The sequence below is a fragment of the Parabacteroides sp. AF19-14 genome (genome assembly GCF_003635485.1).
Taxonomy (GTDB): Bacteria; Bacteroidota; Bacteroidia; order Bacteroidales; family Tannerellaceae; genus Parabacteroides; species Parabacteroides distasonis.
The window spans coordinates 1-92916 of the sequence record NZ_QTMJ01000021.1; the positions used below are offsets into that span (position 1 = coordinate 1).

The 92916-nt window shown below is 44.0% G+C and carries 72 protein-coding genes and 1 tRNA gene; 28 read left to right on the top strand and 45 right to left on the bottom strand.

The genetic code is table 11. The features are described from left to right. The 3 genes from DWX33_RS22935 to DWX33_RS17540 all read left to right on the top strand — a co-directional run. Window positions 1-219 (top strand): hypothetical protein (locus DWX33_RS22935; protein ID WP_122380758.1); only part of this gene is annotated, 219 nt, incomplete at its 5' end. A 629-nt stretch (window positions 220-848) separates the two neighbouring features. After that, complete coding sequence (locus DWX33_RS17535; protein WP_227154335.1) at window positions 849-3197, top strand: ABC transporter permease; 2349 nt, start codon at window positions 849-851, stop codon at window positions 3195-3197. 54 nt (window positions 3198-3251) lie between these two features. Continuing rightward, window positions 3252-5312: an alpha-L-fucosidase gene (locus DWX33_RS17540; RefSeq protein ID WP_005864201.1), complete on the top strand. Its 2061-nt coding sequence runs from the start codon at window positions 3252-3254 to the stop codon at window positions 5310-5312. An 85-nt stretch (window positions 5313-5397) separates the two neighbouring features. On the opposite strand, the gene DWX33_RS17545 is transcribed toward DWX33_RS17540, so the two are convergent. From DWX33_RS17545 to DWX33_RS17580, 8 genes are all read right to left on the bottom strand, one after another. Next, entirely contained in the window at window positions 5398-8229 is a 2832-nt protein-coding gene (locus DWX33_RS17545; protein WP_122380760.1) for a transporter substrate-binding domain-containing protein, read from the bottom strand. Window positions 8230-8500: 271 nt separating this feature from the next. Beyond that, window positions 8501-9475, bottom strand: coding sequence for a sugar phosphate isomerase/epimerase (locus tag DWX33_RS17550; RefSeq protein ID WP_122380761.1), 975 nt, complete (start codon window positions 9473-9475; stop codon window positions 8501-8503). 17 nt (window positions 9476-9492) lie between these two features. Next, the gene (locus DWX33_RS17555) at window positions 9493-11175 is read right to left on the bottom strand and encodes a carboxylesterase/lipase family protein (protein ID WP_122380762.1); all 1683 of its coding nucleotides are present in this window, start codon (window positions 11173-11175) and stop codon (window positions 9493-9495) included. 13 nt (window positions 11176-11188) lie between these two features. Further along, window positions 11189-12760, bottom strand: coding sequence for a RagB/SusD family nutrient uptake outer membrane protein (locus tag DWX33_RS17560; protein ID WP_005860849.1), 1572 nt, complete (start codon window positions 12758-12760; stop codon window positions 11189-11191). A gap of 24 nt (window positions 12761-12784) precedes the next feature. Next, window positions 12785-15748, bottom strand: a complete 2964-nt coding sequence (locus tag DWX33_RS17565; protein WP_022192272.1) for a TonB-dependent receptor — start codon at window positions 15746-15748, stop codon at window positions 12785-12787. A 142-nt stretch (window positions 15749-15890) separates the two neighbouring features. After that, complete coding sequence (locus tag DWX33_RS17570; RefSeq protein ID WP_022192273.1) at window positions 15891-17231, bottom strand: Gfo/Idh/MocA family oxidoreductase; 1341 nt, start codon at window positions 17229-17231, stop codon at window positions 15891-15893. Window positions 17232-17257: 26 nt separating this feature from the next. Then, complete coding sequence (locus DWX33_RS17575) at window positions 17258-18025, bottom strand: DUF1080 domain-containing protein (RefSeq protein ID WP_022192274.1); 768 nt, start codon at window positions 18023-18025, stop codon at window positions 17258-17260. Between the two features lie 166 nt (window positions 18026-18191). Beyond that, window positions 18192-19280: a Gfo/Idh/MocA family protein gene (locus DWX33_RS17580; protein ID WP_122380763.1), complete on the bottom strand. Its 1089-nt coding sequence runs from the start codon at window positions 19278-19280 to the stop codon at window positions 18192-18194. A gap of 257 nt (window positions 19281-19537) precedes the next feature. Here DWX33_RS17580 and DWX33_RS17585 point away from each other — a divergent pair, with 257 nt between their 5' ends. After that, window positions 19538-23485, top strand: a complete 3948-nt coding sequence (locus DWX33_RS17585; RefSeq protein WP_122380790.1) for a hybrid sensor histidine kinase/response regulator transcription factor — start codon at window positions 19538-19540, stop codon at window positions 23483-23485. 4 nt (window positions 23486-23489) lie between these two features. On the opposite strand, the gene DWX33_RS17590 is transcribed toward DWX33_RS17585, so the two are convergent. Beyond that, window positions 23490-24332 carry a LytTR family DNA-binding domain-containing protein gene (locus DWX33_RS17590; protein WP_005860837.1) on the bottom strand — a complete coding sequence of 281 codons (843 nt, stop codon included), beginning with the start codon at window positions 24330-24332 and terminating at the stop codon, window positions 23490-23492. Between the two features lie 179 nt (window positions 24333-24511). On the opposite strand from DWX33_RS17590, the gene DWX33_RS17595 reads away from it, so the two are divergent. The 3 genes from DWX33_RS17595 (at window position 24512) to DWX33_RS17605 (ending at window position 26953) form a co-directional block, all read left to right on the top strand. After that, window positions 24512-25657, top strand: coding sequence for a DUF6051 family protein (locus DWX33_RS17595; RefSeq protein WP_005860835.1), 1146 nt, complete (start codon window positions 24512-24514; stop codon window positions 25655-25657). A gap of 291 nt (window positions 25658-25948) precedes the next feature. Beyond that, window positions 25949-26413, top strand: coding sequence for a helix-turn-helix domain-containing protein (locus DWX33_RS17600; protein ID WP_005864185.1), 465 nt, complete (start codon window positions 25949-25951; stop codon window positions 26411-26413). A gap of 102 nt (window positions 26414-26515) precedes the next feature. Further along, entirely contained in the window at window positions 26516-26953 is a 438-nt protein-coding gene (locus DWX33_RS17605) for a DUF6078 family protein (protein WP_122144693.1), read from the top strand. A 136-nt stretch (window positions 26954-27089) separates the two neighbouring features. On the opposite strand, the gene DWX33_RS17610 is transcribed toward DWX33_RS17605, so the two are convergent. Then, on the bottom strand, window positions 27090-27665 hold the full coding sequence (locus DWX33_RS17610) for an ORF6N domain-containing protein (protein ID WP_009018677.1): 576 nt from the start codon (window positions 27663-27665) through the stop codon (window positions 27090-27092). Window positions 27666-27988: 323 nt separating this feature from the next. On the opposite strand from DWX33_RS17610, the gene DWX33_RS17615 reads away from it, so the two are divergent. From DWX33_RS17615 to DWX33_RS17625, 3 genes are all read left to right on the top strand, one after another. Continuing rightward, window positions 27989-29338 carry a site-specific integrase gene (locus tag DWX33_RS17615; RefSeq protein WP_122380764.1) on the top strand — a complete coding sequence of 450 codons (1350 nt, stop codon included), beginning with the start codon at window positions 27989-27991 and terminating at the stop codon, window positions 29336-29338. A gap of 82 nt (window positions 29339-29420) precedes the next feature. Next, complete coding sequence (locus tag DWX33_RS17620) at window positions 29421-30518, top strand: YhcG family protein (RefSeq protein ID WP_122380765.1); 1098 nt, start codon at window positions 29421-29423, stop codon at window positions 30516-30518. Window positions 30519-30549: 31 nt separating this feature from the next. Then, entirely contained in the window at window positions 30550-31305 is a 756-nt protein-coding gene (locus tag DWX33_RS17625) for a helix-turn-helix transcriptional regulator (RefSeq protein WP_122380766.1), read from the top strand. Here the strand turns inward: DWX33_RS17625 and DWX33_RS22315 are convergent. Next, on the bottom strand, window positions 31297-31632 hold the full coding sequence (locus DWX33_RS22315; RefSeq protein ID WP_147425515.1) for a hypothetical protein: 336 nt from the start codon (window positions 31630-31632) through the stop codon (window positions 31297-31299). The genes DWX33_RS17625 and DWX33_RS22315 overlap by 9 nt on opposite strands. A gap of 361 nt (window positions 31633-31993) precedes the next feature. Here DWX33_RS22315 and DWX33_RS17635 point away from each other — a divergent pair, with 361 nt between their 5' ends. The 3 genes from DWX33_RS17635 (at window position 31994) to DWX33_RS17645 (ending at window position 34937) form a co-directional block, all read left to right on the top strand. Next, a complete protein-coding gene (locus DWX33_RS17635; protein WP_147425516.1) occupies window positions 31994-32179 on the top strand; it encodes a hypothetical protein in 186 nt (61 codons plus the stop codon). A 116-nt stretch (window positions 32180-32295) separates the two neighbouring features. Beyond that, on the top strand, window positions 32296-34602 hold the full coding sequence (locus DWX33_RS17640) for a TonB-dependent receptor domain-containing protein (RefSeq protein WP_122380769.1): 2307 nt from the start codon (window positions 32296-32298) through the stop codon (window positions 34600-34602). A gap of 50 nt (window positions 34603-34652) precedes the next feature. Next, window positions 34653-34937: a hypothetical protein gene (locus DWX33_RS17645; protein WP_233570205.1), complete on the top strand. Its 285-nt coding sequence runs from the start codon at window positions 34653-34655 to the stop codon at window positions 34935-34937. A gap of 143 nt (window positions 34938-35080) precedes the next feature. On the opposite strand, the gene DWX33_RS17650 is transcribed toward DWX33_RS17645, so the two are convergent. The 10 genes from DWX33_RS17650 to DWX33_RS17695 all read right to left on the bottom strand — a co-directional run bounded on the left by DWX33_RS17650 (window position 35081) and on the right by DWX33_RS17695 (window position 44994). Then, window positions 35081-36289, bottom strand: a complete 1209-nt coding sequence (locus DWX33_RS17650; protein ID WP_122380771.1) for a relaxase/mobilization nuclease domain-containing protein — start codon at window positions 36287-36289, stop codon at window positions 35081-35083. Then, the gene (locus DWX33_RS17655) at window positions 36286-36681 is read right to left on the bottom strand and encodes a hypothetical protein (protein ID WP_122380772.1); all 396 of its coding nucleotides are present in this window, start codon (window positions 36679-36681) and stop codon (window positions 36286-36288) included. Before DWX33_RS17655 ends, DWX33_RS17650 begins: the two co-directional genes overlap by 4 nt. Before the next feature lie 228 nt (window positions 36682-36909). Beyond that, on the bottom strand, window positions 36910-37389 hold the full coding sequence (locus DWX33_RS17660; RefSeq protein WP_122380773.1) for a DUF3408 domain-containing protein: 480 nt from the start codon (window positions 37387-37389) through the stop codon (window positions 36910-36912). Next, window positions 37386-38468 carry a DUF6371 domain-containing protein gene (locus DWX33_RS17665; protein ID WP_122380774.1) on the bottom strand — a complete coding sequence of 361 codons (1083 nt, stop codon included), beginning with the start codon at window positions 38466-38468 and terminating at the stop codon, window positions 37386-37388. The genes DWX33_RS17660 and DWX33_RS17665 overlap by 4 nt, the downstream gene beginning before the upstream one ends. An 84-nt stretch (window positions 38469-38552) precedes the next feature. Next, on the bottom strand, window positions 38553-39932 hold the full coding sequence (locus DWX33_RS17670) for a DUF3987 domain-containing protein (protein WP_122380775.1): 1380 nt from the start codon (window positions 39930-39932) through the stop codon (window positions 38553-38555). Further along, window positions 39913-40242 (bottom strand): helix-turn-helix domain-containing protein, encoded by a 330-nt coding sequence (locus DWX33_RS17675; RefSeq protein WP_122380776.1) that lies wholly within the window; start codon window positions 40240-40242, stop codon window positions 39913-39915. Before DWX33_RS17675 ends, DWX33_RS17670 begins: the two co-directional genes overlap by 20 nt. Window positions 40243-40617: 375 nt before the next feature. Continuing rightward, window positions 40618-41607 carry a DUF6043 family protein gene (locus DWX33_RS17680; protein ID WP_122380777.1) on the bottom strand — a complete coding sequence of 330 codons (990 nt, stop codon included), beginning with the start codon at window positions 41605-41607 and terminating at the stop codon, window positions 40618-40620. 239 nt (window positions 41608-41846) lie between these two features. After that, window positions 41847-41923: transfer RNA gene (locus DWX33_RS17685), tRNA-Ile, on the bottom strand. Between the two features lie 77 nt (window positions 41924-42000). Further along, a protein-coding gene (gene prfB, locus DWX33_RS17690) for a peptide chain release factor 2 (protein ID WP_121962165.1) occupies window positions 42001-43126 on the bottom strand; the annotation gives its coding sequence in 2 pieces (ribosomal slippage) (window positions 42001-43062 and window positions 43064-43126; 1125 coding nt in all). A gap of 62 nt (window positions 43127-43188) precedes the next feature. After that, a complete protein-coding gene (locus DWX33_RS17695; RefSeq protein ID WP_009276683.1) occupies window positions 43189-44994 on the bottom strand; it encodes a long-chain fatty acid--CoA ligase in 1806 nt (601 codons plus the stop codon). 187 nt (window positions 44995-45181) lie between these two features. Here DWX33_RS17695 and DWX33_RS17700 point away from each other — a divergent pair, with 187 nt between their 5' ends. Both DWX33_RS17700 and DWX33_RS17705 read left to right on the top strand, forming a co-directional pair. Further along, complete coding sequence (locus DWX33_RS17700; RefSeq protein ID WP_005860828.1) at window positions 45182-45508, top strand: PadR family transcriptional regulator; 327 nt, start codon at window positions 45182-45184, stop codon at window positions 45506-45508. A gap of 12 nt (window positions 45509-45520) precedes the next feature. Then, window positions 45521-46633 carry a PspC domain-containing protein gene (locus tag DWX33_RS17705; RefSeq protein WP_044546543.1) on the top strand — a complete coding sequence of 371 codons (1113 nt, stop codon included), beginning with the start codon at window positions 45521-45523 and terminating at the stop codon, window positions 46631-46633. A gap of 241 nt (window positions 46634-46874) precedes the next feature. On the opposite strand, the gene DWX33_RS17710 is transcribed toward DWX33_RS17705, so the two are convergent. The 3 genes from DWX33_RS17710 to DWX33_RS17720 all read right to left on the bottom strand — a co-directional run bounded on the left by DWX33_RS17710 (window position 46875) and on the right by DWX33_RS17720 (window position 49110). Further along, window positions 46875-47270 carry an HIT family protein gene (locus DWX33_RS17710; protein WP_005860824.1) on the bottom strand — a complete coding sequence of 132 codons (396 nt, stop codon included), beginning with the start codon at window positions 47268-47270 and terminating at the stop codon, window positions 46875-46877. Between the two features lie 14 nt (window positions 47271-47284). Next, window positions 47285-47755, bottom strand: coding sequence for a transcription elongation factor GreA (gene greA / locus DWX33_RS17715; protein WP_005860822.1), 471 nt, complete (start codon window positions 47753-47755; stop codon window positions 47285-47287). 197 nt (window positions 47756-47952) lie between these two features. Further along, a complete protein-coding gene (locus tag DWX33_RS17720; RefSeq protein ID WP_044546627.1) occupies window positions 47953-49110 on the bottom strand; it encodes a TlpA disulfide reductase family protein in 1158 nt (385 codons plus the stop codon). Between the two features lie 203 nt (window positions 49111-49313). Here DWX33_RS17720 and pnp point away from each other — a divergent pair, with 203 nt between their 5' ends. Further along, complete coding sequence (gene pnp, locus DWX33_RS17725) at window positions 49314-51554, top strand: polyribonucleotide nucleotidyltransferase (protein ID WP_005864142.1); 2241 nt, start codon at window positions 49314-49316, stop codon at window positions 51552-51554. An 896-nt stretch (window positions 51555-52450) separates the two neighbouring features. On the opposite strand, the gene DWX33_RS17735 is transcribed toward pnp, so the two are convergent. The 3 genes from DWX33_RS17735 to DWX33_RS17745 form a co-directional block, all read right to left on the bottom strand. Then, window positions 52451-53047, bottom strand: coding sequence for a hypothetical protein (locus DWX33_RS17735; RefSeq protein ID WP_122380778.1), 597 nt, complete (start codon window positions 53045-53047; stop codon window positions 52451-52453). A gap of 75 nt (window positions 53048-53122) precedes the next feature. Further along, window positions 53123-53473: a DUF3244 domain-containing protein gene (locus DWX33_RS17740; RefSeq protein ID WP_005864139.1), complete on the bottom strand. Its 351-nt coding sequence runs from the start codon at window positions 53471-53473 to the stop codon at window positions 53123-53125. Window positions 53474-53574: 101 nt separating this feature from the next. Then, window positions 53575-55314 (bottom strand): tetratricopeptide repeat protein, encoded by a 1740-nt coding sequence (locus DWX33_RS17745; RefSeq protein WP_008781080.1) that lies wholly within the window; start codon window positions 55312-55314, stop codon window positions 53575-53577. Between the two features lie 211 nt (window positions 55315-55525). On the opposite strand from DWX33_RS17745, the gene DWX33_RS22620 reads away from it, so the two are divergent. Next, window positions 55526-55684 (top strand): hypothetical protein, encoded by a 159-nt coding sequence (locus tag DWX33_RS22620; RefSeq protein ID WP_008781079.1) that lies wholly within the window; start codon window positions 55526-55528, stop codon window positions 55682-55684. Between the two features lie 91 nt (window positions 55685-55775). On the opposite strand, the gene DWX33_RS17755 is transcribed toward DWX33_RS22620, so the two are convergent. Next, window positions 55776-57404, bottom strand: coding sequence for a fumarate hydratase (locus tag DWX33_RS17755; protein WP_005860810.1), 1629 nt, complete (start codon window positions 57402-57404; stop codon window positions 55776-55778). Between the two features lie 125 nt (window positions 57405-57529). Between DWX33_RS17755 and DWX33_RS17760 the strand changes: the two genes are divergently transcribed. The 3 genes from DWX33_RS17760 (at window position 57530) to DWX33_RS17770 (ending at window position 63694) form a co-directional block, all read left to right on the top strand. Then, window positions 57530-59779 (top strand): trypsin-like peptidase domain-containing protein, encoded by a 2250-nt coding sequence (locus DWX33_RS17760; RefSeq protein WP_122144700.1) that lies wholly within the window; start codon window positions 57530-57532, stop codon window positions 59777-59779. A gap of 265 nt (window positions 59780-60044) precedes the next feature. Then, window positions 60045-61736, top strand: coding sequence for a hypothetical protein (locus DWX33_RS17765; protein WP_121961142.1), 1692 nt, complete (start codon window positions 60045-60047; stop codon window positions 61734-61736). A 209-nt stretch (window positions 61737-61945) separates the two neighbouring features. Continuing rightward, complete coding sequence (locus DWX33_RS17770) at window positions 61946-63694, top strand: LruC domain-containing protein (protein ID WP_122144701.1); 1749 nt, start codon at window positions 61946-61948, stop codon at window positions 63692-63694. Between the two features lie 102 nt (window positions 63695-63796). Here DWX33_RS17770 and typA read toward each other — a convergent pair whose 3' ends face one another. Next, on the bottom strand, window positions 63797-65593 hold the full coding sequence (gene typA, locus DWX33_RS17775; RefSeq protein WP_005864133.1) for a translational GTPase TypA: 1797 nt from the start codon (window positions 65591-65593) through the stop codon (window positions 63797-63799). 170 nt (window positions 65594-65763) lie between these two features. Here typA and rpsO point away from each other — a divergent pair, with 170 nt between their 5' ends. The 7 genes from rpsO (at window position 65764) to DWX33_RS17810 (ending at window position 73051) form a co-directional block, all read left to right on the top strand. Next, on the top strand, window positions 65764-66033 hold the full coding sequence (gene rpsO, locus DWX33_RS17780; protein ID WP_005864132.1) for a 30S ribosomal protein S15: 270 nt from the start codon (window positions 65764-65766) through the stop codon (window positions 66031-66033). 159 nt (window positions 66034-66192) lie between these two features. Further along, on the top strand, window positions 66193-66774 hold the full coding sequence (locus DWX33_RS17785; protein WP_036613898.1) for a helix-turn-helix domain-containing protein: 582 nt from the start codon (window positions 66193-66195) through the stop codon (window positions 66772-66774). Window positions 66775-66786: 12 nt separating this feature from the next. Then, window positions 66787-68436: an AMP-binding protein gene (locus DWX33_RS17790; protein ID WP_122380779.1), complete on the top strand. Its 1650-nt coding sequence runs from the start codon at window positions 66787-66789 to the stop codon at window positions 68434-68436. A gap of 93 nt (window positions 68437-68529) precedes the next feature. Next, window positions 68530-69348: an AraC family transcriptional regulator gene (locus tag DWX33_RS17795; protein WP_044545517.1), complete on the top strand. Its 819-nt coding sequence runs from the start codon at window positions 68530-68532 to the stop codon at window positions 69346-69348. 112 nt (window positions 69349-69460) lie between these two features. Beyond that, complete coding sequence (locus DWX33_RS17800) at window positions 69461-70216, top strand: glucose 1-dehydrogenase (protein ID WP_122380791.1); 756 nt, start codon at window positions 69461-69463, stop codon at window positions 70214-70216. A 186-nt stretch (window positions 70217-70402) separates the two neighbouring features. Further along, window positions 70403-71821, top strand: coding sequence for an adenosylhomocysteinase (ahcY, locus tag DWX33_RS17805; RefSeq protein ID WP_122369619.1), 1419 nt, complete (start codon window positions 70403-70405; stop codon window positions 71819-71821). 102 nt (window positions 71822-71923) lie between these two features. Continuing rightward, complete coding sequence (locus tag DWX33_RS17810) at window positions 71924-73051, top strand: glycosyltransferase (RefSeq protein WP_122380780.1); 1128 nt, start codon at window positions 71924-71926, stop codon at window positions 73049-73051. Between the two features lie 43 nt (window positions 73052-73094). Here DWX33_RS17810 and DWX33_RS17815 read toward each other — a convergent pair whose 3' ends face one another. The 11 genes from DWX33_RS17815 to DWX33_RS17865 all read right to left on the bottom strand — a co-directional run bounded on the left by DWX33_RS17815 (window position 73095) and on the right by DWX33_RS17865 (window position 86752). After that, window positions 73095-75599, bottom strand: coding sequence for a YfhO family protein (locus tag DWX33_RS17815; RefSeq protein ID WP_122380781.1), 2505 nt, complete (start codon window positions 75597-75599; stop codon window positions 73095-73097). A gap of 23 nt (window positions 75600-75622) precedes the next feature. After that, a complete protein-coding gene (locus tag DWX33_RS17820; protein WP_009018694.1) occupies window positions 75623-76384 on the bottom strand; it encodes a glycosyltransferase family 2 protein in 762 nt (253 codons plus the stop codon). A 12-nt stretch (window positions 76385-76396) separates the two neighbouring features. After that, window positions 76397-77110 (bottom strand): hypothetical protein, encoded by a 714-nt coding sequence (locus tag DWX33_RS17825; protein WP_229033159.1) that lies wholly within the window; start codon window positions 77108-77110, stop codon window positions 76397-76399. A gap of 148 nt (window positions 77111-77258) precedes the next feature. Continuing rightward, on the bottom strand, window positions 77259-78524 hold the full coding sequence (locus tag DWX33_RS17830) for a glycosyltransferase family 4 protein (protein WP_122380782.1): 1266 nt from the start codon (window positions 78522-78524) through the stop codon (window positions 77259-77261). 59 nt (window positions 78525-78583) lie between these two features. Next, window positions 78584-79594 (bottom strand): glycosyltransferase, encoded by a 1011-nt coding sequence (locus DWX33_RS17835; protein ID WP_122380783.1) that lies wholly within the window; start codon window positions 79592-79594, stop codon window positions 78584-78586. Then, window positions 79587-80456, bottom strand: coding sequence for a glycosyltransferase (locus tag DWX33_RS17840; protein WP_036631753.1), 870 nt, complete (start codon window positions 80454-80456; stop codon window positions 79587-79589). The genes DWX33_RS17835 and DWX33_RS17840 overlap by 8 nt, the downstream gene beginning before the upstream one ends. 6 nt (window positions 80457-80462) lie before the next feature. Next, the gene (locus DWX33_RS17845; protein ID WP_122380784.1) at window positions 80463-81587 is read right to left on the bottom strand and encodes a glycosyltransferase; all 1125 of its coding nucleotides are present in this window, start codon (window positions 81585-81587) and stop codon (window positions 80463-80465) included. Further along, window positions 81584-82504 (bottom strand): glycosyltransferase family 2 protein, encoded by a 921-nt coding sequence (locus tag DWX33_RS17850; protein WP_122380785.1) that lies wholly within the window; start codon window positions 82502-82504, stop codon window positions 81584-81586. The genes DWX33_RS17845 and DWX33_RS17850 overlap by 4 nt, the downstream gene beginning before the upstream one ends. Before the next feature lie 13 nt (window positions 82505-82517). Then, entirely contained in the window at window positions 82518-83504 is a 987-nt protein-coding gene (locus DWX33_RS17855; RefSeq protein WP_122380786.1) for a glycosyltransferase family 2 protein, read from the bottom strand. Between the two features lie 58 nt (window positions 83505-83562). After that, window positions 83563-85008 carry a lipopolysaccharide biosynthesis protein gene (locus tag DWX33_RS17860; RefSeq protein ID WP_122380787.1) on the bottom strand — a complete coding sequence of 482 codons (1446 nt, stop codon included), beginning with the start codon at window positions 85006-85008 and terminating at the stop codon, window positions 83563-83565. A 37-nt stretch (window positions 85009-85045) separates the two neighbouring features. Next, the gene (locus DWX33_RS17865; protein ID WP_122380788.1) at window positions 85046-86752 is read right to left on the bottom strand and encodes a phosphoethanolamine transferase; all 1707 of its coding nucleotides are present in this window, start codon (window positions 86750-86752) and stop codon (window positions 85046-85048) included. A 468-nt stretch (window positions 86753-87220) separates the two neighbouring features. Here DWX33_RS17865 and DWX33_RS17870 point away from each other — a divergent pair, with 468 nt between their 5' ends. Beyond that, window positions 87221-87664: an HU family DNA-binding protein gene (locus DWX33_RS17870; protein WP_122380789.1), complete on the top strand. Its 444-nt coding sequence runs from the start codon at window positions 87221-87223 to the stop codon at window positions 87662-87664. A gap of 194 nt (window positions 87665-87858) precedes the next feature. Here DWX33_RS17870 and DWX33_RS17875 read toward each other — a convergent pair whose 3' ends face one another. The 5 genes from DWX33_RS17875 to DWX33_RS17895 all read right to left on the bottom strand — a co-directional run bounded on the left by DWX33_RS17875 (window position 87859) and on the right by DWX33_RS17895 (window position 92857). Continuing rightward, window positions 87859-88878, bottom strand: coding sequence for a Gfo/Idh/MocA family protein (locus tag DWX33_RS17875; protein WP_048928492.1), 1020 nt, complete (start codon window positions 88876-88878; stop codon window positions 87859-87861). Further along, the gene (locus tag DWX33_RS17880) at window positions 88875-90005 is read right to left on the bottom strand and encodes a DegT/DnrJ/EryC1/StrS aminotransferase family protein (protein WP_048928508.1); all 1131 of its coding nucleotides are present in this window, start codon (window positions 90003-90005) and stop codon (window positions 88875-88877) included. Before DWX33_RS17880 ends, DWX33_RS17875 begins: the two co-directional genes overlap by 4 nt. A 72-nt stretch (window positions 90006-90077) precedes the next feature. Beyond that, the gene (metG, locus tag DWX33_RS17885; protein WP_005860759.1) at window positions 90078-92117 is read right to left on the bottom strand and encodes a methionine--tRNA ligase; all 2040 of its coding nucleotides are present in this window, start codon (window positions 92115-92117) and stop codon (window positions 90078-90080) included. Window positions 92118-92184: 67 nt separating this feature from the next. Beyond that, the gene (locus tag DWX33_RS17890; RefSeq protein WP_121962185.1) at window positions 92185-92571 is read right to left on the bottom strand and encodes a DUF86 domain-containing protein; all 387 of its coding nucleotides are present in this window, start codon (window positions 92569-92571) and stop codon (window positions 92185-92187) included. Continuing rightward, complete coding sequence (locus DWX33_RS17895; protein ID WP_121962186.1) at window positions 92564-92857, bottom strand: nucleotidyltransferase family protein; 294 nt, start codon at window positions 92855-92857, stop codon at window positions 92564-92566. Before DWX33_RS17895 ends, DWX33_RS17890 begins: the two co-directional genes overlap by 8 nt. Between the last annotated feature and the right edge of the window lie 59 nt (window positions 92858-92916).

Consider the following 92916-nt stretch of genomic DNA (forward strand, 5'->3'; position numbering starts at 1 on the left):
TCGTTTCTCGATTGCGGCTGCAAAGGTAAGGACTTTTTTTTAATCTCCAAATTTTTCGGTGAAAAATTCTCGATTTATCTTTTCTCGTCGATCACCGGGCGGTTGGAAATTATCGCTTGGCCCAGCCAACCTCATCCCCTACCCAAGGATACCTCCACGTTTCCATCATTTCTGAAGCGCCGTTCTCTCTCGAATGCGGGTGCAAAAGTAATGCTATAAAACATACGATCCAAATTTATCGGGCATTATTTTGCAAGTTTTTTCGCATGAGGGGGATCGGGTACATTATAGTATAACACACACCAAATAATATAACACACACCAAAATTAATCTTACAAGAAGGAGAACACACAAAAATAACGACTGCTCAGGGAAACGATATAGTTGATATCCTTGCCATGCTAGTGGCAATACTTTGCCATATAGATGGCACGGCCTTGCCACACGGATGGCACAGCGTTGCCACCACAATGGCACAGCTGTGCCAAAGGAAAGAAAAATATTGGCACAACAAACAATTGATAAACAATTACATATCACTACAAACGTCTTCTCTGAGGATACTTATAAAAGACAGGAAGCTTAATACTTTACTTAGATATCGGAAACTCATCTATTTTTCATTAGACTAAACATCAAGTCATACAATATAGTCATTGAGTATCAATAACTAAAATCCGATAAACTTAAAGAAGAGTGTCCAATAAATAGACAGAGGTGTCCATTTATTGGACAGCTTCCAGACACACAACTAGCCATAACATACTGCAATGCACCAACTTACAACAAACGGCATACTTTTTGTATGAAAATCAACAACAATATTAAGAATCTTATATCAAACGTTATGAATTATCTACTAAACATCAAATCTTTCACAAAATTTTTGAGCAGAAATAAATTGTACACAATCATCGAGATACTTGGATTATCTATCTCCCTTATGTTCGTGATACTTATTGGTATCTACACAAAGCAAGAGCTATCCGTGGATAGTTTCCAAAAAGACGCAGACCGGATCTATGTACTTGGTAACGAATCTTTCATGATCTCGGCTTATGGTATAGGAGAACGTTTGATGACACAATTCCCAGAAGTGGAGAAAGTAATGACAGTCTCTTCCAACTTGCCGTGGGGTGGCATAGAAGCTTTACCTATTACGTGGCAAGACAAAAAAATAAACGCAAAAATACAATACACCTATGAAGATTTCTTTGACTTTTTCTCGTTCGATTTAGTTACGGGATCTAAAAGTCAAGTTCTGTCCGATAAAAACTATGCGGTTATCTCCGATTCCTTCGCTAAAAAATTTTTCGGAGACGCAAATCCTATCGGACAAACACTTCAAATCAGTCCATCTATCTCAATAATCGTAAACGGTATCATGAAAGATATGCATAATTCCGTAATTCCTTACTGCGATATATTAGCGAGAGTAGAGAAATTAACGGAAATGTACCCAGAAATGGATAAAGAGAACTATAGCAACTGCTACAATTCCCTCGTATTCCTTCGAACCCAAAAAGGCTCAGACCTACTATCAAAGACTAACGATATGGCATCTTTCTTCAAAGGATTCTATTGGCCTTATGAACGAGATCAAGTCAAAGATGTCGTAGTAGTTCCTTTGCGAAAAGCCTATTTTATAGAAAAGGCACAATATTCAATGCTGGAGAATGGTGATTGGGACTTTGTTATTATACTTATTTCTGTAGGAATTGTCATATTATTTTTCGCCATCATCAACTACGTGAACCTGACTGTCGCCCAAATCGGATCCAGAGCCAAGGAAGCCGCTATCCGCAGCCTGTTGGGTTCTACGAAAAAAGAACTTTTTACCCGATTAATCCTAGAATCTATCCTTTTAAGCCAAGTATCCTTCTTAATCGGTTTATTCTTGGCCACTTTAGCCATTCCATACGCAAATCAATTGTTAGAGGCTCATATTAATTTGCCCGGAGCGGTCACGCCGATAAATATCTTATTAGGTATATTACTCATTTTATTGCTGGGATGCGTCTCTGGTATCTTACCCGCTATCCATATCACACGGGCAAAAGCAGTGGATGTAATGAAAGGTAGTTTCCGTATGCAGACTAAAATGACGTTCAGCAAATTTTTCATCACCTTTCAAAATGCCATAACAATCGCGTTAATCGCGACCTCCCTAACGATGGTACTGCAAATTAATTACTTGATAAAAGCCCCTTTGGGATATAACACTCAAAATATTATCGATATCCCTATCGGGATGGAAGAATTAAAGCTTAAAGAGCTAAACAACACCCTCCTTGGGGAGCTCAAGCAATTGGCTTGTGTAAACAAGGTCGGATGCGCCCGAAGCACCCCTTTCAAAGTTGGAAATAACTATACGATGGAGATCAACGGAAATCTCGTGAGCCTGCAAGGCTTCGTCATGGACACGACCAGTCTTCATATCCTAGGTCTGAAAATATTAAAAGATAATCATTTAGCCACAGGAGAAGGTTGTTTCCTTACCGATGCGGCCTTCAAGGCGATGGGAATCGGCGAGGATGCGAAATCGTTCCCATTCTTCGGAAATCCCCGGATGATCGCCGGCAAAATACAAGATTTCCAACTCAACAATATCACGATGGCCAATCCTCCGATCTTCGTCCAACTAGATAAAACCGAGAATATCCCCACCGAGAACCTCTTGGTAGAGATACAAGGAAATACTTTCGAGGCATATAATAAAGTCAAACAGGTTTACGAAAATATCACTCAACTAGAATTCCCCGGTAAATTCATCGACCGTCAGATAGAGGAATCATTTGCCACACAGCAAAGAATATTGAAAATCATAAGCCTTTTCGCCTTTGTGGCTATTGTCATCTCACTTTTAGGGCTATTGGCGATTTCTACTTATTTCATCCAACAAAAAGCCAGGGAAATCGCTATCCGGAAAATATTCGGATCGAACGGGACGCTAATACTTTATAAATTGATATGTACATTCATCCGCTACGTAGTTATAGCGTTTATAATCACGACCCCAGTTATGGTATATACCATGCGACAATGGCTCTCGAACTATTCCTATAGAATATCATTAAGTCCGTTCATTTTCATATCAGCCGGATTATTTTGCTTGATTATCTCTTTCTTGACCGTATTCTGGCAAAGTTACCGGGCAGCGAATCAAAATCCGATTGAAAATGTAAAGACAGAATAAAAATCTGCCGTTTTTTTTCATATATTTGAGGTCTCATCTAAATATAAACAAATAATGAAGCACTTGAGTTCCTCTATTTTATTGGGGCTTGGGTTGTTTTCCTTCTTCTCCTGTAAAGAAGCGACAGCGCCCGCCCCTATCCTGCCCGTTCCCACGCCGGCACAAGTTGAATGGCATAAGATGGAAACATACGCCTTTGTCCATTTCGGATTAAATACGTTCAATGATCTGGAATGGGGTTACGGAAATACTCCCGCCTCCACATTCAATCCAACGGATCTGGATTGCGATCAATGGGCGCAAACAATCAAAGCCGCCGGATTGAAAGGCGTAATCTTAACCACCAAGCATCACGACGGTTTCTGTCTATGGCCTACCGCCACAACCGAATATAGCGTAAAGAATTCTCCTTGGAAAGATGGCAAAGGGGATATGGTAAAAGAACTATCCGACGCTTGTAAGAAACACGGGCTGAAATTCGGTGTCTATCTCTCCCCTTGGGACAGAAACAGTGAGAACTACGGACAACCGGGATATGTAGAGAAATTCCATGCCCAATTACATGAATTAGTCTCCAACTATGGCCCGTTGTTCGAATACTGGTTTGATGGGGCAAACGGTGGCAATGGCTGGTATGGCGGCACGAATGAAACCCGTGCTATAGACGCCAAGACCTATTATCAATATGAGCGGGCACGAGACACGATCAAGGCGCACCACCCGGACATCATGGTTTTCGGAGGGACAGTACCCGATATCCGCTGGATCGGTAACGAGGAAGGTTGGGCCGGTGATACCCAATGGAGCATCTTCGCCCCGGAACCCTCCATGCCTACTTTCCAACAGAGTGTATGGGGAGATGAGAACGGACCGATGTGGCTAGGTGGAGAATGCGATGTATCTATCCGTCCGGGATGGTTCTATCACTCCCGGGAAGATCACCAAGTCAAATCTCTGGCAAAATTAGTCGATCTTTATTACCGAAGCGTCGGGCATAACGCCAATTTTCTATTGAACTTCCCCGTAGCGTTGAACGGAAAAATAAGTCCGGTAGACTCCGCCCGTGCCGTACAATGGTATCAAACCATCCAAAATGACTTTAAGGAGAATCTTTTGAAAGGGTGTTACGTACAAGCGAGCAATAAAAGAGGACGTAATTTTAGTCCCAATAAGGCAGTAGATGGGGATTGGGATACCTATTGGGCTACGGACGATGGAGTAACCAGTGGTTCATTGACTTTCACGTTAACCCATCCTACCGATGTAAACCGCTTGGTAATACAAGAATATATCCCATTAGGACAACGAGTACGCTCGTTCAATATCGAACTCGAGCAAGGGGGTAAATGGATTCCGGCACAGACCGTGGATTCTACGACAACTGTCGGCTATAAACGAATTGTCCGTTTCCAGACCGAGAAAGCGGAGAAGATACGCATCAACTTCACGGACGCCCGCGGGCCGCTTTGTATCAATAACGTGGAGGCATACCTTGCCCCCGCCTTGGTGACCGAGCCAACGATTGCCCGTAATATCAATGACGAAGTAACCATACAGGCCGGGGATAAAGGCTCCGAGGTTCATTATACCACCGACGGTTCAGATCCGACCAAGGACTCACCGCTTTATCAGGCGCCATTCGCTTTCGCTCAAAAAGGAACTGTCAAGGCGATTGCCTATGATCCGACTTTCGATACAGTCAGTCCGGTTTCCGCGCAAACGTTCGATATTCCTGCTTGTGATTACACGATCGTATCACCGAAAGATGAGAAAACCAGCCTGATCCTAGACGGAAACGGCTACACAACCTACTATTTGCCACAAGGGAAACAAGAGTTAGTCGTACAATTAGCAAAAGAAATGCCTATATCCGGATTCCGCTACACCCCGAACCAAGGACGTGACGCAAGCGGTCATATCTCCAACTATCAATTATATATTAATGGAAAGAAGGTGGCCGAAGGCGAATTCTCCAATATCAAGGCTAACCCGATCGAGCAAGTCGTACATTTCCCGATAACGAAAGGTAACCAAATCCGTTTGGTCGCAACCCGTATCGTAGATAATAAAAAGCAAGCGGGTATCGGTGAATTCTCGGTAATTACGGAAAAATAAAGAATATCTAATAAAAGCAGAAGGGACCGCCTCGAAAGTTTAATTTTCAGAGGCGGACCCTTTTAATTATTTATCAATCTTTTATTTATCCTTGAAGGTACCGGTTCATTTGCTTATACACGGCACGTATATTTAATGGTTTAGATATATGAGCGTTCATACCGGCCTCCCTACTTTTCTGCACATCCTCAGCGAATGCGTTGGCTGTCATAGCGAAGATAGGAACCTTTTGAGCATCAGAACGCCCTAATGCACGAATACACCGGGTAGCCTCATAGCCATCCATATGCGGCATCTGCACATCCATCAATATCAAATCATAATACCCTTCGGCAGACTCCTTAAACATCTCTACGGCCTGTACCCCGTCCTCAGCGCTCTCCACCGACGCACCGGTAACTCCGATCAATTCCTCCGCTATCTCCCGGTTAAGCTCATTGTCCTCAACCAATAAGATCCGTTTACCTTTGAAGTCATAATCAACAGCATAACAATCCTTCGCAAGGTCATTCCTCCCATTAATATCGGAAAAACGAGTGGGCTTACCCGATTCCTTTATTTTGCCGAAAGGCAGATCAACGGTGAATGTACTGCCACTCCCCTGCACGCTCGTCACATGTATGCCACCACCCATCAACCCTGTGAAACGCTTAACGATAGAAAGCCCTAATCCTGTACCTCCATATTTATAAGTAACATCCACATTTTCCTGTTCGAACGATTCGAAGATTTTATCATAGTTCTCCTCGGCTATACCACATCCCGTATCGATTACCTCGAAACGTAGGTAAACATTCTCTTGATCCTCACCTGTTTTAGATACCCGAAGTTTAATCATTCCCTTGGCCGGCGTAAATTTCAGCGCATTCGATAACAGGTTGGAGAGAACTTGATTCAAGCGCAAGGAGTCTCCTATAATCTGTACTTCCAGATCACTAGCCAATATCGTCTCATAGCTGATCCCTTTACTCTTGGCCTGCTCGCCATACAGATTTTCAAAGTCCTGCAAGAATGCCCGGAAATTAAAGCTCTCATGTCGAAGTTCCACTTTTCCGCTTTCTATCTTCGACATATCCAGCACGTCGTTAATGAGAGCGAGAAGATGCTTGGAAGACATGATTACTTTCTCAAGACAGTCCTTTATCTTATCGGTATTATCTATGTTTTGCATGGCGATAGTACTCATACCTACAATTCCGTTCATCGGCGTACGGATCTCATGACTCATCCGGGAAAGAAACTCGCTCTTCGCCAAGTTAGCCGCCTCAGCCCGTTTCAGGTTGCCCTGTATCACGGTCGCTTTCATCCGGGCCCCTATAGCCAGCAGTAATGCCGTAAATAGCACCGACAAGACAAACATCACGATAAACATAAATTGTAAGGGATTCGCATATATAAAGTCCGTAAGAGAGAATTCACTCACGCCGATAGATTCCAGATTCCGATTGCGTATAACAGTCCTCTCGGACTCAGAAAGATTATTGATCGCCTTGTTGAGTACGGTTAATAAATCCGGGTCAACCGGGGTAGGTAACGCAAAACTTATCGCACTCTGATCATTGACCAATGTCACAGGAGCAAGATTGGTGAAATGATAACGCGAAATATCCTGTTCCATTTTAGAGGACAATCCATAGATAAAATCAGCCTCTCCGCTATTGACAGCGGCTAATGCCTCCTTAATGCCCGGATAGGACCGAATCTTCTCCGCAGATATGCCACTTGGAAATCGCTGACTTTCCACCAAAGCACCAACCAAACCCGGAGCGGGATAACTACAGGCTTTATTGCGTACTATGATATTGTTCGCACTCACATAAGAGGCTGAAAGCGCAAGCCCTAGCTGGGCCGCATCGTTCTCATCTCCCAAGAAAAAGCCTAAGATATCAGCTTTCCCTCGTTGTACCAGATGGACCGCATCACTATAATTCTTCGCATACACATACGAAAAATCCAAACCGGTAAAGTCCTTGATCTTATCCAATACATCCACCATGATACCGACATGGTTCTTCTGGGAGGTTTCTTTACAATAAAAGGGATACCAATTCTCCGGAACGGCTACCGTGATCGTTTTCCTTTTCTTGACATATTCCAAGTCCCGGTCACTAAATTGGACATTTACAAGTCGGGCAGGAAAGTTAGCGGCATAACGCTCTGCCGCAAAATTTGGATTAGCATCCAATATCCGTTCCAAAGCCATATTCAAACCATCCAATACTTCCTTATTACCCGGATTGGTTACGATATAATAGGGTTGAGAATTATAGGTAACGATTACCCGTAAAGAATCGTGATTGTGAATAATGCCACTCAACAGCAAGTCTATCTCTCCATTCATTAAATAAAAATATAATTCCCCGTCGTTCTTCTGTATATCTTTCAAGCTGTAATATCTTAATTTACAGTCTAATCCATTGATAGCCAAAAACTCCTTGAGGCGGCGAATATTTTCTTTCGCATTCTCATATACACCGATGGTTTTCCCGTTCATACTCTCCAAATTATAGCTATGGATAGTACGATCGTCAGAACGAGCAAGCAACAAAGAACGGCTATATCCCATATTGTAATCCGGATAAGCATAATATTTCTCTAAACCGGGTATATAATAGTTTCCACCCATCAATTCATACTGACCTGCGATAAATTCATTCAACACGGTTTGCCCATTCGTATCAATGTACTCGTATTCCCAACCGGTATATTTGGCAATCTCATTGAGATAGTCCACGAGCATACCATGATGACTACCGTCCTCCGCCGTCCAACTCATGCCTACCACCTGCGGAAAGGCAACCCGGAGCACACGTTTTTCACTTGTCCGTGCTAACGCAGACAAATGAAACGCCAGCATTATAAATACTAACAAACTTATAGTTATACCATGACCCACATATCTCAGAAGTAAGTTCATTATAATGTATATCTTTTATTATCGGCTTTCCCGATGATAACAACCCCTAGACCTCTCCGCAAAACAACGGTTTATTTAGGATAATGCCTATTCATTCTTGTGAACAAAGCTTTTGCGTACCCCAAAACAGAGTACGCAAATATACTACATTTTATATCACAGCGGATTATAAAATAATTGATTTTTAAGAGAAGATACTATAAAAACAGAAGGGACCGCCTCGAAGGTAAAACACCTCGAAGCAGTCCCTTTCCTAAATCCCAACAAACTTTTATCCCATCGAACTATTGATTACCTGTGTGGTTTTCTCAAAACTCTTCTTTAAGACCTCCTTTACATCCATGGTTTCCCAATATCCCTTATTAAAAAGCTCTACGGATAACCCACCCCGGAAACCGGAGTCGTATAGCAAAGGAAGTACCTTATTAAACGGGCAAATACCATCTCCCGGAAACACCCGATCCGAATCTCTCAACTCCGTACGAGGAGGCAACTCCGGATAATCGTTGATATGAAAAACCGGAAGGATCTTCCCATTTATCAAGCGTAAACTATCAAAACTATTTCCTCCTCTGTACAAATGGTAGAAATCCAATAAGACAGAAGCCCGCGAATGCCCGGAGGCGATCGCTATCGCCATGGTATCCGATAATTGATTCAGAACCCCGGCTCCCCATAGTTCCAATATCGGAGTGACACCCATCTCATCCCCTAAATCCAGTATCGCCCGATAGCGTTCGGAATACTCCGGCAACCGTGTACAATCCAGTTGAGTAACTCCTTGAGCAGGAGCGGCGATAAATTTACCGCCCAATCCCGCTACCATCTCCATATCATGCCGCATTTGGTTTAGCCCTTCCTTCCGTTTCGAAGGATCATCGGCAAACCACGAGGCAAAACCGATCATATTCTCCAATAAAAGTCCGGAACCTTCCAGCTGACGCCTGAGTGTCTCATAAGTTCCCCCTTGCTTTACGAACGCATCCACATCACGGGTCCATAACTCAATTCCCTCAAAACCAGCCTCGGCACATAAATCAATCTGTTTTTGAACAGGAAGTTTATAACCCGCTATCGTAGAGACATTGAGACAGACACGGAAAGGACGTTTCGAAGAGGATGCTTCGGGTGATGGCTCCTCTTTTTTCTTCGGAGCGCAAGAAGCCAAGCCTGCGAACGTACTGCCCAAAACCGCCAGACCGGTGGCCCGAAGCATATTACGTCTTGAAATCTTTTTCTCAAGCATAACACTCTCGTTTTAAATTAAACCTCCAAAGATTTACGGGCCTCCCGGTCCGGATCATTCCGAGCCTCACACGTATTATTCAAGATCATCACCTCTCCATTTTCTTCCGTGTATTTCGGCCAAACGGGTAACTCTCCTCCGTTCGGATCTCCTGTCCGCATGAAATTCAACAAAGCGCCAGACATCTTATCTGACAACGCACGAGGTACCTTACCTCCACCCGTATGAGTAAACATCCGATCCGTATTTTTAAACCAGAAACAGATATCCGAGCAATGGAACGCACGCATACGGTTATTAAACAAGGGCGGACACCAGCCAAACCAAGCTACATACACAGGCTGGCCTTGCTTTAATTTTGCGTTAGCCGCCTCAACCACTCGTTGACGGGAAGACAAAATCATCGCCCAAAGCTCCATCGGAGTCTTATCCGGGAAATTCTTGGCGAAAGCCTTCACGATCGATTCCGCTTTATCACCATATTGACTTCTCAGTTTCTCGATCACACCGTCTTGAGTGATTTTTTCCAAGGCCGCATCCGCCCTGTTCGGGTTCCATTCATGGAAAGTCGTACAGAATATCATCGGGACGACAGGAGACTCCAAATGGCTCTCACCGGAGTAGAATACACCGGCCGGAATATTCCGGTCATCAGCAACAGGGCCAAAAGTCCGTCTCATGCTAATCCCTTGATCTTCCCAGCACTTTTTACAAGCCCTATCCGCTATATCCAAATATTCCCGCCAAGGTATTCTTTGCAATTTATCCAGTTGGGAAGCGGTCAGCCCCGCTTCTCTCAAAATATATTCTCCCACCTTCCGGGTCATCACCTGATCGGAAGCTCCTACCGTAGATCCACTTAAAGCCACGGCTCTATGGACCAAACCTTTTGCCGCCGGCATAGCAGCTACCGTACAGACCTTAGAACCTCCTCCGGATTGTCCCATAACCGTTACGTTCCCGGGATCTCCACCGAAATTGGCGATATTATCATGTACCCATCGCAAGGCGGCAATAATATCTAACATCCCCACGTTTCCGGAATCCTTATACGTTTCTCCACCAACACCAGATAAGTCAGAGAAGCCAATCGGCCCCAACCGATGATTAATGGAACAGAATACGATATCTCCTTCCCGGCTTATATTCTCTCCATGATATCCATCCTGCTCGATCCCACTACCATTTGTAAAACCACCGCCATGCAGCCACACCAATACGGGACGTTTCTTACCATCCGCAATGCCCGGTGTCCATACATTTAAATATAAGCAATCCTCACTCACATCCCAGTAGTTCCAATGATCGGCAAAAGTTCCGTAATTATTGGGCCACCGGTTCTCCATACGTTGCGGCGCCGTATTCCCATAAAAAACCGCCGGTCTCACATCTGTCCACGGCTCTGGCTTTTGGGGAGGCATAAAGCGATTTTTTCCCGACGTATCAGCCCCATAAGGAACTCCCAAGAACGTATATACATGATTCAGCAGATATCCCTGCACCTTCCCATACTCTGTCTGGGCGATGGCGATATCGTCACCGATAAATAAAAACTGTCCATCCTCTCCTTCCTTGACGTTTTGTTTAAGGGAGGAATCCCCGGACGGGGCACATGAGGAAGCCGTTACCAAGCTTCCCATGCTTAAAGAGGCTGTGCCCAGTCCTAGGTTTTTCACGAATTGTCGTCTATCCATATGCATAAAAACACAACTATTAATATCCCGGATTCTGTTTCCAAGATTGGTTTTTCGTAATCTGATCGTATGGTATCGGGAATAAATCACGCGAATTATTATTCAAGGCTTCCTTAAATGTCCAGCTACCTTTAGCGAACTTATCCCAACGAACCAAGTCTTGACGACGCCAACCTTCCCACGCAAATTCACGGCCACGTTCATTGATCAACTCATCCAACGTTAATGTTTCCGGAGTATACACGGGCTGATTTGCCCTTTCACGTATTAACTGGAATGCAGGTTCCGCACATAAAGCTGATAAAGTAGCGGCATTACCACCTCTCAAAATAGCTTCAGCCTTCATATAATAGATATCGGCTAAACGATATAAAACAAAATCATTGTTCATATTACCAGTCATACCCAACTCATATTCATACTTCTGAATACGAGCGCCTTCCCAACGATAAGCGGCATTAATAGAAGATACCTCAATAGTCAATTCCAATTGTTTTCCCGGATTATCACCATCCTCAACAGGCTCTCCCGTGACCTTATCATAAATCAAACCGTAAATAAAAGTCGCCTTTTTCCGAGTATCGTCATCTTTATATAAAGCAAGGAAGTCCGGAGTAGCGCAACCTCCATTCCAACCGCCCACATTTATACCCCACATCTGGCGAGACTTGGGATGTCCGGAGAATTTATGGAAATGAAACTCGTAGTCTCCATTTGAATTGATACCATTTTGCATCGGTACCACGAAAATATTTTCTTTACAAGACTCATTCGCCACTTTAAATGGAGCGGAGAAATCAGATACGACCTCATAATATCCAGAGTTAATCACTTTATCGCAATACTCTATCACTTTATTCATATCGTCCTTATCGTAAGAAGAGGCCCCTTTGAACACCTTTGCGTTCAAATATAGTTTTGCCAACATCGTATAAGCCATCGATTTCGTACATCTTCCATAATTCTCGGCAGACGGAGCGTCATCCAAATATTCCATATTATCTAAGATACAATCTACGACTTTCTGATAAAGCTCAGGACGGCTTGTCTGAGGAGAAGCCGTGATTTCACTCTCATATGTATCGATATAAGGAACATTCCCAAATAAATCCAGTAAGATAGAATAATAGAAACATCTCAAGATGACAGTCTCCGCACGATATTTATTATAGATATCGACATCCATCTCCTCTTTATATGTATCCAAGTCGTAAACCACACGGTTACATGTCGTTATTCCAGAAAATACGGAAATCCACACATTATTCAATGCATCCAGATTGTATTGCCATTGATGACGATGGAAATCCTGCCATACCCCTCCGTCATACCAGTCATTACCCGGCGCACGAGTCGGAACAACACATTCATCCGAGGAAACAGTCTGCAACCCCCATACTCCCCAGTGATTCTGATAAGCCTGCAATTCCGCATAGGCAGCACCTACCGCTTGCGGAATCAAAGAAGGATCCGCATAAAAGTCATTTGATACCATTTGTCCCGTCGTATCTTCATCCATATCCGTACAAGAAGGAGCGATAACCAAGAAACAAATCATTGATACTATATATATTAAACTATATTTTTTCATAACCTTCGATATTTAGAGTATCCATTAAAACGTAACATTCAAACCAAGAATAAAAGAACGGCTAGCCGGATAATAACGAGTCCTCTCAATACCCATATTATCTAATCCTACCATATCAACCTCCGGGTCGATGCCCTTATAGCCAGTGATCGTAAACAAGTTCTGACCAGTCAAGTACAAACGTAAGTTTTGCATGAAACCTAATTTCTTCACCGGTACATTATAACCCAATGTGATATTGTCCAACTTCACAAAAGAACCATCCTCCAAATAATAACTAGAGGCTTGAGCCGCATCTTGCAACGGGATATCCATTACCGAAGCCAACATATTCTTCTCCTTTCCAGCCACATTCCGATTCTCCAATGCCATACGGCTTACATTATATACATCATTGCCTACGACAGCACGGAATGTAAACGATAAATCGAAGTCACGATATTTAAACTCGTTAGTCCATCCTGCTATAAAATCAGGTTGCGCATTACCTACGATCTCACGATCCTCATTATATGTAAAGTCACCACTACCATCAACATCCTTGAATTTCCATTTACCATCTTCCGTAAATCCCTCGAATACCGGCAAATAAAAATCACCGACCTTGCCACCCGGGACCAAACGAATCAATGGAGTCGAGTTCATACCTCCTAAATCACCATCCGACAAATAACCGGTCTCAATCCAGTCTGTTTGGAAAGTCTCATTACTTAATTTGTCCAATTTATTCGTATTGAATGAGAAGTTAATAGAACTAGTCCACGAGAAGTTTTTACTCTGCACTGGGGTTCCGGAAACAGAGAATTCCAGACCTTTACTTGTAGCATCACCCACATTCGCCAACATAGAAGAATATTGGTAAGGAGGAGTCGGGACCTTATATTTATACAACAAATCTGAAACCTTACGGGTATATAAATCAACGGTCACGTTCAAGCGGTTATTCAACGCTGCAAAATCAACACCTAGATTCCATTCGCCTTTCCGCTCCCATTTCAAATCCGGATTCTGGTTCTGTGTCGGCCCATAAGCATTGATCCATTGTTTAGAAGAATGATCATAAAAACGGCCTACCACTCCCATCATTGGCAAAGACAAATAATTATCTGAAGGCATATTTCCTGTCACGCCATATCCCAAGCGCAATTTCAAATCGTTAATCCAGCTAGCGCTTTCCATAAAAGCCTCATTACCGATAGACCAACCGACACTTACCGCAGGGAAAGTTCCCCATTTATAATCCGCACCTAAACGAGTAGAACCCTCACGTCGTACAGACGCTGATAACAAGTAACGATTTCCCCAGTTATAATTTACACGGCCGAAGAACGAAACCAAATTATCTTGAGAAACCGAACCATCCATCATGCTTTGGCTAGGGTTATTAATCAAGTTACTACCCGCACCCAAATTATAGTAAGAATATACATCCGAATCAAAATTCGAGTTGTTCATGCTAAATGACTCCCGATAGTTATGCTCATAGGTATACCCACCTAATACCACCAAATGATGTTCTCCAAAAGATTTTACATAGTCGATCGTCGTCTCCAGTGTTTTATTAAAACGAGTATTAAAACTCCGAGACGCTGACCCGAAACTAGAAGTGTTAAATACCTCTCGTGAGGTATAAGTACCTTTATTTATATCAGAGTATTTCAATGAGCCAAAAACTTGCGCACGAAGTCCTTCCAAAATATTCCAAGTTACACGAGCAGACCCTTGGAAAAGTCCGCCTTTTGTACGACGGTCACGCTGCATAATATAAGCCACCGGATTTGAATATCCTTGAATATCCAGCGCATAATACCCTCCGGCATCTATCGTTCCCGTCTCGTCGTATACGGGTGCCGTAGGATTATAATAATACGCATGCTTAAAAGCGGAATAATCATCATAGCTGGAATTCTCACCTTCCCGGTCAAAACGACGATAAGTAGCGTCGTATGCTATTTGAATCTTTTTATCGAATAAATTCTGATTAGCGGAAAAACGAGCGATCATCTCATTGAACCCAGACTTAAGAGCGATACCTTGGTTATTTCGATAAGATACAGAAGCCCGGTAATTAAAATCGGTCGTACCTCCTGTCAATGCCAAGTTATGCGAATGAGAGAACGGAGTTCGGGTAATCTCATCCATCCAATTCGTATCATATCCCCGGTCGTTTCCCCCATTTGCCAAAAACTGGTCACGATCCATGACTTCCAATTGATTGGCTATGGAAGAGATAGACATATATCCATTGTAGGTAACGCTCATCTTCCCGGCAGAACCTCGTTTTGTCGTAACCAAGATAACGCCATTCGTTCCACGGGTTCCATATATCGCCGCCGCTGAACCATCCTTCAATACATCGATACTTTCAATATCATCTTGTGGGATAGCGGATAAATCCCCTTGAGGAATACCATCAATGACGATCAACGGAGAAGTATTACCGGTTAAGGATGAAGTTCCGCGTAATTGGAACTTATACTCTCCATTCGGGTCGCCGGCATTTGGTTTGGATATATTCAAACCTGCCACTTTACCTTGCAACATTCCCATTGGGTCAGACTGTACGCCCTTGATCAAGTCTCCCTCTTTCAAGCCTGCTACAGAGCCGGTCAATTCTTTCTTTTTCTGAGAGCCATATCCCACGGCTACCACTTCTTGAAGTCCGATACTTTCTTCCTCCAAGCTCACATTTATCGTGTTCTTTCCATTTACCGGAATCTCTGCGGTCTTATATCCAATATAAGAAACGATCAATACGGCATTTGATGATACATTCGAGATCTGATACATACCGCTTATATCAGAAATCGTACCGTTAGTCGTTCCTTTCACCGCTACATTGGCGCCAATGATCGGTTCGCCTGTCATAGATTCCTTTACAACTCCTTTTACTGTAATCGTTTGCGCCATCATGGGAAAGAATAACGCCAAACTAACGATCAAAAACAGGACCTTTCGAAGCCATACTTTCTTTTTTTGATTTTCCATAACTCATTCATTTAAAGTTGACATTGTTTTTACAAAAAACGACCGGAGATCTCAATGTGCTGTAATTCAATTCGTATGGTAATGGTTATATATAATAGAGTATTAAAATCCACCGGTCGTTGTTTTTAAGCATTCAATCGCATTAAACTTTCGGGAATTGCCACGGGCTTCTATAGCTCCGCTTCAAATACGCGTCCGCTTTCGGATTATCCACAAACTTACGAGCTTGCGGATCATACACAACACGAGTTCCCGTCAAATATGAGATATTGGCCATATGCGCCAGGATCGTCGCGAAAGCCCCTTTCTCGATCGGGCTGTTCGTCTCAATCGATTTATTCAATATACACTTACACCAATTCGTCGCATGCGCCTCAACACCGCCATCCTCGAACTTCCCGACAAGCTGGGAACGGTCAGTTAACAACTCACCCTCCCGGTTCTTCTCTGGAATCAATTCATAGCCTTCTCGATTACATACCAAGGTGGCTTTACTTCCTACCCAAGCTACTCCTTGATTCCGATTATACAGGTGAGCAACCTGTTGTGCCCACTCTATATGGAAATTCTTATATTGGAAAATCGTTGTCTGGCAGCTGGGAGTCTCATTGAAAGAGGTAGGATCTTTATAAGCCGTAGAGAATACCGCCTCCGGATATTCACGGTCACACAATCCTAACGCTTTCAATCCATCGAACGCAGAGTCTATCCAATGCACTCCCCAGTCGGTTTGCTGGCCGCCTCCATAATCCCAAAAGCCGCGCCATCCACGGAAACGATAATTATTAAATGGGCGCTCGGGAGCCGGACCCAACCACATATTGTAATCCAATGTAGAAGGAACCGGAGAATCCGCAACTGCCGGACGTGGATCCGTCGATTGGCAAAGCCATATCTGAACTTTATAAACATCCCCCAACACACCGGATTTCAATATCTCATTAGCCGCCAAGAAATAGCGTTGGCTGGTCTGCCATAAGCCTGTTGTCACCACCCCTTTATATTTCTTTTGGAAATCCATCATCGAATGGCATTCCGGAATCGAATTAGCAACCGGCTTTTCCACATAGATCGCCTTGCCCGCTTTTAATGCCTCTGCGAAGATGTAGGCATGCCAATGGTCCGGTGTTGCGATAATGACCCCGTCGATATCCTTATTTGCCAAGACTTCCCGGAAGTCACTATATGCCTTGATCGAGGTCGTTTGATTCGGAAAGTCTTTTTTGAAACGTGCGATCTGCTCATCAAGTCTCACTTTGTTCACGTCGCACATGCCCACACAATGTACCCACGGATTATCAGTCAAAGCACCTTGCAAATCTCGGCATCCCATGCCGACACCTATTACTGCGATATTCACCCGCCCTTTTATAGTCTCTTCCTTATGAGAGACGGTAGGAGCTGCCGATGCCAAAAGAGGTGAAATACCTAAGCCGGCGGCCAACATCGTCGAGTTCTTTAAAAAATTCCTACGTGTAGTCATAAATCATTTTTTTAAGGTTATACAATCTATAAATTTCGAATCCATATATTACGGAAAGCCACTTCCACTCCATGATCCTGTAAGCTTAATGGCAGACGGCCATGCGCTACATATTTAGGTAAACCGGTATATGGGGTCGTTCCTTTCAGTATATAATTATTCTGTACCACGACTCCGTTCAATACCACAGTGATCATAGCGGGAGATTCCAATTCGTCGTTTGTCCCGAAACGGGGAGCTTTCCAATAAATATCATAAACCTGCCACTCATTTGTCTTCGTGAAAGCATTTACCAACGGTGCGCTTTGCTTATAAATACTGCCGACCCAGCCATTCACATACGTAGGATTATCCTCACAATCCAAAACCTGCACCTCATAACGGCTTTGTAACATAATGCCACTATTTCCTTTCATCTGTAATGTATTATCCTTTCCCGGTGTAGGGGTCTTGAACTCGATATGTAACTGGCAATCTCCAAAATAATCTTTTGTCCGGATCGATCCGGTCCCGGAAGCCACAATCATCGCCCCATCCTTTACGGTCCATTTAGCGGGACCTCCATCTTTTCCCGCAGATTCCCACATAGAAAGATCTTTTCCATCAAACAGGATGATCGCATCGGAAGGAGCACCAGTTCCGACACCCGGCTTTACCTTAGGAGGAACCGGATAATACCATTCAGTACTCTCAGGTTTCCATCTTTCCGGTGGTCTTTGTTGTTGATTACTTTGTTGGGCACTCATAAAAAACGCTCCACATAAAAGACTGATAAGAACAATCATTTTTTTCATGCTACATAGTATTAAATTAATGTTTCTGTTTTCGCTCTATGAACAAGCAGTAGCAAATGTATCACGGATATGAAGAATCCTCTTTTTCTATTTTATCAAAATCGTTTCCGATTGTCGCATAATACAAGTTCCAGCCTGTCCCCCCCCGGTCATTGAGAAAATCGTATCAAGAATGAGACAATTTTACATGGCGAAGTAAGCCATACCCTTCCGTCATATTCCGTCTTCTCTCCCGGATTTCTTCCAAGGTTTGTAAATTCCCGATAGAAGGCATCTCATTTTGTCTAGCGTTATCCAAGAATTTCCACGCATACTCGGAAGCGATAGCGGAATCGCGCATCAGTGGTAGGCGGGAATGAAAAACTCCGGTCCGTACGGAATCCGCGAACAAATCACATAGCGTACTTATATTTTTCCCTCCATAGGGCTTCTCGATCCGGTGTGTTTCATTAACACCTCTCAACTCCACGACCGCAGTCTTAAAATCATGACTCATCCGGGCGATTCCTTTCGTTCCTATTACATCTATGTAAGAGTTATGCGTTTGGTCTTTCGATAATTGTCCATACACATGCCCTTGTGTTATATCAAATACCACCCCGTTCTCAAATGTCCCATGACATTGCAACCACCAAGGTTCGGGATAATCCCACATCCGGATCGCCTGCGCATGCCATGTCTTATACTCGCATCCGGCATACCACCGGGAAATGTCCACATAATGCATTCCGCAATCATGAAAAGACGGACCTTCATACTCATGACCTTCACCCGGAGCCAACCCCGGAGTCATATGGCAAATGCGAATGATCGCCAAATCTCCGATCTCTCCTCTCCGGATAAATTCTTTAATCGTATTATGGTACCAAGAATTACGCAAATACAAATTAACGGTCGAGAACAAACTTGAGTTTTCCACGCATTTCACGACCTCCCATTCATGCTCGATCGTATCTGCGACCGGTTTCTCTGAGATGACATGTTTGCCAAATGCCATTGCCTTCTTAATTTGCCTCAACCGGGAATCCGCCAATGTAAATAAACCGACCACTTGTACTTCCGGGTCCTCGAATACAACTTGCTCATCCGCTACGATTCGGGATGTCGGCGACTTCCTCCTTGCCAAATCTCGTGCCTCTGGGTCCGTATCGCAGATGTAAAGTACCTCCCATTGATCGCTCTTCCGCATCTCCTCCAAATAAAATCCACCCATGCGACCAAAGCCTATTATACCTACTTTTACTTTTTGATTCATATTCTATCTTTTAAAGATTCACACTGTTTTTGCCAAAATTAAAGCCCCTTGAGTCAAACAGTATTGCACTTTTCTCTCAAAATTATTACCTATCGTCTCAACAAACAGTCTTACAAGGAACGGCTTTTAAAGCCAAAAACCGAAGTCTGGACATTGAAACAAAATGAAAAACAATGATACGATACTGCTATGGAAAGTCTAGGAAAAGGCTTTATATTGCGCATGAAATACAAGGGAGATCTATGAAAAAAAACTTGATGAATTATTTATACGTCCTATTATTTGTAGTAACCGCAATAGAAGTCAACGCCCGGTCATACTACTTTAAATCCTATGAGGTAGAAGATGGATTAAGCAATAATAACGTGACATGTTGTGTCCAAGATCATTATGGCTTTATGTGGTTTGGAACACGGGACGGGCTCAATCGATTTGACGGGAACAAATTCCATATCATAAAAAATCAAACCAAACAGAGAGGAACTTTAATAAGTAGCTGGATTACCGACTTGGCGATAAGCCCTTCCGGTGAACTCTGGGTGGGTACTAATATGGGAGTACAAAAATACGATTACCAAACCGATACTTTTTCCTTGATAAAGTTCACGAAAGGAATCGGCTGTACCTATCTGGAATTTGATCACCGAGGGAATCTGTGGATGCTGTTATCCGGCTTTTCCCTTATTAAATATAATGAGCAATCCGAGCTACACCAAAACTACCTGTATAAGGATAGTGATCCGATCACCTCTTTCTATATCACCCCCCAAGATCAGATATGGGCCACCACGCTAAACGGTAATGTCGTTCTCTTAGACCCGACCGATAACAAATTCATCCCTCTAAATATCCATAACGGTAGTGACACCCTACATATAGATAATATGACGACTCTATGGGCATCCCCGTCCGATAATACATTACTGATAGGTACAAGCGATAACGGAGTCAAACAAGTCAATATACAAACAGGTGTTTGCCGAAATGTTCTTACCCGGCAAAAGAACAGCCCCCTCTATACCCGGGATATTTTCCAAGTGACAAACGACGAGGTATGGATCGCCACCTACAACGGTATCTATATCTACCAAATCCCCTCAAACAAGACCTTTCACATTGAGCAAGACAAATGCGATCCATATTCACTATCCAACAACGCTACCAAACAGTTTTGCAAGGACCGGGAAGGTGGCTTATGGATCTGTACGGATAATGGGGGCATTAATTACCTTCCTCCTTATCTCAAATTCAAGAAAGACTACAATATACCCGGGAAAAAAACAATTAACGGTGATATTATCCATGATATTTGCCAAGACGCTAACCATAATATATGGATAGGAACCGAAGACGCTGGTCTCAATAAACTCGACATCCGTACGCAAACCTATAAGAACTTCCAAGATAAAGACGGTCTTTCCCAAAGCTGTATCCACGGGCTTACCGTGATTGGAGACTATCTATGGATCGGGACACACGCTAACGGGGTAGACGTGATGGATATCCGTACGGAGAAAATCATCAAGCATTATACGATCGCCCCGAATCCTTACGCCTCCCAAAACGATATCATCGTATATCTCTATAAAACCCGGAAAAATAACTTGCTCATAGCTACGGCATCCGGCATGTATCAATATAATCCGGAGAAAGATATTTTCGAGCCTCTCGATCAATTCCCCGGTAATTGCAGGATACAAACGATCTTCGAGGATCACGAAGGGGTTATATGGGCCGGAACATTCAATACCGGATTATATTATTTCGACCCAATCCGGCAAAAACACGGCGAATTTAAATTGGATTCCATAAACACGAACGCCAACCGGACGATCAATCACATCCATGAGGATACTAAAAACAATCTATGGTTCGCTACCGGAAACGGAGTGAAAATGTACGACCGGAATTTAAAGAGTACGACAAGATACACGACTCAAGACGGCCTACCCAGTAACGTCATTTACCGGATCGAGGAAGACCCTAAAGGCCACATGTGGATCAGTACCACAAATGGCCTAGCCGTACTTAACCCGGTCAATCAAGAGATCAAGGTGTTCAAAAAAGAACATGGGCTCCTGTCCAATCAATTCAACTATAACTCTTCTTTAAAAGCTAAAGACGGCAAACTATATTTCGGGACCTTGAAAGGCTTGGTCTGGTTCCACCCCGATAATATCCAACAGTTCTCTATTCAACCGAAGATTTATATGACACAAATCAATTATTCGGACCCCGACCATAATCTATTGAGGCAAAAAGACATAACTTTTAAAAAAGGGATCACCTTAGAACATAATCAGTCCACATTCTACATCGACTACACATCATTAAGCTACCAAGCTCCCAACCTCACCCAATACGCCTATTGCATGGAAGGGTTAAGTTCCAAATGGTATCATGTGGTGGGCGAGAACCGGGTTTATTTCACAAAACTACCGCCCGGTAATTATACGTTCAAGGTGAAGGCGGCGAACCTGTCCGGTATTTGGAATGATGAGCCGGCGATGTTCCAGATTACGATCCTTCCCCCATGGTGGCTCTCTACCAAGGCGTTAATCCTATATGGGATTATCGCTATCGGATGCGTAGTGTTGCTGATCTTTATCATTTCCCGGCATAATAAGGCCAATATACAGCAGAAAATACAGGAGTTCGAGAATGAAAAGGAGAAGGAGCTTTATCAAGCTAAGATTGATTTCTTCATCAATATCGCTCATGAGATACGTACGCCCCTAACTTTAATTAAAAGTCCTCTGGAGAAAGTAACACGGGACATCAAGCTATCTCCCAGCGCAAAGAATTATCTGACAATTGTGGATAAAAACGCAAACCGGCTACTGGATCTGGTGAATCAACTACTGGATTTCAGGAAGACGGAAATCGAGGGATATAAACTAAACTTCATACATACGGACATCATTGCATTGATGCAAGAGACCTTTGAGCGTTTCCACGACACGGCGGAGCAGGAGGCATTGCAAATGATTATCGAGTGTAACGTGAAATCTTTCTACGCCTTTATCGATAAGGAAGCTTGCACGAAGATACTCAGCAACCTCCTATCGAACGCTATTAAATACGCAAGAAGCAAGATCATCGTTCGGTTCGAGGCGCAAGATGGCGAGCGATTCACGATCGATATCATGAACGATGGAAAGCCCATCTCGGAGGAGATAAAAGAAAAGATCTTCGAGCCTTTCTACCGGGATGACTCCTCTATCCATAAATCCGGGACCGGGCTCGGACTACCCTTGGCCCGTTCTTTAGCGGAGATGCACGAGGGATCGTTGACGTTGGAGGAATCTCCGGCCGGGCTTATCATCTTTAGATTACGTTTGCCGGTGAACCAACCGAACTCATTAAAACTAGAGGAAGAGAAAGCAGAGGTCCTGACCAACCCTGCCAGCGAGCGGAAATATGTCACCCAAGAATCCCGCCCGACGGTTCTCGTGGTGGAAGATAACACCGAAATGCTCCATTTCATCGGTCAAGAGATCAATGTCCATTACAATGTTGTCACCGCCGGTAATGGCGAGGAGGCGATTGCCCGTCTTCAGGAATATGGCATCCAATTAATCATCAGCGATATCATGATGCCTGTCATGGATGGTTTCACCTTATTGAAAAAGATAAAGACTAATCTGGAGTTCAGCCATATCCCGATCATCCTCTTGACGGCTAAGAACACCTTACAATCTCGCATGGAAGGGCTTGAGCTGGGGGCGGACGCTTACATCGACAAACCTTTCTCCATGGATCTATTGCTTACCCAAGTGACGAACCTGCTGAACAACCGGAGCAATATGCGTGCCTATTATTTCAACTCGCCGATTGCCAATATCAAATCCATGGCTTACACGAAGGCGGACGAGAAGTTCTTGAAGAAACTGAACGATATCATCGACAGCCATATAAACGACGTGAACCTAGACGTGGACATGATAGCGGACTTGATGAATCTAAGCCGTCCGACCCTTTACCGTAAAATCAACGGCCTATCGAACGTAACGCCCAACGAGTTGATCAAGATCAGCCGGCTAAAGAAAGCCGCCGAGTTGATCCTTCAAGGCGATATGAGAATTTACGAGATCGCCGAGGCGGTTGGTTTCAACTCGCAATCCTATTTCAGCCGGGCCTTCTCCAAGCAATTCAACATGAGCCCCTCGCAATACGCGAAAGAAAATAATATCGAATTGAAATAGCCCGCTAGGAAGAATAGGTCTGGAACCAGCGGGTTACCTTCTCGCTATACGTCTTGGAGATCGGGATATCGGGTACTTTCTCGATCCCCAGCTCCAAATAAACGCCCTCCTTCTCCCTGCGGATCACCTTCACTTGGTCGAAATTTACCATGAAAGAACGATGGCAACGGAGCACATTCGTATCAGCGAGGCTTTCCTCGATCGCCTTCAAGGAGTTGCGAAGCATAAACTTCGTGAGCTGCCCCTTATTCAGATACCAGATACAAACGTAATTATCCGCCGATTCAAGGTACAGCAGGTTACTTCGCTTCACGGAAAGGCGCAACTCGTTCTTCTCGTCATAGAAAGAGAAAACGCTTTGCCGAACCGCCGCTTCCGTCTGGTTCTCCTCCAACAATCGCAATTGTCGCTCTTTCTCTTTATAAGAGAAATACAGGTGCAGCACGGAATAAGGGAGCAATAAAACCAGACTGGTATTCACCGCCGAATCGTTAAAAACTTCCATATATTCTCGTTCCGGATTCAGTACCAACGTATAAATCGTATAGAAAAGCGACATGAAGAATATCTCCAGCACGATCCAGATCGCATAGGTCCGGACCGTGATAGCATGCCGCTTCCCCCAATGGAACAGAATAATACGGCTCAAGACAACCACCAATACTCCCGTCAAGATAATCAAGCTGGAGAATACGAAGAACTTAAACTCCGAGACCTTGTACCAAGAGGTGGAGCTAAACGGCTTGTAGATGTTGATAAACACCAACGCAAACAAGGCCGTCCACAAAATCAGCCTCACGATATTCTGTTTACCGTATATGTAACTTGGTATTTTTTGATCCCACATTCCCATCTTTTTGCCTCTATTTTGGAACAAATGTAATCATTTTCCCAGACGAAATTCACCCCTCTATAAAAGATTTCACCCCTAAATAACACTTTATGTCCCCAACAAAGCCCGTTTAAACCATTTATTTTGAAGAGATGTTTTTCTATTGTTTGTTTGCAGTAAAAAATCAGAGGATTATGGATATTTCACTTCGTACTAAGCAACTGAACAGTCTTTTCTCTTATGACAAAAAGACTGAATTGGAAGAGAGCCATCTGGAGATCATCCCGTTTCGCTTCACCCAGACCCGTGGCGCCAGCGAGATCGACGAGTTCCAGAAGGGACTTACCCCCACCGGATTCTGTCCGATGACCGACGATCGTATCCAAGAGAACAAATCTTTCTCGTATGCCATATTCACGCCCTCGGGACGTAAAAAGAATAATGAGGCGATTATCCTGTTGCATGGCCTGAACGAGCGGACTTGGGAAAAATACCTCACATGGGCGGAATACCTCACCCATACGACCGGTAAGCCGGTCATCCTGTTCCCGATCGCTTTCCATATGAACCGTACCCCGGGATTATGGGCCAATCCCCGTGCGATCCTCCCTTGGGTAAGCAAACGCAAGGAGGAGGTAGCGAACGTGACGAACTCCACCTTCGCCAACGTAGCCCTCAGCAGCCGGCTATCCCAAAACCCGTTACGCTTTTACGCCTCGGGCAGAGAGTCCGTTTATAATATGTGGCAATTGGTTCATGAGATCAAGAACGGCGAGCATCCTTTGTTCAAGGAAGATACGTCCATCAACTTATTCGCTTATTCCATCGGGGCGTTACTCTCGCAGGTCTTGTTATTAGCGAATCCGGACAAGATGTTTACGGACACCCGTTTATTCATGTTTTGCGGTGGCTCCATCTTCAGTGAGATGGATGGCAACGCCCGTGATATCATGGACAAGGAGGCGTTCGCCAAGGTACGCCATTACTTCCGGCATGATTTCTTGGAGAACCGTACGCTTCCCACCTCGTTCAAGAATGATTTTCTGGAGCAAGCCTTTAAGGCCATGGTACGTGAGGATGTGTTACGAGATTACCGGGAGTCGTTCTTCCAACGGGCTTGCGATCGTATTCGGGCGATCTCATTGAAAAAAGATATCGTTATGCCTACTGGCGGGGTGATCAAGGCTTTAGGAAAAGCGTCCGGCAAGATATTGGAAGAGCTGGATTTCCCGTTCGCTTACTCCCATCAAATCCCCTTCCCGACACACTCCCGTATCGATCCGGGCCTGATCAACCAAGCCTTTCATTCCATATTCACGAGGGCGGCGGCGTTTCTCTAAAGGGACATCACCGCATTTAAGGCAAGCTCAACAGACAACGTTGCCAGCCTCTCAGCTGGCAAGCATATTGTCTGTCTTCGGCTATCCCCCTTCACCTCTGTACGTGCCCCATATTTATTTTATGAATACGATGCAAAAGAACAGAGAAATAAGAAGGTCCGCAAATCCGTAACGTTAGTATCCACTAGTCCCCGAATAGTATTTACTTCTTTCATCGATAGAAATTTAATTCCGGCTACCCGACATGAACATATCCTTCGTATATTTGTTGAAAATTAAAATCAAGAAGATATGGGAACAGAGAATACAGGAACAAGCCAACGAGTGCATCACGGGCATAACATCGCCTCCGCCCGTAGGATGAAAGGTTTAGTGCAAAAAACTTTAGCGGATCTATTGGGTATGTCCCAACAACGATTATCCCAAATCGAAAGCACCAAAATCGTAAGCGATGAGATCCTGCAAAAAGTAGCGGAGATCACAGGCGTATCGCTCGAAGATCTGAAAACGATGGAGGAGCCGATGAGTATCTATATTGAGAATAATAGCACCAACACGATTGAAAAAGGGGCGAATGTTGGTAGTGTCAATTCTTCCTATGATGAAAACGATAACGACTTTGAGACAACCTATCACGTTAACCCAATCGACAAAATCACCGAACTCTATGAGCGTCTACTTAAAGCCGATCAAGAAAAGATCAAGGAACTGGAGCAACGCATCGCCGAGTTAGAGGGAAACGCCTCCAAGTCCTAACCTACCAACAACAATATATAAAACATTCTTAGCTTTTAGCCGTCCGTATCCATCGCATGATAAGCGTTTCAGCTAAGGGCTTTCATTATACATCTTATTACCATGGAAGAAAAACTCGATTTCGCGAATGTGCCTTCTCGATACTCATTATGCTTGAACCGCCAGTGCCCGAACGCCGCCACCTGCCTTAGGCAAATAGCGGAGGTAAGCGCTCCAGACGACGTTGAGTGCTGGACTATCATCAGCCCCAAACGCTTGGCAAGCCTCACGGGGGATTGCCCTTACTACCGTTCCAATAAAAAGACCCGTTATGCGATGGGGTTCATAAACATCCTAGATAGTCTTCCCTACAAGCAGATGCAAGAGGTCAGCAAGTATCTGATCTCTCATTTCGGCCAAAGCACTTATTACCGTGCCCGCAAGGGAACCCGTCCGCTCTTACCAACCGAGCAACAATTCGTTCTCGAAACACTAAAAAGATGCAAAGCAGACAGTTCTCAAGAATTCGATGCCTACTATGAGGACTACGACTGGGAGTAATTCATTTTTTCACCGTGATGAAAATGTATTTCCACCGTGATGAAAAAGGTTTTTCACCGTGATGAAAACGTTTTTTCTCCACGGTGAAAAAAGATCTTCATGCAACATCACGTCAAGCCCGATCACCGACACTTTTTTAAGGTTTGACGAACCCGATCGGATTACGAGGTTTATCCGACAGTTTCTTTTGTGTTTGCAATTCCGCCAGAGTCTGGTTGATTAGCTCTAGCTGCATACGGGTATCATCATTTATATCATTATAATCGGCAAAGACTTCTTCAATATATACTTTCAGTTCTTTTACTTCTTGCTGAAGCTCGGTGAATTTATCTGTCGGAGGATTAATAATCATTTGTCGGACGGCAATAAACGCACGGATTATCTGTATGTTGATCTCTATAGCAATGTCACTATTCAACACAGAAGAAAGTTGGGCAACGCCATGCTCCGTAAAAGCGAAAGGCATGTAGCGAGTTCCTCCCCGACTCTTTGAGGTCGCAAATTGCGTCCTCAAAGAAGCATATTCTTCTTTCGTCAGTTCAAACATAAAATCGCAAGGGAAACGTTTTGTATTACGCCTAACAGCTTCTTTAAGTCGCTTTGTCTCGGTTCCGTACATCTCAGCCAAATCAAAATCAAGCATCACCTTCTGGCCCCTGATCTCGTATATCTTACTCTGTATTACCTGTAATTGATCCTGTCTTTTTATCATGTTAATATTCGGTTAAGATTTAATGAAACAAAAAATCGCTAAACAACCTTTATCCAGTTATTTAGCGATCATCCATCGTGGTCCCACTTGGAGTTGTAAAAGTGAATCGTGTTGAATTTGCTTGAATCTCAACATTCAATTCGTGCGTTTGTTATATGACTATATATTAGATGATTAGTAAAACAATGGGCTTTGAATATTTGCGTCTCCCATATCAAGGAGGCGCAAGTAGAAGCAGAAGATGTGGACAAAATGTGGACAGAAATTTTGGTAGGTGGACAAATTTTCGTAAATTTGTACCTGTAATCTAAACCTCTCTCAATATGGCAACTATAACAAGGTCTCTTTCCTCTAAGGTTAATGGCAACGGCGAGTCTGAAATCATGCTCCGCCTGTCAGTGTCGCGCGACTTGCGCCTAAGACTCAAAAGTGGCATCTTCGTTGACCCGTCCCGATTCCGGGATGGCAAATTCGTAATGCCGAGAGCAGACCGCAAGACGCTTGCAAATTTACAAACAATCAGCGATAATCTCGTATCATTGGAGAGTCGATTGGTGTCTCTGTGTGTAAATACTCCTCAGAATCTTTTGTCAAAGGAATTTTTCGAGGATGCAATCATGCGTCATAATCATCCTGAATTGTTCGATACAACGCCTGTCAGCCGTAATTTCTTTGACACATTCAACGAGTATCTTGATACGACACAGGACGGCACCAAGTTATCAAGCCATTATAGGGTATTGGCTCGTTTGCTTGAAAGGTATGAGAAGTATAAGCAGAAATCGACGCGTCAGAAATTCACTCTTAAACTTGAAGAGTTCACCGGCGAAATGGTAGATGCGTTCAAGCAGTTTGTGATTGATGAGCCAAAGATATATGAGAAATATCCCTCCATATATAAGGATGTTTCGGAAGTCGTGAAATCAAAGCGTAAGCCGCGCAAGCCGGAACAGCGTGGACACAATGCTGTCATAGCAATCATGAAAAGGCTTCGGGCTTTCTTCAACTGGTGTGTCAAACGAGGTTACATTACCCGTACTCCGTTTGCGTCCTGCTCAAGCATAGGTGCTGAGAAATACGGTACGCCTTACTACATCACTATGGAGGAACGAGATATTATTGCCGACTTTGATTTCGCGGGTAAAGCTGCTTTGTCGGTTCAGCGCGACATATTTGTTTTTCAGTGCCTAATCGGTTGTAGAGTATCAGACTTGATTGAAATGACCCCTGACAGCATAATCAATGGAGCCGTGGAATATATGCCTAATAAGACGAAGGGGGAACGCCCCGAGGTTATTCGCGTCCCCTTGAATACACGAGCATTGGCATTAGTGGAGAAGTACAAGGGAGTCGATAAAAAGGGAAGACTATTCCCATATATCAGCACCCAGAAATACAATGACGCAATCAAGAGCATTTTTACGGCTTGTGGCATAACACGCATTGTTACGGTGCTTAATCCCAAAACCGGAGAGGAGGAACGTCGTCCGATAAATGAAATAGCCAGCAGCCACATGGCGCGTCGTACATTTGTCGGCAATCTCTACAAGAAGGTCAAGGATCCCAGTCTTGTGGGTGCATTGTCCGGGCATAAGGAGGGAAGCAAGGCTTTCGCCCGCTACCGCGAGATTGACGAAGACATCAAAAAAGAACTTGTCGAACTGTTGGATTAGTCTGATTTGCCATATTTTATATCCTCAGTATCAGAATATTTTTGTAATTTTGTAATCAATATTACGACAGTAGAGTAAATTCATGAGCAAACTGATTAAGACCGATGCCGAATACTCCCGGTGGATACAGGAGCTAAAAGAAAGATACCGCCGTAGCCAGATTAAGGCCGCGACGCAGGTGAACCGGGAGATGCTGCGCTTCTACTGGTCGCTCGGTCGTGACATTGTGGCTCGTGATGCTGAGAATGTCTATGGTAGCGGATTCTATCGAAATCTCAGTCAGGATTTGAAGGCTGCCATACCGGAAGCCGAGGGTTTTTCTCGGCAGAACCTGCAATACATGAAGAAGATGTATCTTCTTTATGGTGAACTGACTACAAATTGCCAACAAGCTGTTGGCAATTCTGAAGCTGAGATGTGCCAACAAGCTGTTGGCATATCTCAGGGCATTAATGACGATATTATCTTTTCTGTTCCATGGGGGCATCATTGCACCCTGATAGATAAGTATTTTGAGACTGGAGAACGAGAAACAGCATTATTCTACGCACATAAAGTGGTTGAAGGGGGTTGGTCACGTAATGTGTTGAAATCATTTATCGACACGAGTCTGCATCTGCGTCAAGGAAAAGCATTGACAAGTTTCTCCCGCTTGTTGCCCGCTCCCGACAGCGATCTTGCACAGGAACTGACAAAAGACCCATATATTTTCGACTTTACCGAAATGACCGAGCCATACAAAGAACGCGAACTAAAGAAAGCTTTGATGGCGAATATATCCCGCTTTCTTCTTGAACTCGGTTCCGGATTTGCTTATGTCGGAGAAGAGTATCGTCTTAAAGTCGGGCATACAGAGCAATTCATTGATTTACTGTTTTATAATGTGAAATTACACGCCTATTGTGTTATTGAGGTCAAGACAGGTACATTCGGTGCCGGCGACATTGGTCAACTCGGAACATACATGACGGCGGTAAATCACATCCTTAAAACAGAGCAGGACAATCCCACTATCGGACTTCTGATATGCAAGGATAAAGACAATGTGCTTGCCCAGTATGCCCTTGAATCATCATCGCAACCTATCGGTGTCGCGGAGTTCCAACTGACAAAGTTTATCCCCGACGAGTTCAAGAGTTCCCTGCCATCAATAGAGGAGATCGAATTAGAACTGAAATAACCTGCATTTTCTGCATTATCCGCATTTTCAGATGAAAACAACAAACGATTTCTTCATACCTGATAATGAGGTCAAGCTCCCGGAGGAGCTTGATTACAGCCGGGTGGATGAATATATCCGCTCGGCAGAGGCGTTTTCTCGCTCCACATATCAGAGCGTCTATATCATCGACTATTTCAAGCAGAATTTCCTGTATGTGTCGCCCAATCCGATGTTCCTATGCGGATTGACACCCGAGCAGATGATGAAACTGGGCTATCGTTTCTATCTGGAATATGTGCCAGAAGATGAACAGCAGTTTTTAATTGATCTGAACGAGGCAGGATTTTCATTTCACAATACAATTCCGGTCGAAGAACGCAAGGACTGGTATATCTCATACGACTTTAACATACTTAACGGAGGCAGGAAGATTCTCGTTAATCATAAACTCACCCCTCTTGTATTGACTTCCGATGGTCGTATATGGCTTGCGCTTTGCGTGGTATCGGCATCTACCCACACATCGCCCGGTCATGTTGAGATGCACCGTGTCGGCACTCCGGATTATTTTGAATACAACCGAAACACACGACGATGGGACAAGCGGCAGATGCCGACTCTTACCGATGGTGAGAAGGCGGTGCTCACTCTGTCGATTCAGGGCTACACCATGTCGGAGATTGCCGACCGTATATGCCTGTCGCCAGACACCATCAAGAAATACCGTCAGCGCATATTTGAGAAACTTGATGTACGCAATATATCCGAAGCCATCGTTGCGGCTACAAATAACAAGCTACTCTAAATTCTTACACAGATAGAAACGAGGGAAGTGTTTAACCTCGCGCCCGACGGCTATGTTGGCTGCTATCCGTGCGCATATATGGGCTGCAGTTTTAAGTGCCGCACTGCTCGTTACGCCGTTTCTGATGTCGGATAATGAATCTCGCAACCACTCGCAACCAGCTACATTCCAGAAAGCACAGTACCCGGCCATATATGTTGCCGCCCATTGCCGGAGGTCAGGCTTGCATAACATATCCCGTTCATCATCGGGCATAACTATAATCGCTCCGGCTCCATTTACGAAATCGAATGGCAGTATCAAAGGTATGTCTGTTACCTTTGACATACAAGAACTTCCTTCGTTGACATTCTCGGCGATAACATCGAAATTGTTTATCGCTGACTGTTTATCAGAGGAAAATATTATTTGAATGGACTCAAAGCCCAACTGTTGAAGTTCGGCCTTGATGCTGTCAATAAATTCTGTCGCTCCAACGACTGCAATTCGACAGTCTGCTATCCGGCGTCTTTCTTCGCTTGTCATATTCATTATCAATTTTACACTGCAAAATTAGGACTATCCCCTCTGCTTTGCCATACCCAAAAGTGTATGTTTTCATCTCCAAACGCATTTGTACACTTTTGGGTATGGCAAGGAACTTTCAGAGGATGTAATTTTGCGTCAGAAAACTTTAATTGATACAGTTATGAAGACAATACTATTTGTAATAGCAATGGGCGTGATGTTAAATTTGATATCATGCGCTACCCCTTCCGGGGAATCATCCGACAATAACACCGCTGATACCCTCACGATGGAGGAACTTGAAGAAAATTTTGATTCTTGCCAGCTCGGGAATACACTTGATTCAATCGCTCATATAGAGAAATAAATCAATCATACCCAAATGGGTACGTTTTCACCCCGAGATGCAATCATACCCTTTTGGGTATGGCAGGGAATTTATAACGGCTGTAATTTTGCATCAGAAATCAAAACAACTCGAATATGAAAACAATACTCTCTTTAATTCTTGCTGTATTAGCCACAGCAACAACAATGGCTCAGAGTATTACCGGCAAAGTCGTGGACGAAACCAACTCGCCTCTTGATTTTGTGAATGTGGTTCTTCTGAAAGCCGACTCTACCTATATAGCAGGTACCGTTACTGATGAAAATGGTGTTTTCCTGTTCAATGAGAAACTGGATAACCCCAAATACGTAAAGGTGTCATCTATTGGTTACACTAATCAGACCCTCAATATCCCTCCGACAGGAGACCTTGGCATCATAATCCTTAACCCTGAAAGTGTGATGCTCGGGGAAGTGGTAGTAAAATCCAACCGTCCTGTTACCGCTATCAAAGGTGATGCTCTTGTTACCAATGTGGCAGGGTCGCAACTTGAACACGCCGGTACTGCCAATGATGTACTTACACAAGCTCCTATGGTGCTTGGTCGCGACGGCAATTTTGAAGTATTCGGCAAAGGCTCTCCGGCTATTTATATAAATGGTCGAGAGGTGCAGGACCTTACCCAACTATCACAATTAAACTCGGCTGACATAAAAAATGTGGAAGTCATAACCAATCCTGGCGCTAAATACAATGCTTCTGTAAAATCTGTAATCCGTATCCGTACAAAACGCCCGCAGGGAGATGGCTTCAGTGGAACACTCCGAGCACAAGGAGTGATGCAGAAATATTTCCGCACAGTAGATCAGGCTAATTTCAAATTCCGAACCGGGGGAATGGAATTATTCGGTAATTTCGGATATATCGGAGGAAAATTCCAAAGCAGCAACAGGGTTGATATGTTGACTCAATCATCAACAGTGTGGAATCAGTTCCTGACACAAGACGGTTCCATGAGAACAAATGAATTCTTCGGGAAAGCAGGATTTTCGTATATGTTCAATGACAGCCATTCGATAGGTGCTTATTACTCTAATGGATTCACAAAGCAAAAATCTGAACATACAGGAATAAGCAGGGTATTGGCTGATGGACAGCCATACGACAATATCACAATGTATGGCAGCAGTAACAACAATACTCTGCCCAAACATCACGCCAATCTATACTATAATGGAGAGATCGGCAAGTTCGGTATTGACTTTAACATGGATTATATGTGGCGAAAAAGCAGAAACTCCATGTTTAACGATGAAACAAGCGACACTCAGGATAATTCGCTTGTAAACTCTCTTGGAGTTAACAGAAGTCGTATGCTGGCTGAAAAACTTGTATTCAGCTATCCTTTTTGGAAAGGTGGTATTGAGTTCGGAGAAGAATACACATCATCGCGTTTCTCATCTGATTACAATACCGACGCCTCTTTGGTAGGCGATGCTTCTTCAAGAGTTGACGAGAACAATATTGCCGGATTTGTGGAAATCGGTCAGACTTTCGGGCAATTCAATTTAGGCGTTGGATTGCGTTATGAACATATAAAATTTGAATATCTTGAAAACGGACAGAGAAAGGAAGATCAAAGCAAGACCTATAATAATCTGTTTCCTTCGCTTTCACTGTCAACCATGATAAAAAACGTGCAGCTGTCAATGAGTTATACCCATAAAACACAACGACCAAACTATGCAGACCTTGACGGCACAGTGGATTATATCAACCGTTTCACCCTTGAAGGTGGCAATCCGTACCTAAAGCCGGAAAAGATACATTCTGTCGAGCTTATGGGAGCATGGCGCCAGTTCTTCGGACAGATAACATATACCTATAAGAAGGATCCTATAATGAACACGACATATCCCTATGCTGATGATGCCGAGGTCAAACTTATAACTATGGCTAATTTCCCCAAGATACAGAATCTTCAGGCGTTTGTCGGCGCACAGTTCAGAGTTGGTATATGGCAGCCTAAAGTAAATGTTGGCGTTATGAAACAGTGGCTTGCCATTGATTATGCCAATAATCGCAAAAGACTTGATAACCCAATAGGACTTGTACAATTCCAAAACGCCATTCATCTTCCCTATGATATTTGGCTGAACGTGGATATGCAGTGGATGAGTGGCGGTAACGATGACAACACTAAACAGACATCATCATCATATCTCAATGCCAAGCTCTATAAGGCGTTCTTCAATAATCAATTCAGCGTAACTTTAGAGGCCAACGACATCTTTAATAAGAGCAACCGTGATGCCATTTTGTTGAATAAGGATGTAACCATACATAAGTTCAATACGACAAATAACCGCACATTCATGCTGACACTGCAATATACCTTTAATTCTTCTCGTGACCGATACAGAGGTCAAGGTGCAGGTGCTAATGAATTAAACCGCTTTTAGAATTATATATGAGAACATTAATAACCACACTAATTCTGATAGCCATAAGTATGGCTACAAATGCAAAGCCTCAATGCCAAGGCTTCAATAATTACGATGACAAGGTGACTATCGTCTTTACAGACGACAATGCCGGAGAGCGATATACTGTTTCCGATGTAAAACTCATTCCAACATGGAGAGGACAAGAGTATCAGGCTACTTCGGTTAAGGCCACCGTAAAGAATGGTGTAGCCACAGTAACACTCGTCTTCCCCCACATCACCCAATTCTCAAATCCGAAAGTAACTCTTCGGATTAACGGAAAGAAAAAATCCTTCAAAGTTTGCCAATAGGGTGATTGACAAACAGAAATACCAACGGTTATCTTCATGCAAGAATACATATAAACAAAGACAGTCAAGTCCTCGGCAGTGATGTCGGGGACTTGAAAAAACGCCACCGAGGTAGGCTTTTGCTTCTCTCGGTGGCGTTGGGTTTAGTGTAGTCTGGGCCCTTGTCGGCGGCGTTTGGCTTTTTGTTCTTCTCGATAACGATGAAGGGCCTCTTCTATGGTAAGTCCGGGATGTCGGCTTAGCCACAGTTTGAAATCATCGGGTAAAGGACTCCCATTGGAGAATCCTTCTTGTGGCTGTTGGGGTCCTGCGGATGAAACATGGGATAACCGAGTTCCATAGTTTTGAGAGCGGGATATGGCTTGTCCGGCTAAGTCCGGATTAGATGAATACACACCCGGAGCCATGTGCTGCGGACTGAATTTTATCCACACGGTGGACACACCGCCCTGACATCCGTCAACTCTTATAGCTTTACCGGCAACGTAATCATTGATCTGTCGCGTCGAAAACCGCACTCCTTTGTATGATGCAATAGGCACAATGGAGCCGTCAGCATACAACCACCGTGACTGAGGATGTAACGGTCTGTTGTTAGCCAGATGCTTGGATATGTTACCCAGACTGAATCGCCGATCAATCTTCGATGCGGCGAAACGCTTGCCTTTTCGGGTGTACCATAGACCCTGCAATTCGTTGCTGCCTCGCTTATATTTGTACTCTATGCCGACACCGGCCGCCTTTAACCGGGCCTCGAATTGCTCGAAAGTATGGACTGACTTTTCGTTCCATACCGCGTCAACGGCGTTGAAAATCTCATATCGTATTTTTTCAGTGCCACGCAGTTTATCGACATTGGTCTGTCGTTTGCTCTCAGAAATGTGCAGCCCGTACTCCTTTGTCAAGTCAAGACAAGCAGCCCTGTTGCGACTGAAATCATTTTTATCAGAAATGGTTTCCGCGTGATTATCTATTCGACTAAACACGATATGACAGTGAGGATAATCCTTGTCGAGATGGCGGACAATGATGTAAGGAGTATCCACGATACCCATTTTCTTCATATATTTTTGGGCTATCTCTACCATTGTCCTGTCGTCAACTTTATCCTTGTCGTTGGCATGGAAGTTCAGAGAAATATGGCCGACTGGATTTTTCAAGCCCGGATTCAATGCGAGATTATCCTCAAAAGAGGCGATAATTCCCTCACGCCCCTCCATAGTTGACACGTCTTTATGGTCGATAAGACGCCATTCTTTGCAAGGCGTGCCGTCGGGATTATCCTTCTTTTTACGGGTGACATAATCGACACATCCGCCGAAACTACCACCTTTTGAAATCTTGCCCATCATACGCTATCGGGTGCATTGCGATAGATTTTTATCAGCGAAAGAACAAAATCCTTGCACTGAATTATCTCTCTATAAGTACGGACAAACTGTTCTTCCGAGGCACCGCCCTTTAGAATGGCACCAACAAATTTAGCCGTGCGGTTGAGATTTTCGGCGATTCCCTGAAGGTCGCGGATTGCCTTGACATCTCTTGGTGTGAGCCTTTCCACGACTTTACAATGCAGTGCCGACTGACGGATATATTCCGAGCGGTTGAGCCCTGCCATGAGAGCCTTGTCGAGCATGATCTGATACTGGTCTATGTCGAATTTCACCGGCACCATGATGGACTTCCGTTCATCAGCCGGGAGCTTTGGACGACCCTTTGAGGGTCTTGAATTTGCTTTTTTCATGTTTCTTTCTGTTTGGATTGTGTGACCATCGGGAGCGGATTGGGAGCGAGTCGTTTGAGGATTACTTGTAATACGAAAACATAAACTCGCTCCCTCCAATTCCGAACCCCTGCGATAGTTTCGAGGTGCACGAAACTACGAGGACTCCCTGTGGATAAAATGCTTAATATTTCCATGTGCATAATCATGTGTATGAACATGTGTATGTATATGGTTGCAATCAGGCACTCAGAGTTTGCGCCAGACTTCGATGTCGTCGGCATAGAGGTCGAGGTGCTCCGAAAGAATGGCGTTTATGTAGCTGCCTACGCTGGTATCGCGGTCGCCGAGGATACGGGCGATGCGTTCCAGTTTCGCCCACACGCTGTCCTCGATGTTGACAGGGTGACGCTTCTCCAGTTTTGTCGGTGAAAGATAGGCAGCCTTGAAGTCTGCGAAATCCGACTTGCGCTGTTGCTTCGGCTGTGCCGTCACCTCGGTTGTGGTCTGGTCGGAGCCAAACAGATTTTCGGTATTGACGTTAGTGGTGCTGTTGACAGCGTTATCGCTGTTAACAGAATTGGTTGCGTTTACAGTATTAGTCGAGTTGATAGAGTTATCTGATTTCATAATAAAATCGGGATTAAGGGTTGATACTTTGGATTTGGTTGCATCGGTCAACTTAGTTGACTTGGATGCGGTTGTTGACGGAGTTTTCTTCGCAGTCATTGTTTTTCACTGTTTGAGGTTTTGTTGATTGCATCAGTATCCGGGTTATACCGTTCAACTGATACGAGAGTGAGTTGTAGGTCATCAATGAGTTTCTGCAACATCGGGTTACGGCGTATCATTGATTGCAGAATTGCTTGGTCAGGCTCGATTTGCAGGAGATAGTCTGCAATGTCAAGTCCGGCTGTTCGCTCGTTATCAGTGGCAACCTCTTCAAGAAAGTTGAAGATGCTTGCATCTATACCGAGATTACGGAGCAAACTCAGTTTCTGTTGCCACTGGTCGGTCGCGCCGATGTCGGGATACAGGATAACCTGATAGCCTTTGAGAATTCGGAGAGAATCGGCATTGAAGCAACCGTTTTTACCACCTGTTGCCAGCCACACATATTCCGGCAGATAATACGTTGACACAAGTGCGGTCTTTTCGCTCTCGACAATGGCAACCGGCTTGCCCCTATTCATCGGCAAAAGGTGTTCTCCGAAAAAGCATTGACGCAGATTGAAATCCGGCAACCGCAACAACGAGTGAACCCATGTAACATGATTGAATGGTTCCTTCACGCGCTTGCCTGTCTCAGCATCGTATAGCATGACCTTACCTGTGCGGGTGTCACCATTGACATCGTTCTGCCAGAATACGCATGACCCCGGCCAATGCTTGGAAGTGCCGACGCGATAATCCTTTATGAGTCGGAGGGCGTCCTCGTCTCCGAACTTGGAGCGGAGGAACAGATAGAGATTGTTCTTCTCATATCCGTGCAGAGTCTGTGAAACAGTCTCTGCCGAGATGAATGATGTCGGCTTTCGTGGCTCGGTCGGCTTGGCTTGCCATGCTGACGGAGTGGCGAAATCGCAGTGCTGTGGCTTTGATTGCGGATTACGCTCAAAGTATTCCTTTGGCGTAAGATGATAGCCGCAACTCTGCTCATGGTCGCACCTGCCCACATCATCGGGAAAAGAGATTTGTTTCTCGGTGTCGATATATCGGCTGAAACAACGCTTCTTATGACAGGCAGGACAAGAGTGACGGCTCCCGATACCCTTATAGGGCTGGAGAATGAATCGGTGTGCGTTCATAATTCATGCTGATTTTGGTTGCACTTTCCGCGTAATCCGCATTTTTGAAAGTCGAAAATGCAGAAAATGCAGAAAGCGCAACGGTTAGAGTTTGGAATAATGGCCATGCTTTTCTCGTTGAAAACAGGTGCCCAGAGATACCGAGCGTTTGAGAAAATCCTGAAACGTGCGCCCCGGCATACCGTTCTCGATGGCAATGCGGATACCTTCCTCGGTAGTGAAATCATCGGGGAGGGCCGCTATTACGGCTCTCTGCTGTTCCGTCAGTGACATTTCGCTGATGATGCCTTGTACCCGTCTTGCGGTTGCCTTGAAGTAGTTGACAAGCGAAACGGCATTTTCCACCGAAACAAGGTCAATCTCTGTCTTGTCAGCCTCTCCACAGGCCCAACGAGCCATCTGGAGTATCAGGCAAAACCTGATGGCATGGAAATCGAACTTGTTATAGATTCCTTTGAGAGCATCACTTTCGGCTCGGTTGCAGTCAGCAGTATTCTCCCGTTGCCATTCGTAAAGTCGTGCTTTGGCGTCTGAGGCAAAAGGGAGGATAGTAGCAACGACGCATCCGTTCTCATCAGTGGCGTAAGGCATTGACACAAGTCTGCCGATTATATCAGACCAAGATTTCTCAATGTCGAAAGTCGGCTCAGTATCGCTCCACGGCTGTTTGTCCTGATTGTTGGCAATGACAAACAGCAGACGGTCAATGAAACCGTTTGCAGAGCGACTGCCCTGCGCGAGTTCATTCAGAATGCCGTTCTGGATCGTGCCTACCACCGACACAAACGGGCGACTGATATAGACCGAGTTTTTCACTCCTTTACGGTCGGAGAACGTAGGATTGGCATTAAAAAGCTTCAGCCAATATTCCTCGTCTGAGCCTTTGTTGTAGCGACTGAAATTCTTGAACCATCCGGCAAGCTCATCGTTCCACATCGTAATGCCCCGGAGATTTTCAGAGTGAATCTGCAACATGGCCTCCGGAGTAGCGTCGGAAATCAGATACCGTTTGTTGACGGGTGGTACCGGGCGCGCCTCGGTACGTTCCTTCATCGGCAGTTCCTTCTGTCGCTCATACTCGGCATAGGCTTTGGTGTATTCCTGAGTAGCCTTGCAGTCGAGGTCAGAGAATGGGCGGATAGCGAAATTAAGCGGATGCGACTTGCAGGCGCCGGGACAACCGACAAGAGCCATAAACAGAATGGCACTCTCATCCCATTTCCCTTTAAGCCGGGCAAAATGGGTGTTTCCGATACCCAGACCGAGAACCACAAGCATGGCTCCGGCAAGGTAGTCAATCGGGAAACCGTAACACTCATTCGCCTCCCTGATAATACGCTGAATTTTCAACGGCATCGCGCCTAATGGAAACTCTCCGCCTTTCATCTTCACGCTCATGTCAACGGCTTTGCCGAGCACGAGCATCGGGTCAACAGACCTCTGATTAGTTACGTTCTTTTCCATACTTTTCGAGAACAGCTTGAACAGCAGATGTCCGATAATAAACTTTGCTACCGACAAGAGTAGCTTCCAGATATTTACTTTTACGCCAGTTCCGGAGAGTATTGGCGCATACTCCAAGGATTCTCATCACCTCCAAGCGGGGAATGAGCGGATCCTGATCCACCGGTTTATGTGCCGGAAGTATTTCCTCTTTGAATTTATCGACCGCACGTTCTACAGTGTGTTCGACAATTTCAAAGAGGTGTGCCAGAGGGAGCGTGATAGAGAGTCCGGTCAGCTCCTCGGGCGAGAGATTTGTGAAATCAATCATCTTGTATTCCTCGCGTCGTCTGTGTTATCATCAATGGGCACCGACAACAATTAAATGCCCAAGGGTCGCAACACTTAAGCGGAGTGGCTAAAATTGACGGGCTAGGGTGACCGGTCTTTGCCTTTGCGGCATCAATTCAGATATTCGCTTTTGCGTTTTGACGGTGCAAAGAAAGCATATTTGTTTGCTTTCTCCAAATTTATAACACTGATACACAGCACGTTAAGTTCGCTTTGATTCGTTACGAAGTAAAACGAAGAATTTTATGGATTTTCGGGTCGAAAAAAACGGTCAGACACGGGGACAGGTGTAAAAAAACGGGAGCCGCCCGACGCTATGTCAGATGGCTCCCGCTTTAAGGGTCGAAGTTATTTATCAGTATGAGTACATGTAGTCGGCGACATTGAGTCGCTCACGGAGGTCATTATAATCCATTATATGTTCGGGACGCTCAAAAGTCTGTATTGTTTTCTGTTTGTATTCGGTCGGTTCAAGGTAATCTTTCAAAGCACCCTGTATCCATCTGTGCCCCGGAATCTCTACATTCGCCTTATCCTCATATCTGGACACAAGCGCGGCATGAAATTCTGTAACAGTTGTCCTCACCATAGCACGACCTTTATCAAGGACAAGGTAAAGCAATGCGAGATCTCTGCCACTCTGACGGAGGCTTACATGTTCGTCAATTGATTCAAAAAGATACTCATCTCCATTTGGAAGCAGTTCTTCAAGGGTGCGGCGTTTCTTCTGTTTACCGGGTATTGGTTTCTTCTCGGAGGTCTCTTTCATTGTCACTTTCGTATCTGTTGGCAATGATTTGAATTTTGATACAACACTCGCCGTCACTGTCGGTGTTTCTCCGAGTTCGTCGAGTTCTTCCACGAATTTTACCCAATCCTCTTCCGTTCTCGCTTTTATTGCAAGGCTACGATTGATAATCATCTTTATATTCACGCGGGCGAGTCGACGAAGGAGAAAATTAAGTTGAGGATTTCTTATCATTTCTTCTCCAAACTCTACCATGCATTCAAAGCTTCGCCCAAAGAAAAGCCAGCATAACATGGCGGGAGTATAGCTATCGGGGAGTTGAGCGAAAAAGTGTAGGGCTAATTTAGACACTAATCCCTGCTCTTTCAGTAATCGTTCAAGATCATCTATGTCTTCAGAGCGGTCATTCTTCAAATAAAGTATGAGTGCCTTCTCAAATTTAGGGAACATCATGACTGCTTCGGCATAAACCTTGTCAAAGCCTTTGCCGCCACGGTCGTGCATCAAGTCTGAAAAATCACAATACTCCTGATAGTGGGTGCGCTGCCATTCTTTCAGCACCTCTTTTGTAAGTCTTCTTTTGTCCTCTTTCTTCATTCAGGGGGCATTATAGTTAAACATGTTTTTACATCAATTAAGAAAACACGCCCGCATACTCAAATGTTCGGAATGAGAAAAAATGACTTGCCCCCGGCCTGCAACCTAAATCTTATGAATTTTTAAGGAAAAATTTTGTCCACCGCTTGCTAAGATGGGATTTCGTGGACAATTTGAGGACAAAACTGTAAAATAAAAATCCCTATTTATCTACATATCAGATAAATAGAGATTTGTAATGGTGGTCCCACTTGGGCTTGAACCAAGGACTCCCTGATTATGAGTCAGGTGCTCTAACCAACTGAGCTATAGGACCTGTTCAGAGCTAGGCTCTGAAATCGGGTGCAATATTACGATTTATTATCGAGATATGCAAATGTTAAAGGGAAAAACTTATTTTTCCGAGCTTTCTTCTCCGGCGAACTCCATCAAGTATGCTTTGATGAAATCGTCGATCTTTCCATCCATCACACCGTTCACGTCGGAAGTCTGGTAGTTCGTACGATGGTCTTTTACGCGACGGTCATCGAATACGTAACTACGGATCTGCGAACCCCACTCGATCTTCTTCTTTCCGGCCTCCACCTTGGCCTGCTCGGCCATACGATGCTGCAACTCCTTATCGTAAAGGATGGAACGCAATTGACGCATAGCGTTCTCACGGTTCTTGGGTTGGTCGCGAGTCTCGGTATTCTCGATCAAGATCTCTTCTTCCTCGCCTGTATACGGGTCCTTGAACTGATAACGCAAGCGAACTCCGGATTCCACCTTGTTCACGTTCTGTCCTCCGGCGCCGCCCGAACGGAACGTATCCCAAGAGATAGCCGCCGCCTCTACCTTTACCTCGATCGTATCATCCACCAACGGGGTGACGAATACGGAGGCGAAAGAGGTCATTCGTTTACCTTGGGCGTTGTAAGGAGATACACGTACCAAACGATGCACGCCATTCTCGCTCTTTAGATAGCCATAGGCATAATCGCCCTCAATATTGAAGGTCACGGTCTTGATACCGGCCTCATCCCCTTCCTGATAGTTGGCGATAGAGATCTTATAACCGTTATTCTCAGCCCAACGCTGATACATACGCATCAACATGGAAGCCCAATCTTGGCTCTCGGTACCACCGGCACCCGAGTTGATCTTGAGCACGCAGCTCATTTGATCGGCCTCGTCACGAAGCATATTGCGGAACTCCAAGTCTTCCAGTAAATGAAGGGCCTTCTTATAAGCCGCATCCACCTCTTCCTCGGTGATAATCTCTTCCTTTACATATTCGTAAGCCAACTCTAGCTCCTCAGCCGCCGCATGTACCTCACCGTAAAGCTCGATCCATTTCTTTAGCTCCTTTACTTTCTTCATCTGGACTTCCGCACGTTTGGCGTCTTCCCAGAAACCGGGGTCTTGCGTACGTAGCTCCTCCTCTTCTAACTGAATGGTCTTGCTATCGATGTCAAAGATACCCCCTCAGCGCCTTATCGCGCTCCAACACGTCATGTAGTTGGTCTGATGTGATCATATGTTCTTTTCTTTTTTAAATTTACCGCGAAGATAAGAAATAGTTGATAGCCGACAAACTCGTTATTCCTCGTACATCGCCTCTATCTCGGTAGCGTACTTCTGCAATACGACCGGACGTCGCAACTTTAGCGTATCCGTCAGCTCGCATCCCATCATGAAGGGTTCCGGCAACAAGGTAAAGCGCTTGATCTTCTCGTAAGAAGCCAAGTTCTTCTGGTGCTCCTCTACCCTAGCCTCGATGAAACGAATGATATCCTTGTTCTTCACCAACTCCTCCCGGCTCTCGAACGAGATGCCTTTTTCCCCGGCATACTTCTCCAACAATGGATAAGCCGGCACGATCAAGGCGCTCACGAACTTACGTTGATCGCCGATAACAGCGATTTGCTCGATATAATTATCACCGCTCATCACCATCTCGATCGCTTGCGGGGCGATATATTTTCCGTTTGAAGTCTTATACAAATCCTTGATTCGTTCCGTAAAGAATAACGTATTACCCTCCAAACGACCAGCGTCGCCGGTACGGAAGAAACCATCCTCGGTGAAAGCCTTCTTCGTCTCCTCCGGTTTATTATAATACCCGGACATCACGGTCTTGCCTTTCACCAAGATCTCGTTATTCCCCGGATCTATTTTCACTTGAACTCCCGGCATTACCTCACCAATAGAACCAAACTGGAATCCGATCTCCGGGTAGAAACAAACCGTAGCCGTCGTCTCGCTCAGTCCATAACCATAAGCGATCGGGATATTCACGGACTGCAAGAACTCATTAATCGTGTCCGATAACGGAGCGCCCGCCACCGGGAAAAACCGTCCACGCTCAATACCCAATACCTTCTTCAATAAGGTAAAAACCGTTTTATTGTAAAATTGGAACTTCAACTTCAGACTACACGGGGCCGGAATACCTTTATTCTTATACTCCAGATTATACCTTCGCCCAGTCTCGATCGCATCCAAGAAAATCTTCTTCATGGCCGGAGAGGCGGAGTTGATCTTCTCATGCACGCCCGCATACACCTTCTCCCAGAAACGAGGCACATTGCACATCAAGGTAGGATGAACCTCCGGCAATGTCTTCTGGATCATTTTCGGGTCTTGGTTGATAGCGATCGTAACCCCTTTATGGAGACAATAATAACACCAAGCCTTCTCGAAGATATGAGTCATTGGCAAGAAACTCATGGATAGATCCTTGTCGGTTACCAGAGGCAGACGTACATCATGTATCCGCATCGCCTCCAGATAGCAAGAATGAGGAAGCATTACGCCTTTCGACTCACCTGTCGTACCGGACGTATATATAATGGTAGCCAGATCCTCCGGAACGGCTTCCGTCATACGTATTTTCACCGTGCTCTCCGCATGCGCGTTATCCCCCAAGCGCAAGAAATCATCAAAATAAATGGACGTCTTATCTTCCGGATTCATCTTGACCGCCGGATCAAAGACAACCAGACGCTCCAGATACTTAGAGTCCTTCTGTACCTTGAAAGCGTTATTATACTGCAATTGCTCACCCACGAACAACGTGCGGATCTTAGCGTCATTGATGATGTACTCGATTTGTCCCGGAGAATTCGTCGCATACATCGGGATGGAAACCACCCGGTTACCATACGCACCGAAGTCCGTATATAAACACTGAGGCATATTCTGGGAATAAACCCCGATATTCTCTTGTACCTTTATCCCGAACTCAGCCATCGCCTTGGCCGTAAGCATAACTTTATCGGAAAACTCCCTCCAAGAAATCTTCAACCATTTCCCCGTAGCGTTATCTCTATGTTTCAACGCTGTACGGTTCCCATATTTCTCTGCCTGACGGTGTATTAACTCGGCGAAATGATAATAAATCATAATTCCTTATTTTGAATTGATACCGCAAAAGTACGCTTTTCTCTTCTAAAAGACACGACATCAGTCCTTTTTTTACACATAATTGCTCTTTTTGTGCAAGTATTCGGTTAAATAATAATAATTCATAGTAGCATGTATTGCATAGTACATATGTAATACATACATTTGTAGCATAAAATTAAAAGAGATGAATGCAGAGAACGTAAAATCACAAATGAGGAAAGGGACGCTGGAATATTGCATCCTCCTGCTTCTCAAAAAGGAACCCGCTTACACCTCTGATATCATTCAGAAGTTACAAGAAGCGAAGTTGATCGTTGTGGAAGGCACTTTATATCCTCTTTTAACCCGACTAAAAAATAGCGAGCTATTAAGTTATCAGTGGATAGAATCTACGCAAGGACCGCCACGCAAGTATTACCAACTGACCGAGAAAGGAGAACTATTCCTCGGCGAGCTGGAGGCTTCATGGCAGGAACTAAATGATACAATAAACCACATCAGAAACAATTAAAACGAAAGAGTGATGAAGAAGACACTTACTGTTAATCTGGGAGGCACAGTTTTCCACATTGACGAAGACGCATACCAATTATTAGACAAATATCTGTCTAACCTGCGCATCCACTTCCGCAAAGAAGAGGGTTCGGATGAGATCATGGATGATTTCGAGATGCGTATCTCGGAACTTCTTAACGAGCGTGTCCGCTTAGGCTACGAGGTCATCACGATCGAGCAGGTAGAGGAAGTGATCAAACGGATGGGTAAGCCGGAAGAGATTTTCGAGGAGGAAGAGAAAAGCACCGACCACGAGGATAATTACCGGGCACAACAACAGGAGACTCATACCCAGACGACCAAGAAACGCTTGATGCGTGACCCGGATAACCGTATTCTGGGAGGTGTCGCCGGAGGTTTCGCCGCCTACATGGATTGGGACCCGACTGCCGTACGTATCGTGCTTTTCCTTCTGATGTTCTTCTATGGAATCACGGTTCCGCTTTACTTTTTGTTGTGGATCATCGTACCGATGGCACGTACGGCGACCGAGAAACTCGAGATGCGCGGACAAAGTGTGACGGTGGAGAATATCGGAAAGACCGTGACAGATGGATTCGAGAAAGTCAGCAATAACGTGAACGACTTTATCAGCTCGGACAAGCCGAGGAACTTCTTCCAAAAGCTGGCGGATGTTTTCGTCTTGGTCATCGGGTTCATCCTGAAGTTTTTCATCATATTGGCCGGAATCTTCCTGTTGCCACCGCTAGTATTAGTCGTATTCATTCTGGTAGTCGTAACATTCGCGTTGCTCATGGGTGGGGCCGGATTCATCTATAACCTCTCTCCGTTCGGAGCGGACTTGATAAACGGAGCACCGTTGTCAATGGCAATCATGGGATGCATAGGGACGATCTTATTCATCGGCATCCCCATATTCTCCCTGATATACGCGATTTGCTGCCAATTGTTCAAGGTACGTCCCTTACCGACGCAAGCAAGATGGATATTATTAGCCTTATGGCTTATCTCCCTTGTATTATGTGGCGTATATATCCATCAATCCGGTATGCTATATGACTGGCATGATTACTGGAACGGTGTACACGGTTGGAACAGACATGCCGTTTGGCTCCCCTAACCCTATTCGAAGATGTAAGATGAAGATATAGATTTAGTAGTTTATAATGTTTATTGTGTGTTTAAAAAAAGAAGGCCGCTCTGTCACAGAGGGGCCTTTCTTCTAAGGTTAACAAATTTATGAGTAAAAACCACTAATGAATCATATTAATGATTTGCTGTCCCCTTTGCATGATATTGTCACGCATAAAACAACGGGTACAAATATAACCAATTTTTTATAATTAAAAAATTATATTCAATTATTTGAATTCTTTTCTAATCTTAGCGGCGATCTCGGCCAATTCTTCTTGACTTACAGCCAATTTCTTCCCGCCGAAATACATATCGGACTCCTTCGTGATAGGAATCAAATGGATATGCGCATGGGGCACTTCCAAGCCCATGACAGCCAATCCTACACGCTTACACTCGATAGCGGTCTCTTGGGCACGAGCTACCCGTTTAGCGAAAGCGACCATCCGTCCCAGCATCGGATCATCGATATCAAAGATATAATCGACCTCCTTCTTGGGAATTACCAAGGTATGCCCCAAGGCTACCGGATTGATATCGAGGAAAGCAAAAAACTCATCGTCTTCCGCAACCTTGTGGCTAGGGATCTCACCCGCCACGATTCTACTGAAAATAGTTGCCATACGTCTTTCTGTTTTTAAATTGAAATATCCATAATCTCAAACGTCATCAAGCCGGAAGGTACACGGATCTCAACGACATCCCCTACCTTCTTTCCCATCAAACCTTGGGCGATCGGCGTGCTTACGGAGATCTTTCCTTCTTTTAGGTTAGCCTCCGAATCCGATACCAACGTGTAGGTCATGACAGCGTTATTCTTCGTATTCTTAATTTTCACCTTGTTCAAAATCTGAACCTCATCTGTTTTCACACGACTCTCATCGATCAGACGGGCGTTTGAGATCAAACCTTTCAACTGCGCAAGCTTAGCCTCCATGATACCTTGAGCCTCTTTGGCGGCATCGTACTCAGCGTTCTCGGATAAGTCACCCTTATCCCTCGCCTCAGCGATCTGGGCTGATATTTCAGGGCGCTTCACGGTCTCCAAATAGTTGATTTCAGCTAAAATCTTATCGTAGCCGTCCTTTGTCATATAACTAACAGCCATATTAAATCCTCCTTATTCTTTATATTAATATTGATTGATTATCGCATAATAAAAAAGAATCCCGACCAAGTCATATGGCCGGAACTCCCCTTTTTTATCATTTCAAGACTCCGCAAAGTTAGGTTATCTTTCTAAGATGAACAAGTTTACGAAAGTGCTTTATAACATATAAATCTGATGATTAAATCATGAACAATTTACAATACGGACTTGATGTCAGCCTCAAGTTTCTTCACGTCGTCCACCCGTTTAACCAAGTTTCCCTTGCGATCCAAGATAAAGATCGCCGGAAGCTGTTTCACGTTATACAACGCCGCGGTCTGGGAGTAAACCGACTGTGGATCGCGCACGCAAGCCCAAGGTAAATTAGAAGCGGCGTTCTTCCAGAAGTGAAGATCATTATCCAAAGAGATCTGGTAAATCTCCAAGCCCTTGTCGTGATACTTCGTATATAAATCGCCAAATTCCATATTCAAGGCAGGAGACCATTCGGACATATAGGCCGTGAAGTTGATCAACACCACCTTGCCTGTAGCGACAGAAGACAATTTCGTGTTTTCCCCATGTATATCCGGCAACTCGATATCCAAGAAACTAACCTCTTTCTTCTCCACCTTATCCAAATCCATCGGGCGCTGGCTACGAATCACCTTTATCGATTGAAGAGCCAAGTTATACAGATGCTTAGCACGAGGGCTTTCCGGATAATAGTGATCGAAGCTGGTGGCTACGGCACCATAAGCCTTCGAGTCGTTCTTGTCATACAAATCGAAGAACAGCAAGCCGTCAATTTGCTGGAACAAGGCAAAGTAAGCGGCAGCGGACATCGGGGCGGAATAAATATACTTACGAGCCACGTCCTTATAAGCCTCGGCGGCCTCGAGCACCTGGCGGGAATATACGGAATCCGCCAACAGACCGGACTCAGATTCTTTCCGTAAACGATGGATCGCTTGGTTCGCGTCTAATTGAGCCAAGGTAATATTCTTGATCGCCTTGCAATTCTCTGAGCCCTCCACGCTATAAGAAGTAGCGAAAGTCCCGGCATCGGCCACGAACGAGATCGTCTCCGTAGAATCTACCGAGAAGTTGATCAATTGGTTATTCAGACGCAAGCGATAAAAATCCGGGAATGCCGGACGAGGCTTCGTAAAGCTGAATTTACCGGCCGCCGTCAGTTTTACGGAGTCCATCAACTCTACTGTCGACACACCTACATTCTCCAGATACATCATCTGGCCATCAGCGCCGGACACTACACCTTCCACCGTAAAATCAGAATTCTTCTTACAAGCCGTGAACAAAAGCAACATAACACACAGCACAGCTAGTAAATTCGTAGATATTTGTTTCATTATTCCAGTTTGTCTATATTACTAATCTGGTGCAAATATACATTATTTTACAATTGTGGCACTATTATTCCGTATTTCTTCAAGGCTTTTTTCAAAAAAAGTATTTCAAGACTGTTATTTCTTTTCATTTTCATGCAATTACAGGTAAACTTTCATTACATTTGCACCAATTTTTGACAGATAGAAAAATAAGAAAAAAGATTATGCTTAATCCAATTAACAAGACGATCGAGTTAGGTGATGGAAGAACCATTACCATCGAAACCGGGAAATTGGCCAAACAGGCGGACGGAGCGGTTACCGTTCGTATGAACAACACCGTGTTGCTCGCCACTGTTTGTGCCGCTAAAGATGCGAACCCGGGTGTTGACTTCATGCCGTTGCAAGTAGAATACAAAGAGAAATACTCCGCTTTTGGACGTTTCCCCGGAGGTTTTACAAAAAGAGAAGGAAAAGCTTCTGATTATGAAATCCTCACATCTCGTTTAGTAGACCGTGCGTTGCGTCCTCTTTTCCCGGACAACTACCACGCTGAGGTATATGTAAATATTATATTGTTCTCCGCGGATGGCGAAGATTTGCCGGACGCATTAGCAGGTTTGGCCGCTTCCGCCGCTTTGGCAGTTTCTGATATTCCTTTTAACGGACCGATCTCTGAGGTTCGTGTAGCTCGTACGGATGGAAAATACATCGTCAACCCAACTTCCGCAGAATTGGAGAAAGCTGATATCGACATCATGGTTGCCGCTACCATAGACAACATCATGATGGTTGAGGGTGAGATGAACGAGGTTCAGGAATCTGAGATGCTTGAGGCTATCAAGGTCGCTCACGAGGCTATCAAGGTACAATGCAAGGCTCAGCTGGAGTTATCCGAGGCTTGCGGCAAATTGGTAAAACGCGAATATTGCCACGAGGTAAACGATGACGAGTTGCGCAAGGACGTACACGACAAATGTTACGCCAAGGCTTACGCCGTAGCCACATCCGGTAGCGGCAAGCACGAACGCAGCGAGGCATTCGAGAAAATCGTAGAGGAATACAAGGCTCAATTCTCCGAGGAGGAGTTGACGGACGAGAAACTGGAAATGATCGGTCGCTACTATCACGATGTAGAGAAAGAGGCTATGCGCCGTGCCATCCTTGATGAGGGCAAGCGTTTGGATGGTCGTAAGACTACCGAGATCCGTCCGATCTGGATCGAGACAGATTGCCTGCCGGGTCCTCACGGTTCCGCTATCTTTACACGTGGAGAGACTCAGTCTTTATCTACGGTAACTTTAGGTACGAAGTCTGATGAGAAAATGATAGACGACGTATTGAACCATGGATACGAGCGTTTCCTTTTACATTATAACTTCCCCCCGTTCTCCACAGGCGAGGCCAAAGCAACACGTGGTGTAGGCCGTCGTGAGATCGGACACGGTAACTTGGCTCACCGTGCGCTGAAACGTATGATCCCGGACAACTATCCGTATGTAGTACGTGTAATCTCCGATATCTTGGAGTCTAACGGTTCTTCTTCTATGGCTACGGTTTGCGCCGGTACCTTGGCGTTGAGAGACGCAGGTGTTCCGATGAAGAAACCGGTATCCGGTATCGCTATGGGATTGATCTCCGAGAACAAGGGTACGAACTACGCCATCTTGTCTGATATCTTAGGCGACGAGGATCACTTGGGTGATATGGACTTCAAGGTAACGGGTACGAAAGACGGTATCACGGCTACCCAGATGGATATCAAGGTAGACGGTTTGTCTTACGAGATCCTTGAGAATGCTTTGGCTCAAGCGAAAGAGGGTCGTATGCATATCTTGGGCAAGATATTGGAGGCTCAACCGGAAGCTCGCGAGGATTTGAAACCTCATGCACCTCGTATCGAGACGATGATTATCGGTAAAGAATTTATCGGTGCGGTAATCGGCCCGGGCGGTAAGATCATCCAAGGTATCCAAGAGAAGACGGGAGCTACGGTATCTATCGATGAGGTAGACGGCGTAGGAAAGATCGAGATCTCCGGCACGAATAAGGCTACGATCGACGCGGCTGTCAAGGCGATCAAAGGTATCGTGGCTGTTCCTGAGATCGGAGAGGTTTATGAAGGAAAGATTTCCTCTATCATGCCTTATGGTGCGTTCGTTGAGTTCATGCCGGGCAAGGATGGTTTGCTTCACATTTCCGAGATCGACTGGAAACGTCTGGAGACCGTTGAGCAAGCCGGCTTGAAGGAAGGCGATACGGTTTCTGTCAAGTTGGTTGATATCGATCCGAAGACAGGCAAGTTCAAACTTTCCCGCAAGGTATTGCTTCCGAAACCGGAAGGTTACGAGGAACGTCCACCAAGACCAGAAAGAGGTGAGCGTGGACCTCGTCCAGACCGTGGAGACCGTGGTCCTCGTCAAGATCGTGGTGATCGCGGACCTCGCAGGGAGTACAGAGACTAAGATAAGGTCTTATACATTATATATAATCCCGGGTAGATTAAACGCTATCCGGGATTTTTTTATCAAATCATCTACCACACCTACAACTATAGCTATAAGCAATTGGTCATAAGTTATTTATCGAGTGGTGGTAGATAAATAGCATCTACCACTATTGGCTCGTATCTACCACCATTTACTACTTTTCAATCACAAAACACCATCGTCCCCTACTCGCCAACCGCATTATTAGTCCTATCTTTTTCAAGAAGCGGCAGAAGACGGAGACATTGCTTAGCCGGCAAGCTATCTATTTGATCATGCTTCATATATCATCTAAAAAACTGATTAATTGATATTTATAGTTTTTCTTAGTATAAAACAAAAGTTTTCCGCTATGGAAACATTTGTTTCCTCATGAGGAAACCTTAGTTTTGTGCTTACGAAACTTTAGTTTTCCCTAGGAGAAACTGTTTGCTCTTGTATGTTAATCTATTATCATGTATCTCTAATCTGAACGCACAAGTATTTAAATTAGAAAACGGCTTAGCTTTTTCGAAATTACAAACAAAAGGAGTCAAAGGTGCAAATATAGATTTATACCCCCATAAGTTAACGACTTATCAAATATCATTAGATATCGAGTATTTACAAACAAAACATTTCTATTTATCAAGTTCCATTGGTTACCTTGAAAAAGGAGGCAAATATACAGACATTGTAAATCAATCCATGAGTGAGAGACATATCAATCAGTATATAACAATACAAAACAAAGAAATTCTCAACATCCTCATCACTAATTTTTATGTTATTACTAAAATTACCGGATAGCAAACCTAGTACAGACTAAACAAACGACCATAAACCTTATATCCAGGCCATGATCATCGTTTAGCCTGCACAAACAGTAACGTTTAATAAATATAAGCGTAATTCCAAGCCAAAGCATTCAAACTGGGATCCCATCGATTCCACTGACGCCCCAGCATATCATATTTAACTTGATATGCAGCCGTTTTCATATAGAATCTATTACCTGTTTGACCATCTACCGCACAACCTCGCAGTCCCCCACCAATTGAGTTCGGATCAAATCCACATTTTGGAGACTCTTTAGTTACTCCCAGGGTTCCGTCCGGAAGGGTCACCATTTTTCTAACAATATAGATATCACAAAAGTAATAACCAGTAGGAATATTTGTAGGTGATTTGTTGATAAGAACTTTTTTATTTTCTTCCACTAAGAATGTGTTATCATATCCTGTCACACTAAAAGTCTCACTCGTAGCCTTAGTCTCAATTAATGGGGATTGTTCTGATTCCATAAATTCACCCATAAGTTCAATAAACTGATTCCACGTAATTGCACCATTAGCTTCCGCACATTTCCTCAAATCTTCTTCACTCATGTTACCATAGTCAAGACCATCTCCTACGATAACCTCTTCTTGGTTAGAACAAGAAGACACAAAAAACAAAAACAAACATGATAAAATTAGAATCTTTTTCATACAAAAAACTATTTATAAATTAAACATTGAATAATCAAAGAAATTAAATATTACAAATCATCCTCACATTCAATTTTAGAAAAGAATAAAAAACTCTTCATAGATGTTGTCTCCTTCTACTCTTATTAAATAAGGTTTAAATAAAAGACCTTGCATGGAAATACAATAGCTCTGAGAAGTAGAAAGAGGTACAGACTCTTCATATACGAGCATCCCACTATCATCAACAATTTGTATAAACACATTGTCTAATGGCTTCATAAAATAGAACATGATTCCATCATTTACAATCTTCACTTCTACCGGATTAGGAGAAATAGAGCGCTCCTCTTCCTCATCACGCTCATTCTTATGCTCTCTTCCAGCCACCGTATGTGTCCATAAGCATACACAACTCAATAAAGTCAAAAATAAAAATCTTTTCATCCCATTCATTTTTTGACTGCAAAAGTATCCGATAAGGTTGGATTCGGGGCTAAAACACTGTTCGCTTTTTGTTCGCTTTTTGTTCGCAGAGTTGTATAAGGCTAAAGACCAGCGATTAATTCATCCAGTTCATTCGGGGTTCCATCCTCTCCCTTTATTTTTTTATAAAGCCGTTTACGGGATGAGGATACGGAGGGTTTGGAGCGACCCAAGATTTTTGCCATATCAGTTACCTTGACTGATATCTTTATCAAGTAACAAATCCGGAGTTCTATCAATGACATTCCCGAATATAACTGATATAGACGATTCGTAAAATTATTGTATGTCTTATCTAACTCCTTCCGTAAAGCATTCCAATCTTCTTCCCTGATTATCTGATCTGCCTCATTCGTGGAATGGAATTTCATATAGATATCCGAATGCCTTAAATCCGACTCTAACAAATCACGCTCGGTACGCCGCAACTGTATTTGTTCATTGGTCACTTGCAAAAGTTCTTTTCGCACATGAAGCAATGAATTTGTATCTTCATGGTCTTTAGATAGTAAGGTTCCCAATTCATTCAATTTCACGTTATTCGCTTCTACATATTGAAAACTTCTCTCATATTGTTCTTGCTTTTCCCGCTGAAGCGCCTCAAACTGCCTAGCCAACCGCTCTTTCTGCCGTTTCAGTCTATATATAAACAATAAGGTTATCGAAAGCCCCAATCCGAACAAGGATAATATCCGGTAAATACGAATCTGCATCCGGTCATTCTCGCCCTTTAGCCGTAAATTCTCAGTTTCCCGCTTTTGATAATTATATAAAGAGGTCATTTTACGGATTTCCTCCGAATCGGTTATCTTGCGGATGGAATCTTGCACTTGCTGGCCAAGACGGACATAGCGAATAGCCTCCCGATAATTCAACCGACGCTCATACAAAAACGACAAGTACTCATAAATAGCGTCTCTAACATATAAATCAGGACTATCCAAGCATCTCCTTAAATAGTAGTCGGCAGAGTCCAATCTTCCCACCTCTAAATAAATATGTCCCAATGTAGAATAAGTGGGGTACATATTCCGGCCTACGGAATCTTTTAATGATTCAAACAAACATTCCAATGCCTTATCATACATTCCCAATTCCCGGTAAAGATCACCCTGCTCAGTCAATATACCGGAATATCGATGTCTATTTCCTGTTTCATTCGCTATAATTGCCGCTTTTTGAAAATAGAGAAGCGCACTGTCATTCTTATCGACCATATCATATACCCGGGCAATATCTCTCAGCACAAGAGACAAACTAGTACTATCTCCTTTCAGTAATTTATACTCAGCCGCTTTCTCATACATACGGATCGCCTCTTCATATACATTCTGATAATCATAAAGCATCCCCATCTGCGAATAGACATTGGACAATAATCGGTACTTTCTCGTATCTCCCGCCACATCCAATGCCTTTTGGAAATACTTCAACGCTTCCGGAGCATCGTTCAGATCCCGGTAGACACGTCCCATATAGTAATAAGACTCCAGTAATTTATCCCGATCGCCATATACCTCATAAAAAGCGGTGATTCGTTTGATCAAAGAATCAGAAGTATGCCGGACATACATCTTATCATTGACCTTCAAGTCGAGCAAGTCATAATACATACGCTGTTCCTCATCAAAGGACGAAAGGCTATCCCGCAATCGATCCAACAAAGGGCGGGCTTCCTCCGGATTTGTATCCGCAAGGGATTCGATCCGTGACAGGGTAGCGGGGTAAGGCTTCCCCCGATGATCGCAAGCATAAAAAGCCGAGATCAAGACCGACATCAAGAGGATGTATATACGAGGCATTGGAAATCTGTTTTATCACTTAAACGCAACAAAGGTAAAAAATTAAAGTGTAATAGTTTCATTGATATTTATACAAACTTTTGAAAGCCAATACGCAAAGTACGCTACGACCGGATACTTACAGGTTTTGCTTTCTACTCTTAACAGATCTGGGTACTTTTTGCTATCTATCTTAAACAAATCGTATATTTCTCATTCAATCAATCAGCGTATGGATAGCCTATTTATTAAACAAGAACGATTACTGGCACAAACGAGCACCCGTATCATAAGAATAGCGGATCTCCCCGATTCCTTCATCTTGGCTGACAATATGGAGTTCGCCACCGGCAAGAAACTACCGCTGTGGATCGTGGGATTAACCTATTAAAAAAACACGTACGTCTTTTTTTAAGAACAAAAAAGCGGTATCCAGCTTGCCGCCGGATACCGCTTTTCATTTATCTTTACCGATCAAGAAATCAGCAACGAGGCTTGATCTGCTTGAAGAAGTCATTCCCCTTGTTATCTACCAAGATAAACGCAGGGAAGTTCTCTACCTCGATCTTCCAGATCGCTTCCATACCCAATTCCGGATATTCCACGCACTCGATGCTCTTGATATTGTTCTGAGCCAAGATAGCCGCGGGGCCACCGATAGATCCTAAGTAGAAACCGCCGTGGTTCTTACAAGCGTCCGTAACTTGCTGGCTACGGTTACCCTTCGCCAACATGATCATGCTACCGCCATGGCTCTGGAACAAGTCAACGTATGAGTCCATACGACCCGCGGTCGTCGGGCCCATAGAGCCACAAGCCATACCTGCCGGAGTCTTAGCCGGGCCCGCGTAATAAATAGGATGATCCTTGATATATTGGGGGAGATCCTCGCCACGATCCAGACGCTCCTTCAACTTAGCGTGAGCGATATCACGGCCCACGATGATCGTTCCGTTCAATGACAAACGAGTAGATACCGGATATTTATCCAATTCCTTCAAGATATCCGCCATCGGTTGGTTCAAGTTGATCTTGACAGCGTCGCCCTCACCCGCTTGACGAAGTTCCTCCGGAATCAATTCGCCGGGATGGCTATCCAACTTCTCGATCCAGATACCTTCCTTATTGATCTTACATTTAATATTACGGTCCGCGGAGCAGCTTACACCCAAACCTACCGGGCAAGAAGCGCCGTGGCGAGGCAAACGGATGATACGGACATCGTGAGCCAAATATTTACCGCCGAATTGAGCGCCCAAGCCAATATTCTGAGCGGCGGCCAATACCTCTTTCTCCAACTCCACGTCGCGGAAAGCACGGCCACCCTCGCTACCGGTCGTAGGCAAGCTATCGTAGAAACGAGTAGAAGCCAACTTCACCGTCAATAAATTCTTCTCAGCGGAAGTACCGCCAATCACGATCGCGATATGATACGGAGGACAAGCGGCCGTACCCAACGTCTTGATCTTCTCTACGAGGAAGGGAACCAATGTACCCGGATTCAAGATCGCTTTTGTCTCTTGGTATAAATAAGTCTTATTGGCGGAACCACCTCCCTTTGTCACGCAAAGGAACTCATACTCCATGCCTTCCGTAGCCTCGATATCGATCTGGGCCGGCAAGTTACATTTCGTATTTACCTCATCGTACATATTCAGCGGAGCGTTCTGGGAGTAACGAAGGTTCTCTTCCGTGTAGGTCTTGTAAACACCTAAAGAAAGCGCTTCCTCATCGCAGTAACCGGTCCAGACCTGCTGGCCCTTCTCGCCGTGGATAATAGCCGTACCGGTATCTTGGCAGAAAGGAAGTACGCCTTTAGCCGCTACCTCGGCGTTGCGAAGGAATGTCAAGGCCACGTACTTATCGTTGTCCGTAGCTTCCGGATCGCTTAGGATCTTAGCGACCTGCTCGTTGTGAGAACGGCGAAGCATGAATGATACGTCGCGGAAAGCGGCGTTAGCCATAGCGGTCAAACCTTCTTTAGCGACTTTCAAGATCGGTTTTCCTTCAAACTCAGAAACGGAAACATAATCTTTTGTAAGCAAATAATACTCTGTTGTGTCCGGTCCCTTTTGGAACATCGGCTCGTAGTGAAACGGAGGTGTTGCCATATCTTTAGAATTTAATTATATATTGGTTTTATTTAAGTTTGTCCGTACTTTTCGATTGGCAAACTTAGCGAAAAAACTTGATATATAGATCATGGGGTAAAGAAATATAGCTATATTTGCCCGATATGAAAAAGTTGACCTCTTTATACATTGTATTCCTGCTAACGATGCTCAGTTTTCAAGGAAATCTGAAAGCGCAGGTTAGCCACGGAGGCCGCCCGCTTCCGCGATCGCTCATGCGAAGTACAAACGGACAGATGTTTAAAGAAATGCCTCCGTTCGACGTCCAAGAGGAATTGCGTATCGACTCGCTGAATGAGAGCGACCTAAGAAGCGGTTTCCGTTTTGCCTATAAATTCATAACGGATTACAATCGGTACAACTCGGGCGTAACTTTCACCGGGCCGGATGGGACACGTGTATGGAGACTCGGGATCTACTCGCCCGGGGCCCTTTCCATCAACGTGCTCTTCACGGAATATGAACTGCCCGAAGGCGCCCAGCTCTTCCTATACAATGAGGACCAGACACAGATATTAGGCTCGTTCAATCACCTAAACAACTCGGAGTTAAACCTATTGCCGGTCTCTCCTATCCAAGGGGATCGCCTGATCATAGAATATCAAGAACCGGCCAACGCCTCTTTTCAAGGAAGACTGACCGTCGGGGAAGTCAACCATGGCTACCGGAGCTTGCGGGGGTTAGAACCGGGAGACAACACCTCACTGATCGGTAAAATTCCACCGTTAGCTTGCTATCAAGATGGGACAAACGATTACGCCCAATGGGGGCAAAGCGTCGTTCTCCTGATCATAGACGGAAGTGTAGGGTGCACGGGCACACTGATAAATAATACGGACAATGACGGAAAGCCTTATCTACTCACCGCCTCCCATTGCCTGAACAAGCAATTCACGATGAAAAACCCCGATTATGAGAAAATAGCCGGAAGTATCGTCTGCTTTTTCAACTTCAACAGCCCTTTCTGCGACCCGATCCTAAGGGGAACGGAAGAGATGTCTACCGCATCCACTTACTTCAAGGCGGTTAATGAAATGGCAGACATGGCCTTGTTGGAACTTACCGCCACACCTCCGGTTTATTACAGGCCTTATTATGCGGGCTGGAACGCACAAGAGGTAGGACCTGCCCCCTATACGTGCATCCAACATCCCCAATACTCGGTAAAGCGAATCAGTATATCCGATGAGGATCTGGCTCCCTTTACCTTGACAGATCCAAACATGATTTTTTACGAGAACGCTCATTTACATGTCAAGACTTGGGAAGTAGGTTATACGGCCAGCGGTTCCTCCGGATCTCCTTTATTCAATGCCAACGGAGAGATTATCGGAGCGTTATCCGGCGGGCAGTCCAGTGAGAATAGCCCGAAGAATGATTACTTCTTCTCTTTGAAGAAACCCTGGGACGCGATCGATACCCCCGAGAGACAGCTCAAATATTGGCTAAACCCGTCCGATGACGAGACCAAGGTTTGCGAGGGACTTGATCCGTATAAATCAGCCCCTTGTTTCCGGTTGAGCAACATCTATGACTCCGGTAATCAAGAAAACGCCGAATGTACGCTCTATCCCGGGTCTGAAAAAGCGTATTTGTTCGGAAACAACCCCGCCAATATCACTGAATACGCGGAAGCTTACCAAGTAGCCGAAGCGGGTACCTTATACGGAACTTATTTTGTAACACCGCCTGCCGGAGCGAATTACAAACAAATGGAAGTGGAAGTTACCGTTTACAGCGGTGACTCTAAGCCCTCTACATTATTATATACGGAAACATTCCAACCCACCTACAGCAATAAATCGATATTGGACGATACGTTTATTGAGACCGCTAAATCCCTAAATCGGTCACAGGAAAGTTATATCCATTTCTCCAAGCCCATAAACGTTAGCGGAAAGTTCTACATCGGCTATAAGCTCAAGAGCGTCCCGGAGAACACGTATTTCTCCGCTTACAATTTGCCCAAAGGCAAAACGACCCGGAATACGGCTTGGGTTCATGATAAAAACGGCTGGAGACAAGCTACCGAATATACGCAAGCAGGTTTTAGCACCTCCTTGTTTATCGATCCCGTCATTCAATACGGTAACCCCGTCAGCAACGAAAAGCTCGAGGCGAACGAGCAGGTACTCATTCATCTCGGTCCGGAGAAAGGCATGGTACACCTTGTTTTGCCGGATGGAATGGAGAAAGCGACTTATACACTGCACTCGGCACAAGGAAAAGTGTCGGAAAACGGAGAGATCACGGACAGGCAAGCTACACTCCATTTCCTAAAATTAACATCTGGAGTCTACTTTCTAACCGTGCACTATGGCGAGGAGCATTATACACAAAAGATTATATTTTAATCAAAAAATATACAATAAGACTTCTGGGAAACCATCCATTGAAAAGAATGGCAAGAGGTACACAGCCATATTTTTTCAATAATTCTACCCATATTTTATGTATAAAACAAGCCTAGGATTCATTAATAAGTATTAATTAAAAAGATTTTATCGCTTCTTTGCTATCCATAACAAAAAAATACTTTAGTTTTGCACGATAATGGCTAAGGGATAATTTGGAAGTGAATATATTAACATAGTAACATTTTAAACTTACATCAAGATTATGAACAAAAAGTTTTTATTGCCATTCTTCGTATTGGCAGCCATTTTAACTCTTTCTTCTTGTTCAAACAAGTTGAAACCGTTGGCAGAACAGTACATTAAAGCAGAGCCGCAGCCGCTAGAGGCTATCGGAGGCAAAGTTCCTGTAACGATCAATGCGACTTTCCCCGCTAAATGGTTCAACAAGAAAGCTGTTGTAACTGTAACTCCGGTATTGCGTTACCAGGGTGGCGAAGCTTGGGGCACTTCTTACACTTACCAAGGTGAGAAAGTAAAAGGTAACAACCAAGTAATCCCTCAAAAAGAAGGCGCTAACGTAACTATGAAGTCTTCTTTCACTTACAAACCCGAGATGAAAAAATCAGAATTGTATTTGACTTTCGACGCGAAGATCAAAAACAAGACTGTTAAATTGCCGGACGTAAAGATCGGTGAAGGCGTTATCGCTACTTCCGAATTGGCAGACGCAGCTACTGCTACAGCAGCTATCGCAGCTGATAAATTCCAACGTATTATCAAAGAGGCTCATGACGCTAACATCATGTTCTTGATCCAACAAGCTAACCTTCGCGCTAAAGAACTGAATTCTGACGCTATCAAAGAATGGAAAGATCTTGTTAAGAACGCTGACGAGGCTCCGAACCAGAATGTAGCTATCGAGATCAGCGCTTACGCTTCTCCTGATGGTGGTTTCAAATTGAACAACACGTTGGCTGAGAATCGTGAAGGAAACACTACGAAATATTTGAACAAGGAATTGAAGAAGATGAAGGTTGACGCTCCGGTTGACGCTCGTTACACAGCTCAAGACTGGGAAGGCTTCAAGGAATTAGTTTCTGCTTCTAACTTGCAAGATAAAGACTTAGTATTGCGTGTGATCTCTATGTACCAAGATCCTGAGACAAGAGAGAAAGAAATCAAGAATATCTCCGCTGTTTACTCTGACTTGGCTGAGACTATCCTTCCGCAATTACGTCGTTCTCGTTTGACTGCTAACATCGAGATCATCGGTAAGTCTGACGACGAGATCAGCGCTTTGGCGAAGAGCAATCCTTCTGAGTTGAATATCGAGGAAATCCTTTACGCCGCTACATTGACTAACAACGACGGTGAGAAGATGGCTATCTATACAAAAGCTTCTGAGTTGTATCCTAACTGCTACCGTACTTGGAACAACATCGGTATGATGGCATTCAAGGCTGGTGATTTGGCTAAGGCTGAGCAAATGTTCAACAAGTCTAACTCTGTTAAGAATAACGCTTCCGCTAACATGAACTTAGGTTTGATCGCATTAACGAAGGGTGACCAAGCTAAGGCTCAACAATTGTTCGGTAACGCTGCCGGCGTAAACGAATTGAGCGAGGCTCTTGGTGTTCTTTATTTAGAGCAAGGTGAATATGCTAAGGCTGTTAACTCTTTCGGTTCTGTTAAGACTAACAACGCTGCTTTGGCTCAGATCTTGGTTAAGGATTACAGCAAGGCTTCTCAGACTTTGAACGGTGTCGCTAATCCTGACGCTGTAACTTCTTATTTGAAGGCTGTTGTTGCCGCTCGTACGAACGACGCTAACGGTGTTATCAACAACTTGAAGGCTGCTATCGCCGCTGATAAGAACATGGCTAAGGAAGCTGCTATCGACTTAGAGTTCGCTAAATACGCGACTAACTCTGACTTCGCAGCTTTAGTAAAATAATTAGAAAATATTCTTTCTAAATAAGAAAAAGACCTCATCCTTTTGGATGGGGTCTTTTTTTATATCCCACCATCCAATCCTACATTTGATAAAAGCGTAACAGCTTGAAATAAATATTGATTATCAATGATTTTTCATGAAATAAATTCGTAGATTTGCAAAATCTAACAAAGTTGTTGTAAATATTAATCAAATAGGGTAAAGAAATTATGAGATCACAAATCTGGAAACAAATGGTGTGGGTATTTTGTCTGCTCTTTCTAATGGGGTCATGCGTTAAACATGACATTTTTCAAGGAGAAGACCCCACGGTAGATCCGAAAGAACCTACCAAAGAAGAAGAAGATTACATAGCCCAGTTCGAGAATTTCGAGAACATACAGGTTAACATATCTTCTCAGCATGAAGGAACCCTATATTCTATTTATTATGAATATCCTTATGAGGAAGGCTCTTTAGTCAAAGATCCTTATTTAATTGGTAAAACTCCGATCCATATGGCTCTGGAAGTACCTACACACGTAAAGAAACTCTATATCCTAAGAGGGGATGGGGAACTTATTGAGAGCGATGTAAAGGACATCACGATCGGCAGCGATACCAAAAGTAGTTTACGGGCTACAAGTGCGATCAGTGATGAAGTCCTTCATTTGATCAATAACAAATACTTTCCAGAAAAGGCATACAATGTAAAAAGCGAGGATTTATATAGATGCTCTGATCTAAAAATCACGGAAACCGTTTTTACCAGTAGCTTTGAGAAAGCGGATATTTGGCTGACCTATATAAGCGATGGAGGAATGTCCAAAGACAATATGTATGGTAAAATTTGGTTCTATACATATCCCTTCGAGAAGATGGAGAATCTCACTTTAGACGACTGCACCTTCTATGGAAAGACTAATGGCACCATCCAAGTCATTGACTTCAAGATGATCAACCAAGGCGAGAATTATATCTTTTACTCCAAAGAGGAACAGCCAAAGGCTAAGACAGAAGAATATACCCGAATCCCCCTAGGAAGATTCGACAAGGGGCTTAACGTCGGTTTCGTATATCGAGGCACAGACCGTCCACAATTCTCCACCCCGGCATTAAATGGGCCGGATAACAATAAAGTGCCAGACAATGGGGCATTCTCCCATAATTATATAGGCCATACCTTAAAATACGGCAATTCTTCTTTCAAAATAGAGAAAAACGTAGCAAACGGATTCATCCACCACATTCAAGAAGGTGATTTTGAAGGAAATATATTGGGAATGGAAAATCGTTGTCCAAACTATAGGGCCTACGACGGAGACTACAACGATATGCTTTGTCTAATCGAAAGTAATCCCGTTGCCATCGAGCCGGCAGAGCCGGTAACCCCTCCCGTCATAGAATCGCAAACGAACAAGAAAGGATTCCTCTTGTTCGAAGATAATTATCCAAACCAAGGCGATTTCGATTTCAATGACGCTGTCATATATTATAGCATCACAGCATATACCGATAAGAGTACCGCAGATGTTTATGCCCAGTTACTGGCTAAAGGCTGTACATTCCACAACCAATTTGGATTTAAGGACGCCAATGGACTAACTCCCTTTTTCTCCGATGTCAATGGATATGTCAATGTGAGAAAATTCGACAAGGAACCGGAAAGTGGGATTACAAAGACATTAACATATAGCTCAACTCAACTGATCATGCCTTACATTGATAACGGGAAGGGACCGGTAAGTAAAAACGTAAAGAATACGGATCTATACCCATATGTGTTGGATATCCCTTATTCGGAAAATAAACCTTTCCATTGGTGTATAGAGAATAAGAGTATTGACAATGCCTATAATTTTGATCAGGATTACCGCAAAGCGCACGGAGATTGGTATGAGACTCCTAAAGATGAATCGCTTGTAATAAAATTCACGACTTCGGATGAAGAGAAGAAAGATCCGGAAAATAAAGAATGAAGTTACGCGAACCCATTGAAGGATCTCTAAAATCCTATAACACATAAAAACGGCGGCCTTTTTAAAAGGTCGCCGTTTTTTATATTTATTCAATAGAAGAATTTATCTACCTTGGCGCTTGCGCTCTGTCTCATCCAAGATGATCTTACGCATACGCATATTATTCGGGGTGATCTCTACGTACTCATCGCCCTTGATGTACTCAAGCGCATCCTCTAGGCTGAATACGATAGGAGGAGCCAAGGAAACCTTGTCGTCCGAACCAGAGGCACGCATATTCGTCAACTTCTTGGATTTGGTGACATTTACCACCAAGTCATTGTCTTTGGTATGCTCTCCGACCACCTGTCCAGCGTAAACCTCCTCGCCCGGGGCGATGAAGAAACGCCCGCGGGATTGCAAGTTATTCAGGGCATAAGCGAAAGCCTGACCTGTCTCCATAGCGATAATCGAACCATTCATACGTCGTTCGATATCACCCTTCCACGGTTGATATTCCAAGAAACGGTGTGCCATGATAGCCTCACCGGCAGAGGCGGTCAATACAGCGTTGTTCAAACCGATAATACCACGGGAAGGAATCGTGAACTCCAAGTGCATACGACCATTCTTGCTTTCCATCATGGTCATCTCGCCCTTACGTTTCGTTACCATATCGATAATACGGCTAGAGCATTCCTCCGGAAGATTCACCGTCAATTGCTCTACCGGCTCACATTTCTCACCATCGATCTCCTTGATGATAACCTGAGGTTGACCTACCTGCAACTCGTATCCCTCACGACGCATCGTCTCGATCAATACAGACAAGTGAAGCACACCACGACCATATACCAACCAAGAATCAGCGGAATCAGTAGGAACTACGCGTAAAGCCAAGTTCTTATCCAATTCTTTCTGCAAACGGTCAAAAATATGACGAGAAGTAACGAACTTACCATCCTTACCAAAGAACGGAGAATTGTTGATCGTGAAAAGCATAGACATCGTAGGCTCGTCGATAGCGATCGTTGGCAATGGCTCCGGCTCGTTCACGTCGGCGATTGTCTCACCGATCTCGAAACCATCGATACCGATAATAGCGCAAATATCCCCGGACTGCACGGAATCAACTTTCGTACGTCCCAAGCCCTCGAATACATCCACTTCCTTGATCCTCGATTTCACCATACTACCATCACGCTTACAAAGCATGACATCTTGGCCCTCTTTCAACTCGCCACGGTGTACACGTCCTACAGCGATACGACCTACATACTTAGAATAATCCAAAGAAGTAATCAACATCTGCGGAGTACCCTCCAACATCTTTGGTTCGGGGATATACTTGATGATCGCATCAAGCACAGCCGTTATATCCTCTTTCGGCTCCTTCCAATCCTCGGACATCCAGCCCTGCTTGGCGGAACCATAAATAGTAGGGAAGTCAAGCTGCTCCTCGGTAGCATCCAGACTAAACATCAAGTCGAATACCATTTCCTGCACTTCCGACGGGCGGCAATTCGGCTTATCCACCTTATTAATTACCACGATCGGCTTCAAACCCAGTTGAATCGCTTTTTGCAAAACAAAACGAGTTTGCGGCATAGGCCCCTCAAAGGCGTCTACCAATAGCAAACAACCATCCGCCATATTCAAGACACGCTCCACCTCGCCACCAAAGTCGGCGTGGCCCGGAGTGTCAATAATATTGATCTTATATCCCTTATAATTGATAGACACGTTCTTGGCAAGAATCGTGATACCTCGTTCCCGTTCCAGATCATTGTTATCCATGAACTGATCCGGTTCTGCCTGTCCTTCACGGAAAAGCTTACCGGCTAATAACATCTTATCCACGAGCGTCGTTTTGCCGTGGTCTACGTGCGCGATAATCGCAATGTTTCTGATCTTTTGCATTGAAGACTAATTTATTGGCTGCAAAAATACGATATTTTTACGATATATATATGACATTCATGCTTCAAAACACAAAAAAGATAGTAGAATCTATTGCAAATCAAAAAGGAATGCCTACCTTTGCGACCGCTTAGATAACATAGTATTAATTTATTAAAGTAAAAAGAATCATGTATTTAGATTCAGCGAAGAAAAAAGAATTATTTGAAAAGTATGGCAAATCAGCAACTAACACAGGTTCTGCTGAGAGCCAAATCGCATTGTTCACATTCCGTATCTCTCACTTGACAGAGCACTTGAAAGTGAATCACAAAGACTACGCTACGGAAAGATCATTGAAGATGTTGGTAGGTAAACGTCGTCGTTTATTGGACTATCTGATCAAGACTGACATCGAGAGATACCGCGCTATCATCAAAGAACTTGGTATCAGAAAGTAAGAAAAAGCTTATGCGAGAATATTAAAAAGGGCAATCCCAATCGGGAATTGCCCTTTTTATTTGCCTTAATCCTAGATATAATAAAATATTAATGTAAATTTGCGCCGTTTAGTATCAATTTATCAAACATTATAGGATTATAAATAACAAATCATATACATGGGAAACAACAAAATTATAGGCGCAAAAATTAAAAATATCCGGGAATCGAAACAGCTCTCTATCGAGGAAGTAGCCGAACGCTCCGGGTTAGGTATCGAACAGATAGAACGTATCGAGGGTAACTTGGATTTTCCATCTTTGGCCCCTCTTATCAAAATAGCACGGGTATTAGGGGTACGTTTGGGTACATTCTTGGATGACCAAGCGGAGCTAGGCCCGGTCGTATGCCGCAAAAAGGATAGCGAGGCCGATGGTATCGGGTTCACGAACAATGCGACACAAGGGCACAAGCATATGGATTACCACTCGCTCTCGCAAGATAAGTCCGGCCGCCATATGGAGCCCTTCTTGATCGAGATCGCTCCCTCCGAGGAAGGCGAGGATTTCATTCTGTCCACGCATGAGGGAGAAGAGTTTATCTACGTATTGAGTGGCGTCGTAGAGATTAATTACGGAAAAAACACCTATATCCTAGAGGAAGGCGATAGCATCTATTATGATTCTATCGTGGCGCATCATGTACATGCGGCAGCCGACAACAGGGCTCGAATCTTAGGAGTTGTCTATACACCTTATTAAATCCGGCGTTTTATGGAATTACATAACAGAACCCTTGGCCAATGGCTGGAACATTGGGCCGAGAATACACCGGATAAGGAGTATATCGTTTATTCAGACCGTGACTTACGTTTCACTTGGAGCGAATTCAACAAGCGTGTGGACGACATGGCGAAAGGTATGTTGGCGATCGGTATCACCCATGGCACACATGTCGGCGTATGGGCGACGAACGTACCGGATTGGTTGACATTCCTATATGCAGGCGCGAAGATCGGTGCCGTATTGGTCACGATCAATACGAACTATAAACAAAGCGAGCTGGAATACCTAGTAGAGAACGCCGATATCCATACGATGTGTATCACAGACGGCGTGTTTGATGGAAGTTACGTGGACATGGTCTATACCATGTTGCCGGAATTGAAGACCTCCCAACGGGGATATTTGAAAAGCGAGCGTTTCCCTCGCCTGAAAAACGTAGTCTATATCGGACAGGAGAAATACAGGGGTATGTACAATACGCCCGAGATGTTGCTCCTCGGACAAAATATCAAGGATGAGACCTTAGAGGCTGCCAAAGCGAGAGTAAATTGCCACGACGTTGTCAATATGCAATATACTTCCGGTACGACCGGCTTCCCGAAAGGGGTCATGTTGACTCACTACAACATCGCCAACAACGGTTTCTTGACGGGTGAGCATATGAAATTCACCGCCGACGATAAGCTTTGTTGCTGCGTACCTCTCTTTCATTGCTTTGGCGTGGTATTAGCTTCCATGAACGTATTGACGCATGGATGTACGCAAGTGATGGTCGAGAAATTCGATCCGCTATTGGTATTAGCTTCTATACATAAAGAGCGTTGCACGGCCGTGTACGGCGTGCCTACCATGTTCATTGCCGAGCTGAACCACCCGATGTTCGAGATGTTCGACCTCACGTCGTTACGTACCGGTATTATGGCAGGTTCTCTTTGCCCGGTTGAACTCATGAAAACCGTGGACGAGAAGATGCACATGCGTGTAACCAGCGTGTATGGATTGACAGAGACCTCACCGGGTATGACCCACTCCCGTATCGAAGATCCGGCCGAGGTGCGTTATAATACTGTAGGCCATGAGTTCGAATTTACCGAGGTACGGGTTATCGACCCGGAGACTGGCGAGGAATGCCCCGTCGGCGTACAGGGCGAGATGTGTAACCGCGGTTATAATAACATGAAAGGTTACTATAAAAACGAAGCCGCCACCAATGAGGCGATCGACAAGGATGGTTTCCTGCATTCCGGCGACTTGGGCGTTCGTGATGAGAATGGAAACTTCCGTATCACCGGCCGTATCAAGGATATGATTATCCGTGGAGGCGAGAATATCTATCCACGTGAGCTGGAGGAATTCCTTTATCATTTCCCCGGCGTGAAAGACGTGCAAGTAGCCGCTGTTCCTTCCAAGAAATATGGAGAGGAAGTGGGTGCCTTTATCATCCTTCACGATGGTGTGACGGCTACGGAGGAAGAGGTGAAAGATTTCTGCCGCGGAAAGATCGCCCGGCATAAGATCCCGAAATACATCTTCTTCGTCGATACCTTCCCGATGACCGGAAGCGGAAAGATACAGAAGTTCAAGTTGAAAGACCTCGGGCTGAAACTATTGCAAGAGCAAGGTATCACGCCGGCCTGACGATTTAGTGGACAGCTAACAGTTGACAGTTACTTTAAAATCTTCATAATGGGCGGTACGATCTTCTCGTGTTGCCCATTTTCCTAAAGAACGATGGACGGAATCAACACACTGCGTTACTCGGATTTATTTTTAGCGATGTATTTCGATGGCGGGAAGAGCTGCCTGCACCGGAATCATTCGCATGTGTTGGTGTATGTATATTCCGGAGAGATGGTAATCGACGAGAAAGGCCAAATCACCCGGTTACATAAAGGAGAATGCGCTTTCATCCGCAAGGACTTCAGTGTGCAGATGACGAAACAAGCATGGAATGGCGAGCAGTTCAAGGCGATCTTCTTGATGTTCACCATGAAGTTCCTACGCGACTTTTACAGCAAATTAGATCGAAATACTCTCCCTAAAGACGCCAAGCGAGATCAGGTAAGCCTTTACAAGCTACCGTCCAACCGTCCCGATATCGTAAGCTTGTTTGAGTCGATGACCCCTTATTTCAATTCCAAGATCCAACCGACAGACGAATTGCTGCAACTAAAAATGATCGAGGGCGTTTATGTGTTGCTCCATACCGACAAGAATCTATATGCCTCTATCTTCGATTTTACCGATCCATGGAAGATAGACATACTGGAATTCATGGAGCGGAATTATATGAACGATATTTCCATGGAAGAAATCGCCAACTATACGGGACGCAGTCTCTCCACATTTAAACGTGATTTCAAGAAATGTAGCGCTCTCTCGCCCCGGGAATGGCTCATCCGACGCCGCCTTGAAGCCGCACATGGGCTGATACGTAAAGGGGGGCGTAAGGTCTCGGAGATTTGTTTCGAGGTAGGCTTCAAGAACCTTTCCCATTTCTCGAAAATCTATAAGATAGCGTATGGCGTACCGCCAACCGAGGATATATAATATTTATAATGGGCCACACAACAAAGCTATTTGAACCACATAACAAAGCCTCTATACCACTCCCTCCTTATCTTCGCGACATAAATAATAACAAAATGTAAATCAAATGATCATGACAAAGACAATGGAAGAGAAAGTAGCTTTAGTAACCGGTTCAGCGATGGGTATCGGACTCGCTTGCGCCGAAGCCTTCGCCAAGGCTGGATACATAACCGTATTGGCAGACATCCGTGAGCCGGGAGAACAGGTAGAGAAATTAGTAGCCGAGGGACATAAGGCCGTAGCGTATCGGTGCGACGTATCAAACACGCAAGCCGTAAAGGAGATGATCGACTGGACCGTAGCTACCTACGGAAGACTGGATGCGGCTCTTAACAACGCAGGCATACAAACACCGCAACGCCCAATGGCGGAAATCACCGACGATGAATTCGACCGTACCGTGGCTGTGGATTTGAAAGGTGTCTGGAACTGCATGCGTTATGAGATCCTGCAAATGCTGAAACAAGGCGGCGGCGCCATCGTCAACACCTCATCGCAAGGCGGAGTCACGGGATTTCCGGGGCAAGCGGCCTACATAGCCTGTAAGCATGCCGTTATCGGACTGACACGTACCGCCGCTATCGACTATGCGGCAAAGAACATCCGCATCAATGCCGTATGTCCGGACGTTATCCGTACGCCGATGGCGGAAGACTTAATGCGGCGTGACCCTTCCTTGGAGAAGGAGCTGGTGCGCGACATTCCCGCAGGGCGGCTCGGTAAGCCGGAAGAGATCGCCAACGCCGTACTTTGGCTATGCAGTCCGCAAGCGAGCTTCGTAGATGGCCATGCGCTATTGGTAGATGGAGCCTTCAGTATTCATTAAATCGCAAAACTACAGAGAACCCAATACTGCAACGGCGTTGCAGTGTTACTGCAATGCGGGTTGCAGTAACGAACCCACCGTACCCCTCAGCAAGCCTCTGCCCTAGATGGAAATTCATAGATAAAGAACACCTACTATCAACGCTTTTTCGTACCTTCGCGTCTCAACCATTTATAGTATTAATTTATGTCACAATTATTTCCAACTAATCTGCCTTATAAAGTGGCAGATATGAGTTTGGCTGAATTCGGTCGCAAAGAGATCGAGATCGCCGAACACGAAATGCCGGGATTAATGGCGCTACGCCAGAAATACGCCGATCAGAAACCCTTGAAAGGCGCACGTATCACCGGCTCACTGCATATGACTATTCAGACGGCAGTGTTAATCGAAACATTAGTTGCGTTGGGAGCGGACGTTCGCTGGGCTAGCTGTAACATCTTCTCCACACAGGACCATGCGGCAGCCGCTATCGCGGCGGACGGCGTACCGGTATTCGCTTGGAAAGGCGAGACGCTGGAGGAGTATTGGTGGTGTACGGACATGGCGCTTCGTTTCCCGGAAGGTAAAGGCCCTCACATGATTGTTGACGATGGAGGTGACGCTTCCTTGCTGATTCACATGGGCTATCGTGCGGAGAACGATGCGGAGACCATCAACCGCAAAGGCGGGAATCATGAGGAACAGGTAATTCTAGATACATTAAATCGTATCCTTCAAGAAGATAACAGCCGTTGGCACCGTACGGTAGCCGAGATGAAAGGTGTGTCGGAAGAGACGACCACCGGCGTTCACCGTCTGTATCAGATGATGGAGAAAGGTGAGTTGCTGGTTCCGGCTATCAATGTTAATGACTCCGTGACGAAATCCAAGTTCGATAACTTATACGGATGCCGTGAGTCTTTGGCGGACGGCATCAAGCGGGCTACGGACGTGATGATCGCCGGCAAGGTGGTAGTCGTAGCCGGATACGGTGACGTAGGTAAAGGCTGCTCTCACTCCATGCGCTCTTACGGGGCTCGTGTACTCGTGACTGAGATCGATCCGATCTGCGCCTTGCAAGCCGCTATGGAAGGTTTCGAGGTTACGACCATGGAAGAGGCCGTGAAAGAGGGTAACATCTTCGTTACGACCACCGGAAACTGCGATATCATCACGATCGAGCATATGACACAGATGAAAGACCAATCGATCGTATGTAATATCGGTCATTTCGACAACGAGATCCAAGTGGACAAGCTTGTCAACTATCCGAATATCAAACACACGAATATCAAGCCGCAAGTAGACAAATATACGTTCCCGAACGGAAACTCTATCTTCCTGCTGGCAGAAGGCCGCTTAGTAAATCTGGGTTGCGCCACGGGACATCCGTCATTCGTAATGAGCAACTCATTTACGAACCAAGTTCTTGCCCAGATGGATTTATGGCAAATGGCCTATGAGGTAGGCGTATATCGTTTGCCGAAACGTTTGGATGAGGAAGTTGCCCGCCTGCACTTGGAACGCATCGGCGTAAAACTATCCCACCTGACGCAAAAACAAGCTGATTATATCGGCGTACCGGTAGAAGGACCGTACAAGGCTGATCATTACAGATACTAATTAATTGAAGATTGAAAGTTGAGAATTGATAATGAAGGGAGGGCAGCTCCTATAGTTCTCGATTCTTAATTTTCAATTTTCAATTCTTAATTTTCAATTACCATGCGTTTCGCTATTCTCTCCCCCATTTATCCCTATCGTGGCGGTATCGCCCAATTCAGCGGGATGCTCTATACGGAATTAGTAAAAGAAGGTCATGAAGTAAAGGCTTTCAACTTCAAACGTCTTTATCCGGATATCTTATTTCCCGGCAAGACTCAATACGTAGAAGCGGGAGACCGTGCGATCGAAATCGAGAGCGTGCGAGTATTAGATAGCGTCAACCCGGTTAGTTATTTCAGTACCGTAAACGCCATTCGTTCCTATGCGCCGGACGTACTGATTATCTCTTACTGGATGTCCTTTTTCGTTCCCGGATACGCCCACGTAGCGAACCGGATGAAAAAGCATTGTAAGGTAATCACCCTTATCCACAACGCGATTCCCCATGAGCCGCGTTTCTTCGACAAGCCTTTAGCTTCGTTACTTTTCAAGCAATGCCATGGCTTTATCGTGATGAGCGATAACGTGCGGTATGATTTGCGGAAACTTTACCCGGGCGCTAAATATATCCAGAACCCACACCCGCTTTACAATCATTTCGGGAGTAAGATCAACAAGAACGAGGCGTGCCGGAAATTAAGAATCCATCCGTCCAAAAAGAATCTTCTATTCTTTGGACTGATACGGGATTATAAAGGATTAGATCTGCTGATAGAAGCGATGGGACAGCTTAACGAGGATTACCATCTCATTATAGCCGGCGAATGTTACGGTAGTTTCGAGAAGTATCAGGCTCTGATCGATGCATCTCCGGCAAAAGAACGTATATTCGTCCACTGTGAATATATCAGCGACGAGGAAATCCCCATTTATTTCTCAGCGGCGGATGCCTTAGTACTCCCCTATCGCTCCGCCACTCAAAGTGGTGTCGTATCCGTAGCCTACAATTACGATTTACCTATGTTAAGTACTCCCGTAGGCGATTTCAAGAACAGCATCGAAAAGCCGGGTACAGGCATCGTAGTGCCTGAGATATCCGCGACGGCCCTCGCCCAAGGTATCGAGGAACTTTTCACCCCCTCACAGCAAGCCACCATCCCTGCGAACATATCCAAAGAAAAAGCAGCCCTCTCGTGGGAAACCCTAACGAGAAAACTGCTCGATTTTATCAATAGCGGTTTCATCTAGTTGTAGAGACGGGGCGTGCCCCGTATCTACAACCAACCGGAATTTATATCTCTTTTTGCTTTCTAGCTTTCCAAATCGAATATCCTACCGCACCAATCAATAACAACAAGATAATCAACGAACTGAAAGAAGTAATATAAGCCGCCGTAATATAACCTTGCGGTCTAAACTCAAATACGATCTGATGCTCTCCCGCAGGAACTAACATAGCCCTTAATATCCAATCCGCCCGGAAATGCGGAGCGGGCTTCCCATCAATCGTAGCCTCCCATCCCGGTTGATAATAGATCTCAGAGAATACTGCTAATTGCTCAGAATTAGTCTTCGTCGTATAAACTAACTTATTAGGGCGATAACTATCCAATGTTATCGTAGCGGTAGAGTCCAATTGAGGCGTGAAACCTTTCACCTCATCAGCGAAACGTTTATCGACAACCGCCGTCGTTAACGGATTGATCGTATTCAACGCCGCTATTTCCGCATCCGCATTCTCCACGACCTCCACTTTATCCACAAACCAAGCGTTGCCGAAAGCAAACGGATTCCTCAAAGGCGGTTGCTCCGGATTATAGATAATATAACGTGTATTTAGCATATTCAAGGACGGGCAAGCAGCGAACGCCCCCATCAAATCCTCCGCGGTCTGCGCTTTCTGGAAAGCCCCGATAACCGAGTTAAGCTCTCCTTGCAGACGGTGGTCGATCAGTTCTTGGTACCGTCTCAGCTTCGCCGCATAATAACCACCGACGGAATGGTGATAGTACGAGGTCGTTGTCTCCAAGAAAGGATTATTCAAATTCAAGACACGATAAGAAAGGTCCTTATCCTTCATGATTTCCTGATCGGCTACCGTCTCTTTATATATCTCCGTAGGTTTCTGGCGGATAAAGTTACTATCGTTCAAATACCGTTTATCCACCGTCCATAAGTCAACCAGCATCAAGACCGCAACACCGATCCCTACGAATGTCGCCACTTTCTTCCGATCTTTCGAGGTATAGAACCAGAACAACAAAGCCGCCCCTAATAAGATAAAGACCAAAGAGCGCAACGCATCCGCCGAAGCCAAGGAAGCACGATCCATTAACAAGGCGTTGTAATACCAATCCGGCAACTGATATTGAGCGTCGAAAGAAGAACGGAAATCCAACAGCATACTCGGCATCAACCAAAGGATTAAAGAAAGCCCCCCCGTGATAGCCAAAGCAGCGATCAATCCTCTCTTCAACAAGGCATCGCTCACGGTCTCGGATAACACCTCTTTCAATCCCCATATAGCGATAATAGGAAACACCATGCCCGGAATAACCAATGCCATCTCTACGGTACGGAACTTATTATACATCGGCAAGTAATGGAACATAAAGTCATTGAAGCTATCAAAATTACGTCCCAATGCCAGCAATATCAAAAAGACAGAACCTCCGAATAACCACCATTTCATCGGATTCCGGATCACGAACATTCCCAGAACAAACAAGAAGCAGACCAATGCCCCGAAATAAACCGGCCCGGAAGTAAATGTCTTCTCTCCCCAATAAGTAGGAGCCTGTACCTCTTTTCCGACTTGAGCGCCTTTCGCCCTTAATTCCTTATATAACTCAGAATCCGGGCCTAGCATTCCACCCGAACTTCCACCATAGGCATTCGGGACCAACAAGGTCAACAACTCCCCTTTTCCATAGCTCCAAGCGAACGCATAATCCTTGTCCAAGCCGGAAGAGATCTTCTCGCCCGAAGGGGTCGTTGTCGTTAATTCCGTAGCCCCACGGATAGAGTTCTGTCCCAAATCCCATTGAGCATACATATTCTGGGCATTCGGCAACACCGCCAATATCACGCATCCAGCCATAATAGCGGTTACCGTACCTAGTTCTTTATAAGCTTTTTCCTTCAGTTTATTGAACAAATATCCCAAATAAACGAAGAAGCAAAGTAATAATAAATAATAAGTGATTTGCAGGTGCGTATTCGCGATAGAGAAAGCGACACCCAACAAGAACACGACCGCCCCCCATAAATACTTACGCTTGAACAACAGGGCCATACCCGCCAACGTTAATGGCATATAAGCGATTACATACGCTTTCGTGACATGGCCGGCCTCTATAATGATCAGATTATAAGATGCTAAAGCGAAAGCGATAGCACCAGCGATCGCCAACCACCAATTTACGCCCATGACACACATCAAGATATAGAAACAAACGAATCCGGTAAACACCATCCCCGCATCCATATACCCCAGCGCTTTTAAAGGCTTCTCCACTAAAAGATATCCGGGAAATCGTGGAGCCGGATTTCCATATCCCGACACATAAGGCATTCCGCCAAACATAGCATCAGACCATGCGCTGAATTCTCCCGGTTGGGCCGTCTTCTCATATTCATCCATCTGGCTATTCCCCATACCGATAGCCTTTTCCGTATCCCCTTGCCGGACGATTTTACCCTCAAATACGGCCGGAGAAAAATAAATCACCGTCAATACCAAGAATACGGCTATCGCTGCGATATGTTTTCCCCATTTACTCATTATACTCCGCATAAAACTTATCTATAATTTATTGTTTATACTCTACCTTTAAACCATTTGGCAAAATAGAATCTCACGGCGAACCAACCATGCAACAGAATCGTCGACACCTTGCCATAATACTTACACATGACCTCATATCGCTCCTTTAAGGAAGCTTTCCGGTTCACACTACTTAACCCTTCCTCCAAAAAATTAGACAGGATCAAACGTGTATTATGTATTCTTTTCGATCGTCTCAGACATTGGATACACCAATCATAATCCGCCGTCAAACGGTATTCCGTATTATATAACGGAGCGATCTCCCGTTTTGATATAAACGACTGGTGACAAACCAACATTCCCATCCGAAAACTTTTCCAAGTCAGTTTCTCCGGTGCTTTCAATCTGCGCATCCCTAATGATCTACCCTCCGCATCAACGATCCGGGTTTCTCCGTAAATCACGTCTGGCAAAGATACTTTCTTTTTCAAAGACGCCACAATTCTTTGCACGGTATCTGCGGTATAAAGTGTATCCCCCGCATTCAGGAACCACACATAATCCCCTGTAGCCCGCTTCAATCCCTTATTCATAGCATCATACAAGCCTTTATCAGGCTCGCTTATCCAAGAAGCGATACCGGACTCATATTGCTTGATGATCTCTACGGTCTTATCCTTCGACGCTCCGTCAATCAATATATACTCAATATTCGGATACGACTGGCTAAGTACGCTCAATATCGTACGCTCCAGCCATCGCTCCGCATTATAGGTGATCGTTATGATCGAAAATGTAGGTTGCTGATTCATTTCCATTATCTCTTATAAATTTCCGACTTGTCTCACACGATATTTTTGTAAAGGATGCTTAGGAGAAGACGGATATAATCTCTCTAGTAGCCCATCCTCTAACATTCTTGGTATAACCCGATTAATTAAATAAGAAGCCTCTCTATGAACAGCTTCCGCTATTATTTCCAGAGCTACATAATCCTCACAAACAGATAGTATTAACCTCGACAAATCCTCATAACGCATATATTTCTTACTTTCATCCTTCTCCAGTTTGCTTTCATCTTTTTGAGGCTTGCTTTCATCCTTCTTCAGTTTGCTTTCATCCTTTTGAGGCTTGCTTTCATCCTTCTCCAAAAACAGCAAACGGTACCTAGTTCCCCGGCCATTTCCTATAGACTCCAAAAAACCAGCATTGCACATACTTTTCAGTAGCTTTGTAATATTTGAGCTATGTTGGTTCAAAATATATTGAAGTCTTTCATTAGATACTTGTTTTTCAGAGTAACAAAGAGCCAAAACCGTGAATTGATCATATGGAATTCTTTCAATTTCCCGTCCAAACAGACGCTTAAGTTCTTCTAAGACTTCCTCTGGATACAAACTTTCCATCGGTAAATTCAACACCACCCGATCCGGGTGACTTTGCTCCTCTACAAATGGAGGTCTCCAATTCGCATTTTTCCAACCCATAAAAATCTTATTCACCCCACTTCCTGCTTTCTCAGAGAAGCCAATCAACATAAAATACGAGAATCTCTCGGATGTTCCTCATCCGCATCGGCAATCATTCTGCGAACTTCCGTATCCATATATTTATAATCTCCCTCATTATTTCGTTTATAAGTATGTCCATTTATTCCATTTTTCCACAAATGTAGCAATTTTCAATCTATGGTATGATCAAACTACGATACAAATCAATATACCTCCTCGCAACAACCGATTCCTTATAACAATCATGTACATTGCGGATACAAGCCTCTTTTAATCGCAAAGGCTCTCGATTATCAATTACCCACTTGATACCCGTAGCCAAGTCATCCGTATCCTTATATTTCGCCAGATATCCATTTTCCAAGTGGTTTATAATATCAGTCTGCCCGCTATTATCAAAACTCACCGCCGGACAACCACAAGCCATCCCTTCTATAATAGTCTGGCCAAAAGTCTCATACAAAGAAGCTACCACCGTCACGTCAGCTGCGGCATATAATTTCGCAATCATAGAAGGATCACTCAAAGATCCCATACATACATAAGGAATCGGAATTTCCGACAAAAAAGAATCATCTCCTTTGATACCTCCAAATAAGACCAAGAAATAATCTTCCTCTCCTTTCCTCTCTTTCAATATAGATAAAGCCTTGACAAGATATTCAAAACCTTTAATCGGATCATTGATACGTGCGGCTCCCATCAAGATGATTTTCTTATCCAAAGGTAAAGATAAGCTCTTCCTAGCCTCCTCCTTATCAGAAGGTACAAACAGACTTGTGTCAATCACATTCGGAATCACCTCTACAGGCAACCTATTGGTCAACGCACTATCTTGAGCTTGTTGTCTTAACCAAGTACTTACCGCCACCAGTTGTATCTTAGAATCCGCCAAAAAACGTTTCTTATTAAAAACATGATACGACAAATCCTTTTTATCGCTCGAACTTAGGAAAGGGCATTCTCCACATTCTTTCTTGAACCTCTCGCAACCGAACGAATAATGGCAAATCGCCGTACATGGCCACATATCGTGCATAGTCCATACGATGGGTTTCCCGATCAGCGCCAGCTTTCTTATATCCGCCAAAGACAAGAAACCTTGATTGATCCAGTGTAGATGGATCACATCCGCAGCCTTCACCAAGGGGTGATCAGACAAATCCGTACCCGTATTGGCTATAGAGACCTGAAACAAAGGCTTTCGCCTGAAATGATTACAGATAAAAATAATCAACCGCTCCCACACGAACCGAATAAAGTTCCATCGGCTCGCCCAAAAGCTATCATTAAGAGCAGTCACCCACTCATCCCCCGTCTTCCGATCACGCACCAACATAGAAACCTCTACACCGGATTTACCCAATGCCTTCGCCAGCCGGTTCGCCGCTACTGCCGCTCCACCGGTTAATTCAGAAGTATTTAATATCAAGATATTCATTTTTGCTCTATTATTTGCCAAAACCATCTTTCATGCAAAAGGTTCGTTCTTATAATTCATCACCGATACATAAAGTAACGAAAATAATCGCTACAAGAGACCGGAAAATAGATAGCTCGTAATACTGAAAAGGATAAATCCTTTTCAGTAGAATAAAATATTTTATTCCGCAAACGCACACACAACATGGCCAACCGCATTCTGGCCTGCACGGAATGTTTGCTTTGATAGAAAGCCAAACATAGAGCATTCGTTCTCGATATAGTATCAGCTGGAATGGCGGACAACAACTCATAAAGCTTGGAAAAGTAGGCATCCATTCCCTCACGTACCTTAGGATGTCTATAATACGCAAACGTACGGCACAAATAATCCAACATATTCATAGGAGTCTTCGCATAGTTCATTGGCTCACTATATGTAACAGCTTGCAAATGCCTACGCTGATTGACCAACACCCGATCCAGATAAACCAACTTCTCATAGCTCTCCACTACGATCTGGAGGAAATGGTCGTATAAGAAATAATCAGACCAATACGCCCAATCCGGTATCTTATCAAGAAGAGCACGTTTGAACAGCATCGTATGACCGGCAATCATGGAACAATAAATCGTTCTTTCCAAACATCGATTCGCTACTCTCTCATCAAAAAAAGTCTTAACACCATTCGTGTCCGAGAAAGGTCTCGTCATGCCAGCGCACAACCAAGCATCCCCTATTGCCTCTACTTGCCATTCCAGTTTACGCGGCTCCCAAATATCATCTTGGTCAGATATAGCGATAAAATCTCCTGTAGCCCTATAAAAAGCCGAAAAGAAATTTCGATTAACCCCTTTTCCGGATTCATTCATATAGACCTTGATAAAGGGATATTTGCGCTGATAGCCTTGCAGCACTTCCCAAGTTCCATCCGTAGAATGGTCATCTTGGATAATGAGCTCATAAATAGGATACGTCTGTCCAATAATAGACTCAATCTGTTCCGCAACAAATTTAGCCCCATTATACGTACACATCACAACCGAAATAGTCCTTCCATCCGTCATGGCATCCTGTCGATTAATCATCAATTGTCTTATTCGCTTTTTCAACCAAGCTCGTCACCTCCTCCAAGGAATCTCGATACATCTCATAGAGTTTTCCCCGGTTCTTTATCTCTTGGAAACCCATCAACCCTTTATTCCAGATCCGCATACCTCCGGCAATCATCGATTCAAAACCTGCGTTATACCAGCCTACTTTCAACCCGGATAGCCAAGCCCGCAAACACAACTCCGTATCATCACACTGGAAAGGAGCGAACGAGAAATCAATATGCCCTAAATGTTCAATATATAATTTCTTATTCAGTAACATAGGCGCCCTATTCACCGAATGGACGAAACGGAAATCCTTGCCTTTAAAGAAAGCGGAAGGATAAGAGCCGTTATATCCCCATTTCTCCTTCTCATCAATCACGAAATCCAATCCATTCAAACCACCCAATATAGCCATATCCGAATATTTCTTAAAATAGGCGACACCTTTATCCACCCATCCAAGATCCGTGATCTTGTCATCATCCTGCATCAAGACAATATATTCGCCATTCGCGAAACGAATAGTCTTGTCATACATCACGTTCTCATACAAGTCGTTGGCACGCACCAAAAACTCATTACCACGAGTAAGATACCTCATAAGAGACTTAGAATGTTTGTATTCAGAGCCATCATCTATTACTACGATTTCCGCATTCGGGTACTCACGTAATTTGCTGACAATACGCTTTACACCCACACTTTTATTATGAGATTCTATAATAAAGCTGACAAGCGGTTGATTGGTATATCCTTTCGCCAACCAATCCTCATAAGTTTTCTGCTTTCTTTTAAAAACACGTTTCGCTAACGCCCAATAAACTTTCTCCCAATATAAACGAATATCCATTCTTACTTATCCTATTATAGAGTTTAACTGATTGAAAAAAGAAATTATGTATTGATCATAACTATAACCCATCTTATTCGCTTTCAATGATATTTGTCTAAGACCTTCACAATCCTCCAGACCTTCCGCCAATTTCTCCGCAAGATCCGTTTTAGATGCCGGATCAAAGAGATCACCATTTTTCCGTGGCTCAATCAAACAAGCCGCTCCCGCAACAACAGAACATAACGTATAACAACCGGCTAATAGAGCCTCATTCACCACCGCTCCAAAACGCTCATAATAACTTGGCAACACAAATATCTGGCCGATATTATAACAAGCATATAGATCCTCTCCCTGCTTTTTCCCAGCGAAAATCACGTGGTTAGCCAATCCATTTCTCTCCGCATGTCGCTCTAAGGCCTCTCTCTGATCACCATCACCAACAAATAAAAGAATAGACTTAGGATATCTTTTTACCACCAAGGCGAAAGCATCCAGTAAAAAGAATAAATTCTTGATATCTATTAAACGACCGACAAACAACAAGACTTGCCTTCCTTCCAAATGATACGTATCCTTCAATATCCTAGAAACAGGCAACGCATTCTCCAATAGCAACCTAAAGTCTTGATCTTTTTGTATAATCGGAAAAAACAAAAATTTCTGTCGTGTCTGAAAACGCTCAACATACCAAGACAGCACATCATCGTTTGTCAAAATAATACCACTGTAAAGCTTAACCGCTATAAAACGCATACATCTTTTCACAAGAGTTGCGCTTTCTGCAATCTCTTTGCTATCATCACAGATCGTAAAAATAGACAATTTCCAGTTGAATAGAAATTTATAAACCAGCAATAATAAACCCAAGATATTATACTCACTACAAAACACCACATCCGGCTGTTCCTTCTTCAAGATCGAGAGAACCTGTGTCCTAAGATTCTTAATCCCGAATAATCCCGGAGCTAGAAAGCGAGGCACAAACTCCAATCGCCCTCTCAACTCGTCTTGAGCGAACGATTGCTCCAATACATCTCCAAATTCAAAATAGAATATAGCATCAAACTCCTTATTCAAGGAATTAAAAAAATCTACCCGATAAGGAGCTATCGCCGGATGAAAAACCACAAGTTTCTTTTTCATTTCAAAATGCGTTTTATCTTTTCGGAGTTCCAAACCTCCATATTCGTCTCCAGTTTCATTTTCCAATAAGCCCATCTTTTCCGATTTCCCAACAAAAGAAACTGAAAAATCCGGATATAGCTCTTCAGTTGCGTAATGGCAAAAATCAATCGACACCCAAAGATACCATAGACCTTTCTAAAATAAATATATTGTCCCTCATATAAGAAATAAAGACGGGACTGTTTTATATAAGAGGCACGCCCCTCCAAATGTGTGATTTGAGCCGAAGGTACGGAGTATATATCCCAACCCGATCGATGAATCCGGAGACACAATTCTGTCTCCTCATAATTCATGAAGAAATCCGCATCAAACCCCCCTATCGAAGACAACACCGACCTCCTCACCATCAAATCCGCACCAGTAACAGAAGCCACCTTTATCGGCTTCCCCTCATGATTGAAAAACAAAGAACGTCTAGACGAAAAACATAGTGAAGGTATATATAAGATTCCCAATAACTCCCATAAAAAAGACGGATATTTACGACTAAAAGAAGTGGTGGCGTTCCCCTCTTCATCATATAGGTTACCTCCACAAGCCCCGACATTCACATTAAGTTCCAGAAAACGGAATAATTCTCCTATCGCATTATTCCGTAAAAGAGTATCCGGATTTAAAAAGAATATATACTTTCCATCCGCCTTTTTTAAACCAAGATTATTCGCTCGTCCAAAACCAACATTCTTTTCAGACTGAATGGTTATCACGTCCGGATGTATTTCTTGTATCTTAGCCAATGACCCATCACCGGAGTTATTATCTACAATAATAATCTCATACAGGATTCCCTGTGTTTTTTCCTTCACCGAGTTGATACTATCTATCAGCAATCGGCTAGTTCTATAGTTTACATATATAATAGAAACATCCATATAGTAGCCACACTTAAGAAAACAAACGCCTCATTCTTGATAAACCCTTTGCCAATCGAGGAGAAAAATACCCTATATACAACATCACCGCAACCAATCGATTCTTGTCAAGCACAAACCGTTGAACGATTTTATCATTTAAATAAAAATCCCTTACATACCCCCGAATCCGATTAGTCTTATCTTCATTCAACAAGCTTGATCTTAAATAAAGGCAACAGGCACTTAAAGCACGATATAAAATCCTATGGTATATTTCTACCTTATAAGCATTTACGGCCATCATATCAAAAAGGCCAACTATATAATAATAATTTTGTTCCGCTAATTTCCTACTATTTCTCTCATGCATTATAGAGGACGAACGTTGAACATAATAATAATAATAAGAATAACCACAACAGCAATAGGCTGAAGAGATATTGTTACAAAGCTGCAACATAATAACTTGATCCTCTCCTAATGTTACATTCGTAAAAGAGGGACATTGTATGGCCGTATCGTACAATGTTTTTGATATCAATTTACCGCAAAGACTATCCCCCGTATTATCGATAATCAGTTTCTGGAATTCTTCTCTTTCTAAAACACCCTCCTCATGGAAAAAACTCGGGATTGGGGTGACAACTCCATTTTCTTCTTTATAAAAATTAGCCACAACTAAATCCACGGAATGCAGAACAGATTTATCCAACAAGCACTCTACGGCATCAGATGGTAAATAGTCATCTCCATCCAAAAAGAACAGGAAACGTCCAGAGGCTTTTTGAACACCAGAAATCCTAGCTCGATATAAGCCTTGGTTTTCCTTATCAATAAGAATCACACGAGGATCTTTCTCTTGAAAGGATTGAATAATTTGGAGAGATTGGTCTTTTGAACCATCATTCACTACCAAGATTTCAATGTTTCGATAAGTCTGAGCGATACAAGATTCTAAGCATCTAGGTAAATACTCCTCTACATTATAAACCGGTATAATAATCGACACTTTTTCCATAACCTCAATTCTAACAAAAAATCAAAAGATTAATCATACTGTAAATCTCCATGTGGTTTTATTTCCTCCATTTGTTTAAAAGTAAATTCACGCCTTCCAAGAATACGACAGAACGCAACCGCCATAAAGCGAACGCATAAAAAAGAATTGACAAACTAATTTTCAATAGTAACAATATATATAGATTCTCAATCTTAATCGTTAAGACATATACCACAAAGAAGACGAACAAAGTAACCACCAAATAAGGTAACACATCTTGCGCCAATTGTACCAAACGGACACGAATCAATCGATAAACCAAAAGATGCCACACAAATAACATAAATACATAAGTAAGCACATATGCAACAACCATACAAAGAATACCAAAAGATGCAGTAAGCCATAATATAGCCAATTGTAATATACCATGGAACACATTCGCATATAAAAACGTATCCGATTTCCCGTGCGAGACAAGAACTTGGGTATATAGCAATATAAGCGGTCCTATCGCCCCTTGAACGCACAATATTTGTAATATAGGTACACTCTCCAACCATTTATTGCCAATCGTGGCACAGATAAACTCCTCAGCTATAAAAGCCAATCCCATCATAGCTGGAAACGACACGAACGCAGCGAAACGAACCATCTTGCGGAATACATTCCGCTGACGTTCCAAATCATCATTCACTTGCACGAATACAGGTTGCGCCACCGAATTGATCATATTGTTCAACATCGAACCTCCCATAGTCATCCACTTATTTCCTTGCGAATAATAGCCTAACACATTAGCGTTATATAATTTACCCAACAAAACAGAAAACACATTATTATTGACCTGTTGGAAAATATTCGTAAGGAACAACTTTACACTAAACGGGAACATCTCTTTCAGAGGTTCGATCGAAAAATCAAGACTAGGACGCCAAGATACAACCATCCATTTCAACAAAGATACACTTGCCACATACACCGTACTTTGAATTGCCAATGCCCAATAAGCGAAACCATTGAATGCCAAAAGAACCCCGCATATACCCGACAAAAACAACGCAAAAACATCAATCTTCGCCTGTATCTTGACTTGTAATTGCTTAAATAAGATAACATGAGGAACAATCGCCATTCCAGAAAACAAAAAACTCGCAAATATTACCCGAGATAAATTAACCAGTTCTTGACGATCATAAAATGACGCAATCATCGGAGCTGAAAAAAAAAGAACAATATACAAACAGATGCTTACAACAAAGGAAAACCAAAACACCGCATTATAATCCTTATGAGTAGCATCCAATTTGTTAGTCAAGGCCACCGAGAAGCCGCTATTAATAATCGTACTAGCAATTCCACTAAATATCGCCAACATCCCAACCAATCCATAATCCTCAGCATTAAGTGTACGTGCCAGATAAATACCAAACAACATCCCCAACAACTGTTGCACACCATTGCTCACCCCTCCCCAGAAGAGCCCTTTCGCTGTCTTATCTTTTAATGATTGTTCTGCCATTTGATATTTACGGTAAAAGTACCACAAAGATAATCATTTACTTATTGTAGGCATCATAATCATAACCACAAATCACACGGGAACAATCTTTGTTATAAAATGGATTGATAACACTGCGTGTTGAATCATATTCCTCAACACGTATATCAGCCAGATCAATGATCGTATGTATCAAATCGTCTGTCATATAAGGTCTATCCACCGCACAAGCGATACAAGAATCTTTTTCCGGATACGAAGCTTTAAAGCGATCTGATTCCCATATAAGAAATGGCACCTCTACCATATAACGAGAAATATTATCCTCTGAACGTCCCGTATAATCCCGTTCATCATATACTTCATTGCCATGATCGGATAAATAAATCAAAATAGATTCCGTATCTTCCAACGTCTTCACGATTTCACTTAAAACATAATCATTATATAAGACTGTGTTATCATATTGAGCTGCCATTTCTTTAGAATCCTCTCCATACGGAATAGATTCATCATCTGCTTGAAAAATCTCAAAATGTTCCGGGTAGCGATTTCGGTAAAGAGGATGAGAGCCCATAAAATGAAGAACTATAAATTTTTTTTCACTCTTATCTTGCAACTTGTTTTTAAGCACAGCGATTAAATCTTCATCAAAATCCCCATATCTCTCATCTATAGAATTTCTCTTATTATTAAAATAACAATCATCACATTGACGACCAAGTGACGCCACGTAATTACCATAAACTCCGATCATCTCTTGATTGGAGATCCAGAAAGTCTTATAATCAGCAGCTTTCATCACATCAATTATATTCGCATGGTCATACCATTTCCCCGTTGATTCATTATTAAAAAAAGACATGATCTTCTGAATTGACGCAGAAGTATACAGACTCGGACAAATGACATCACTAAATCGATACAACTTATCTTGCCGATATAAAGAATCCAAAGAAGGAGTCGTTGGCAACGAATAACCATAAAGACTCATATGGTTACGTCCTAAAGATTCTCCTATAATCAAAACTATATTTCTAATATGTGAGTGATTCGATTGTATCTCCACGTCAACGGATCCCATCCGCTTAAAGACAAGTTCATATTGCTCTAGATCATGCAGTGTAATCACATAGCTATAGTACAAACGCTGAATAGGTAACATCGTTTTCATATGAGGGCTTATCACGCCCTTTCCCAGACCGGAATCCTTCACGAACCGGTAACCACCTGCGCACAGCCCCAAAAACAAGACAACAAGCAATACCCACCTCAAGGCTGCCGCCTTTAACCATCTACACGAAGATATCCTATCCTTCAACTTTCCTTTATAAAAAACGCAGACAATAAAGAGTGCCAGCCCCAATACGATCCATCTCACATTACCATATGTCTGAAGGAACTCTACAGCCTCTTGGCCATTGGTCTCTAATAATATTAAAACCATAGAGGGATTGATCACCGTATTAAAATTTATAAGCAAAAACAACTCAACCCCACACAATAGCAAAGAGATGAATAACGATATAGCCACTATACCGATCTTCCACCAACGATTCTCAAATAGATCTTTAACAAAGGCGATCAAATACGCGACCAAGAAAACATTTACAAAGCCATGTAACAGTTTCGTAAGAATAGAGATTCCTATTTCATGTATAATATTATTGGCAGCACCCGTTAACAAATTTAAGACTAACAAAAGAAAGATAAAACCAATGTTTGTTACCCATACACGATATAGCTTATCTACAATTTTCCACATATCTCAATTAAAGTTGATATTTACGGTAAAAGTGCCACAAAGATAAACATTTACTCTTGGGTAACGGGCAAAACCCGGAAGCTTTTCATACTTTATGTATAAAATAACAAATAGTACGTATGGAAATATGAATTAGTATCAATAGAAAACACCAATTAGTATCAATAGAAATCCGGATTTCTATTGATACTAATTAAAAAGTCTCGCACCTACTAGATATAATAAACTAATAATCAGAAATATACAAAACAGACCCATTCTAATATAGCTTATTGTACATTTTTACATTTTACTAGTCTTGCGAACTAAAGGAAGCGAAACAGGTACTCGTAGACTAATAGGCACATACACGGACATTGACAGACATAAACCGACACAGACCGATTTGCCTCATACGGCTTGCGATACCTTTGTCATGTTTTCGAAAACAAGGTAATTCATTTAATCATCTTTTAAAATTTAGAAATTATGGCAGTAAAGTACAGATTGATCGAGAGAAAGAACTTGGGTAACGACAAGACAGAAACACCCAAGAAACAGTATGCGCAAGTGATCTATGGAGATCTTGTAGAGTTCGAGACTTTCCTCGAGGAAGTGGCAGATGGAAGTGGAGTAGGCTCCGCACAAGTCAAAGCGGTACTCGACCGTATCAATATCGTGTTGAAACGAAATCTCGCGCAAGGGCGCAGGGTGAATGTAGGCGAGTTGGGCAATTTCCGTTTTGGGGTAGGCTCTACGGGAGCCCCTACCACCGAGGAATTTACCACCAGTTTGATCAAAGAACCTAAAGTTGTCTTTAGCCCCGGAAAGGCCTTGAGAATAGCTAAGAAACTCGCTAATTTCGAGAAAAAGGAACTCTCCGAACCGCAAAACGGAGGTAGCCAAGACAGCGAAAGCCCTGACGAGATCTAAAATCTCAATCTCTATTCGCGGTGGATTTATGCTTTCAATACGTAAATCCACCGTATTGTTTCCAATATAAAACAAAAAGCAAGCGGATGCGTTCCTACATCTTAAACGTATGATGATTATCACCCGAGACGAGAAACGAACCATCCAAGTCCAAGAGAGAACGATCGAGGTAGTCCCTATCTGGGAATGGATTCTCAAGCCTTCCCCGCATAAATCCTCCGTATAATATCCACCACCTTCATACCTTCCAAGACGTTGGTCGTTATGATCTCGCCGGGGGCGCCGGAAAGGACATTGACTACGTTACGGATCACGAAGTTGTGGTTTTGGGCGGAGCCTTTGTAAGGGCCATAATCATTGCCGGGGTTGGTAGGGGCCAATTCCGGCATTTCATACCCCTTGATATGGCAATATTCTACCTCATTCATATATTGACCGCCGATTTTCACGCTGCCATTCTCAGCCACGATCAGCATGCTGCTTTCCAGATTCTTGTCCCATACCGCCGTAGAGTAGCTCAAACTACCCATTCCACCGTTCACGAAATTAAAATTCACGAAACCGGAATCCTCAAAGGCGGTCAGTTTCTCGTGGTTGAAGTCGGCGAAACGGGTCTGGATATTACAGATATCCCCGAATAACCAGTACATAATGTCGATGAAATGGGAGAATTGGGTGAATAAGGTACCACCATCCAAGGCAGCGTCGCCATGCCATCCTCCGGGTTTATAGTAGCGTTCGTCACGGTTCCAGTAGCAATTCAGCTGCACCATATAAATCTGGCCTAATTTTCCGGACTCAACCATCTCCTTGATCCAGACCGAAGGCGGGGAATATCGGTTTTGCATCACGCAAAATACCTGCTTACGGAACCTCAGCGAGGTATAAACCACTTTCTCGGCATCCGCCAAGGTCAAGGCCATAGGCTTTTCTATGACCACATGATGTCCGCTTTCTATCGCTTGGATCGCCATCTCGGCATGTAAACCGTTGGGTGTACAAATATTCACCACATCTATATCCAATCCCAAACGGAATAGTTCATCTATATTCCGGGCGAAAGGGACCGCATAAGCCTCGATCCCCAGCTCCTCTTTCGGACGGATATCACACAAAGCGACCAACTCTGCCCCTTCATCCCGGGTAATCATCTCGGCATGACGCTTACCTATATGACCACAGCCGATCACGGCGAAACGTATCTTCTTATTCATAAAACACTCTTTATAGATTCTATAATATAAGCCTGCTCCTCTTCTGTCATCTCCGTATGAATCGGCAAGGATAATACGGATCGGCTCAAGCGAGAAGCGACATTCAAATCCCCGGAAATCCGGCATCGACCCCTCATCACCTCCTGCTCCTGCAAAGGCAATGGATAATAAATCATAGAAGGAATACCTCGTTCTTTTAACGCTGCTTGTACTTGATCCCTCTTTTCTACAGCTAGCTGTACCGTATATTGATGATAGACATGTGATGAAAAGACTGATTTTAGCGGTTTGCGTACAGTTTTCAATCCGGAAAAGGCAGCATCGTATCTAGCAGCCACTTTACAACGAGCGGCGGCAAATTCATCCAAATACCGAAGCTTAACATCTAAGACAGCGGCCTGCAAGGTATCCAAACGGGAGTTGCAGCCCACCAAAGAATGATGATATTTCATCTTTTGCCCATGATTGGCGATCATTCGCAGGCGTTCGGCCAATCGCACGTCGGAAGTAAACATCGCCCCACCATCTCCATAACAAGCCAACGGTTTCGAGGGGAAGAAAGAGGTCGTACCTATAGAGGCGATCGTACCGGCTTTCTTTACCGTTCCATCCGAGAAGGTATAATTAGCACCGATGGATTGGGCATTATCCTCGATCACATATAAATTATGGCGGCCAGCGATACTCAAGATCGATTCCATATCACAACACTGGCCAAAAAGATGAACCGCGATAATAGCTCTCGTCTTTTCAGACAGGGCATCTTCTATCTTTTCCGGGTCTATATTGAATGTACCGGGATCTACATCCACTAATACCGGCACTAGGCCAAGAGCCAAAGCGACCTCAGCCGCGGCGATATACGTAAAAGCAGGAACGATCACCTCATCGCCCGGATGTAAGTCGAATGCCATCAAGGAGATTTGCAAAGCATCCGTACCGTTGCCGCACGGGATCGCATAAGGAATACCTAAATAATCTGATAAATGGTTACAAAATCCCTTCACCTGAGGGCCATTGATAAAGGCGCAAGCATTTATCACCGTTTGCATGGCAGGATCGATCTCACTACGCAAACGTTCATACTGCTTCCGCAGATCTACCATCTGTATCTGTTTCTCAAGCATCTTATCCATTCAAAAAATAGGGCTATCCCGTCGTTAAAACGGAATAGCCCCCTCATTATTGCGTTTATCTTATTATTTCACCTCGCTACCCGGTTTCACCTCTTTCTCCGGGGTGATAACGGCCAGCTTTCCATCGAAATTCTCGGCGGAGAGAATCATACCCTCGGAAACAATACCTTTCAGCTTACGGGGAGCTAAGTTAGCGATGAAGCAAACTTGCTTGCCTACCAATTCCTCGGGTTTATAATGCTGGGCGATGCCCGATACGATCGTGCGTTTCTCCAGGCCATCGTCTATACGGAACTGAAGCAGCTTATCCGCTTTCGGAACCTTCACACATTCCAGAACCGTACCCACACGGATATCCAGTTTCATGAAATCATCGAACTCAATATTCTCACGGATCGGTTTCGCCTTATAATTCGCTTCCTCATTCGCTTTCTTCGTATCCAATAATTTCTGCACTTGGGCCTCGATCACGCTATCCTCTATCTTCTCGAACAACAACTCTGCCTTGCCCAATTGATGACCGGCCTCCAATAGATCCGTAGCACCTAGGCGATTCCATCCCAACGGCTCTACATTCAGCATCTTGTTCAGTTTCTCCATGCTAAACGGCAAGAACGGCTCAAAAGCGATCGCCAGATTAGCCGTAATCTGCAAAGCGATGTTCATGATCGTAGCGACACGAGGCATATCCGTCTTCGCCAACTTCCAAGGCTCCATATCAGCGAGATACTTATTTCCGATACGGGCTAGGTTCATCGCCTCTTTCTGAGCGTCACGGAAGTGGTAGGTATCCAACAGGCGTTCCACGTTCTCTTTCACATCCGCGAAATCCTTCAAGGTCTGACGATCATAATCCGTCAACTCGCCAGCCGCCGGCACCTTACCCTCGAAATACTTATCCGTAAGGACTAACGCACGATTCACGAAGTTCCCTAAGATAGCGACCAACTCGTTATTATTACGAGCCTGAAAATCTTTCCATGTGAAATCATTATCCTTTGTCTCTGGCGCATTGGCCGTCAAGACATAGCGCAACACGTCTTGCTTGCCCGGCATATCCACCAGATACTCGTTCAACCAAACCGCCCAGTTGCGGGAAGTAGAGATCTTGTCGCCCTCCAAGTTCAAGAACTCATTAGCAGGGACATTCTCCGGCAAGTTATAAGAACCTTCCGCTTTTAGCATGGAAGGGAACACGATACAATGGAATACGATATTATCTTTACCGATGAAATGGACCATTTTAGTCTCTGGATCCTTCCACCAAGTCTCCCAACTATCCGGCAGCAACTCCTTCGTATTAGAGATATAACCGATCGGAGCGTCGAACCATACATACAGCACCTTTCCTTCCGCCCCTTCTACGGGAACAGGGATACCCCAATCCAAATCACGACTCACCGCACGGGGTTGCAGTCCCATATCCAGCCAGCTCTTACACTGCCCATATACGTTCGGTTTCCATTCCTTATGATCCTCCAAGATCCATTTACGCAAGAACGGCTCCCACTTGTCCAAAGGCAGATACCAATGCTTCGTCTCACGCATCACCGGCTTGCTGCCACTGATAGCGGATTTCGGATCGATCAAATCCGTCGGGCTAAGGGAAGTACCGCAAGCCTCACACTGGTCACCATATGCCTTCTCGTTTCCACAATGCGGACAAGTACCCGTGATATAACGGTCGGCCAAGAATTGCTTCGCCTCCTCATCGTAGTATTGCTCGCTTGTTTTCTCGATGAATTCGCCTTTATCATACAATGTACGGAAAAAATCCGAGGCCATCTGATGATGCGTAGCGGAAGTAGTACGTGAATAGATATCAAACGTGATACCGAACTCCTCGAACGATTTCTTGATAATACCGTGGTAACGATCCACCACATCCTGCGGCGTGATCCCCTCTTTCTTCGCTCTCAACGTGATGGGTACCCCATGCTCGTCCGAACCACCAATCATCAACACTTCCTCCCCCTTCAACCGAAGGTAACGGGCATAAATATCAGCAGGCACATATACCCCAGCCAAATGGCCGATATGCACCGGTCCGTTCGCATACGGCAACGCCGTAGTAATCAGCGTTCTCTTAAAATGTTTTTCCATACCTTGTGTTCTCTTTTTGAGGGGCAAAGGTACGGAATAATTTGGTTAGATAAAAAAGATTGGAATATCATTCAAGGATATAGTTCGTCAACTCCTGTTTCATTCGCCGAACGGTTGATAAAAGAGGGGATAACTCTACTTTTATTATATTAAATATTTCTTCCTCATCGATACGATGATATTCATGGGCAATAATATCACGTAGCCCCATAATCTGCCCCCAAGGTATGTCAGGATAGTTTATCAAATAACGATGAGAGGTTTTATTATCAATCGTTTTAACACTCTCTCCAATAAAAATCAGTTGCATACAAATGCCGCTCAAAAGGAAGGTACCTTCTTGATCTAATAGAAAATCATCAGGCCTTTTAATTTGAGAAGCCTTATTTTGGATCAAAAGTACCGCATCTTCTATCCGGCCTAATAAAGTCTGAATGCGAGAAAGCTCAAACATACAATAGATCTTTTGATATATTACGTAAAAAATCTGTACCAATAAGCTGTTCGCGAAGACGGATGATATCAACTTTACAGCCTAGCAAAGCCTCTAGCTCCTGCTTCATACGACAACGTAAGAGAATATCCGCCTTTCCCTCGTAAGCGATATCGATATCACTGGAATCAGTTTGCTCATTACGAACCACCGATCCAAACAAAGCCATTCGAACTACTCCATAAGCTTTAGCCTTGCTCAAAAAATAACTCCGTAATAATTCTATATATTCCTCTTTCGATCGCATAAGTATATTGGATTTAGGGACAAACTTACATAAAAAACTCGATTTTTATGCAAGTCAAA

Bases quoted from the DNA above. Each gene is read 5' to 3' on its own strand.
- DWX33_RS17535 (WP_227154335.1), top strand. From the start codon at position 849: ATGAATTATCTACTAAACATCAAATCTTTCACAAAATTTTTGAGCAGA.
- DWX33_RS17540 (WP_005864201.1), top strand. From the start codon at position 3,252: ATGAAGCACTTGAGTTCCTCTATTTTATTGGGGCTTGGGTTGTTTTCC.
- DWX33_RS17545 (WP_122380760.1), bottom strand. From the start codon at position 8,229: ATGAACTTACTTCTGAGATATGTGGGTCATGGTATAACTATAAGTTTG.
- DWX33_RS17550 (WP_122380761.1), bottom strand. From the start codon at position 9,475: ATGCTTGAGAAAAAGATTTCAAGACGTAATATGCTTCGGGCCACCGGT.
- DWX33_RS17555 (WP_122380762.1), bottom strand. From the start codon at position 11,175: ATGCATATGGATAGACGACAATTCGTGAAAAACCTAGGACTGGGCACA.
- DWX33_RS17560 (WP_005860849.1), bottom strand. From the start codon at position 12,760: ATGAAAAAATATAGTTTAATATATATAGTATCAATGATTTGTTTCTTG.
- DWX33_RS17565 (WP_022192272.1), bottom strand. From the start codon at position 15,748: ATGGAAAATCAAAAAAAGAAAGTATGGCTTCGAAAGGTCCTGTTTTTG.
- DWX33_RS17570 (WP_022192273.1), bottom strand. From the start codon at position 17,231: ATGACTACACGTAGGAATTTTTTAAAGAACTCGACGATGTTGGCCGCC.
- DWX33_RS17575 (WP_022192274.1), bottom strand. From the start codon at position 18,025: ATGAAAAAAATGATTGTTCTTATCAGTCTTTTATGTGGAGCGTTTTTT.
- DWX33_RS17580 (WP_122380763.1), bottom strand. From the start codon at position 19,280: ATGAATCAAAAAGTAAAAGTAGGTATAATAGGCTTTGGTCGCATGGGT.
- DWX33_RS17585 (WP_122380790.1), top strand. From the start codon at position 19,538: ATGAATTATTTATACGTCCTATTATTTGTAGTAACCGCAATAGAAGTC.
- DWX33_RS17590 (WP_005860837.1), bottom strand. From the start codon at position 24,332: ATGTGGGATCAAAAAATACCAAGTTACATATACGGTAAACAGAATATC.
- DWX33_RS17595 (WP_005860835.1), top strand. From the start codon at position 24,512: ATGGATATTTCACTTCGTACTAAGCAACTGAACAGTCTTTTCTCTTAT.
- DWX33_RS17600 (WP_005864185.1), top strand. From the start codon at position 25,949: ATGGGAACAGAGAATACAGGAACAAGCCAACGAGTGCATCACGGGCAT.
- DWX33_RS17605 (WP_122144693.1), top strand. From the start codon at position 26,516: ATGGAAGAAAAACTCGATTTCGCGAATGTGCCTTCTCGATACTCATTA.
- DWX33_RS17610 (WP_009018677.1), bottom strand. From the start codon at position 27,665: ATGATAAAAAGACAGGATCAATTACAGGTAATACAGAGTAAGATATAC.
- DWX33_RS17615 (WP_122380764.1), top strand. From the start codon at position 27,989: ATGGCAACTATAACAAGGTCTCTTTCCTCTAAGGTTAATGGCAACGGC.
- DWX33_RS17620 (WP_122380765.1), top strand. From the start codon at position 29,421: ATGAGCAAACTGATTAAGACCGATGCCGAATACTCCCGGTGGATACAG.
- DWX33_RS17625 (WP_122380766.1), top strand. From the start codon at position 30,550: ATGAAAACAACAAACGATTTCTTCATACCTGATAATGAGGTCAAGCTC.
- DWX33_RS22315 (WP_147425515.1), bottom strand. From the start codon at position 31,632: ATGTCAAAGGTAACAGACATACCTTTGATACTGCCATTCGATTTCGTA.
- DWX33_RS17635 (WP_147425516.1), top strand. From the start codon at position 31,994: ATGAAGACAATACTATTTGTAATAGCAATGGGCGTGATGTTAAATTTG.
- DWX33_RS17640 (WP_122380769.1), top strand. From the start codon at position 32,296: ATGAAAACAATACTCTCTTTAATTCTTGCTGTATTAGCCACAGCAACA.
- DWX33_RS17645 (WP_233570205.1), top strand. From the start codon at position 34,653: ATGGCTACAAATGCAAAGCCTCAATGCCAAGGCTTCAATAATTACGAT.
- DWX33_RS17650 (WP_122380771.1), bottom strand. From the start codon at position 36,289: ATGATGGGCAAGATTTCAAAAGGTGGTAGTTTCGGCGGATGTGTCGAT.
- DWX33_RS17655 (WP_122380772.1), bottom strand. From the start codon at position 36,681: ATGAAAAAAGCAAATTCAAGACCCTCAAAGGGTCGTCCAAAGCTCCCG.
- DWX33_RS17660 (WP_122380773.1), bottom strand. From the start codon at position 37,389: ATGACTGCGAAGAAAACTCCGTCAACAACCGCATCCAAGTCAACTAAG.
- DWX33_RS17665 (WP_122380774.1), bottom strand. From the start codon at position 38,468: ATGAACGCACACCGATTCATTCTCCAGCCCTATAAGGGTATCGGGAGC.
- DWX33_RS17670 (WP_122380775.1), bottom strand. From the start codon at position 39,932: ATGGAAAAGAACGTAACTAATCAGAGGTCTGTTGACCCGATGCTCGTG.
- DWX33_RS17675 (WP_122380776.1), bottom strand. From the start codon at position 40,242: ATGATTGATTTCACAAATCTCTCGCCCGAGGAGCTGACCGGACTCTCT.
- DWX33_RS17680 (WP_122380777.1), bottom strand. From the start codon at position 41,607: ATGAAGAAAGAGGACAAAAGAAGACTTACAAAAGAGGTGCTGAAAGAA.
- DWX33_RS17695 (WP_009276683.1), bottom strand. From the start codon at position 44,994: ATGATTTATTATCATTTCGCCGAGTTAATACACCGTCAGGCAGAGAAA.
- DWX33_RS17700 (WP_005860828.1), top strand. From the start codon at position 45,182: ATGAATGCAGAGAACGTAAAATCACAAATGAGGAAAGGGACGCTGGAA.
- DWX33_RS17705 (WP_044546543.1), top strand. From the start codon at position 45,521: ATGAAGAAGACACTTACTGTTAATCTGGGAGGCACAGTTTTCCACATT.
- DWX33_RS17710 (WP_005860824.1), bottom strand. From the start codon at position 47,270: ATGGCAACTATTTTCAGTAGAATCGTGGCGGGTGAGATCCCTAGCCAC.
- greA (WP_005860822.1), bottom strand. From the start codon at position 47,755: ATGGCTGTTAGTTATATGACAAAGGACGGCTACGATAAGATTTTAGCT.
- DWX33_RS17720 (WP_044546627.1), bottom strand. From the start codon at position 49,110: ATGAAACAAATATCTACGAATTTACTAGCTGTGCTGTGTGTTATGTTG.
- pnp (WP_005864142.1), top strand. From the start codon at position 49,314: ATGCTTAATCCAATTAACAAGACGATCGAGTTAGGTGATGGAAGAACC.
- DWX33_RS17735 (WP_122380778.1), bottom strand. From the start codon at position 53,047: ATGAAAAAGATTCTAATTTTATCATGTTTGTTTTTGTTTTTTGTGTCT.
- DWX33_RS17740 (WP_005864139.1), bottom strand. From the start codon at position 53,473: ATGAAAAGATTTTTATTTTTGACTTTATTGAGTTGTGTATGCTTATGG.
- DWX33_RS17745 (WP_008781080.1), bottom strand. From the start codon at position 55,314: ATGCCTCGTATATACATCCTCTTGATGTCGGTCTTGATCTCGGCTTTT.
- DWX33_RS22620 (WP_008781079.1), top strand. From the start codon at position 55,526: ATGGATAGCCTATTTATTAAACAAGAACGATTACTGGCACAAACGAGC.
- DWX33_RS17755 (WP_005860810.1), bottom strand. From the start codon at position 57,404: ATGGCAACACCTCCGTTTCACTACGAGCCGATGTTCCAAAAGGGACCG.
- DWX33_RS17760 (WP_122144700.1), top strand. From the start codon at position 57,530: ATGAAAAAGTTGACCTCTTTATACATTGTATTCCTGCTAACGATGCTC.
- DWX33_RS17765 (WP_121961142.1), top strand. From the start codon at position 60,045: ATGAACAAAAAGTTTTTATTGCCATTCTTCGTATTGGCAGCCATTTTA.
- DWX33_RS17770 (WP_122144701.1), top strand. From the start codon at position 61,946: ATGAGATCACAAATCTGGAAACAAATGGTGTGGGTATTTTGTCTGCTC.
- typA (WP_005864133.1), bottom strand. From the start codon at position 65,593: ATGCAAAAGATCAGAAACATTGCGATTATCGCGCACGTAGACCACGGC.
- rpsO (WP_005864132.1), top strand. From the start codon at position 65,764: ATGTATTTAGATTCAGCGAAGAAAAAAGAATTATTTGAAAAGTATGGC.
- DWX33_RS17785 (WP_036613898.1), top strand. From the start codon at position 66,193: ATGGGAAACAACAAAATTATAGGCGCAAAAATTAAAAATATCCGGGAA.
- DWX33_RS17790 (WP_122380779.1), top strand. From the start codon at position 66,787: ATGGAATTACATAACAGAACCCTTGGCCAATGGCTGGAACATTGGGCC.
- DWX33_RS17795 (WP_044545517.1), top strand. From the start codon at position 68,530: ATGGACGGAATCAACACACTGCGTTACTCGGATTTATTTTTAGCGATG.
- DWX33_RS17800 (WP_122380791.1), top strand. From the start codon at position 69,461: ATGACAAAGACAATGGAAGAGAAAGTAGCTTTAGTAACCGGTTCAGCG.
- ahcY (WP_122369619.1), top strand. From the start codon at position 70,403: ATGTCACAATTATTTCCAACTAATCTGCCTTATAAAGTGGCAGATATG.
- DWX33_RS17810 (WP_122380780.1), top strand. From the start codon at position 71,924: ATGCGTTTCGCTATTCTCTCCCCCATTTATCCCTATCGTGGCGGTATC.
- DWX33_RS17815 (WP_122380781.1), bottom strand. From the start codon at position 75,599: ATGCGGAGTATAATGAGTAAATGGGGAAAACATATCGCAGCGATAGCC.
- DWX33_RS17820 (WP_009018694.1), bottom strand. From the start codon at position 76,384: ATGAATCAGCAACCTACATTTTCGATCATAACGATCACCTATAATGCG.
- DWX33_RS17825 (WP_229033159.1), bottom strand. From the start codon at position 77,110: ATGTTGATTGGCTTCTCTGAGAAAGCAGGAAGTGGGGTGAATAAGATT.
- DWX33_RS17830 (WP_122380782.1), bottom strand. From the start codon at position 78,524: ATGAATATCTTGATATTAAATACTTCTGAATTAACCGGTGGAGCGGCA.
- DWX33_RS17835 (WP_122380783.1), bottom strand. From the start codon at position 79,594: ATGATTAATCGACAGGATGCCATGACGGATGGAAGGACTATTTCGGTT.
- DWX33_RS17840 (WP_036631753.1), bottom strand. From the start codon at position 80,456: ATGGATATTCGTTTATATTGGGAGAAAGTTTATTGGGCGTTAGCGAAA.
- DWX33_RS17845 (WP_122380784.1), bottom strand. From the start codon at position 81,587: ATGAAAAAGAAACTTGTGGTTTTTCATCCGGCGATAGCTCCTTATCGG.
- DWX33_RS17850 (WP_122380785.1), bottom strand. From the start codon at position 82,504: ATGGATGTTTCTATTATATATGTAAACTATAGAACTAGCCGATTGCTG.
- DWX33_RS17855 (WP_122380786.1), bottom strand. From the start codon at position 83,504: ATGGAAAAAGTGTCGATTATTATACCGGTTTATAATGTAGAGGAGTAT.
- DWX33_RS17860 (WP_122380787.1), bottom strand. From the start codon at position 85,008: ATGGCAGAACAATCATTAAAAGATAAGACAGCGAAAGGGCTCTTCTGG.
- DWX33_RS17865 (WP_122380788.1), bottom strand. From the start codon at position 86,752: ATGTGGAAAATTGTAGATAAGCTATATCGTGTATGGGTAACAAACATT.
- DWX33_RS17870 (WP_122380789.1), top strand. From the start codon at position 87,221: ATGGCAGTAAAGTACAGATTGATCGAGAGAAAGAACTTGGGTAACGAC.
- DWX33_RS17875 (WP_048928492.1), bottom strand. From the start codon at position 88,878: ATGAATAAGAAGATACGTTTCGCCGTGATCGGCTGTGGTCATATAGGT.
- DWX33_RS17880 (WP_048928508.1), bottom strand. From the start codon at position 90,005: ATGCTTGAGAAACAGATACAGATGGTAGATCTGCGGAAGCAGTATGAA.
- metG (WP_005860759.1), bottom strand. From the start codon at position 92,117: ATGGAAAAACATTTTAAGAGAACGCTGATTACTACGGCGTTGCCGTAT.
- DWX33_RS17890 (WP_121962185.1), bottom strand. From the start codon at position 92,571: ATGTTTGAGCTTTCTCGCATTCAGACTTTATTAGGCCGGATAGAAGAT.
- DWX33_RS17895 (WP_121962186.1), bottom strand. From the start codon at position 92,857: ATGCGATCGAAAGAGGAATATATAGAATTATTACGGAGTTATTTTTTG.